General features: G+C 62.1%; 140 protein-coding genes and 2 tRNA genes (1 of these 142 cut by a window edge). 84 read left to right on the top strand and 58 right to left on the bottom strand.

Annotated features, from left to right (window positions below; all coding sequences use genetic code 11):
• Positions 1-265, bottom strand: the start of a protein-coding gene (locus ACYPXD_RS22520; protein WP_459716158.1) for an NAD-dependent epimerase/dehydratase family protein. It extends 752 nt beyond the left edge of the window; only the first 265 of its 1017 coding nucleotides appear in the window; the start codon lies at positions 263-265; its stop codon lies off the left edge, out of view.
• Positions 266-372: 107 nt separating this feature from the next.
• Here ACYPXD_RS22520 and ACYPXD_RS22515 point away from each other — a divergent pair, with 107 nt between their 5' ends.
• Positions 373-1074 carry a TetR/AcrR family transcriptional regulator gene (locus ACYPXD_RS22515; RefSeq protein ID WP_459716155.1) on the top strand — a complete coding sequence of 234 codons (702 nt, stop codon included), beginning with the start codon at positions 373-375 and terminating at the stop codon, positions 1072-1074.
• A 193-nt stretch (positions 1075-1267) separates the two neighbouring features.
• Positions 1268-2398, top strand: coding sequence for an enoyl-CoA hydratase/isomerase family protein (locus ACYPXD_RS22510; protein WP_459716152.1), 1131 nt, complete (start codon positions 1268-1270; stop codon positions 2396-2398).
• Between the two features lie 59 nt (positions 2399-2457).
• Here ACYPXD_RS22510 and ACYPXD_RS22505 read toward each other — a convergent pair whose 3' ends face one another.
• Positions 2458-2883, bottom strand: a complete 426-nt coding sequence (locus ACYPXD_RS22505) for a hypothetical protein (protein WP_459716150.1) — start codon at positions 2881-2883, stop codon at positions 2458-2460.
• A 519-nt stretch (positions 2884-3402) separates the two neighbouring features.
• On the opposite strand from ACYPXD_RS22505, the gene ssuD reads away from it, so the two are divergent.
• The 4 genes from ssuD to ACYPXD_RS22485 are packed head-to-tail and all read left to right on the top strand — an operon-like array spanning position 3403 to position 6705.
• Positions 3403-4560 carry an FMNH2-dependent alkanesulfonate monooxygenase gene (gene ssuD, locus ACYPXD_RS22500; protein WP_459716147.1) on the top strand — a complete coding sequence of 386 codons (1158 nt, stop codon included), beginning with the start codon at positions 3403-3405 and terminating at the stop codon, positions 4558-4560.
• Between the two features lie 17 nt (positions 4561-4577).
• Positions 4578-5390 (top strand): aliphatic sulfonate ABC transporter permease SsuC, encoded by an 813-nt coding sequence (ssuC, locus tag ACYPXD_RS22495; protein WP_459716144.1) that lies wholly within the window; start codon positions 4578-4580, stop codon positions 5388-5390.
• A complete protein-coding gene (locus ACYPXD_RS22490) occupies positions 5387-6451 on the top strand; it encodes an ATP-binding cassette domain-containing protein (RefSeq protein WP_459716141.1) in 1065 nt (354 codons plus the stop codon). The genes ssuC and ACYPXD_RS22490 overlap by 4 nt, the downstream gene beginning before the upstream one ends.
• A 38-nt stretch (positions 6452-6489) precedes the next feature.
• Entirely contained in the window at positions 6490-6705 is a 216-nt protein-coding gene (locus tag ACYPXD_RS22485; protein WP_459716139.1) for a TOBE domain-containing protein, read from the top strand.
• Between the two features lie 98 nt (positions 6706-6803).
• Here ACYPXD_RS22485 and ACYPXD_RS22480 read toward each other — a convergent pair whose 3' ends face one another.
• Positions 6804-7079: a hypothetical protein gene (locus ACYPXD_RS22480; RefSeq protein WP_459716136.1), complete on the bottom strand. Its 276-nt coding sequence runs from the start codon at positions 7077-7079 to the stop codon at positions 6804-6806.
• Positions 7080-7337: 258 nt separating this feature from the next.
• On the opposite strand from ACYPXD_RS22480, the gene ACYPXD_RS22475 reads away from it, so the two are divergent.
• Together ACYPXD_RS22475 and ACYPXD_RS22470 are read left to right on the top strand one after the other, a co-directional pair.
• Positions 7338-7535, top strand: coding sequence for a hypothetical protein (locus tag ACYPXD_RS22475; protein ID WP_459716133.1), 198 nt, complete (start codon positions 7338-7340; stop codon positions 7533-7535).
• Positions 7536-7571: 36 nt separating this feature from the next.
• Positions 7572-7820, top strand: coding sequence for a DUF6566 family protein (locus tag ACYPXD_RS22470; RefSeq protein WP_459716130.1), 249 nt, complete (start codon positions 7572-7574; stop codon positions 7818-7820).
• A gap of 134 nt (positions 7821-7954) precedes the next feature.
• Here ACYPXD_RS22470 and ACYPXD_RS22465 read toward each other — a convergent pair whose 3' ends face one another.
• On the bottom strand, positions 7955-8245 hold the full coding sequence (locus ACYPXD_RS22465; protein ID WP_459716128.1) for a hypothetical protein: 291 nt from the start codon (positions 8243-8245) through the stop codon (positions 7955-7957).
• A gap of 352 nt (positions 8246-8597) precedes the next feature.
• Here ACYPXD_RS22465 and dusA point away from each other — a divergent pair, with 352 nt between their 5' ends.
• On the top strand, positions 8598-9653 hold the full coding sequence (dusA, locus tag ACYPXD_RS22460) for a tRNA dihydrouridine(20/20a) synthase DusA (RefSeq protein ID WP_459716126.1): 1056 nt from the start codon (positions 8598-8600) through the stop codon (positions 9651-9653).
• 87 nt (positions 9654-9740) lie between these two features.
• A tRNA-His gene (locus tag ACYPXD_RS22455) sits at positions 9741-9816 on the top strand.
• A gap of 66 nt (positions 9817-9882) precedes the next feature.
• On the opposite strand, the gene ACYPXD_RS22450 is transcribed toward ACYPXD_RS22455, so the two are convergent.
• The 21 genes from ACYPXD_RS22450 to ACYPXD_RS22350 form a co-directional block, all read right to left on the bottom strand.
• Positions 9883-10896, bottom strand: a complete 1014-nt coding sequence (locus tag ACYPXD_RS22450) for a tyrosine-type recombinase/integrase (protein WP_459716123.1) — start codon at positions 10894-10896, stop codon at positions 9883-9885.
• The gene (locus ACYPXD_RS22445; RefSeq protein WP_459716121.1) at positions 10893-11093 is read right to left on the bottom strand and encodes a DUF4224 domain-containing protein; all 201 of its coding nucleotides are present in this window, start codon (positions 11091-11093) and stop codon (positions 10893-10895) included. Before ACYPXD_RS22445 ends, ACYPXD_RS22450 begins: the two co-directional genes overlap by 4 nt.
• Positions 11094-11095: 2 nt before the next feature.
• The gene (locus ACYPXD_RS22440; RefSeq protein ID WP_459716117.1) at positions 11096-11311 is read right to left on the bottom strand and encodes a hypothetical protein; all 216 of its coding nucleotides are present in this window, start codon (positions 11309-11311) and stop codon (positions 11096-11098) included.
• The gene (locus ACYPXD_RS22435; protein WP_459716114.1) at positions 11308-11646 is read right to left on the bottom strand and encodes a hypothetical protein; all 339 of its coding nucleotides are present in this window, start codon (positions 11644-11646) and stop codon (positions 11308-11310) included. Before ACYPXD_RS22435 ends, ACYPXD_RS22440 begins: the two co-directional genes overlap by 4 nt.
• Positions 11636-11914 carry a hypothetical protein gene (locus ACYPXD_RS22430; protein ID WP_459716110.1) on the bottom strand — a complete coding sequence of 93 codons (279 nt, stop codon included), beginning with the start codon at positions 11912-11914 and terminating at the stop codon, positions 11636-11638. The genes ACYPXD_RS22435 and ACYPXD_RS22430 overlap by 11 nt, the downstream gene beginning before the upstream one ends.
• Positions 11911-12288, bottom strand: a complete 378-nt coding sequence (locus tag ACYPXD_RS22425; RefSeq protein WP_459716107.1) for a hypothetical protein — start codon at positions 12286-12288, stop codon at positions 11911-11913. Before ACYPXD_RS22425 ends, ACYPXD_RS22430 begins: the two co-directional genes overlap by 4 nt.
• Complete coding sequence (locus ACYPXD_RS22420) at positions 12285-12548, bottom strand: DUF7336 domain-containing protein (RefSeq protein ID WP_459716105.1); 264 nt, start codon at positions 12546-12548, stop codon at positions 12285-12287. The genes ACYPXD_RS22425 and ACYPXD_RS22420 overlap by 4 nt, the downstream gene beginning before the upstream one ends.
• 190 nt (positions 12549-12738) lie before the next feature.
• On the bottom strand, positions 12739-12984 hold the full coding sequence (locus tag ACYPXD_RS22415; protein ID WP_459716102.1) for a hypothetical protein: 246 nt from the start codon (positions 12982-12984) through the stop codon (positions 12739-12741).
• Positions 12985-14064: a hypothetical protein gene (locus ACYPXD_RS22410; RefSeq protein ID WP_459716098.1), complete on the bottom strand. Its 1080-nt coding sequence runs from the start codon at positions 14062-14064 to the stop codon at positions 12985-12987.
• A gap of 34 nt (positions 14065-14098) precedes the next feature.
• Entirely contained in the window at positions 14099-14317 is a 219-nt protein-coding gene (locus ACYPXD_RS22405; protein ID WP_459716096.1) for a helix-turn-helix domain-containing protein, read from the bottom strand.
• Between the two features lie 12 nt (positions 14318-14329).
• Positions 14330-15367: a DNA cytosine methyltransferase gene (locus ACYPXD_RS22400; protein WP_459716093.1), complete on the bottom strand. Its 1038-nt coding sequence runs from the start codon at positions 15365-15367 to the stop codon at positions 14330-14332.
• 38 nt (positions 15368-15405) lie between these two features.
• On the bottom strand, positions 15406-16365 hold the full coding sequence (locus ACYPXD_RS22395) for a DNA-methyltransferase (RefSeq protein ID WP_459716091.1): 960 nt from the start codon (positions 16363-16365) through the stop codon (positions 15406-15408).
• A gap of 15 nt (positions 16366-16380) precedes the next feature.
• A complete protein-coding gene (locus ACYPXD_RS22390) occupies positions 16381-17745 on the bottom strand; it encodes an RNA-directed DNA polymerase (protein WP_459716089.1) in 1365 nt (454 codons plus the stop codon).
• Positions 17738-18115, bottom strand: coding sequence for a four helix bundle protein (locus tag ACYPXD_RS22385; RefSeq protein WP_459716087.1), 378 nt, complete (start codon positions 18113-18115; stop codon positions 17738-17740). The genes ACYPXD_RS22390 and ACYPXD_RS22385 overlap by 8 nt, the downstream gene beginning before the upstream one ends.
• Positions 18116-18130: 15 nt before the next feature.
• Complete coding sequence (locus tag ACYPXD_RS22380) at positions 18131-18595, bottom strand: Lcl C-terminal domain-containing protein (RefSeq protein ID WP_459716085.1); 465 nt, start codon at positions 18593-18595, stop codon at positions 18131-18133.
• Positions 18596-18625: 30 nt separating this feature from the next.
• The gene (locus ACYPXD_RS22375; RefSeq protein WP_459716083.1) at positions 18626-18985 is read right to left on the bottom strand and encodes an Lcl C-terminal domain-containing protein; all 360 of its coding nucleotides are present in this window, start codon (positions 18983-18985) and stop codon (positions 18626-18628) included.
• Positions 18986-19016: 31 nt separating this feature from the next.
• Complete coding sequence (locus ACYPXD_RS22370) at positions 19017-19187, bottom strand: hypothetical protein (RefSeq protein WP_459716081.1); 171 nt, start codon at positions 19185-19187, stop codon at positions 19017-19019.
• 272 nt (positions 19188-19459) lie between these two features.
• Entirely contained in the window at positions 19460-19597 is a 138-nt protein-coding gene (locus ACYPXD_RS22365) for a hypothetical protein (protein ID WP_459716078.1), read from the bottom strand.
• Complete coding sequence (locus ACYPXD_RS22360; RefSeq protein ID WP_459716076.1) at positions 19597-19812, bottom strand: hypothetical protein; 216 nt, start codon at positions 19810-19812, stop codon at positions 19597-19599. The genes ACYPXD_RS22365 and ACYPXD_RS22360 overlap by 1 nt, the downstream gene beginning before the upstream one ends.
• 35 nt (positions 19813-19847) lie before the next feature.
• Complete coding sequence (locus tag ACYPXD_RS22355; protein WP_459716073.1) at positions 19848-19988, bottom strand: hypothetical protein; 141 nt, start codon at positions 19986-19988, stop codon at positions 19848-19850.
• A gap of 220 nt (positions 19989-20208) precedes the next feature.
• Entirely contained in the window at positions 20209-20589 is a 381-nt protein-coding gene (locus ACYPXD_RS22350) for an Arc family DNA-binding protein (protein WP_459716071.1), read from the bottom strand.
• A 130-nt stretch (positions 20590-20719) separates the two neighbouring features.
• Here ACYPXD_RS22350 and ACYPXD_RS22345 point away from each other — a divergent pair, with 130 nt between their 5' ends.
• Both ACYPXD_RS22345 and ACYPXD_RS22340 read left to right on the top strand, forming a co-directional pair.
• Positions 20720-20902, top strand: a complete 183-nt coding sequence (locus ACYPXD_RS22345) for an Arc family DNA-binding protein (RefSeq protein WP_459716068.1) — start codon at positions 20720-20722, stop codon at positions 20900-20902.
• Positions 20903-21026: 124 nt separating this feature from the next.
• Positions 21027-21293, top strand: a complete 267-nt coding sequence (locus ACYPXD_RS22340) for a hypothetical protein (RefSeq protein ID WP_459716065.1) — start codon at positions 21027-21029, stop codon at positions 21291-21293.
• 4 nt (positions 21294-21297) lie between these two features.
• On the opposite strand, the gene ACYPXD_RS22335 is transcribed toward ACYPXD_RS22340, so the two are convergent.
• Positions 21298-21816 carry a hypothetical protein gene (locus tag ACYPXD_RS22335; protein WP_459716063.1) on the bottom strand — a complete coding sequence of 173 codons (519 nt, stop codon included), beginning with the start codon at positions 21814-21816 and terminating at the stop codon, positions 21298-21300.
• A 69-nt stretch (positions 21817-21885) separates the two neighbouring features.
• Here ACYPXD_RS22335 and ACYPXD_RS22330 point away from each other — a divergent pair, with 69 nt between their 5' ends.
• Complete coding sequence (locus ACYPXD_RS22330; protein WP_459716061.1) at positions 21886-22122, top strand: helix-turn-helix domain-containing protein; 237 nt, start codon at positions 21886-21888, stop codon at positions 22120-22122.
• Between the two features lie 233 nt (positions 22123-22355).
• Here ACYPXD_RS22330 and ACYPXD_RS22325 read toward each other — a convergent pair whose 3' ends face one another.
• Positions 22356-22571, bottom strand: coding sequence for a hypothetical protein (locus ACYPXD_RS22325; protein WP_459716059.1), 216 nt, complete (start codon positions 22569-22571; stop codon positions 22356-22358).
• A 104-nt stretch (positions 22572-22675) separates the two neighbouring features.
• Here ACYPXD_RS22325 and ACYPXD_RS22320 point away from each other — a divergent pair, with 104 nt between their 5' ends.
• The 32 genes from ACYPXD_RS22320 (at position 22676) to ACYPXD_RS22165 (ending at position 45452) form a co-directional block, all read left to right on the top strand.
• Positions 22676-22900, top strand: coding sequence for a hypothetical protein (locus tag ACYPXD_RS22320; protein WP_459716056.1), 225 nt, complete (start codon positions 22676-22678; stop codon positions 22898-22900).
• A gap of 603 nt (positions 22901-23503) precedes the next feature.
• Positions 23504-23803, top strand: a complete 300-nt coding sequence (locus ACYPXD_RS22315) for a hypothetical protein (RefSeq protein ID WP_459716053.1) — start codon at positions 23504-23506, stop codon at positions 23801-23803.
• A complete protein-coding gene (locus tag ACYPXD_RS22310; RefSeq protein ID WP_459716721.1) occupies positions 23803-24600 on the top strand; it encodes a ParB/RepB/Spo0J family partition protein in 798 nt (265 codons plus the stop codon). The genes ACYPXD_RS22315 and ACYPXD_RS22310 overlap by 1 nt, the downstream gene beginning before the upstream one ends.
• On the top strand, positions 24597-25679 hold the full coding sequence (locus ACYPXD_RS22305; RefSeq protein WP_459716051.1) for a helix-turn-helix domain-containing protein: 1083 nt from the start codon (positions 24597-24599) through the stop codon (positions 25677-25679). Before ACYPXD_RS22310 ends, ACYPXD_RS22305 begins: the two co-directional genes overlap by 4 nt.
• Entirely contained in the window at positions 25676-25891 is a 216-nt protein-coding gene (locus ACYPXD_RS22300) for a hypothetical protein (protein WP_459716049.1), read from the top strand. The genes ACYPXD_RS22305 and ACYPXD_RS22300 overlap by 4 nt, the downstream gene beginning before the upstream one ends.
• Positions 25888-26493 (top strand): RusA family crossover junction endodeoxyribonuclease, encoded by a 606-nt coding sequence (locus ACYPXD_RS22295; RefSeq protein ID WP_459716047.1) that lies wholly within the window; start codon positions 25888-25890, stop codon positions 26491-26493. The genes ACYPXD_RS22300 and ACYPXD_RS22295 overlap by 4 nt, the downstream gene beginning before the upstream one ends.
• Positions 26490-26843, top strand: a complete 354-nt coding sequence (locus ACYPXD_RS22290) for a hypothetical protein (RefSeq protein ID WP_459716043.1) — start codon at positions 26490-26492, stop codon at positions 26841-26843. Before ACYPXD_RS22295 ends, ACYPXD_RS22290 begins: the two co-directional genes overlap by 4 nt.
• Positions 26840-27142 carry a DUF3310 domain-containing protein gene (locus ACYPXD_RS22285; RefSeq protein WP_459716038.1) on the top strand — a complete coding sequence of 101 codons (303 nt, stop codon included), beginning with the start codon at positions 26840-26842 and terminating at the stop codon, positions 27140-27142. Before ACYPXD_RS22290 ends, ACYPXD_RS22285 begins: the two co-directional genes overlap by 4 nt.
• Entirely contained in the window at positions 27139-27591 is a 453-nt protein-coding gene (locus tag ACYPXD_RS22280) for a hypothetical protein (RefSeq protein WP_459716036.1), read from the top strand. Before ACYPXD_RS22285 ends, ACYPXD_RS22280 begins: the two co-directional genes overlap by 4 nt.
• Positions 27588-27929, top strand: coding sequence for a hypothetical protein (locus tag ACYPXD_RS22275; RefSeq protein WP_459716033.1), 342 nt, complete (start codon positions 27588-27590; stop codon positions 27927-27929). Before ACYPXD_RS22280 ends, ACYPXD_RS22275 begins: the two co-directional genes overlap by 4 nt.
• Positions 27926-28243 carry a hypothetical protein gene (locus tag ACYPXD_RS22270; RefSeq protein ID WP_459716031.1) on the top strand — a complete coding sequence of 106 codons (318 nt, stop codon included), beginning with the start codon at positions 27926-27928 and terminating at the stop codon, positions 28241-28243. Before ACYPXD_RS22275 ends, ACYPXD_RS22270 begins: the two co-directional genes overlap by 4 nt.
• A complete protein-coding gene (locus ACYPXD_RS22265; protein ID WP_459716027.1) occupies positions 28240-28557 on the top strand; it encodes a hypothetical protein in 318 nt (105 codons plus the stop codon). Before ACYPXD_RS22270 ends, ACYPXD_RS22265 begins: the two co-directional genes overlap by 4 nt.
• Positions 28558-28681: 124 nt before the next feature.
• A complete protein-coding gene (locus tag ACYPXD_RS22260) occupies positions 28682-28933 on the top strand; it encodes a phage portal protein (RefSeq protein ID WP_459716024.1) in 252 nt (83 codons plus the stop codon).
• A gap of 273 nt (positions 28934-29206) precedes the next feature.
• Positions 29207-29665, top strand: a complete 459-nt coding sequence (locus tag ACYPXD_RS22255) for a hypothetical protein (protein WP_459716022.1) — start codon at positions 29207-29209, stop codon at positions 29663-29665.
• Between the two features lie 251 nt (positions 29666-29916).
• A complete protein-coding gene (locus tag ACYPXD_RS22250) occupies positions 29917-30495 on the top strand; it encodes a phage tail protein (RefSeq protein ID WP_459716020.1) in 579 nt (192 codons plus the stop codon).
• 148 nt (positions 30496-30643) lie between these two features.
• Positions 30644-31228: a hypothetical protein gene (locus tag ACYPXD_RS22245; RefSeq protein ID WP_459716017.1), complete on the top strand. Its 585-nt coding sequence runs from the start codon at positions 30644-30646 to the stop codon at positions 31226-31228.
• A complete protein-coding gene (locus ACYPXD_RS22240; protein ID WP_459716015.1) occupies positions 31212-33203 on the top strand; it encodes a phage terminase large subunit family protein in 1992 nt (663 codons plus the stop codon). The genes ACYPXD_RS22245 and ACYPXD_RS22240 overlap by 17 nt, the downstream gene beginning before the upstream one ends.
• A gap of 10 nt (positions 33204-33213) precedes the next feature.
• A complete protein-coding gene (gpW, locus tag ACYPXD_RS22235; protein ID WP_459716012.1) occupies positions 33214-33462 on the top strand; it encodes a gpW family head-tail joining protein in 249 nt (82 codons plus the stop codon).
• Between the two features lie 68 nt (positions 33463-33530).
• Entirely contained in the window at positions 33531-35096 is a 1566-nt protein-coding gene (locus tag ACYPXD_RS22230; RefSeq protein ID WP_459716007.1) for a phage portal protein, read from the top strand.
• Positions 35097-35987, top strand: a complete 891-nt coding sequence (locus ACYPXD_RS22225) for a S49 family peptidase (protein WP_459716005.1) — start codon at positions 35097-35099, stop codon at positions 35985-35987.
• A gap of 21 nt (positions 35988-36008) precedes the next feature.
• Complete coding sequence (locus ACYPXD_RS22220) at positions 36009-36593, top strand: hypothetical protein (protein WP_459716003.1); 585 nt, start codon at positions 36009-36011, stop codon at positions 36591-36593.
• A 32-nt stretch (positions 36594-36625) separates the two neighbouring features.
• Complete coding sequence (locus tag ACYPXD_RS22215; protein ID WP_459716001.1) at positions 36626-37303, top strand: head decoration protein; 678 nt, start codon at positions 36626-36628, stop codon at positions 37301-37303.
• 81 nt (positions 37304-37384) lie between these two features.
• Positions 37385-38446 (top strand): major capsid protein, encoded by a 1062-nt coding sequence (locus ACYPXD_RS22210; protein ID WP_459715999.1) that lies wholly within the window; start codon positions 37385-37387, stop codon positions 38444-38446.
• Entirely contained in the window at positions 38446-38700 is a 255-nt protein-coding gene (locus ACYPXD_RS22205; RefSeq protein WP_459715997.1) for a hypothetical protein, read from the top strand. The genes ACYPXD_RS22210 and ACYPXD_RS22205 overlap by 1 nt, the downstream gene beginning before the upstream one ends.
• Position 38701: 1 nt before the next feature.
• Positions 38702-39025 carry a head-tail joining protein gene (locus ACYPXD_RS22200; protein WP_459715995.1) on the top strand — a complete coding sequence of 108 codons (324 nt, stop codon included), beginning with the start codon at positions 38702-38704 and terminating at the stop codon, positions 39023-39025.
• A 1-nt stretch (position 39026) separates the two neighbouring features.
• On the top strand, positions 39027-39590 hold the full coding sequence (locus tag ACYPXD_RS22195) for an ABC transporter permease (RefSeq protein WP_459715993.1): 564 nt from the start codon (positions 39027-39029) through the stop codon (positions 39588-39590).
• 9 nt (positions 39591-39599) lie between these two features.
• A complete protein-coding gene (locus tag ACYPXD_RS22190) occupies positions 39600-39785 on the top strand; it encodes a DUF2635 domain-containing protein (RefSeq protein WP_459715991.1) in 186 nt (61 codons plus the stop codon).
• Positions 39782-41287 (top strand): phage tail sheath subtilisin-like domain-containing protein, encoded by a 1506-nt coding sequence (locus ACYPXD_RS22185; RefSeq protein WP_459715989.1) that lies wholly within the window; start codon positions 39782-39784, stop codon positions 41285-41287. The genes ACYPXD_RS22190 and ACYPXD_RS22185 overlap by 4 nt, the downstream gene beginning before the upstream one ends.
• Before the next feature lie 64 nt (positions 41288-41351).
• Positions 41352-41723: a phage tail tube protein gene (locus ACYPXD_RS22180; protein WP_459715984.1), complete on the top strand. Its 372-nt coding sequence runs from the start codon at positions 41352-41354 to the stop codon at positions 41721-41723.
• A gap of 2 nt (positions 41724-41725) precedes the next feature.
• Positions 41726-42028 carry a phage tail assembly protein gene (locus tag ACYPXD_RS22175; protein WP_459715979.1) on the top strand — a complete coding sequence of 101 codons (303 nt, stop codon included), beginning with the start codon at positions 41726-41728 and terminating at the stop codon, positions 42026-42028.
• 119 nt (positions 42029-42147) lie between these two features.
• Entirely contained in the window at positions 42148-43995 is a 1848-nt protein-coding gene (locus tag ACYPXD_RS22170) for a hypothetical protein (protein WP_459715977.1), read from the top strand.
• The gene (locus ACYPXD_RS22165; protein WP_459715975.1) at positions 43992-45452 is read left to right on the top strand and encodes a DNA circularization protein; all 1461 of its coding nucleotides are present in this window, start codon (positions 43992-43994) and stop codon (positions 45450-45452) included. Before ACYPXD_RS22170 ends, ACYPXD_RS22165 begins: the two co-directional genes overlap by 4 nt.
• 3 nt (positions 45453-45455) lie before the next feature.
• Here ACYPXD_RS22165 and ACYPXD_RS22160 read toward each other — a convergent pair whose 3' ends face one another.
• Complete coding sequence (locus ACYPXD_RS22160) at positions 45456-45737, bottom strand: hypothetical protein (protein ID WP_459715972.1); 282 nt, start codon at positions 45735-45737, stop codon at positions 45456-45458.
• Between the two features lie 106 nt (positions 45738-45843).
• On the opposite strand from ACYPXD_RS22160, the gene ACYPXD_RS22155 reads away from it, so the two are divergent.
• Genes ACYPXD_RS22155 through ACYPXD_RS22130 form a run of 6 tightly spaced genes read left to right on the top strand, consistent with a single transcriptional unit; the run spans position 45844 to position 50720 of the window.
• The gene (locus ACYPXD_RS22155) at positions 45844-46926 is read left to right on the top strand and encodes a phage baseplate assembly protein (RefSeq protein ID WP_459715970.1); all 1083 of its coding nucleotides are present in this window, start codon (positions 45844-45846) and stop codon (positions 46924-46926) included.
• Positions 46923-47555: a phage baseplate assembly protein domain-containing protein gene (locus ACYPXD_RS22150; RefSeq protein WP_459715967.1), complete on the top strand. Its 633-nt coding sequence runs from the start codon at positions 46923-46925 to the stop codon at positions 47553-47555. Before ACYPXD_RS22155 ends, ACYPXD_RS22150 begins: the two co-directional genes overlap by 4 nt.
• The gene (locus tag ACYPXD_RS22145) at positions 47552-48001 is read left to right on the top strand and encodes a phage GP46 family protein (protein ID WP_459715965.1); all 450 of its coding nucleotides are present in this window, start codon (positions 47552-47554) and stop codon (positions 47999-48001) included. The genes ACYPXD_RS22150 and ACYPXD_RS22145 overlap by 4 nt, the downstream gene beginning before the upstream one ends.
• The gene (locus ACYPXD_RS22140) at positions 48001-49131 is read left to right on the top strand and encodes a baseplate J/gp47 family protein (RefSeq protein ID WP_459715962.1); all 1131 of its coding nucleotides are present in this window, start codon (positions 48001-48003) and stop codon (positions 49129-49131) included. Before ACYPXD_RS22145 ends, ACYPXD_RS22140 begins: the two co-directional genes overlap by 1 nt.
• 1 nt (position 49132) lies before the next feature.
• Positions 49133-49732: a YmfQ family protein gene (locus tag ACYPXD_RS22135; RefSeq protein ID WP_459715960.1), complete on the top strand. Its 600-nt coding sequence runs from the start codon at positions 49133-49135 to the stop codon at positions 49730-49732.
• Between the two features lie 10 nt (positions 49733-49742).
• Positions 49743-50720, top strand: coding sequence for a hypothetical protein (locus ACYPXD_RS22130; protein ID WP_459715957.1), 978 nt, complete (start codon positions 49743-49745; stop codon positions 50718-50720).
• Positions 50721-50969: 249 nt separating this feature from the next.
• Here ACYPXD_RS22130 and ACYPXD_RS22125 read toward each other — a convergent pair whose 3' ends face one another.
• From ACYPXD_RS22125 to ACYPXD_RS22115, 3 genes are all read right to left on the bottom strand, one after another.
• Positions 50970-51773, bottom strand: coding sequence for an SGNH/GDSL hydrolase family protein (locus tag ACYPXD_RS22125; protein WP_459715955.1), 804 nt, complete (start codon positions 51771-51773; stop codon positions 50970-50972).
• Between the two features lie 8 nt (positions 51774-51781).
• The gene (locus ACYPXD_RS22120; RefSeq protein ID WP_459715952.1) at positions 51782-52291 is read right to left on the bottom strand and encodes a GDSL-type esterase/lipase family protein; all 510 of its coding nucleotides are present in this window, start codon (positions 52289-52291) and stop codon (positions 51782-51784) included.
• 326 nt (positions 52292-52617) lie between these two features.
• A complete protein-coding gene (locus ACYPXD_RS22115; RefSeq protein ID WP_459715949.1) occupies positions 52618-52902 on the bottom strand; it encodes an XRE family transcriptional regulator in 285 nt (94 codons plus the stop codon).
• 406 nt (positions 52903-53308) lie between these two features.
• Here ACYPXD_RS22115 and ACYPXD_RS22110 point away from each other — a divergent pair, with 406 nt between their 5' ends.
• From ACYPXD_RS22110 to ACYPXD_RS22070, 9 genes are all read left to right on the top strand, one after another.
• Entirely contained in the window at positions 53309-53494 is a 186-nt protein-coding gene (locus ACYPXD_RS22110; RefSeq protein WP_459715946.1) for a hypothetical protein, read from the top strand.
• Positions 53491-53895, top strand: coding sequence for a type II toxin-antitoxin system death-on-curing family toxin (locus ACYPXD_RS22105; RefSeq protein ID WP_459715944.1), 405 nt, complete (start codon positions 53491-53493; stop codon positions 53893-53895). The genes ACYPXD_RS22110 and ACYPXD_RS22105 overlap by 4 nt, the downstream gene beginning before the upstream one ends.
• A gap of 25 nt (positions 53896-53920) precedes the next feature.
• Complete coding sequence (locus ACYPXD_RS22100; protein ID WP_459715942.1) at positions 53921-54244, top strand: hypothetical protein; 324 nt, start codon at positions 53921-53923, stop codon at positions 54242-54244.
• 59 nt (positions 54245-54303) lie between these two features.
• Positions 54304-54885, top strand: coding sequence for a glycoside hydrolase family 19 protein (locus ACYPXD_RS22095; protein WP_459715939.1), 582 nt, complete (start codon positions 54304-54306; stop codon positions 54883-54885).
• Between the two features lie 161 nt (positions 54886-55046).
• Entirely contained in the window at positions 55047-55553 is a 507-nt protein-coding gene (locus ACYPXD_RS22090; protein WP_459715936.1) for a hypothetical protein, read from the top strand.
• Positions 55550-55753, top strand: a complete 204-nt coding sequence (locus tag ACYPXD_RS22085) for a hypothetical protein (protein ID WP_459715934.1) — start codon at positions 55550-55552, stop codon at positions 55751-55753. Before ACYPXD_RS22090 ends, ACYPXD_RS22085 begins: the two co-directional genes overlap by 4 nt.
• A complete protein-coding gene (locus ACYPXD_RS22080) occupies positions 55750-55938 on the top strand; it encodes a hypothetical protein (protein WP_459715932.1) in 189 nt (62 codons plus the stop codon). Before ACYPXD_RS22085 ends, ACYPXD_RS22080 begins: the two co-directional genes overlap by 4 nt.
• Positions 55939-55960: 22 nt before the next feature.
• Entirely contained in the window at positions 55961-56428 is a 468-nt protein-coding gene (locus tag ACYPXD_RS22075; protein WP_459715930.1) for a hypothetical protein, read from the top strand.
• Positions 56428-57153: a hypothetical protein gene (locus ACYPXD_RS22070; protein ID WP_459715928.1), complete on the top strand. Its 726-nt coding sequence runs from the start codon at positions 56428-56430 to the stop codon at positions 57151-57153. Before ACYPXD_RS22075 ends, ACYPXD_RS22070 begins: the two co-directional genes overlap by 1 nt.
• 33 nt (positions 57154-57186) lie before the next feature.
• On the opposite strand, the gene ACYPXD_RS22065 is transcribed toward ACYPXD_RS22070, so the two are convergent.
• The 3 genes from ACYPXD_RS22065 to ACYPXD_RS22055 form a co-directional block, all read right to left on the bottom strand.
• Positions 57187-57399 carry a phage protein NinX family protein gene (locus tag ACYPXD_RS22065; protein WP_459716719.1) on the bottom strand — a complete coding sequence of 71 codons (213 nt, stop codon included), beginning with the start codon at positions 57397-57399 and terminating at the stop codon, positions 57187-57189.
• Positions 57400-57430: 31 nt separating this feature from the next.
• On the bottom strand, positions 57431-57715 hold the full coding sequence (locus tag ACYPXD_RS22060; RefSeq protein WP_459715926.1) for a hypothetical protein: 285 nt from the start codon (positions 57713-57715) through the stop codon (positions 57431-57433).
• 68 nt (positions 57716-57783) lie between these two features.
• Positions 57784-58395, bottom strand: coding sequence for a hypothetical protein (locus ACYPXD_RS22055; protein ID WP_459715924.1), 612 nt, complete (start codon positions 58393-58395; stop codon positions 57784-57786).
• Positions 58396-58510: 115 nt separating this feature from the next.
• On the opposite strand from ACYPXD_RS22055, the gene ACYPXD_RS22050 reads away from it, so the two are divergent.
• The 3 genes from ACYPXD_RS22050 to ACYPXD_RS22040 all read left to right on the top strand — a co-directional run bounded on the left by ACYPXD_RS22050 (position 58511) and on the right by ACYPXD_RS22040 (position 59528).
• A tRNA-Ser gene (locus ACYPXD_RS22050) sits at positions 58511-58583 on the top strand.
• Between the two features lie 199 nt (positions 58584-58782).
• On the top strand, positions 58783-59151 hold the full coding sequence (locus ACYPXD_RS22045) for a phage protein NinX family protein (RefSeq protein WP_459715921.1): 369 nt from the start codon (positions 58783-58785) through the stop codon (positions 59149-59151).
• 107 nt (positions 59152-59258) lie between these two features.
• Positions 59259-59528 carry a hypothetical protein gene (locus ACYPXD_RS22040; protein ID WP_459715918.1) on the top strand — a complete coding sequence of 90 codons (270 nt, stop codon included), beginning with the start codon at positions 59259-59261 and terminating at the stop codon, positions 59526-59528.
• Positions 59529-59829: 301 nt separating this feature from the next.
• Here ACYPXD_RS22040 and ACYPXD_RS22035 read toward each other — a convergent pair whose 3' ends face one another.
• Both ACYPXD_RS22035 and ACYPXD_RS22030 read right to left on the bottom strand, forming a co-directional pair.
• A complete protein-coding gene (locus ACYPXD_RS22035) occupies positions 59830-60045 on the bottom strand; it encodes a DUF3820 family protein (protein ID WP_075157372.1) in 216 nt (71 codons plus the stop codon).
• Positions 60042-61514: an MFS transporter gene (locus ACYPXD_RS22030; protein WP_459716717.1), complete on the bottom strand. Its 1473-nt coding sequence runs from the start codon at positions 61512-61514 to the stop codon at positions 60042-60044. The genes ACYPXD_RS22035 and ACYPXD_RS22030 overlap by 4 nt, the downstream gene beginning before the upstream one ends.
• A 226-nt stretch (positions 61515-61740) precedes the next feature.
• Between ACYPXD_RS22030 and mnmH the strand changes: the two genes are divergently transcribed.
• The 3 genes from mnmH to ACYPXD_RS22015 all read left to right on the top strand — a co-directional run bounded on the left by mnmH (position 61741) and on the right by ACYPXD_RS22015 (position 64789).
• On the top strand, positions 61741-62832 hold the full coding sequence (gene mnmH / locus ACYPXD_RS22025; protein ID WP_459716715.1) for a tRNA 2-selenouridine(34) synthase MnmH: 1092 nt from the start codon (positions 61741-61743) through the stop codon (positions 62830-62832).
• A 135-nt stretch (positions 62833-62967) separates the two neighbouring features.
• Entirely contained in the window at positions 62968-64020 is a 1053-nt protein-coding gene (locus tag ACYPXD_RS22020) for a permease (RefSeq protein ID WP_459715915.1), read from the top strand.
• Between the two features lie 346 nt (positions 64021-64366).
• The gene (locus ACYPXD_RS22015; RefSeq protein ID WP_459715912.1) at positions 64367-64789 is read left to right on the top strand and encodes a hypothetical protein; all 423 of its coding nucleotides are present in this window, start codon (positions 64367-64369) and stop codon (positions 64787-64789) included.
• A gap of 44 nt (positions 64790-64833) precedes the next feature.
• Here the strand turns inward: ACYPXD_RS22015 and ACYPXD_RS22010 are convergent, their stop codons facing one another.
• Positions 64834-65664, bottom strand: a complete 831-nt coding sequence (locus ACYPXD_RS22010; protein ID WP_459715908.1) for an ABC transporter permease — start codon at positions 65662-65664, stop codon at positions 64834-64836.
• 75 nt (positions 65665-65739) lie between these two features.
• On the bottom strand, positions 65740-66654 hold the full coding sequence (nodI, locus tag ACYPXD_RS22005) for a nodulation factor ABC transporter ATP-binding protein NodI (protein ID WP_459715904.1): 915 nt from the start codon (positions 66652-66654) through the stop codon (positions 65740-65742).
• A gap of 434 nt (positions 66655-67088) precedes the next feature.
• Between nodI and ACYPXD_RS22000 the strand changes: the two genes are divergently transcribed.
• Positions 67089-67556: a universal stress protein gene (locus ACYPXD_RS22000; RefSeq protein WP_459715901.1), complete on the top strand. Its 468-nt coding sequence runs from the start codon at positions 67089-67091 to the stop codon at positions 67554-67556.
• A gap of 27 nt (positions 67557-67583) precedes the next feature.
• On the opposite strand, the gene ACYPXD_RS21995 is transcribed toward ACYPXD_RS22000, so the two are convergent.
• The 3 genes from ACYPXD_RS21995 to lexA form a co-directional block, all read right to left on the bottom strand.
• Entirely contained in the window at positions 67584-68240 is a 657-nt protein-coding gene (locus ACYPXD_RS21995) for a DUF2939 domain-containing protein (protein ID WP_459716713.1), read from the bottom strand.
• A gap of 250 nt (positions 68241-68490) precedes the next feature.
• On the bottom strand, positions 68491-68856 hold the full coding sequence (locus ACYPXD_RS21990; protein WP_459715898.1) for a hypothetical protein: 366 nt from the start codon (positions 68854-68856) through the stop codon (positions 68491-68493).
• A gap of 105 nt (positions 68857-68961) precedes the next feature.
• A complete protein-coding gene (lexA, locus tag ACYPXD_RS21985; protein ID WP_075157363.1) occupies positions 68962-69612 on the bottom strand; it encodes a transcriptional repressor LexA in 651 nt (216 codons plus the stop codon).
• Between the two features lie 308 nt (positions 69613-69920).
• Here lexA and ACYPXD_RS21980 point away from each other — a divergent pair, with 308 nt between their 5' ends.
• The 6 genes from ACYPXD_RS21980 (at position 69921) to ACYPXD_RS21955 (ending at position 76186) form a co-directional block, all read left to right on the top strand.
• On the top strand, positions 69921-70970 hold the full coding sequence (locus tag ACYPXD_RS21980) for a sulfate ABC transporter substrate-binding protein (protein WP_459715896.1): 1050 nt from the start codon (positions 69921-69923) through the stop codon (positions 70968-70970).
• Positions 70971-71114: 144 nt separating this feature from the next.
• A complete protein-coding gene (gene cysT, locus ACYPXD_RS21975) occupies positions 71115-72020 on the top strand; it encodes a sulfate ABC transporter permease subunit CysT (RefSeq protein WP_459715893.1) in 906 nt (301 codons plus the stop codon).
• Positions 72017-72991, top strand: coding sequence for a sulfate ABC transporter permease subunit CysW (gene cysW / locus ACYPXD_RS21970; RefSeq protein ID WP_459715891.1), 975 nt, complete (start codon positions 72017-72019; stop codon positions 72989-72991). The genes cysT and cysW overlap by 4 nt, the downstream gene beginning before the upstream one ends.
• Before the next feature lie 12 nt (positions 72992-73003).
• Positions 73004-74110: a sulfate/molybdate ABC transporter ATP-binding protein gene (locus ACYPXD_RS21965; RefSeq protein WP_459715889.1), complete on the top strand. Its 1107-nt coding sequence runs from the start codon at positions 73004-73006 to the stop codon at positions 74108-74110.
• Between the two features lie 21 nt (positions 74111-74131).
• Positions 74132-75058 (top strand): CysB family HTH-type transcriptional regulator, encoded by a 927-nt coding sequence (locus ACYPXD_RS21960; RefSeq protein ID WP_219799863.1) that lies wholly within the window; start codon positions 74132-74134, stop codon positions 75056-75058.
• Between the two features lie 84 nt (positions 75059-75142).
• Positions 75143-76186, top strand: a complete 1044-nt coding sequence (locus ACYPXD_RS21955; RefSeq protein ID WP_459715885.1) for an asparaginase — start codon at positions 75143-75145, stop codon at positions 76184-76186.
• 339 nt (positions 76187-76525) lie between these two features.
• On the opposite strand, the gene ACYPXD_RS21950 is transcribed toward ACYPXD_RS21955, so the two are convergent.
• The 3 genes from ACYPXD_RS21950 to gcl all read right to left on the bottom strand — a co-directional run bounded on the left by ACYPXD_RS21950 (position 76526) and on the right by gcl (position 80228).
• Positions 76526-77434 carry a 2-hydroxy-3-oxopropionate reductase gene (locus ACYPXD_RS21950; RefSeq protein WP_459715883.1) on the bottom strand — a complete coding sequence of 303 codons (909 nt, stop codon included), beginning with the start codon at positions 77432-77434 and terminating at the stop codon, positions 76526-76528.
• 53 nt (positions 77435-77487) lie between these two features.
• Entirely contained in the window at positions 77488-78273 is a 786-nt protein-coding gene (gene hyi / locus ACYPXD_RS21945) for a hydroxypyruvate isomerase (protein WP_459715881.1), read from the bottom strand.
• 170 nt (positions 78274-78443) lie between these two features.
• Complete coding sequence (gcl, locus tag ACYPXD_RS21940; RefSeq protein WP_459715879.1) at positions 78444-80228, bottom strand: glyoxylate carboligase; 1785 nt, start codon at positions 80226-80228, stop codon at positions 78444-78446.
• A 143-nt stretch (positions 80229-80371) separates the two neighbouring features.
• Between gcl and ACYPXD_RS21935 the strand changes: the two genes are divergently transcribed.
• A complete protein-coding gene (locus ACYPXD_RS21935) occupies positions 80372-81283 on the top strand; it encodes a LysR family transcriptional regulator (protein ID WP_459715877.1) in 912 nt (303 codons plus the stop codon).
• Positions 81284-81286: 3 nt separating this feature from the next.
• On the opposite strand, the gene ACYPXD_RS21930 is transcribed toward ACYPXD_RS21935, so the two are convergent.
• The gene (locus tag ACYPXD_RS21930; protein WP_459716710.1) at positions 81287-81622 is read right to left on the bottom strand and encodes a cupredoxin domain-containing protein; all 336 of its coding nucleotides are present in this window, start codon (positions 81620-81622) and stop codon (positions 81287-81289) included.
• Positions 81623-81742: 120 nt separating this feature from the next.
• Positions 81743-82639, bottom strand: a complete 897-nt coding sequence (locus tag ACYPXD_RS21925) for a metallophosphoesterase family protein (protein ID WP_459715875.1) — start codon at positions 82637-82639, stop codon at positions 81743-81745.
• A 196-nt stretch (positions 82640-82835) separates the two neighbouring features.
• Between ACYPXD_RS21925 and ACYPXD_RS21920 the strand changes: the two genes are divergently transcribed.
• The 9 genes from ACYPXD_RS21920 (at position 82836) to ACYPXD_RS21880 (ending at position 89937) form a co-directional block, all read left to right on the top strand.
• Positions 82836-83753 (top strand): RNA polymerase sigma factor, encoded by a 918-nt coding sequence (locus ACYPXD_RS21920; protein ID WP_459715873.1) that lies wholly within the window; start codon positions 82836-82838, stop codon positions 83751-83753.
• Positions 83743-84753: an anti-sigma factor family protein gene (locus tag ACYPXD_RS21915; RefSeq protein WP_459715871.1), complete on the top strand. Its 1011-nt coding sequence runs from the start codon at positions 83743-83745 to the stop codon at positions 84751-84753. Before ACYPXD_RS21920 ends, ACYPXD_RS21915 begins: the two co-directional genes overlap by 11 nt.
• A gap of 325 nt (positions 84754-85078) precedes the next feature.
• The gene (gene rpsF / locus ACYPXD_RS21910) at positions 85079-85453 is read left to right on the top strand and encodes a 30S ribosomal protein S6 (RefSeq protein WP_459715868.1); all 375 of its coding nucleotides are present in this window, start codon (positions 85079-85081) and stop codon (positions 85451-85453) included.
• A 51-nt stretch (positions 85454-85504) separates the two neighbouring features.
• Entirely contained in the window at positions 85505-85804 is a 300-nt protein-coding gene (gene priB, locus ACYPXD_RS21905) for a primosomal replication protein N (RefSeq protein ID WP_459715866.1), read from the top strand.
• 2 nt (positions 85805-85806) lie between these two features.
• Complete coding sequence (rpsR, locus tag ACYPXD_RS21900; RefSeq protein ID WP_075157349.1) at positions 85807-86082, top strand: 30S ribosomal protein S18; 276 nt, start codon at positions 85807-85809, stop codon at positions 86080-86082.
• Between the two features lie 28 nt (positions 86083-86110).
• Complete coding sequence (rplI, locus tag ACYPXD_RS21895) at positions 86111-86563, top strand: 50S ribosomal protein L9 (protein WP_459715863.1); 453 nt, start codon at positions 86111-86113, stop codon at positions 86561-86563.
• Between the two features lie 169 nt (positions 86564-86732).
• Positions 86733-88121, top strand: coding sequence for a replicative DNA helicase (locus ACYPXD_RS21890; protein ID WP_459715861.1), 1389 nt, complete (start codon positions 86733-86735; stop codon positions 88119-88121).
• A 179-nt stretch (positions 88122-88300) separates the two neighbouring features.
• Positions 88301-88927: a DUF47 domain-containing protein gene (locus tag ACYPXD_RS21885; protein ID WP_459715859.1), complete on the top strand. Its 627-nt coding sequence runs from the start codon at positions 88301-88303 to the stop codon at positions 88925-88927.
• A complete protein-coding gene (locus ACYPXD_RS21880) occupies positions 88927-89937 on the top strand; it encodes an inorganic phosphate transporter (RefSeq protein ID WP_459715856.1) in 1011 nt (336 codons plus the stop codon). Before ACYPXD_RS21885 ends, ACYPXD_RS21880 begins: the two co-directional genes overlap by 1 nt.
• Before the next feature lie 37 nt (positions 89938-89974).
• Here the strand turns inward: ACYPXD_RS21880 and ACYPXD_RS21875 are convergent, their stop codons facing one another.
• The 12 genes from ACYPXD_RS21875 to ACYPXD_RS21820 form a co-directional block, all read right to left on the bottom strand.
• On the bottom strand, positions 89975-90781 hold the full coding sequence (locus ACYPXD_RS21875) for an SDR family NAD(P)-dependent oxidoreductase (protein WP_459715853.1): 807 nt from the start codon (positions 90779-90781) through the stop codon (positions 89975-89977).
• Positions 90782-90941: 160 nt separating this feature from the next.
• The gene (locus ACYPXD_RS21870; protein WP_459715850.1) at positions 90942-92174 is read right to left on the bottom strand and encodes a C40 family peptidase; all 1233 of its coding nucleotides are present in this window, start codon (positions 92172-92174) and stop codon (positions 90942-90944) included.
• Positions 92175-92436: 262 nt separating this feature from the next.
• Entirely contained in the window at positions 92437-94308 is a 1872-nt protein-coding gene (locus tag ACYPXD_RS21865) for a PhoH family protein (RefSeq protein ID WP_459715846.1), read from the bottom strand.
• 435 nt (positions 94309-94743) lie between these two features.
• Positions 94744-95205, bottom strand: coding sequence for a peroxiredoxin (locus tag ACYPXD_RS21860; protein ID WP_459715842.1), 462 nt, complete (start codon positions 95203-95205; stop codon positions 94744-94746).
• Positions 95206-95382: 177 nt separating this feature from the next.
• Complete coding sequence (locus ACYPXD_RS21855) at positions 95383-96279, bottom strand: polysaccharide deacetylase family protein (protein WP_459715839.1); 897 nt, start codon at positions 96277-96279, stop codon at positions 95383-95385.
• A gap of 50 nt (positions 96280-96329) precedes the next feature.
• The gene (locus ACYPXD_RS21850; protein ID WP_459715835.1) at positions 96330-97373 is read right to left on the bottom strand and encodes a bifunctional UDP-4-keto-pentose/UDP-xylose synthase; all 1044 of its coding nucleotides are present in this window, start codon (positions 97371-97373) and stop codon (positions 96330-96332) included.
• Positions 97373-98308 (bottom strand): formyltransferase, encoded by a 936-nt coding sequence (locus tag ACYPXD_RS21845; protein ID WP_459715833.1) that lies wholly within the window; start codon positions 98306-98308, stop codon positions 97373-97375. Before ACYPXD_RS21845 ends, ACYPXD_RS21850 begins: the two co-directional genes overlap by 1 nt.
• Complete coding sequence (locus tag ACYPXD_RS21840) at positions 98305-99348, bottom strand: glycosyltransferase (RefSeq protein ID WP_459715831.1); 1044 nt, start codon at positions 99346-99348, stop codon at positions 98305-98307. Before ACYPXD_RS21840 ends, ACYPXD_RS21845 begins: the two co-directional genes overlap by 4 nt.
• A gap of 48 nt (positions 99349-99396) precedes the next feature.
• On the bottom strand, positions 99397-100548 hold the full coding sequence (locus ACYPXD_RS21835) for a DegT/DnrJ/EryC1/StrS family aminotransferase (protein WP_459715828.1): 1152 nt from the start codon (positions 100546-100548) through the stop codon (positions 99397-99399).
• Positions 100549-100725: 177 nt separating this feature from the next.
• Entirely contained in the window at positions 100726-101097 is a 372-nt protein-coding gene (locus ACYPXD_RS21830; RefSeq protein WP_459715825.1) for a DMT family transporter, read from the bottom strand.
• Between the two features lie 19 nt (positions 101098-101116).
• Positions 101117-102817 carry a phospholipid carrier-dependent glycosyltransferase gene (locus tag ACYPXD_RS21825; RefSeq protein ID WP_459715823.1) on the bottom strand — a complete coding sequence of 567 codons (1701 nt, stop codon included), beginning with the start codon at positions 102815-102817 and terminating at the stop codon, positions 101117-101119.
• A 390-nt stretch (positions 102818-103207) separates the two neighbouring features.
• Positions 103208-103582, bottom strand: a complete 375-nt coding sequence (locus ACYPXD_RS21820) for an Mth938-like domain-containing protein (RefSeq protein WP_219799890.1) — start codon at positions 103580-103582, stop codon at positions 103208-103210.
• 1155 nt (positions 103583-104737) lie between these two features.
• Here ACYPXD_RS21820 and ACYPXD_RS21815 point away from each other — a divergent pair.
• Positions 104738-105301 (top strand): reverse transcriptase N-terminal domain-containing protein (locus tag ACYPXD_RS21815; protein WP_459715820.1); only part of this gene is annotated, 564 nt, incomplete at its 3' end.

Here is a 105301-nt window from a genome sequence, read left to right as displayed (position 1 = left end):
AGCGGTCGTAAGGCACGCCGACGAGATAGATCGCGGTGTGCAGACCGGCGGCTGCCGCGGCGATCGATGACGGGTCGTGCGGATTCCAGGTCGCGATATCCGCGTTCGGATCGTCGCCGAATGCGGCTTCGAGCGCTTGCCGCGCACGGCCGATGGCGCGATAGCGCTGGCCTTGCGCGCGCAGCGCCGCGGCGATGCTGCGGCCCGCCGCGCCGGCGGCGCCGAACAGGCCGATACGAGCGGGAACGGTGCGATCGTTTTCCATTAGAACTCCCGGGAGTAGCGTTCAGCGAACACGGCAGTGAACACTGTTTAGTAAACGGTGTTCAGTTTAATTTGACATTTCATTTTGTCAACCTGAGAATGCGTCGCATGGGAATCGCCGAACGAAAAAACCGCGAAAAGCAGGTGCTGCGCGAACGCATCCTCGATGCGTCGCGCCGTATCGTGATGCGCGAAGGCTTCGCTGCGCTTTCGATGCGCAAGATCGCCGACGCAATCGAATATTCGCCGGCCACGCTGTATCTGCATTTTGAGAATCGCGACGAAATTGCGCGCGCATTGTGCATGGAGGGCTATGCGCAACTGCTCGAAACCCTCAAGCCGCATCTGTCCGTCGCGGACCCCGCGGAACGTCTGAGGGCGATCTGGCGCGCGTATGTGGCATTCGGCACCGAGCACCCGCAGACCTACCGGCTCATCTTCATGGAAGATCCGACCTACGTCGGCGCCGCGTTCGAAAGCGCTGCGCAGGCCGGCGACGATGCGGGCGAGGCCGCGTTCCGGCTCGTGGCCGATGCGCTCGATGAAATGAAGGGGCAGGGCCGCTTGCCCGCATCGGCCGATAGCGAGGTATGGACCGAAGCGTTGTGGGCCACGATGCATGGCATCGTCGCGTTGCGGCTCACGTGTCCGGTCTTTCCGCGCACGCCGCTCGATACGGTCGTGGATACCGCGCTCGATGCGTGGCTGGGCGAACGTTCCGGGCGCGCCGGAAAAACCGCGGCACCGCCGCGCAAGCGCGCAACGCGCGCGGCGCCGCCGGCCAGGAAAACGAAGTCGTCGAGCACCTGAGGCGGACGCATCAGGGCGCCGCAACGGCGGCTGCCAACCAGGCATCGCAACGCCTTCGCGTCGAAAATGCCGGTGACGCGGCTGCTTCAACGAGGCGCAAAGCGCGGCGCTGAAAGCGGTGCGTCACATTGCAAAGCATCGGTACGTGTTACCGTTCAGTCTGTTGCTTGTCACTCTTGTCTGCGTTATTCCCATGCCGACTCACTCACCGCCAACTGACGGCAAACACGTTACGGCCTACGTCGCAAACCGCATCGGATTCATTGAACTGGACCGGCCGAAGGCGTTAAATGCGCTGTCGACGGAAATGATTCGCACGATGCGCGCCGCGCTCGACCAGTGGCGCGACGACGCCGACGTGCTCGCGATCGTCGTGCGCAGCGCGAACCCGCGCGCATTCTGTGCGGGCGGCGACATCCGCTTTCTGTACGACGCGCATCGGCGCGGCGACCGCGACGCGCTCGATACGTTCTTCGTCGAGGAATACCGGCTCAACCACGCAATCTTTACGTATCCGAAACCATATATCGCGTTGATGAACGGCATCGTGATGGGCGGGGGCATGGGCATTTCGCAAGGCGCGTATCGCACGGGCGGCCTGCGCGTGGTGACGACGTCAACGCGCATGGCGATGCCCGAGACACGTATCGGCCTGTTCCCCGACGTCGGCGTGGGCTGGTTTCTCGCGCGCACGCCCGGTGCGATCGGGCGTTATCTCGCGGTCACCGGCGAGTCGCTGGGGCCGGCCGACGCGCTCTATGCGGGACTGGCCGATGCCTATATCGAAGACGAGGCGCTGGCCGCGCTCGTCGACCGTCTGAAGACTGAAGTGTTCGAGCGTGGCGCCGACGTCGTGAACTGCGTCGCGCGCGAAGCGGCCGCGTACAAGGTCGTGCCGACGCCCGATACGTCGCCGATTGCCGACGCCCGTGCGCTGATCGACCGGCACTTCGCGCTGCCCGACGTCGCGCAAATCATCGCGTCGCTCGATGCGGAAGGCGATTGCGCGAATGCGGACTGGGCCGAACAGATCGGCGGCGTACTGCGCGAGCGCTCGCCGCTTGCGATGGCCGTCTCGCTCGAAGTGGTCACGCGCGCGGAAGGGACGATGGCCGATTGCCTGCGCCGCGACCTCGATCTGACGCGTTCCACGTTCGAGCGCGGCGACGTCAGCGAAGGCATTCGCGCGCGCATCATCGACAAGGACAATCGGCCGAACTGGCGTTTCGCGCGGATCGAGGATGTGCCGGCCGAGTACGTGGCCGGCATGTTCGAGAGCCCGTGGCCGGCGAACGGGCATCCGTTACGCGACCTCGCAGGCTGAAGCGGACCGGCCGGCGCGAAGGCAGACGCGAAGCCGGGTGCGAATCGACGAGCCCGGCCCTACGATTCGTTATCGCCCGCCATAAACGCGCGCATAAAGACGAGCGCGCCCCAGCCCCACATCGCATTGGCGGCAAAACCGACCGCGAGGCGCGGCAGCATATTGCCGGCGGGCCAGATGCCGCGAATCGGATCGACGACGAACACGCTGCCCGCCGTCAACACGATGCCGCCGAACAGGAACGCGGGCACCCACGGCGCCGTGCGTTCCGGCGAGACGCGCAACAGCCACGCCATCAGCACGCCCCATACGGCGCTCCAGATCGCATTGGCGATGAATTCGGGTATCTCGAGCGGCGCGAACGGCGCGGTCGAAAAACCGCTGAGGTCGATCATGCCGGCCGCGTGCAGCAGGCCCAGTGTCGCGTCATGGAAAAACAGCGCGGCGAGAAATCCGGACACGAACGGCAGTATGAGTTTTTGCATCTATCGCACACGCGCGAAACGCAAGGCCGGCGCGGCCAGGCGGGATTAAGAGCGGGATCAGGCGGATTGTCGTAAAACGAGCGTCATTATATAGACGGCGCCTCGCTATCCGGCCCGATTCGACGCGATTCTGCGTGCCTCGTGTTGCATAAATGCAAGTCCGCGCCGGGCTGTCGTCATGCCGGTCGCGCAGGTGGAGCCGGCCGGTCTTGCGAATGCCGCGCGCCGGTCAAATCACGAAAGCGGAAAACCTAAGCTCAAAAAAATCGTTCTAAAGACGCAAGGCCGTCCATAGACTGTTTTCGATGCAGACGGCGCCTGCGCCGTCCTCTGTTGCGATGCCGCGCAGTCGACCCGCGGCTGGCGCGATTCCTTCTCCTTACACGCTTGACCCATGTGCCGCGGCGCTCGGCCCGGGTGCGCTCGCGCGTCGCGCGGGCCGTGCACGGGCGGCGTCTTCGGCGTGTTTCATTCAATCAATTATTCGAACTGCTACAGGCAGGAAGGCAGGAGCTTCAGATGAACGTCTTCTGGTTCATTCCCACGCACGGGGACACGCGCTATCTCGGCACGTCCGAGGGCGCGCGCGCCGCGGATTACAGCTATTTCCAGCAGATCGCGAGCGCCGCCGACACGCTCGGCTACGAAGGCGTGCTGCTGCCGACCGGGCGCTCGTGCGAAGACGCCTGGGTTGTCGCATCGAGCCTGATCCCGGTGACGAAGCGGCTCAAGTTTCTCGTCGCGATTCGTCCGGGCATCACGTCGCCGGGCCTGTCCGCGCGGATGGCGTCGACCTTCGACCGTCTGTCGGGCGGGCGCCTGCTGATCAACGTCGTGACGGGCGGCGACACGGCCGAGCTCGAAGGCGACGGGCTCTTCGTCGATCACGACACGCGCTACGAGATCACCAGCGAGTTCCTGCATATCTGGCGCGGACTGCTGGCGGGCGCGCATCGCGACGCGTCGCTCGACTTTATCGGCAAGCATCTGAAATCGAAGGGCGGCAAGCTGCTTTATCCGCCGGTGCAGGATCCGCATCCGCCGCTGTGGTTCGGCGGTTCGTCGCCGGCCGCGCACGACATCGCCGGCGAGCATATCGATACCTATCTGACGTGGGGCGAGCCGCCCGCCGCGGTCGCGGAGAAAATCGCGCAAATTCGCGCGCGCGCCGAACAGCACGGGCGAAAAATCCGCTTCGGCATTCGCCTGCATGTGATCGTGCGCGAAACCGAGGACGAAGCATGGGCCGCCGCCGACAGGCTCATCAGCAAACTCGACGACGAGACGGTTGCCCGCGCGCAGGCGTCGTTTGCGAAGATGGATTCGGAAGGGCAGCGCCGCATGGCCGCGCTGCACGGCGGCAAGCGCGGCAGCCGCAAAGACCTCGAAATCTATCCGAATCTGTGGGCCGGTGTCGGCCTCGTGCGCGGCGGCGCGGGCACGGCGCTCGTCGGCAGTCCGCAGCAGGTCGCGGAGCGGATGCAGGAATACGCGTCGCTCGGCATCGAGACGTTCATCCTGTCGGGCTACCCGCATCTCGAGGAGTCTTACCGTTTCGCCGAGCTTGTGTTTCCGCTGCTGCCGGGCCGGCGGCGCGCGATCGCGAGCGGTCCGCTGTCGGGGCCGTTCGGCGAAATCGTCGGCAACCACTATGCGCCGAAGGCCGCGCAAAGCTGAAGCGGGAGAACGCATCGATGTCTACTGCAGTTGCTGTCGATAAACGGAACTTCATCGCATCGTATGGCGCGCGTGTCGCGCCATGGCTCGTGCCGCTCGCGATTCTGGTCGCGTGGGAACTCGCGGCGAAAAGCGGCGTCCTGTCGACGCGCGTGTTGCCGGAACCGCTTGCGGTCGTCAAGGCCGCATGGTCGCTGATCCGCTCCGGCGAGATGTGGGCCGACGTGAAGGTCAGCACGTGGCGCGCGATATCGGGCTTTGCGCTCGGCGGTGGAGTCGGCTTCGCGCTCGGCTTGGCAACCGGGCTTTTCAGACCTGCCGAAGTCGCGCTCGACTCGACCGTGCAGATGATCCGCAATATCCCCGCACTCGCGATGATTCCGCTCGTGATTCTGTGGTTCGGCATCGAGGAAGAAGCGAAGGTTTTTCTCGTCGCGCTCGGGGTGTTCTTTCCGATCTACGTGAACACGTTTCACGGCATCCGTTCGGTCGATGCGCACCTGATCGAGATGGCGCGCAGTTACGGCGTGAAAGGCTTCGCGCTGTATCGCGATGTGATTCTGCCGGGCGCGCTGCCGTCGATTCTCGTCGGCGTGCGGTTCGCGTTCGGGCTGATGTGGGTCACGCTGATCGTCGCGGAAACGATCTCGTCGCAATCGGGTATCGGCTATATGACGATGAACGCGCGCGAGTTCCTGCAAACCGATGTGGTGGTGGTCGGCATCCTGCTGTATGCGGCGCTCGGCAAGCTCGCCGACCTGCTGGCCAAAGGACTCGAGCGCGTGTCGCTGCGTTGGCATCCTGCTTATCAACGAGGAACGAAGGCATGAGCGCGAGTGGGTTTTCAACGTCGTCGTCGTCGTTCGGCGGCGGCGCGGAGCGCGTCGAAGTGAATGCGCGACGCGGGCAGCGGGGCGGGCGCGAAGCGGATGCCGGCGCGCGGACGCAGCCGACGCAGCCGACGCAAGCGCACGCTGCGTTGAGCAATGCGGCGTTGTTGCGCGAAGCTGCTGAGCAGCACGCCGGCTCCGCCCGGCGGCACGCTGCCACCGAACGGCGCAGCGCCGATTACTCGGTCGAACTGCGCGGCGTACGCAAACAGTACGGCGAGCGCACGGTGCTGGCCGACCTCGATCTGTCGATCGAACGCGGCAGTTTCGTTTCGATCGTGGGGCGCAGCGGCTGCGGGAAGTCGACGCTGCTGCGACTCGTCGCGGGACTCGAAACACCGACGGCCGGCACGCTCGGCAAGCACGCCGACGGTCGTGCATCGAACACCACCCGCTTCGACACCCGCATCATGTTCCAGGACGCGCGTCTGCTGCCATGGAAAAGTGTGCTGCAAAACGTGATGCTCGGCCTGGGCCGCGGCGCACGCGAAGATGCGCGCGCGGTGCTCGCCGAAGTCGGCCTGATCGAACGCGCGAATGACTGGCCCGCGCAATTGTCGGGCGGTCAGCGGCAACGCGTGGCACTCGCACGCGCGCTCGTGCACCGGCCGCAATTGCTGCTGCTCGACGAACCGCTCGGCGCACTCGATGCGCTCACGCGCATCGAAATGCATGCGCTGATCGAGCGCCTGTGGCGCGAGCATCGCTTCACGGCTTTGCTCGTCACGCACGACGTGCAGGAGGCTGTTGCACTCGCCGACCGGGTTCTGCTGATCGAAGAAGGGCGCATCGCGCTCGATCTGCCGGTGCCGCTTGCGCGGCCACGCGAACGCGCATCGGCGGGCTTCGCGACGCTTGAGGATCGCGTACTGCGCCAGGTGCTCAAACGCGACGCCGTCGGCGATACACCGTTGCAGGAGCAGGCCGCGCATGGCGATGCGCATGCCGATCCGCTTTCCACGTCGCCCGTTCGCGCGGCGCAAATCCGCTGGGCCGTTTAACCACACCGAACCACCGACTTTCTTTGGGAGCCAACCGCATGAGCGTCGCCGCTATCAACGTACGTAACCAGTTCAAAGGCAAGATCAAGGAGATCATCCGCGGTCCGGTCGTCTCGGAGGTCGACGTCGAGACGCCGTTCGGCATCGTGACGTCGGTGATCACGACGCGCTCAATCGACGAACTCGAACTTGTACCAGGCTCCGAGGTGGTCGCACTCGTGAAGGCAACCGAAGTATCGATCGCGCGACTTTGATCGGCTCCGAGCGGCTCAGGCTTCGAACCGTCCTGAGCCGCGCCTCGGTCGCGCGGGCATGAACATGGCTCGCGCGAGCGCGCGACGTAACGACCGCTTCACTTCGCATTTGCCGCGCTGGCGGGCGGGTAGTGCATCATCTTGTCGTTGGTCGGCTTGCGCGGTTTCTTGACCGGCATATTGTCCGGATTTTCGCCGCCCGACGCTTCCGAAGGCGGCTTAACCATCGATGCGCCGCTGTCCGCTGCGGGCGCATTTTGTGCGGGCGTGTGCTGCGCGAATACGGCGTCGCTCGTCAGCGCGGACACAGCCAGTACGACGGCCGATGCAACGGCCGATGCAACGGCCGGCCCCAACGGTTTGCGTAGTTTCATTCCGTTCATCGAACCTCCCGGTTTTTCGCTCCAGTTTCACATTCAATTCTGTCTGGCGCGCATGGTGCGCGACCGTTCCCTCATAGACTGCGGGCCGTCGCGAAGATTCGCGCATTCGTCTGTGCGCAAAACGCGCATGGCGTACGGCAGGAGCCGGGCAAGCCTCGCCAGAAGTGCTAGCATGAATCGGGCAACGAAGGTAAATGAAGGCCGCAAGTCAACGCTGCGAACAAGGCCGTTCCTCATGCGGAGGTAGCAATGATGAAAGCGCTGAGTCCCGATGCGATCGACACGTTGCGGCACCTGAACGACGTGCAAGCGGGCGACAGGTCCGTTACACCGCCCGCCGCGGTGGTGGCCGAATTGCTGGGTGCGGGCCTCGTGGCGAAGGCGGGCCGCGATGGCGTCGAAATTACCTGCGACGGCAGGAAGTACCTGTCCGGCGATTGCGATTGACGGCGAGCGATTGACAGCGAAACAAAGGAGCCGGACATGGAGCCTGCAGGGCTCGACATGGGCGACTATCAGGAACGCTACAAGGAATTCGATATCGAGGTTGCGGTCGAGCAGGTGCTCACCGGCGTGAAGGCGCATTTCCGCGTGCTGAAAGAGGGCGCGGTCGCGCTCGATTGGCGTCTGGTGCACATCGACGGGTTCTGGCCGACCGAGCGCGCGGCGGCTGAGGCGGCGCTTCGCGCGGCACGCGATGCGATCGACAAGGGCCTTGGGCACGCGGCGTAGTAGTGATCCGAACGCCGCCAGGTGCAAGAGAAAGAAAGCGGGCGTTCGATTCGAACGCCCGCTTTCTTTGGGGACCCGCCTTGAGCGATGAGCTGTTGGCCTGGTGGGGCCGGTCGGCCCGGGTCGTGTTTCGCTTAGTGGCCGTTGAACACGCCATTGTTGTTGCCCGACGCCGATTGCGGAGCGTTCGACGTACGGATGCCCGTTTGCGTGTCGCCCGAACGGACGCCGCCGTAGGCGACTGCGTTGTCGTCGGCTTGTTGCTGTTCGGCAGCCAGCGTTTGTGCGCTTTCGCCGCGTTGCGACGCCGGCGCGCCGACGTCGGGGCGGTAGTACGGGGCCGGACCATAACCGCTCGCGAAAGCGGGAGCGGCGACAACGGCGGAAGCGGCGAGCAGGGCAGCGGCGATAAATTTGGTCTTCATGACGATAACCTCCAGTAAGTTTCGATATCTGCTAGATGTCGCGTCATCGCTGAGGCGAAAGGTTTGCGACATCGTTGGAGCGCAGTGTATACCCTTACTATCGAAAATTTGTGCTCGATATCTCGAAATTACTATTCTGTCAATCGAAACAATCCCTCGGCCTTACCTGGCTTGGCTTTCAAGGGGGGGCGCCGTGTTATTCCAAGCGAGAGTTGTCCAGCAATTGAGAACGACGAGGGGCGCGGAAACCGATAGGGACGGATCGGGCGTTTCGCAGGGCTGCGTTAAAATGCGGCTCGATCCAAGCCTTGGCCGAGCGGCTTCCGCTGCGGCGCATTCGTCACACATTCCGATGTCTTCTTCGAACCGAACCCCGAGTCCTCGCCGCGTCAGCGTGGCGCCGATGATGGACTGGACGGACCGTCACTGCCGTTCGCTCCATCGCGCGATTTCGCGTCATACGTGGCTGTACACCGAGATGGTGACCACCGGCGCGCTGATTTACGGCGACGTCGCGCGCCATCTCGCGTTTACGCCGGACGAAGCGCCTGTCGCCCTCCAGCTGGGCGGCAGCGAACCGGACGATCTGGCCCGTTCGGCGCGTCTAGGCGAGCAATGGGGCTACGACGAGATCAACCTGAACTGCGGCTGCCCGTCGGAGCGCGTGCAGCGCGGCGCGTTCGGCGCGTGTCTGATGAACGAGCCGCAGCTCGTCGCCGACTGCGTGAAGGCGATGCGCGACGCGGTATCGGTGCCGGTGACGGTCAAGCACCGCATCGGCGTCGACGCGGTCGAACACTACGAATTCGTGCGCGACTTTGTCGGCACGATTGCCGATGCCGGCTGCAGCGTCTTTATCGTGCATGCGCGCAACGCGATCCTGAAGGGCCTGAGCCCGAAGGAAAATCGCGAGATTCCGCCGCTCAAGTATGAATACGCGTATCGGCTCAAGCGCGATTTTCCGGATCTCGAGATCATCATCAACGGGGGAATCAAGACACTCGATGAAGTCGCGCTGCATCTCGAGTATGTCGACGGCGTGATGCTCGGGCGCGAGGCTTATCACAATCCGTATGTGCTTGCGGGCGTCGATGCGCGCTTCTACGGCTCGACCGATGCGATGCCGACGCGCAGTGAAGTCGAGGCGAAGCTCATCGACTACTGTGCATCGGAACTCGCACGCGGCGCGTATCTCGGCGCGATCACGCGGCATGCGCTTGGGCTTTATCGCGGCGAGGCGGGCGCGCGCGGCTGGCGTCGTGTGCTGTCCGATAACCGCAAGCTCGCAGCGCGCGATCTGTCGATCTTCGATGAAGCGCGGCAGTATCTGTTGCGTGAAGTGGTCGAAAGCGATAGCGCTGTTCAAGATGACGTGCCACGCGCGGCCGCGATCGAAATGTTGGAATAAGGGCTAGGCAAACGCGGAACGTATTTGTATAATCTCGCTTCTTCGTCGGTGAGCCAGTTCTGGCAAGCCAGATAGCAGTTCCCAGTGGTGGCTGTAGCTCAGTTGGTAGAGTCCAGGATTGTGATTCCTGTCGTCGTGGGTTCGAGTCCCATCAGCCACCCCAATCCCATCAAGCCTGCCCGTCCTGTCAACTGCGTTTACGTACAGTTGAAAATTCCCGTTTCGGGAATTACAAAGCTTTCCGCTTGACCACTTTGTTGCGATCGTAGACGCGCGCGGTGGTCTCTGGATTCGCATGCAGATCCGGCAACGCGCCGCTCGTCGACTTATACCGGGTCACGTAATAGGCCCGCAGATCGTGGAACGTAAAGCGCTTCGTGATCACCTTTTCCTTGAGCGCCTGATTCATCAGCTTGCCCCACATCGCCTTGAATCCTTCCTGCGTATAGGCGTTGCCGAACCGGTTGGGGAAGACGTACAGGCAATCGCGCGCGAGCGCATCCAGGCGGTCCAGCAGCTCGGCGAGCGCCGGCGTGATCTCGATATGCTCGATCACCTGGCCGCGCTTCTTGCCGCGCTGCTTCGCGCGCTTCACGCGAATAATCCCGGCCGCTCGGTCGATCTGCGGCTTGGCGAGGTCTAGGAACTCGATCTTGCGGTTACCGGCGATCGCGGCGTATTCGGCAGCCATGCCGATGATCGCGCGCTGGCCGGCCTGCTTCGAGAGCCATTCGGCATACGCCTGAAACTCGTCGTGGTCGGGCGCCTCGGTCCGCGGCTGCTCTTCATTGCGGCGCACCTCGCGACACGGGTTGTGCTTCGCCTCGCCGCGCTCGATCGCGAGTCCGATCAGGTTCGACAGTAGTGCCATTTCGCGGTTGGCGCGCACAGGCGCCTCTCGGCGCTCGACACGAAGGTAACGGGCGACATCTGGCGCTTCGATGTCGCTGGCGCGCGTGGTGCCGAATATCTTGAGCAGCGGTACAGAGCACTGCTCATAGTCGTCGCGCGAACCCTGCGCATATCGCTCCCACCGGATCGTGTCCTTGAACTGCTCCCAGAGTCGCGCGATCGTGCCGACGTCATCACCGGTGCCGAGCATGTCTAGCACCTTCTGCACCGCGGCGAGTTTGTCCGATCCGAGGTTGATCGGCTTCGCGCCGACCGGATGGTAGCGGTAGGTGATGCCTTTCTTGTTTTTGCGGGCCTCCATGCGTGGGAGCAACCCGTCGCGGCGTTTCATGCTGCCTTCGTCCAGTTGGGTGATGAGCGGCGCTGCTCGGCCGGCCGGTTGATCTGCTCCCACGTCAGCATCGGGTGTCCGTCGATCTTGCGCGGGCACTTGATGCCGAGATTGCGCTCAATCCAGCGGATCTGCGCGGCACCCTGTTTCAGGCCGCCGGTGAGTTCGACAAGCTCGAGATTCGTGACGAGCGGCATAGCTACTCTCCCTCGCGCTCAGCATCCTCCAGATCGTCGATGATCTGGCAATCCTGGAAGATCAGATGATGGCCGACGTGAGCAAACAGGAACGTCTGAAGCTGGCTCAATTTCTGTTCGTCGCGCCATAGCTTATTGCCGTAGGCGATACTGCCCGATGCCACGGTCTCGACCCTTGCTTTGCAACTGACGCAATACAGGTCGTAGTCGGTGCTCATGAATTATCTCCCTCGCGCTCAGCTGGAGCGGCCAGAGCGCGGATAGCGTCGGCGCAGTTCCCTGCACCATCTGCCATGCCTTCCATGTATGGATTTCCGCGATTCATATCGTCAATTGGAGAGTTTTTGTAGGCATTCATATATGCGATCTCGCGTTCTTCGCACTCCTGCGCCGCCCGTTCCAGCGCGGCAGCTTCTGCGGCTTGCCATGCTTTCCACGCTCGGTTGTGATCGAAGTCAACGTACCCGTCACCATCCCATTCAAGCGGGTCGGTGGAGATGTACTGGCGCGCATGCCACGCCTCAAACCTTTCCCGCTGCGTCTTACTCGACATTTCCCTCTCCCTCGCGGTGATTGGTGGCGCGTAGCATCTCGTTGCACGCGCCGAGTGCTTCCTGATTGACGCCTTTGCTGCTTGGCTGCGGCTCGCTCAGTTCGACCTTGGCGACGGCGTAGCGCTTTCCCTTAGAAAAGCCCATCGAGTTGTACAGATACATGGCCTTGTCAGCGCCAGCACGATCTGAGTGCGATCCGTCGATGAGCTTCGGGTTGTCGTACTGGTCAAGCTCGGCAAGCCAGTATTGAGGTGATCGAATGGTCATTTTTGATCTGCTGGCTTGGTGAGGGTGGAGATAGCATCGTCAATGGCGGCTCGCGCAGTCGAACCTTCGCCGGCCGTCTGCAGGCCATCGCCGCAATCCCAAACGCGCCAGCCATGCTTGCCACCCTGTGCATGCATATGCTTATTCGCGAGAAGCCAATCGAGCCGCGTGGTGTCCCGCACCGCTTCATCACGTTCGCGCTGGAGGGTTTCGAGGGCGTCGGCAACCTTTTGGGCTTCGTCGCAAAATGCGAGCACAGATGCTGGATTAACCCGCATGCTTATTCTGTTGGGGTTGTGCGGCACCTCATCGGCTGCGCCACGCATCAGGCGCTCTTGTTCGCGCAGCCGCGCAATCAGGTCATGGGTTGTCATGGGCGCACCGTGAGCGTATATACGGCGTAGCTATCAAAGGACGAGGATTTGGCAGGGTGCTTCGTTTCCCATCGGGCGAAACGCGCGTTGTACGAATCCCACTCAGTTTCAGTCACGTCCACGCCAGGGTAATCGGGTCTCTTTGCATCGTGGGCGAGGCATCGTGCCTTGAACTGTCTCGCGCTCGATTCAGAAGCAAAGGCGCGCAGAACAGTGCTTCCCTCGTACATAACCTGACCTTCGACGATATAGACCTTCACGATTTCTCTCCTGCGCTATCGCTGGTAGGCGATGGTGTTGATTCGAAAATCGGGCGGCACGTGCCGTCGCAGTACTGCGAAAGAATGCACCGGCATTCGCCGTAGCCGATGAGGCGCGGCTTTTCGCACGGACAACGCGATTCGCCAGGTTGGCGACCTAGGCAATAGCCATCGTTCCAAGCGCATGAATTCATGACTTCGCCTCTCCTTTCTCTTTCGGTGTAGCGCTGTCGCTTGCGGTGGTGGCGAGAGCGCGTCGGTAGTACGTGTCGTTTCCGCAGTTGGGGCACACGTTTTTCCGTGCGTTGGGTATGCGCCTGACGGGGCCACCGTCAACGAGATCCGATTGCATGCCCTTCCAGCCGCACTTGCGAACTTTGGTGCACTCGATCGGCTCGTCGTGCTCGTTTGCCTTCGTGTTGTTGATTGCCGTCATTTAATCCCTCCCCGCGAACAGGGCGCGCGCAAATTTATGCGCATCCTCGAGATAAAGCACATTCACCAAGCTCATGGAGCGGCAGAACGAATAGAATGCTTCGTTAATGCGCTCATCCGTCACCGCCTTCCGCTCCGGCATGGATGCGTACTGTTTAGCCCATTTCCACCCTTGACGTGCTCCCTGTTCCCACGCGACACCGGATGGCGATCCGGGTTGTGGTCGCATGCTCCAGATAGAAATAAGTGAATCAATGTCCCATGTGTTAGGTAGCGCCTCCCCTCCATCATCGACGGCAGCGGTAGGGGCGGCGATAGCATTTCCATAAATTTTTGATAACTCCGCAAACTTAACAGCACGGCCGACCATATCGACGCACTCACCGTACTCCCTTAGCAAATTGTCGAATTGTTCGTGGGTCGCCCCTGCCTGCGCTGCGGTGGCTGGCGCATCGCTGACGCGCTCAATAGCTCGCTCCAACGCGCCGGCCAGTTCATCGTGATTCACGATGCAGGCGTCCGGCTCATCTTCGGGGCTATTGCGGTCGGGCAATTCGCTGATTTCCAGCCACAGCGCGTCGAGCAGGCCCGGAGCATCGACCTTCGGCGCATCGCTGGCGCGCGGGAGCGGAGCGGCATAGACGATGCGCTTCCAGATGGTCCCGTATAACTCATATTCCGATTTCGGTAGGTCGCGCCATTTGGTCTTCGATTCGTCCTCAGCAACCTGATAGATCGGCTCTCCCTGCGCGTCTTTGGCATCGGCGGCGGGAGGTACGGGAGCAGTGGCACGCCCGAACGCAACGCCACGCACGAAGCCCGCGCCGAAATCGAATGCGGACGCGAGCGAATCGCCGTGCTTTAGGCCGTAATCTCGCATAGCCATTTTCTGCGCGTCCGCATCGGTGCGCACGTCGCCACTACGAGTAATCGCCCATTCGGGCACCACAGCCTCATTGCGCGGCGCTGCATCTTCGGTGCGGTCACGAAGCATTTTCAGACCGTCGCGAATGTCGTCAAGGTCGGGATTGTCAGCGCGCAGGTCCGCACGCAGTTTGCCGTTTTGATCGCGCTCGTTCATTGGATGCACGCCTTCTGTTGTTCGGTATAGGTGGTCATTTCTTATAGCCTCCAAGCAACCAGCGAGCGTCCACATCCGGAAGCGCGCGCAGGATGATTTGAATGTTGTCGGCGCCGGGTTTCCGATCGCCGCTCAGGTAGTGACTAACGTTCGCTTCACCGAAACCGGTCCGCGAAGCGAATTCACGCTGCGAGATGCCAGAGTTTTCAAGCGCCAGTTTCAGCCGATCCTTGAATGGCAAGTCGATGGTCATATAAACCTCGGGTTATGCAGTTAATCGCGCTTCTTCAGCTGCGAGGATGAATTCCGCTGCTTGCCACGGGTTGATCGTGTTGCCGTAGGCGCGCAGTCGTCCCACTCGCGAGGGAGCCCCATCAACCAGCGGGAATGTGCCGGGTTCAACTGGCCGCCACTTTCCATCCCTGCACAAGAGCCAGTCAACAGCTCGCCAGAAGCCGTTAGTCGGGCCGGCTGCTTCGGGTGCGGTTGCGCCTGCTCGATCATTGATAGACCCATGCCATTGCCGGTCTTGCCCGCATACTTTTGCTTTAGCGCTGTCCTCCGCGCTTCCTTCAACTCCACAGAGCCTTCGTTCGAGTGGGCCGTCGGCGTCGCCCAACTCGCAAGAGCCGCGATCTGATTCAACGGCCGTCCCGTATCCCATGGGCGAGCGTCTTTCGCTCCTCGGTTGCCGTCCATCGTCGTGCACGTCGGCCAATGCGACAGCCACACGACGCGACCCAAGAGCGCGTTCAGCGAGACGTTCGCGCACTCGCTGCCGTCCTTGTGGTCGCGCGTCGTCGGCGTAGGCCACGAAGAAAGTCCTGTCTCTGATGTGCGGCGCACCGACGCCCGCAGACGGGAAAGGATCCGCCCCGCAGGCGTAACCAGTGGCTTCCATGTCAGTGAAAACAAGGTCGATCCAAGGTTCAACGTCCTTGCTTGCAACCTGCTCTCCAAACACGACTGCAGGGCGATGCTGTGCGATGAGCCAGTGCCAGAGGGGCCATAGGTGCCGCTCGTCAGCAAACCCAAGTCCTTTGCCTGCCGCGCTGAAAGGTTGGCACGGACAGGAACCGGTCCAAACAGGTCTATCGTCAGGCCATCCGGCGAGTCGAAGCGCGTACGACCACGTGCCGATTCCAGCGAAGAAATGGCACTGGGTATAGCCTCGCAAGTCATCAGGTCGGACATCTTCAATGCTCCGTTCATCAACGTCGCCGGGTGCAATGTGACCGGCTGAAATCAGGTTGCGCAGCCACTGCGCGGCGTATGGCTCAATTTCGTTGTAATAAGCCGCCATGCAAATCCCACAATTGGCCGTATCCGGCGGTTAAGGGGCTACGCAATCTCAAGCCCGCGCTGAATGATTCGGCCGCGCTGCAGGGGCTCATAGTCGCGATTCAGTTCGCAGCCGATGAATGAGCGGCCGAGACGCCAGGCAACTTGGCCGGTCGTACCACTGCCGAAAAACGGATCGAACACGATGTCGCCCGGCCTGCTACCGGCTCGGATACATGGATCAACGAGCGCCTCTGGGAACGTCGCGAAGTGTGCGCCGCTATAGGGTTGAGTGTTAATGTCCCAAACTGTTCGACGATTGCGTGTTTCAGAACCCGTGAAAATTGCGCCGGCCGAGTGCTTGACACCCTCGATATACTTATCGCCGCCTACACGATCAGAGCGCATGCGGCCAGCCTGCACCGCAGGTTCCTTGACTGCCTCATGGTCGTAGTAATAGCGCCCTGACTTAGCCAGCAGGAATAGATGCTCGTGACTCTTCGTCGGGCGATCAGCGACGCTTTCCGGCATCGGATTACCTTTCGACCAGATAATTTCTGAGCGCAGATACCAACCATCGGCGCGCAGCGCGAACGCGAGCAGCCACGGAATGCCGATCAGGTCTTTGGGTTTCAAGCCCGATCCGGCAGGAATAGCACCAGTCCGCGATGCCTTGTGCGGACGCGCCTCAATCTGCCGGGCGCTAATGATCGACCGATCGGCCATCTGTCCGGTGCGCCCTTGTGCGCCCCACGAACCGGCGTAGCTATCGCCGATGTTCAGCCACAGCGTGCCGTCATCGGCAAGCACATCGCGACCGGCCCGAAACACTTCGACCATCGCTGCAATGTAGGCGTCCGGTGATTCTTCCAGCCCGAGCTGTCCCGGATGACCGTAGTCGCGCAGCCCGTAGTACGGTGGGCTCGTTACGATCGTCTGCGCCTTCACGCCATCAGCGATCATCGCGCGCATCGTGTCGCGGCAATCACCAAAATGACAGCGGTCAATCCAGTCGCTCATGATCTCTATTCCTGTCTATCGGGCCAATGGTTGAATGGAGCGCCGATACGACTTCGTCAGCGCGTGATTTACGGAATGACCTCGATCGCGCACGACATTGGCGAGCCGCGCACGATCGTGATGACTCGCCGGCGCCTGCCCGTAGAGTCCGAAGTAGCTATTCGCCATGACGTGCACATCTACGGCCGGCGCCGTCGCAACCCGGCGCACACCCTCGTTCACGGTGCGGCGTCGCGTTGAGCGGCACCACGGCTTGATCACGTGCCCGACGAAGTCGACGCCGCGGTGGATCGGCTGCAGGATGGTCTTATGCTCGTTCAGGCGCGCGCCGAGCTGCGCCGGCAGAAACGCGGCGATGTCTTCGTGCGCCGCGTTGAGCCATCCCGACGACTCGTGCAGAAACACGAAGTCGTCGACATAGCGGATGTAATGGCGAGCGCGAATGACGTGCTTCGCGCGCTGGTCGAGCGCATCGAGATAGACGTTCGCGAAAAACTGCGACGACAGATTGCCGATCGGCAGCCCGAGGTGTGCCGGTTGGTTCATGAGCCGCTTGTGCGGCGGCACGAGCCTGATCGATGCCGGGTCGCCGCGGAATTCGAAGTCGGCGCGTGGATCGTGCATCAGCACGACGCCGGTCAGCCATTGCCAGAACGGCTCGCGGATCTTCGCGAGCAGCAGTCCGCACAGGATGTGCTTGTCGATGCTGACGAAGAAATTCGCCAGATCGCACTTCAGGTAATACGCCGGCCGCGACCAGTTTTGCGTGATGCTGCGCACCTTCGCCTCGAGGCGCTGCGCAGCGTACAGCGTGCCGCGCTCCTTGATGCACGCGCACGAATCTGCGATGAAGCTCCGCTCGAAGAGCGGGCCGATGCGGTTGTACAGCAGGTGATGCACGACGCGGTCGCGGAAATCCGCTGCCCACACCTCGCGCGCTTTCGGTCGCGTGATGACGAAGCAGATCGACCGGCCGGGACGATACGAGCCGTCGATCAGCTCGTCGTACAGGTCGCGCAGGTTGTGCTCCAGATTGGCTTCGAACGCAAGTGCGCTGGACTTGTTCCGTTTGGTGCGTCGACAGTCGACATACGCTTCGACCAGCTCGACGAAATGAAACGCCTGATCTCCATTTTTCCAATCTGCGGACGGCCACGGCGCGAAGCTTGTTGTTCTTGTCGTTGTAGTTCTGGTTGCCGTTGTTGAAGTTCTGATACCAGGCGTAGCCGGATATATCGCACTATCTACGTCGCCCGATCGATTGCTCAATTGGGAAACTGCGCTGGACCGGTCCGCACGCCGGCGGGCGGTATCCTCAATACGCATGTCGGTGGCCTCGTGAGCCAGCGGTGCGACCAGATTGAAAGATCGCTCAGCCATGGGAGCCTTGACCTCCATGGAGCGGGCGATTGCTTGCAGCCTTCTTCCATCCTGTGGCTTGCTTGCCGATGCTCGTGGTCAGTTCGACCGCGCGAGCGTAGGAACCCTTGTCGACCTTGCGCTTATTGAAGCCGAGTCGAAGCAGCAGGTTGATCACCTGCAGGCGCTCGATGAGCTCGGTCAGGTGCGGCGATTTATCCGCCGCAACATTCGCGCGATACACGAGCACGATGATCTCGATGCACTCGAGGTTGATCTTCTCGCCGATCGACCGTTTGAAGTCGCGCTGCATGTTCGTGACGACATCGGTCACGACATCCAGCAGGTCTTCAGCGGCGCGGTAGATCGGCAGTTGGGTGTGCAGGGCCACGATGGATTTAAATCGTTAAATTACTGAAGGAATAAATCTGCGGACGGCCACGGCGCGAAGCTTGTAGCTCTTGTCGGTGAAGGTCTGGAGGCCGGTGTCGAAGGTCTGAAACCAGGCGTAGCCGGAATTCGATTCGTGCTGTTCGCCCGACCAGTAGTACTCGGCCTCGAACTTATCTTTCAGGTTCGCGAACAGAATCGATTGCTCCCGCCGCGTCGGCAGAGTGGCGCCGAGATCGGTGGCCCACTGGCGCGCGTCGTCGAAATTGATCGACTCTTTTTCGCCGGGAAGCAGGATCAGGTAGTAGTCAGGCTCGCCGTCATGACCGAGAACAAGCCCCGCGAATTCCTCGCCGGCAGCGAGCGGGATCGTGACGGCGTCGACATGCCGCTCGGTCGGTCGCGGCTGCACCTTGAATGCCGCGATCATTTCAGCGATGCGGGTTTGCTGAGCCTCGATGGCTTCAAGCGTGATCGTCATTGCGATGCTCCGTTGAAAATGGATGAAGGGTTAAATCGACAATCTGCGGACGGCCACGGCGCGAAGCTTGCCGTTCTTGCCGTAGAAGTACTGGTTGCCGTCGTCGAAGTTCTGAAACCAGGCGTAGCCGGAATCCCACTCGACATCGTCGTCGGTCCAGTACCACTCCGGCTTCACGAGCGCGCGATGCTCGTTGTAGATGACGAGGGCGTCGACACGGTTGAACAGGACGCCGCCGACACTCTTTGCCCATTCGCGCTGCAGCTCGCGCGGCAGGCGTTCATCGTTCACGGCCACCAGCACCGTATGTTCGACATCGCCGGTCTTGTTGACGCGGCCGTGCAGATAAACTTCACCCTCGGCAAGCGGCGGAATTTGAATCTGTTGCATGACTTCTCCTAAGGTTGTGGGTGCTTCGCTTCTACTGCTGACGGTCAGGAAAACGCTTCAGCAGATCCCGCTTGCGCAGCTCGTCAGCGAACCGGTCGTGCTTCGCTTCGTAATACTGGTGAATGAGCGCCGCACCGACGGTCAGCAGAACAGCCGCTGCGGCAATCGCAATCATCAGCAGGACGGGATCTATTGAATTCATGAGGTAAAAAGGAACGGGCGCCGGCACTAGCCGCCCGTCCAAGGGGATTAATCGACGTCGTTTGCCGCGAGCGACTTTGCATCGCGGGAAACTGCCGGCGGCGAGTGCGCTTCGCGACCGGCTCGGGCTCTTGCCCCTGCTTCGAGGCAACGGCGCACAGCGGGATTCGTAATGGCATCAACAGCCGAACCGGGGCAGCGCTGCAGCCGAAACTCTCGCGCAAGCATTGCATCGGTGACCGGGATGATGTCCATGGGTGAGCGGATACGGGATCAGGTGTGAGCCATCATGGCCATGCGCAGCTGCTGCGTGTCTTCCTCGTCCCACTGGTGCGCAACATTCATGATCGCCAGCACGACGACAACGGCGAAGGCGAGACGCAGCGCAAAATTGATGTCGGATTTCTTCATCAAAGAACTCCCGCGAGCCAGTGAATCACCGACATCGCACCGTCGACAATCGGATCAGCGAAGATCGCCGCAGCGATCACGATCACGAGACACAAGCCGGGGCGCTTCGACGTGCGGCGAGCAATCTGTGTGCGCTCGGCGTCGGTCAGCGGCTCATAGAAATACTCGGCCTCGTCACGAATGCGCGTTTCGAGCGTATGATTCGGTCGCGGCATCCTGCGGACTACGGTGAAGGTATGCATTCCTAACCTCACAGTCCCGAGCGCTGCTCAGCAGCGTCGGTAGCAATAAGATCGGTTGCCAATGCTCGGAGGAGATGCTCGGTGAGCGCGCCCATGCCACCTTCGGCAAGGCGCATCAGCTCGAGAAGTTTTTCGGCCAGTACGCTCATCTCAATCTCCCACGGGAAGCAACCCGCAAAAGTTCAGGTGAGATGCGCTCTAGGTACTGGAGCCTCGTTAGAAGCTGCAGAGCCTAGAGCGCTCCGCACGCGGCGCTGGTGATCAGCGCTTGGGATGAATTTAAGCACACTCAAATAAAGAGCGCAAGGAAAAGTTGAGCGTACTTAAATTGTGAGGTGTGCGGAATCGCAACCAGGAGGCTGCGTGCGTTCAGGGCTTCTGGTCTACCTTGACCAGCGTGTCGGGTGGAAGTTTTCGGAGCGCCTCGTCCAGGAGCTTGCCGATTTTCGCGAGCGGTGTGTGCGCCGAGATCTCGACCATCAGGACAGGAGGCGCGCCGCGGTGAAGGCCTGCATTAACCGCTCGAAGAAGTTCGGCATCAAATGATGTGGCGGCAGCCGTAGCTCGAGCGTCGATCGCGTCCCGAATACTTCGCGGAAGCGGGTAGTCTGCGCCGTGGAACGACGCACGTAGGCGAGCGATTATTTCCCCGTTTAGCGACCTGTCCGTTCGCGAGGTTTCGGCCGTCAATAGGTCGTGCAGATCGCTCGGAAGGCGCAATGTGATTCTTGATTTTTCATCCTCATTCATGGCCCCAAGGCTACACCAGTATGGGGCCACGCCTTAATTTGACACCATAATGGTGTCATTCTACGATTCGATGATGTAAGCACCAAAATGGTGTCATTTCGAAGCGTTCAATTAATATCAGGCGGATAGAATGAGTAATACGGATGTGAAGAAACTCAATCTGCGCCTTCCTGCTGATCTGAAAAATTGGCTTGAACACGAATCAAAGAAAAACATGCGCAGCTTGAATAGCGAAATCGTCTTTCGGTTACGTGAATGCATGACGCATACCGAGCGCGTACGCCGCAGTCCGGGACGGCAGGCTCCGCAGTAACTCGGGTGCATCAGGGCTTGCCCCACTCAAATTCGACGCTAAAAGGAGTAGCGTACTCATATTTATATGAATAAATTACTTTAGCGCTTGCGATTGATAATTATTCAAGGCCAACGGGGCATATATGAATGAATTTGCAGCGAGATTCGCGGATAGCGAATTGCCAGGCTTTTCAGTTGATATTCAAAAAGAGAAGCGTTTTCGCGTAATACGAAATAACAATTCGTCTAATGGTTTATCAAAATCACCGAAAACTTACGTTTCTATTTCGGTAGACGAGAGCGGCCGAATCGACTTTGAATCAGAGGTTGAGCCACGATACGCAGAGCGGCTTACCGACGTTTTGCTGTTGATGCTTGTGCGTGCGCGCGAAGCAAGGAAGATAGACTAAAAAATTATTTAGCTTTGCGGCGTCTCGCAGGCTGTCCCTTCAAGATCAGTTTCTCAAGCCGCGCGCTGGTTCGGGCGCGGCCCACGTTGCGCGCGCCGGTTCCCGGCGACATCGCGCTCCCGAAGATGATGGCAAACGCGCCCATAACGTCACTCGATACCGAGCGATTACGGTCAGCGCTTTCGATCATGCCGATCAGTCGCTTCGCCTCTTTGCTCAAATTTACATCGGACTGTGCTGCCGCGCTCTCTGCTGGTTTGGCATCGGCTGGCCGCATCGGGCCATCATTGTCACGGAGCCACTCGACCCTGACCTTCAGGTATCGCGCCAGACCGAGTATGGAGCCGGCCTTGAGTTCGTTCGTTCCTCCTCCCTCGGCGCCCTTAAACCAGTATGTAACCGCGGACGAGCTTACTTCTGCCGCTTCGGCAAGGTCTTTTTTGAGGATGCGCGTCCCCAGCTCGCGCTCTCGTAGGGCGATGGCGTTCTTCAGGCGGTCGATAAAGTTCAACATGTTATCCATTTGAGCCAGCTTAAACGACATGATTTGAGTGCACTTGATTTATGAATTTGAGTGTGCTTAAATCGCACCATGGAACCGGAAAAGCGCGACCCAATTGCCTGCCAGATCATCGACGGCCTCGACGGAACAGTCGCGGTCGCTGATCTGTGCGAAATCGACCCCAGCGCCGTGTCTCAGTGGCGGTATGACGGGATACCGAAGCCTCGCATGCAGTTCCTCAGGCTCGCTCGCCCCAACTTCGATTGGAGTGTTGTGCCGGCGTCGTACTACGAGCGGCGTGCGCGCCGTGTTAAGGAGGGCATTTGATATGGCGCGTATGTCACCTGGAGTGCTCGTTGACCACGGCGCCGACTGGCTGCCGTTTGTCGTGCCTGTCAATGAGGCAGAGGCGCAGGGGCCGGCCAAACCGATTGAGATCGGCAAACGGTCGCTTCTGGCTCGGCTGATCGCCCTGTTTGGGAAAGGAGCGCGGCGTGTCTGAGTTTTCGGTTCACCTTGCTCCCGATACCGCTGCGATCGAGCAGGCGATAACGGAACTGTCAGCGCTTGCGAAACGCTTTCCCGATGTCGTCGAGCGATTTCTTGATGGATTGCTCGACGGCGCGGAACTGGTCCGCATTCACTGCGTTGACCGCCCCGCAGAAGCGACAGGTCACCTTCGGATTCTGCTTGAGCCGTCCGATCGTCTCCGTGAATTTCTTGCCGCAGCCCGAGCAGGGAATATCCACTGGGTGTTTGTCGAAGTTGATGGTCATGAGCGCCTCGGTCGTAGAGGGGTTGATCGTGTGGAAGCGCAATTCTGACACGGCCGTAGGCGCTCTCGTTTTCAACCGCAGTCCAACCATGAAAGGAGGAAATCATGTCTCGTCGTACCGAGTATCGCAACGAAGTGAAGACGCGTCTCTCGGACCGTACATACGAGGGAATGCAGGCATTCAAGCTGTTGCACGGCATTGAAAGTGATTCAGCGGCTTTATCGCGCATTGCGGATCTCACGTTGTTCGGGACAGTTGGCAATTTGCCCGCGAACCTGATCGACCGCAGTGCCAACGCGGCCCATGTCGGGACGCGGATCGCCGCATGACGCAATGCAATACCAGCTTTGAAATACGGCTTCCGGGACCGGAGGCGGCTGATCTCGCGGTGCGAGCAGCAAGGGAGGGCGTTTCGACACCTGAACTGCTGACTTACCACGTTCTGAAGGGCGCTTACGGCGTTTTTCACCCGATGGTGATCGCATTCGAGTCGCGACCCAAAGAGGGACGCGAGGAGACCAGTTAAAGCAGCGCAGCAAGCCGGTTAAAGCCGGCCGATCTGACGGGATTGAATCGACACATAAGCCGCTTGGTGCGCCAGTCGTCTTATGTGTCCGTTTCGCACTACTAAACGCGGTGTTGACCGCGATTTACCCGTGGAGATCACATGTTGACGTTGAAACTCTCGAGGCAATTTGGCCGCCTCTCAAGCGCGATCGGGCATAGCTTGGCGAGCATTGGCATGCCTTCGCGCTCGCCTCGCCCGAAATTCGGCCGCAGCAAGTGCATGCCGCACATTGGCGCAAAGGAACAGGAGCGCGCAAAGCGCTGCTACATGACGCGCCTACACGGCAATTTTCCGTTCGCCGAGCGCAGCGCGCCGACGATGTGTCAGTACGCGAAGCCGAAAACGGTCTGACCGTAGCCCGACCATGCAAACGGAATTCCATAGCCCGCGCTCCGGTCGCCGCGTCGCCGAGACGCAGCAGGACGCATTCCACGCGATCAGCGTCAAGGAACTGACGACCCGACAACGCATGGTCATCGACGCGTTCGAGGCCGGCGCGCGGAATCTCACTCGCGAAGACATCGCGGCAATCACCAACATGAAGTTGTCCAGCGTGTGCGGCCGCGTGCGCGAACTGCTCGACGCGAATCGTCTGGTCGTAGTCGGCAAGCGCGAATGCCCCGCCACGAACTCATCTCAGCAACTTCTTGCGATTCCCAGATAATGGCAAAAAATTCAATTGAGGCGTATGGCGCTTCGGGCAAGAGCAATGTCCTGTTCTTTGACCCCGATGCCCTCACGCTGATCACCGATCCCGCGCACCCACTGTTCGATCGTCGCGCGCTTTTGCCGTTCGATGAAGCGATGGTGCGCAACATCCGTCACCGAGGCGTGCTCGAAACCATTCTGATCCACAAGGATCCGGAAACCGGTGAGGTCGTCGTGGTCGACGGGCGGCGCCGTGTGATCGCCGCCCGCGAGGCGAATCGTCGCCTTCGTGATGAAGGCCTTGCGCCCGTTCTCGTGCCGGCGCTCCCGAAGCGCGGCAAGCCTGCGGAGCTGGCCGGCATGATGGTCGCCACGAATGAGCACCGGGAGCACGACAGCCCGATCAATCGCGCCGAGAAGATGCAGCGCTTGCGCGATCTGGGCTATTCCGACGAGCAGATCGCCGCTGAATTCCGCGTCGAGCCGCCGACAGTCGCATCGTCGCTCCGGCTGCTCGACTGTACGTCGGCCGTTCGGGACGCGCTGGAAGCCGATCAGATCACCGTATCGCATGCGCTGAAGCTGGCGAAGCTGGAGCCGGCCGAGCAGCGTGCCAAGGTAACGGCGCTGATCGCTGCCGCCGACGGCAAGCAGGGTCACGAGCGCTCGCGCGCGCAGAAAGCAGCGCTGTCCGGCGACGCCGCACCTCGCATGCGTTCGCGCAAGCAGATAGAGGCCGAACTGACCACGGCGACGGGCGATCGGGCCGCGGCGTTGCGTTGGGTGCTTGGCATGGATCCGGAGGCGTCTTGAGCGTTCCAGCGACATTCTGGGTGCGTGCACAGCGGGTCGGTAAGGGCTCGCCTAAGGCCGTTCTGATCGCGCTCGCAGACTTCGCGGGCGAGGACTTCCGTGTGTGGGCGAGCATGGATGCGATCGAGCAGTTCATCGAGCAGGACCGGAAGACGATCCTCGCGAACATCAAGCGGCTGAAGGAACTCGGCTATCTCGAAGACACGGGCGATCGAACCGGCAAGACTGGTCAGGTCGTCGTGTATCAGATCACCAGCCCTGCCGGCGCCGCAAAAGTGCAGATGACGAATCGTGACGGCAAGGTGGTCGAAATCGGACCGCCCCAATCGAAACAGTCACAAGAACGGAACTGTTCCGAAAACGGTACTGTTAAAGATACCCAAAAGCGGAACAGTTCCAAAAACGGAACAGTTCCAGATTTGGATGGTAAGGGTCCCAAATTTTCCGCCAAAGGGTCCCAAATTTCCTCCGAAACAGTCCCAAATTTGGGACACGGAACTACTAAGGAACTACCAGAGGAACAGAAAAGCAACGACCAATACGCGCGGCGTGCGCCGCGAGTTGCGTTGCATGCCGAACTTCTGAACATCGAACTGCCCCCGACGATCCCGTTCGCCGTGTGGGACATGTGGTGCGAACACCGCGAGGCGAAATCGAAGGATGCGCCGTGGACGCGCCCAGCAGCGAAGGTGTCGATCAAAAAGCTCGAGATGCTGGCGGCGGCGGGTCAAAGCCCCGAAGTGAGTGTCGAGGAAGCCGTGCTGCGAGGCTGGACGGGGCTCTTCCCGGTTAGGCAGGTGGCGGGTTCCACGACGGGCGCGAGTGCTTCGGTTGCCGCCGACTGGTGGAAAACCGAGAGCGGCATCATCACCCGCGGCCAGCAGCTAGGGGTCGTGCGCAAAGACGGCCAGCTGTTCGAGCAGTTCAAGGCGCGCGTGTTCAAGGCGGCCGGGCCCGGCGAATGGATGGAAGAAATGCTGCGCGTCGTCAGCCGTGAGAGCGAGGAGCGGTACGAGGCGCTGTACGCGTATTTCAACGACATCCCGCGCGAGAAGGTCGCGCAAGCGGAGGCCGCATGAACATCACCCGCTTTAACGGGCAGATCATCGCGCATGACGGATTCGAGGCGGTGAAGATGCCCGATGGCGAGGTTGGCTGCTCCGGTTGCGTTTTCGTCAGCGGTGGCGAACCAGGTTGCGATGAGCATGCATGTTACCCAGGCGCTTTCCCGTACGAGCATCCGCTGAGAGGCGCACGCTGGATCTACTGGGTGCGCAAGGAGCCTGCATGACCAGCCGCTCGACCTCGCTCCGCTACCCGGAAGGAACGAAGACCGTCGGCACGGCGCGCGTGCGCGAAACCGGCTGTGCGCAACGCGAGATGCAGCGTGTGTCCGGAAATGTGCCTGTTCGTGAGCCGGACGAATTCGACCGCGTGACGCTTCACGAGCCAACCATGCTCGGCGGCGTTTCGTTCATGGTTGCCGGTCAGCCGGTCGCCAAGGGCCGTCCGCGCGCCGGCATAACGGATGACGGCATTCGCATGCACACGCCGGCAAAGACCAAAGCGTACGAGCGGAGGATTCGCAGCGCAGCGCGCGTTGCAATGCACGGCCGCATTCCGTTTGGCCGACCGGTCGCGCTGAAGGTTTCGATCTATCTCGAAATCCCGATGAGTTGGCCGAAGACGCGGCAGACCAAGGCAAAGATCGGCGTGATCTGCGCCACGAACAAGCCCGACGCAGACAACGTGCTGAAGGCGATCAAGGATGGCATGAACGGCATTGTCTACGAAGACGATTCTCAAGTGGTCGACATCGCGGTGACGAAGAAATATGCGCTCGAGCCGCGCGTCGAGGTCGAGGCAAAGGAAATTGACGGGGAGGCCGCGTGAACCATCCTCCAATGAGCCTTGAGCGCCGCCTTCTGCTTGAGTGGTTCGAGAAGCATCCGAATTCATCGCGCGCTCAGTGCTCAAAGGCGCTAGGCGGATCTGATACCGCGACCCTAAAGAAGATCATCGCCGTGGTCCGCTCAGGTCACCTGAAATCCAACGGCGACATGCGCATTCCGAAATACCGCCTGACAGGTAAGAAATTCGAGCCATCGGACGATTTCGTCGCTGCTCGATGGGTAAAGGAGAAAGCAGCAGCATCAGTGCGCGAAGCTCTCCAGCACGCCACGACCGACACGTTGGCGGTTTCGTCCAATGCAATGATTTTGGTCGGGAGGGCTCAAGCATGAGCGATGTTCGAATTTGTCAGGCCACGAACAGTGTGTGCGCTACTTGCAAGCCTTCCGAGGAGTGCGCGCTGTTCGCGGGAACGCATACCCATCTCGAGCGAGTCGATCATCCCGCGCACTACAACGCCCATCCGAGCGGCATCGAATGCATCGACGTTGTCGAGCACATGGGCTTCAACTTGGGCAACGCGATCAAGTACATCTGGCGCGCGGATCACAAGGGCGCATCGATCGAAGATCTGAAAAAAGCTCGCTGGTATGTCGACCGCGAAATTCAGAAGCGGGAAAACGGCAAGTGAAGCGATCAGGATTCGGGCCGCGCAAGGCGCCAATGTCACGCGGCTCATGGTCGCGCAAAGACGCGCCGCTGCCTGATACGCCGTTGCGGCGGTCGCGCATCAAGAGCAGCCCGAAGCGGTCGACGGTTGCGGAAGGCAAGCGGTTTATCGATGCATGCCGCGGCGAGGAGTGCTATCTGCGCGTGCCGGGTGTGTGCTGTTCGATCGGCTGGGCGCACGAATCAGTCGTCGACTGTCATTCGAATCAGAGCCGTCATGGCAAAGCCGGCGCTCGTAAGGCAGACAACATTTACACGGTGCCGGGTTGCGGTCCGTGCCATGCATTTATCGACCAGAACCGCGTCGGCACGCCAAAGCAAGAGAAGTACGACATATGGGATCGAGCATACGCGGAGTGGGAGCTGGTGCGCGATCGGAAGATGGGTATCCAACAACAGGAGGCGGCATGAAGTTCGTGAAATTTATGGCGTATTGGGCGGTCCATGCCGCGTTCTTTTATGCATGGCTTGAGCTAGGGTATGACGGCGCGTTCAACGTCGTCGCGACCGGAGTGGTAGTTCTGACGCTGATTTTTCTGCTCAGTCTTGGGATGTCGAAGGATCGAGTTGCAGAAATTGCTTCCGAGAAAAAGCAGTGGTATTCGCCGGCGGGTGTTGTGTTGAGGCTCGGTGAAATCACGATCCTTATTTGGACCGGCCACGTATGGCTTGGCGTTCCCTATTTCGTCTCGTGGGGAATATGCGAACTACGGATTCAGGCAGCGCGTGAGGATGCTGCGCGCGCATGAAACCTATTCGCCTTTTAGTCGATATGCCGTCGCACGGTGTATTCACGATCGGCGGCCGCATGGGCGTCGGTCCGATCGAAGAGCAAGTCGAAACGACTGCCGATGGGCTGCGGCGCGTCGAGTTCAAGGGCGAGACGCGGGACGACTACGTCATGGCTCGTGCATATGTCCCGCCTCAGTATCAGGACTATCTGCGCCGCGAGCGTCGGCTCAGTGCCGATGACCACGTGTGGTGCGTTGCCCGCGTGAAGGACAACGTCAAATCGTTGGCGCCATTCATGGCAAGCGATGATCCCCATTGGGGTGAAAAATGATCGAGATCGACGTCACGCTTTATCCCGCGATAACCGTGCCGGGTCAGAGACGCGCCTCGCGCGTCGAGCCGTACAAATTCAAGGCCCGCGCAATCGCTCTACGCCGCGTCACATATCAGGGGAGATTCGACCGCGATCTCGTGCAGGCGCTCGCGTACATTCCAGAGAAACTGCGACAGTATGTGAGCCACTCCGACAAGAACCGCGTATGCGATGGCCTGTGCTGGCTGCACATCGACACAAGCATTGCATCGCCGGTCGTCGCCGATTTCATCTCGAGCGGTCGGCTTGAATTGCTACTGGAGGGCGCATGAACTGCATATCCGTAGGTTTCTGGTTTGAAGTCGGCCGCGTTATGGCTGGCGTTGCGCTTTTCGTCGGCGCCCTAGCAGTCATTGTAATCGGCATGTTGGGTGCATCTTTTTTATGGAGCCGTAGATGAGCGCACAAGCATACATCCAATGGGCCGACGTGCCGAAGTCGTTGATCGAAAGCAGTCGTCAGCACATCGACGAACCGACGAAAGCGCAGATCGTCGCCTTCGACGGTTGCCCACTTTGCGGCGAGATCAGCCAAACCAGCGAGAAAGTTCTGCAGGTCGAATACGTGTTCCCGAGGCATCGCGACTTGCGCGACTCGTTAGTCGACTGGTTTATGCATCACGGCATCAGCTTCACGGTAGTGGTGTGATGGAGCGCGTAAAGGGAGGTCCGCTCGCGAATCTCGCCGGCCGATGGTCAAACGAACCGGCATTCCTCGAATGGATGCGCTCAACGAACCAGCCTGCAAACACGCCGCGAGACGCCGCCGAATTCATTCGCGCGCGCTGCTGCATCGAGAGCCGCGCGCAGCTCGACCACAACCGGGAAGCTAAGGCGCGCTTTGACCGCTATGTGCGGGAACCGTATTCGAAGTACCGCGCCGAGACCGGGCGCGCTTGATTTAACACCGCATGGGGACTAAATGAGCCAAGACCAAGAGATGCATACGCGTGAGCGTAACGCGGCCGATGACCAGGCGAACGAATGGGTATCATGGTGTTGGACGCGCCGCCTTTTCGCGCCGCCCGTGCGATCGAGCGTGCTGGCCCGTCTCCAGCCTCCGTCTCGGCCAACGTACGGAGAGCCGGATGCGGCGCTCATTCCCGACATGCCATTTTTCAATATGGCTGTGCATGCGTTGTGCGAAAACGCGGAATTCAATGGCGAAGCCGCATGCTTCGTCGGTGTGTATTGGTATCGCGCGAACATCAAAGCGATGGCACACGAGCAGCAATGCGCGCGCGGCACTGTGTATAACCGAGCTCGTCGATTCTCTGAGCGCGCCATAACGCTGAGTCGCTCAATTAAGAAAGTGCACGAATCCTTCTCGGCTGAAAAGTGTTCAATTTCAGTTGAACAAAATAGTACGTGCGTTGATTGAACACTTAGCCATAAAATACGGCCTTAATAGATAGGCTGAATCACTGCCTCCTAAGAGCCCGCGAGTCGAAAGACGGCGGGCTTTCGCATTTCTGGAGCATGCGATGGGACCTCGTTGCTGGTGGTGCGCACGACTGATGCAAGGCCGCACACGATGCTGCGATCCCCTCGACAAGCTCGACACGATGTCTCCTCCGGTGCCGAGAGTCGCCGGTTCGCCCCGCTTCATGCTGGGCGCTTTCTATTCCGCCGATGCTTAAGCTCAATGTCCGCGCTGATGTAAAGGGTGTGACGGCCAGTCTCACGCGATACGTTGGCGAGCAGCAAAAGGCTGTTGTTCGGGCGCTGAACAAGACCGCGCAACAAGCGCGCACGACCGCATCGCAAGAGGTCCGCGCCGCTGGCTACAACATCAAGGTGAGCGCGATCAAAAGTTCGTTCGCTATTCAGCGTGCGTCGCGTGGCAATCTCGTTGCAGTGCTCAAGGCGACGGGCCGTCCTATCGCACTGATCAACTACGGTGCGCGGCAAGGAAAGGGTGGTGTGAGCGTGCAGGTGAAAGCAGGGCGCACGATCCTTCGCCATTCGTTCATTGCGACGATGCAGAACGGTCACCGTGGCGTATTCGAGCGCACGGGCAAGCAGCACAAAAAGGTTATGCGCAACGGCAAGCAAATTAGAACTGGCTTGCCGATAAAAGAGTTGTACGGTCCATCGATACCGCAGTCCCTCGCGAACGAGGCTGTGCAAAAGGCAATCACGACGAAGATCAGACAAAAGTTCCCGCAGATCCTCGCGCGCGAACTCGCATTTGTAAGGATGTCGAAATGATCACGCACCCCTGTGGTGAATGTTGCGAAAATGCAACGGTTTTCGAGCGGGTCCCTCCGCAGCGACCCTGTAGGGCGGAGACGAAGACCCGCGAGTTTCGTCTAGCTATGAACTTTTCAAATTTGGGTAACAGGTAACAAAACCAGCGATGAAACAGAGCGAGTTTGCAGCCCTCCACGGCGTCAGTCGAAAGACGGTCACGAAGTGGAAGGAGCGCGGCTGGCTTGTGTTTGCGGGCGATGAGGTCGACGTCGACGCATCGAATGCGCAGCTGAAAAAATATCGGCGCGATGGCACCGATGCTGTTACCCAAAATGCGCAAGGTAACAGCCAGGGTAACAAGCCGTCGGCCGCTCGAAAGCGCGTTACCCGACGCGATGCGGAGGTAACAATCCGCGACGGCGAGACTGCCGAGGATGCTGCCGGCCGCGTGCTGGCAGCGACCGGCGCTGAGATGAATTTTGATGAAGCGCGGCGGGTGAAGGAAAACTACCTCGCGCTGCAGGCGCAGCTGGAGTATGACCGCGATGCGGGGCTCGTTGTCGCTGTCGCCGACGTCGCGAAGGTGGTCGGCGAAGAGTATGCCAAGGTGCGCACGAAGCTGATCGCCATTCCTGCAGAGCACGCCCCGCGCATCCATATGTTGAAAACCGTCGTCGAAGTTCAGGACGCCCTGCAAGAGATCATCGTTGAAGCGCTCGAGGAGCTGACCCGGGATGGAGTCGCACGCTGAAGCGCGGCGATATGCAACCGGGTATGAAGCGCTCAAACGCGAACTGCTTGCTGCGCGCCGGCGCAATATTCAACCGCCGCCGAAGCTGACGCTTAGCCAATGGGCTAATAAGTACGCAGTGCTCTCGCGCGAGACGAGTGCCCAGACGGGGCGATTTCGCGCGTTCCCGTACCAGAATGGGATCATGGACGCGGTCACCGATCCGACAGTCGAGACGATCTCCGTTCAGAAATCGGCGCGGGTTGGCTACACGAAAATCCTCGATCACGTCGCCGGCTACCACATTCATCAGGACCCGGCGCCGATGCTGATCGTTCAGCCGCGTGTCGAGGACGCCGAAGATTACAGCACGACCGAGATCGAGCCGATGCTGCGGGACACGCCCGCGGTCGCGGAGATCGTTGGCGACCTGAAGAAGAAGGATTCGAAGCAGAAGATCCTGAAGCGCGTTTTCCGGAACGGCGCGTCTATATCGTTCGTCGGGGCAAATAGCCCTGGCGGCTTCCGTCGTATCACGGCGCGCATCGTCGCGTTCGATGAGATCGACGGTTATCCGGTCCAGGGCGCCGGCAAGGAAGGCGACCAGATCAAGCTGGGTATCAAGCGGACAGAGTCATTCTGGAACCGCAAGATCATTCTCGGCAGCACGCCGACAGTGAAGGGATTCAGCCGGATCGAAAAGAGTTACGAGCGAAGCGATCAGCGACGCTACTACGTGCCGTGCCCGCATTGCGGTGAGCATCAAGTTCTCGAGTGGGGTGGTCCTGACACGCCGCACGGAATGAAGTGGGATAAAGACGAGAACGGGAAAGGATTGCCCGATACCGTCTATTACGTGTGCCGCCACAACGGCTGCATCATCCACGACGTAGACAAGCCCGATATGGTCGCGCGCGGAGAGTGGCGCGCGACGAAGCCATTCAACGGTCATGCCGGATTCCACATCTGGGCCGGATACAGCCTGTTCCCGAATGCGTCGTGGCGCAACCTAGTCGCTGAGTGGCTCGACGTCAAAGATGACCCTCTGCAGCGTCAGACGTTCGTCAACCTGGTGCTCGGAGAGACGTATGAAGACCGAGGCGACCGAGCGCTGAGCGAAGACAAGCTTGTCTCGCGATGCGAGGTTTGGCCTGCCGAGGTGCCTGATGGCGTTGCGGTTGTGACCGTCGGTGTCGACACGCAGGACTACCGATTCGAGGTCGAGGTCATCGGATGGGGGCGTAACGAGGAAAGCTGGTCGATCGCGCACGAGGTGATCGAGGGCGATATGGAAACGCCCGATCCATGGAATCGTCTCGACGAACTGCTCAAGCGTATCTGGTATCGCGCAGACGGCCGCGGATTCGAAGCGATGGCGGTTTGCATCGACTCTGGCGGCCACCATACGCAGAAGGTCTACGACTTTTCGAAAGAGCGCCTCGGCCGGCGCGTGTGGGCGATCAAGGGTGAATCGGCGATCGCCGGCAAGCGCAATCCGGTGTGGCCGACGAAGAAGCCAAGCCGTCGAAACAAGTCATCGTTCAGGCCAGTGATTCTCGGTGTGAACGCGGCAAAGGACGTCATCCGCGAGCGGCTGCACAAGGAGGCGCCGGGGCCGGGCTATATGCATTTTCCGACTGACCGCGACATCAACTATTTCGCGCAGCTCACGTCGGAACGCGTGCTTGTGAAGGTGACTGGCGGCCAGAAGTATCGGGTGTGGGATCTCCCGCCCGGCCGCGCGAATGAGGCGCTCGACTGCCGCGTCTACGGCTATGCGGCGCTTTGCGGCCTGACTCACCTCGGCCTGAAGCTGAACGTCACCGCAGACGAAGTCAAGGCCGCGCATACCGCGCTGCCGTACGTCGCGCCTGAACCTGCCGCGAACGCGCCAGCACCAGAGGTGCCAATCGTACCGTCGGCCGTGCGCGGTCCGTCCGTGAAAGTCATCGGCGGTGCAGCGGGGTCGAAGTCGCGGACGAGTCAATTAGCGTAGTGGAGAAAGTATGGGTGCCTATGACGGACGCAGCAGGGCCGACATGCAGGCGCAGTTGACGGCACTGCTAAGCGCCTACGACCAGTTGATGGCCGGAAAGCAGGTTGCGACAGCCAGTTACGCGCAAGGTGATGGAACGAAGTCGGTTTCGTATCGCGCGACCGATCTTGGATTGCTCGACGGGGCGATCTCTCTTCTCCAACAGAAGCTCGGCATCATCCGCCGCGCGCGAAGACAAATCAGATTCATCTATCGCTAATGGACAATCCGGTGCAAATCCTTGGTGCGGACGGTAAGCCGTTGCCACCGCAGCGGGGACGCGCGTCCATGCTGACAGGCTATAGCGGCGCGCCGTACGACGCCGTCGACCTGTATAGCCCGCATACCGAAGACTGGATGCCGTACCTGTGGTCTCCCGACGGGGAGATCAACATGTACCAGCCGCGCCTCACGGCGCGCGCACGCGACCTGATCCGTAATGATGGATGGGCGACCGCCGCAGTGATGCGGTCGGTGGACAACGTGATCGGTCCGGACTTTCGCCCGATCGCGAAGCCCGATTACATGGCGCTCCAGGCGATCACGGGAAACAAGAAATTCGACCACGTCTGGGCGGATGAATTCGGTCAGCAGATCGAGGCGAACTGGCGCGCGTGGGCGCATGACACGGGGTTCTATTGCGATTCGGAGCGCATGCTCACGATCCCGCAAATTTTCCAGCTTGCTTTTCGTCATCAGGTCATCGACGGTGATTGCCTGGCGATGATGCACTGGATCCCGAATCGTGTCGGCATTGGCCGTGCACGCTATTCGACTGCTGTGCAGATCATCGATCCTGACCGGTTGTCGAATCCTCAGCTGCAATTCGACCAGCAGGCGATGCGCGGTGGCGTCGAGGTCGACGAGTTCGGTGTGCCGACTGCCTATTGGATCCGGCGTGCGCACCAGGGCGACTGGTTCAGTGCGGCGAAGGCTCAGCACTGGGATCGCATCCCGCGCGAGACCGATTGGGGCCGGCCGATCATCGTGCACAGCTACGACCATGATCGCGCATCGCAACACCGCGGCATCGGCTTTCTTACGCCGGTGCTCGCGCGCTTCAAGATGCTCGCGAAATACGATCGCACGGAACTCGATGCCGCGATCGTGAATGCTTTCTTTGCAGCATATATCCAGAGCCCGTTCGATGGCGAGCTGGTGGAGGAAGCACTCGCCGGATCGAACAAGGTTAGCGCGTACCAGATGGAGCGGTCCTCGTTCCATAAGGAGCGCGGCACGCGCCTGGGTGACGTCGGCATGACGCATCTTTACCCGGGTGAAACGATCGGATCGCTCGCGCCCAATCGGCCGAGCAGCAACTTCGCGGCATTCGAAAGCGCAATGCTGCGCAACTTCTCGGCCGCCACCGGTTTGGCTGCGCAGCAGATCAGCCAGAACTGGGCCGAGGTGAACTATTCGGCATATCGGTCGGCGATGCTCGAGGCATGGAAGACGTTCGGGCGGCGCCGTATAGGCTTCGCCTCCGGGTTCGCGCAGCGCATCTATGTTTCGTGGCTCGAGGAGTCGATGGAGGTCGACGACTACGTGATGCCGGGCGGGACGGTTCCTGACTTCATCGAAGCGCGCGCAGCGTATGCGCGCGCCAAATGGATGGGCCCGGGTCGCGGCCTCGTGGACGTCGTCAAAGAACGTCAGGGTGCGGCGCTCGGTATTGCTGAGGGTCTGTCATCGGTAGAAGACGAGGCCGCCGAAACATCCGGCACTGACTGGCGCGAAATTGCGGAACGCAATGCAATCGTCGTCGAGCGATACAAGCGCCTTGGCTTGCCTGTGCCGTCTTCGTTGTCTGGTATGGGTGCCAAGGAGGCCAGCAAACCTCCGGAGGAAGAATAAATGCGGTTTGCACATCTGGCGCAGCGTCTGTTCAACGTGCCGCTCGCGATCCGTCAGGACAAGGCCGAGGTGATCATGGCGGCGCTCGCCGAGCGTCTCGGTGTCACGCAGATGATGCGTGTCGACGGATCGCCGATTCGCCCTATGGCGTACGACGACTGGGATGGCGACTACTACGAGTCGACGAGACCCGGTCAGGTTGTCGATCCCGGGTACACCATGGTCGCCGATACCGGCGTCGCGATGATCTGCGTGCAGGGCACACTCGTGCAGAAGCTTGGCACATTGCGGCCCTATTCTGGAATGACCGGGTACGACGGCCTGCGCGAGAGCATTCTGCGCGCGCATGCGGACCCCGCTGTCAGGGCGATCATGTTCGACATCGATTCGCCGGGCGGCGAGGTCGCGGGTTGTTTCGATCTCGTTGACACCGTCTACGGTTTGCGCGGCGACAAGCCGATGTGGTCGATTCTGAGCGAATCGGCTTATTCGGCAGCCTATGCATTCGCGAGCGCGACGGATCGGATCATCGTTCCTCGCACGGGCGGCGTCGGCTCGATCGGCGTGATCACGATGCACGTCGACTGGTCGAAGGCGCTATCGAGCGCCGGCGTCGCGGTCACATTCATCAAGTACGGCGATCGAAAGGCGGATTTCCACCCGGAGATCCCGCTGTCGCCTGAAGCACTCGAGGCGGCGCAAGCCGACATCGACATTATGGGCGAACTGTTCTGCAATACGGTCGCCCGAAACCGGAACATCGCGGCGGATGCTGTCCGCGAGACGCAGGCAGCCTGCTACATGGGCGAAAGCGGTGTGAGCCGCGGGCTTGCGGATGCAGTGATGGCGCCCGATGCGGCGTTCCTGGCCTTGCTGGATGAGCTGGCCTAAACCACCTGTGAGAGGAAACTCATGAGTTTGAAGAAGACCCTTGCGGGCGCGATGCCGTTCGCCCATCTGTTGAGCAATGGCCCGCGCGCCGCACGCGCAGAAGAGCAGGACGATGAGCGCAAGCAACGCGACGGCGAGTCCGACGACGATTACGCGAAGCGTATGGAAGAGCTCGACGAGAAGGAGCGAGCCGAGGAAGAAGAGCGCAAGCAAGAAGAGGCGAAGAAGGCCAATAAAGCCGACGATGTCGACGGTGACGATGCCGACATGGAAGATGGCGACGACGAAACCGACGACGCGAAGAAGGCTGCTCGTGCGTCGGAGCGCGCCCGTTGTGCGCGGATCATCGCGCACGGCATCAAGATCGGTTCGGTTCGTCAGGCCGGCGTGTTTGCCTTCGATACCAGGATGTCGTCGAAGGCTGCGATTGCTGCGCTCGACGCGAGCAAAGCCGATGCGCCGGCTCCCGCACCGAAGCGCGCCGCTCTCGCCGACCGCATGTCGACGACGCAAGTGCCGAATCCCGGCGTCGGCGGCGCGGCTACTGCGCCGAATCTCGCTCAGCAAATCATCGCGGCTGGCAAGAAGCGCCGCGGCGAAGCGTAATTCAATCCCCAGTCCAGTAAGGAGCAACGTCAATGACGCTCAACGTCAACACGATTGGGGACAACCCCCAACAGCCCGGCATCTACGCCGAAACATACATCCCGGATCAGCTGATCGCGGGCAATCTGAAGATTGTCTCGCAGCCGATCATTCTTGCGGCTGGCGCTTTGCCGCGCGGCTCCGTGCTCGGTGCTGTCAGTTCGCTGGATGTGATCTCGACGCCCGGCACGAACACCGGCAACGGCACGATCGGCAGCATCAGCGCATCGACAGGTTCGAAGCAGGGCGCATATGTCCTGACTGCGACCGGCGCGACCACATTCACCGTGGTCGATCCGGAGGGCAACTCGTTGCCGAATGCAACCGTCGGCACGGCGTATTCGCAGCAGGGTATCGGCTTCACCCTCACAGCAGGCGGCACCGCATTCGCGGCTGGCGACAAGTTCACGCTGAATGTTGTCGACGCGGTTGGCACGTACAAGCTGAGCGTGAAATCGGCAAGCGACGGCAGCCAGACGCCGGTCGCAATTCTCGCCGACGACGCCGACGCAAGTGCGGGTCCGGTTACCGCCGGCGCGTACCTGATGGCCGAAGTCAACGCGAACTCGTTGCACTTCGACGCGTCGTGGGACATCCCGTCGCTGACGACCGCGCTGCGCCCGTACAGCATTTTCGTCAAGTCCTCGGTCTCCGCAGCAGACCCGAGCTAACCGCAATCGCGCATCGAATGAAGCCCGCTTCGGCGGGCTTTTTTGTGCGCGCTCGCTTTTCATCTCAACGGAGAAAGAGGAATGACCCAGTCATTTTTGTACGACACCAACACGCTGATTCAGGTGGTTCCCAACCTGAAGCTGGCGCAGCAGTTCCTGCTGGACAAATTCTTCCCGAACATCGTCACGGCGGATTCCGAAAAGGTGTCGATCGACATCGACGTCGGTAAGCGCCGGATGTCGCCGTTCGTATCGCCGCTCGTCGAGGGCAAGCTGGTCGAGCAACGTCGGTATCAGACGAACGAATTCAAGCCGGCCTACATCAAGGACAAGCGCGCGCCGGATCTGCGCAAGCCGGTTCGCCGCATGATCGGCGAACGCATCGGCGGCGACCTGAAGGGCATCGAGCGCGAGATGGCGAATCTCGAGGCCGAGATGACGGACCAGATCGACATCCTGAACCGCCGTCTCGAATGGATGGCCGCTCAAGCGCTGCTCGGCGGCGCAGTGACCATTTCGGGCGAAGGCTTCGAAACGGTCGTCGTCGACTTCGGCCGCGATCCCGCTCTGACCGAAGCCCTCACGGGCAACCAGCAGTGGACGCCCGCAAATGTCACTGCCGGCACGGCGACGCCGACGGCGAATATCGAGACGTGGCAACACATCATCCTGAAGAAGTCGGGCGCCAAGGTCACGGACATCGTTTTCTCGACGTCGGCATGGACCGGCTTCCTGGCCGATCCGCTGGCGAAGGGTGCGATCCAGTACCCGAATCTTGCGCAGAGCGGCAACGTGATCAATCCGGGCGCGCAGATCGAACAGGGTGCGGTCTACAAGGGCAAGTGGGGCCAGTATGACCTGTGGGTCTACAACGACTGGTTCGTCGACGACAACAACGTCGAGCAGCCGATGCTGCCGGATGGCGAAATCATCATGTCGGGTCCCAACCTGATGGGCACCCGTGCCTTCGGCCAGATCATGGATCCGGCGTTCAACTACGAAGCACTGCCGTACGCGCCGAAGACGTGGGTCGAGCAGGATCCGGCTCAACGTCTGCTGCTGATGCAATCGTCGCCGATTGTGATCCCGAGTCGGGTGAACGCCTGTTTCTCGGCGAACGTCTGCCCGGCGGTGGTCGACTGATGGGCGCCCCTGTAAAACAGGAGCCCGCGCAAAGAACCGCTGCACTGGAAATCGCGATCGTCGCGCGCGGCCGTACCGTCAGGGATCTGGACGGTGTGCCGCACGCAGCAGGCGACAAGGTGCAGTTGCCGGCATCGGAAATCGCGCGCTTGCGCGCGCGTGGCTTTCTGATCGATCCGGAGCGCCCGGCGATTCCTCTTGCTGACGGGCCGACGTTTGGCTCCGCGACGGGGCCGCGCATCAAGCGAGGCTGACATGATCGATTGGGACGCAGAGGTTATTGGACCGCTGATGGATGTTTTCGGCGAACCGGTGACCTATATGCCTGCAGCGGGAGGCTCTTTCTCGGTCGATGGCGTATTCGACGATGCATACCTCAAGGAAGTGATGTTCGAGGATGCATCGACGGGTGTGACCGAGGTCAGTGCGGTGCTCGGCGTGCGCATGTCCCAGTTCCCGTCGCCGCCGGCGCAGAACGATCGCCTTACCGTACCGCGCACGGGCGCGACGTACATCGTCAAGCAGCCTCGAGTCGACTCACATGGCGGCGCCAAGCTGCTGCTCACGAGATCCTCCTGACATGACGACATCGGCCGAACTCCGTGGCCTCTTCGTTGACGCGCTCAAGGGCGCGACTGACGCAGGGCAAGCGGTTTATTCACCGTTCGACTGGCCGACGGCGGCCGATAGCTATCCGTTGATCCTCGTGCGCGCGCCTCACGAGCGTAAGGAGTCCATGGGCCGAAACGTGCCTCAGTTCAACACGACGGCATCGATCGTAATCATCGCTCGCACGAAAGCGATTGCGCAGGTCGGCGACGCCGGTTCTGCGGAGGCTCTTGCGGCGGCCGAACGTCTGAAGGCGCAGATCGAGTCGGTGCTGATCAACAACCCTGCGATCTGGGCATGCGGCACGACCGGGCAGCAACGCATACAGCAGTTCTCGTCTGTCGAGTCCGATCTGTCGACAAGTTCGGAAGGCGAAATGCCGATGGCGGAATTGAACATGACCATCGACGTCGAGTTCTTTCAGGACGCGGACGACTTCTTCCCGATTCCCGTCGTGCCGCTACAAGGCGTCGACCTCACGGTGCAGGAGCCCGACGGCACGACGGAGCCGGGGCTCACCCTCAACTTTTCATAGGAGCGACGCATGGTCGTCCAACCTGTTCCGGGCGGGCCGAACGTGCTCGATCCGATCACGAAGAAATTCATCCCGCCCGAGGGCATCACGGTGGATGACTTCGACATGTACTGGCATCGCCGTCTGCGCGACGGTGATGTGCGAATCGTGCAACCCGAAGTGAAGAAGGCATCCAGCAAAGGGGCTGATCAATGACGATCTCGTTTCCGAATATTCCGTCGAATCTCCGCGTGCCGCTGTTTTACGCGGACATCGACCCGCGCAACGCGAATACGGGTCAGCAGACGCAACGCGCGCTGATCATCGGGCAGATCACTTCGGGCGGCACCGGCACGCCGGGCGTCGCGCAGATCAGCCAGGGTGCCGCAGACGCGAAAGCTGTTGGCGGCGCGGGCTCGATGCTCGCGCTGATGACCGCGGCATATCGCAACCGCGATTCGTTCGGTGAGGTCTGGTATCTGCCGCTCGCGGACGATGGCGCCGCGGTCGCGGCGGCGGGTTCGCTGAACTTCACTGCTGCCGCGACGGCGGCGGGTACGCTCTCGCTTTACATTGCCGGCCAGCTGCTCTCGATGGCTGTTTCTCCGTCGCAGTCGGCCGCTCAACTGGCGACGGCGCTCGCCGCGGCGGTTACCGCAGCGCCGGATCTGCCGGTGACGGCCGCCGTCGACGGCACGACCACGTCGAAAGTCAACTTCACGGCGAAGAACAAGGGCGCTGCTGGCAACGACATCGATCTGCGACTGAACTATCAGGGCGCGGCCGGTGGCGAGTCGTTGCCGACTGGCCTCGCAGCGACGATCGTCGCGATGACGGGCGGCACGACGAATCCGGTGCTGACGACGGCGCTCGCCGGTCTCGGCGACAAGACGTTCGACTTCATCGCGCTCCCGTACAACGATGCCACGTCGCTCAATGCGATAAAGGCGTTCCTCAGCACCCAGACGGGCCGCTGGAGCTGGTCGCAGCAACTCTACGGCGGTGCGTACGGCGCCTTCCGCGGCACGCTCGCGGCGTGTCAGACGTTCGGTGCGACCCGGAACGATGAGCATGTGTCGATCATGGGCTTCAACGATTCGCCGACGCCGAACTGGATCTGGGCTGCTATCTATGCGGCGGCCGCCGCGGTGTCGACGCGCGCCGATCCGGCGCAGCCGATGCAGACGGTCACGCTCGACGGCGTGCTTGCGCCGCCGCAGCAATCGCGATTCGCGCTGACGGACCGCAATACGCTGCTGTTCACGGGTATCAGCACGTTCGATGTCGCAGACGACGGCACGGTGTCGATCGAAAATGCGATCACGACCTACCAGCTGAACAGCTTCGGTCAGCCCGACGACAGCTACCTCGAGGTCGAGACGCTGAACACGCTCGCTTTCGTGCTGCGTCAACTGAAGTCGGTGATCACGACCAAGTACGCGCGCGTCAAGCTCGCGGCGAACGGCACGCGGCTGACGGCGGGCAACAATGTCGTCACGCCGAACACGATCCGCGCCGATCTGATCGCGCAGTATCAGGCGATGGAAGAGGCCGGCTTCGTGCAGGGTAGTTCGGTCTTCGCGCAGGGGCTCGTCGTCGAGCAGAACGCACAGAACCCGAACCGCGTCGACGTGCTGTATCCGGCGATCCTGATCGACCAGCTGCGGATCTTCGCGCTGCTGATGCAGTTCTCGAACATCGTTCCGGCAGCCGCCTAAGCGATTTCATCCATCAACGAGCGAGGCCGCCTTCGGGCGGCTTTCGTTTTTCTGGAGATAGAAGATGGCTCAAGGTCTTCTCGCTGGCACCGCATCCGTGACGATCGACGGCACGACGTATCTGGTCTCGGCGAATTTCAAGTACAGCCCCGGCACGGTGACGCGCGAGACGCTTACCGGCATGGACGGCGTGCATGGCTACAAGGAAAAGCCGCGCGCGCCTCGCATCTCGATGCAACTGCGCGACTGGGGCGGCCTTGTCGTGCAGGACATCAACAACATGACGAACGTCACCGTCGTCGGCTCGCTGGCGAACGGAAAAACGATCATCGGCCGGAACATGTGGTCGGTCGAGGATCAGGAAGTGGATTCCGAGGATGCAGTGTTTGACCTGAACCTCGAGGGTCCGCAGGTTACTGAAACGACTTCGAACTGATCATGAGCGATACCGAAAACAAACCGCATCCCGAGACTCTCGCGCTGAAGCTGCGCAAGCCCATCCAGATCAAGGGCGATACCGAGTCGTACGCCGTGCTCGAACTGCGCGAACCGACCGTCGACGAGCTCGACCGTTGCGTGAAGGCCGGTGAAACCGCCTATGCGACGAATGCCGCGCTGATCTCGTTTGTCACCGGCGTGCCGGTGCAGGCGATCCGAAACCTCGGCAAGCGTGATTACGAGGAGGCGGTCGAGTACCTGCAGGGTTTTACGACGGATGGCCCGACAACTGGCGAAGCCTAGTCGCCGAGGTCACGAAGTTCTATCACTGGGGGCCTGAAGATGCGTGGCGCCTCAGCATGAGCCGCTTTCGCTTCTGGCATTCTGAAGCGGAGCGCATGAAAGCTAACGGGGCGATTTAAATGGCGGCAGCAGGCTTCCAGCTAACGATCAGCGCTGTCGATAAGGCGACGGCGGTCGCGAAGCGGGTCAATGACTCCATCGCGAAGATCACGAAGCCGGTCAACGACGTCAAGTCGTCTGTCGCTGCTTTCAACAAGGAAACGGGCCTCGACCAGCTCGGCAAGCGCTTCGAATCCGTCGGCAAGTCGGCCGCCGGCGTGGCGCGCAGCGTCGCGTCGATCGCGCCGCCGCTTTCGGCGATCATCGGCGTCGGCAGCATCGCCGGCATGGCCGCATTCGCCACGAGTTGGGGCAAGGTCGCGACCGAGATCGCGAACACCTCGAGCGTGATCGGTGTTTCGACGACGGATCTGCAGCGATACCGCGGTGCCGCCCGCGTTGCGGGGCTGTCTGCTGACGCCATGACGAGCAGCATGCAATCGCTCGGCGCCGCATTTGAGGACGCGTCCGCTGGTCGCAATACGTTCGCGGCTGGCGTGCTGTCGGATAAAGGTATTGGCATCCATCGCCTGAAGGATGGGACGGTAGATGTCGTGCGCGGCCTGAATGATGTTGCAGCCGCCGCGAAGAAAATTACGAACGCACAGGCGCAGCGCGCGTTCCTCGATATTTTCGGGCTGGGCGGTCTGCAGGCGATGATTCGCCGCGGCACAATCGGCCAGTTCGTTGCGCAGTTCGATAAGCTCCACGCGACTATGTCGCCTGAGCAGATCGCGCAGGGCGAGAAATTCAACCAGTCAATGATCGCGCTCGATGCATCGGTCGACAAGCTGAAGAATTCGATCGGTTCGGCGCTCGCGCCGGCTGTCGGTCGCGCGGTTGACGAGTTCGCGCGCCTTGCGGACCAGTACGGCCCGAAGATCGCGAACTGGATCGATCATATCGATTGGGATAAGACGGCGAAGTCGATCGCAGACGTCGGTACGGCGCTCGGCGGCGTCAAGGGCGTCGCGCTGGCTCTTGCGGCAGTCACATTCGCATCGCCGATTGCAGGGCTCGTGAGCATTGCTTCGAAACTCGCGGTCATCGGCGGTTTTGCAGCGAATCCGGTGATTGCCGCGCTCGCTGGCGGATATTTCGCCGAGACTTCGCGGCAGCGAGCACTCGACAAAGCGATTCCGGCTGGTGCAAACCACGATCAGGCGGTCGCTGAAGCGCAAGCGGGCGGCGTTGTCACGCCTCAGACCGGCGCGTCGCCGGGCGGCTTCGGCAAGCTGGGTGACGCCGTTCGGAACATGTTCACGCCGTCGGGCTCGAAAGTGCCGCGCGGCATCCGGAACAACAACCCGGGCAACATCCGCTATGGTGACTTCGCGCGCCGTATGGGCGCGACCGGTCGCGACGATGGCGGCTTTGCTGTCTTCCCGAACATGGCTGCCGGCCAGAACGCAGCGCGGCAGCTGCTGAACAGCTATGTCGCGTCTGGTTTTGACACGCCGAGCAAGATAATCAACCGGTGGGCTCCGTCGAGCGAAAACGATACGGGCAGCTATATCGCCCAGGTTTCGAAAGACCTTGGTGTTTCGCCGGATCAGAAGCTCAATTCGACGCAACTGGATTTGCTCTCGCAGGCAATCTTCCGACGCGAGAACGGTGCGTCGGCGATGGCGTCGCTTTACGCGAAGAACAATTCAGCTGCATCCGATACGGCTTCTTCAGCAGGCTCGGCGGTCGGGCCGGGAACGGCGGCGCAAAACGCGACGCCGGCAAATCTGAAGGGTCATCTCGAGGTGACGATTCACATGCCGAATGCACCACAGGGAACACGCGCGAGCGTGCACTCGAAGGGTGACATCCTCGCAACCGGTCAGATCGGACATTCAATGCTTTTGGGGCCCAACGTATGAGTTCAGCCGATGCAGTCGTCGTAGCAGGCAGCATCGGCGGCGTTGCGACCTCTGCTGAATCGCTCGCGAACGGTGCGTCGGCGATCGTCAATGGCGTATCGAACCTGCTATCGGGCAACTGGCAGAACCTCGTGCGCACGGCGTCATATGGCGGCGTGCCGTTCGCCGTCGAGGCAGCTCGCACGACGGGCGGACGTCGCAATGCGATCCACGACTACCCATTCCGCAATGAGGTGTGGGTCGAAGACCTTGGGAAGATGCCTCGCCAGTTCAGTCTGGCCGGCTTTCTGATCGAGGATAGCCTTATCTACGGCGGTGGAAGCGTCATCGATCAGCGCAACCGCTTGCTTCAAGTCTGCGAAACCGCTGGCCCTCAGACTCTGGTGCATCCGACATTCGGAACCATCGAAAACGTAAATTGCATCGGACAACCAGAGTTCATTGAACGGAAGGATCTGGGCCGAGTAGTAGAGGTGAACTTCACGTTCATCATCAGCGGCGCACGGATTTTTCCGAACACCAGCACGTCGACGACGAGTCTGGTGTCGAGCGCGGCGGCCGGGCTGCTGTCGGGTTCGGTTGTCGATTTTGTGAAAAACACAGCGGCGGCAATCAGCAAAGGCGCGGCGATTGCGCGCTCGGCTGTGTCGGCCGCCGTCGGGTTCTATCAGCTTGGCGTGGTCGCGGTGCACGACGTGAACCGGTTCCTCGGTGCCGTGTCGACGCTGTCGGGAAACTTCGGAAGGCTGTTCGGCGGCGGCAACGATGGGTATCAGGGCTCGAATCAGAAAGCGCCGGCGGGGACCACTGTCGCGATGCTGATGGCGAACGACACTGTCGTGCGTCAGGCGGTCACGGACACCGGCACGGCGATGCAAACAGCGGCAGCCGCTGTGAGCGATCCGACAGCGTTCTGCGCAGCGTCACAGGCATTTGTTCAGGCAGTCGCGGCAAGCGCATCTGACCCGGCTGACGCGATCCGCATGCTGATGAGCATGGTCACGTACGCGCCGACTGGCAACACGTCGAATTCGCAAATCGGCGTGGCAATCGCGACGATGCAGACGCAGTGCGGCAACGTATTTCGTCGCACGGTGCTCGCGTCCCTCGCGCAGGCGTGCGCGACATATCAACCGGCATCGCAGCAGGATGCACAGACGCTATCCGCACAGGTGGCCGATGCGATCGATGCGGAAATCGAGATTGCCGGCGACGCTGGCGACGATGCCAGTTATACGGCAATGCGCACGCTGCGGCAGGCGGTAATAACCGATCTTCAGTCGCGCAGCGCGGGTCTGGCTGCGGTGACGACGTTCAATTTCCCGACGTCACTGCCGGCGCTGACGCTCGCGAATCGCATCTACCATGATGCGACGCGATCGGATGGGCTCGTGCAGCAGGCGGATGTTGTGCATCCGGCCTTCATGCCCACGTCGTTCCAGGCCCTTGCGAGCTAAACGCTATTTCTTGATCTTGTCGGCCGGCACGTACCAGTAGGTCGTGACGGCCGGCTTGCCTTCCTCGAGCGCGAATGTCGAGCTCACGTAGGCGATTTTTCTCGTTTTGCCCGCGACGGTCACGTTGTCGATGCGGACGATTTTGTCGTAACCGCGGTTGTCGGGTTCGGTTGGCATGCATTGGCCGCCATCGGCGAGCCCCGAGAAGATTTTGTCCGGAATTGGCTTTTTCGATTCCTTTAGCGCCGCGAAGTCGGCTGTTACGAACTCATCGAAGCACGCCATCACGTCATTTTCCGTCACGTGATAGCGCGCGGGCTCCTGCGCGAAAGAGATAGCGGGAGCTAGAAGAAATGCAAAAAGAATTGAACGCATAAGGTCCCCGAAACGTATGGATGATGATCTCTACCTCAGCATCGGAAATCAGATCGTCTCAGGCTGGACTGACGTACGGGTTTCAAGAGGGGTCGAGCGCTGTCCGAGCGACTTCGAGCTGGGGTTGACGGAACTATATCCTGGGCAATTGAAAACGGTCGTTGTGCAGCCTGGAGATGAATGCCAGCTGATGATCGGGCAGGATCTCGTTCTGACTGGGTATGTCGATCGGTATGTTCCATCTATGGACGGACATTCGCATTCGATCCGCGTCGCGGGTCGAGGCAAATGTCAGGATCTTGTCGACTGCGCCGCACTCTGGCCGAATGGTCAAATAAGCGGGACATCAGCGCTCGATGTCGCTTCGAAGCTGGCTGAACAGTATGGCATCACTGTTTCGTGCGATGTCGCTGGCTTGCCGTCAATTCCGCAGTTCAACCTTTTTCTCGGCGAGTCGAGCTACGAGATCATCGAGCGGATCAGCCGATACAGCTCGTTGCTCGTCTATGACACGCCAGACGGAAATCTGAAGCTCGCGCAGGCGAGTGATGTGCAGGCGGCTAGTGGATTCGAGCAGGGCGTGAATGTCCAGGCAGCTCAGGCCTCGTATTCGGCTGATCAGCGTTTCTCTCTTTACAAGGCATACACCCAGTCCGTTCAAACCTTCTCTGACTTTGGCTATGTGGGCGGCCTGATCAGCGAGGTGCCCGACGTCGGCGTGAAGCGGCAACGCGTGCGCATGATCATCGCGGAGGCTGTTCAAGGGTTCCCCGATCTGACGAAGCGGCGTGCCGAGTGGGAGATGAACAGGCGTGCGGGCCGGGCTGCGGTCATGACGCTCACGACCGATTCATGGCGCGACTCGGCTGGAACGCTATGGACGCCGAACACGCTGGTTCCTATCCTGCTGCCGCAATTGAAGGTTGCGGACGACTCAGGAACGGGGCCTGTTGTGTGGATGATCGGCGACGTGACCTACCAGCGAAACGACCAGACTGGCACGACGGCGACGATCACGGCGATGCGCAAAGAGGCGTATCTGCCTGAGCCGACAGCGCTGCAACCTTTCTTTGTCGACGGCAGCAGAGGGTCTCAATGAGCGATCACGTGAGCGGAGCTCTGAGTCGAATCGCTCGGTTCCTCTCGGTAGTCGTTGGCCGCGGGCGCATCACGACGACGAATGACGGCGGGAATGTCCAGATGGTGCAGGGTCTGATCAATGGGCTTGAGACTGTCGATAACCTGCCGCGGCTCGCGGAATTTGGCTTTTCCAGCGTGCTTCCGACGGATGGATCGCCTGACTTCGTCATGGTCAATCTCGGGAGTGGCCGCAACAACGCGGCCGTCATTGCGACGGGACATCAGCAAAGCCGACCTAAGAACCTGAAGCCTGGCGAAGTGATGGTCTACAGCCAGGACGGGAAGTCTGTCTATCTGACTGCGAGTGGCGGAATCGTCGTCGAAGCGAAGGGTCAGCCTGTCACGGTCAATGACGCATCGAATGTCACGGTGAATTGCAGCGGTGTTTTCAAGGTTGTGGCGCCCGGTGGCGTCGAGTTTGATACGCCGCTCGTGAAATCGAGTGGCGACATCCAGGACAACTTCAATACCAACAGCCGAACCATGGCTGGCATGCGGACGATTTACAACGGCCATAAGCACCCTGTCGAAAATGTGCAGGGCGGTAGCAGCACGATCGTATCCGACGTTCCGAATCAGACCGAATGACAACCGATATTCGAATCACGTGGGATGCCGCGCATTCCCGAGGCGACTGGTCGATCTCGCCTCCCGATCTGACGACCGGCAACGACCTCGAGACAGCAATTCTCGTGAGCCTGTTCACCGATCGCATGGCGGCGCCGGATGACGTCATTCCGGACGGCTCGAACGATCCACGCGGGTGGTGGGGCGACGATGGCGAGGCGACGCAGATCGGCAGCCGGCTATGGCTGCTCCAGCGAGCGAAGCAAACGACCGAAACGCTGCAGCGTACCTACGACTACATCGCCGAGGCCCTGAAGTGGCTTATTGATGACGGTGTCGTCGCGCGCTTCGACATCACGGTTCAGTGGGTGCGCGAGTCGTTTCTAGGCGCGCAGATCGTTGCATATCAGCAGGACGGGGCGAATGTCGCGTCTGCCTTCACGTGGGCTTGGCAGGGGATTCAGTAATGCCTTTTTCTCGACCGTCGCTAACGGACCTCAAATCACAGGTAGCGGCCGACGTCCAGGCGAATCTGCAGGGCGTGACCGCGTTGCTGCGCTATGCCGTCGTGCGCGTCGTCACGATCGTGCAGGCCGGGCTCGCGCATCTCCATTACGGATATATCGATTGGATCTCGAAGCAGGCTGTACCGTGGACCGCAACCGATGAATATGCGGCAGGGTGGGGCGCACTGAAGGGCGTCTATCTGAAGGCCGCGACTGAGGCGTCGGGCGCCGCGGCGTTCATCGGCACGACCGGTACTCCGCTCCCGGCCGGCACGACGATAGTGCGCGGTGATGGGCGCACGTATGTGACGCTCGCCGATACGGTTGTTGATGGGTCGGGCAATGTCACCGTTCAGGCGCAGGACACCACGCCGGGCGCAGCGGGGAACTGCGACCAGGGCACTCAGCTATCGCTCGGCACGGCGATTCCTGGCATTCAGTCGACCGGCAGCGCTTCAACTGCGTTCACTGGCGGTGCTGACGTTGAAAATGCGGAAGACTTTAACGCGCGCATTATCGATGCTTTCCAGAATCCACCACAGGGCGGCGACAAGACCGACTATGTGACGTGGGCGCTCGCGGTCGCGGGCGTCACGCGCGCATGGTGCCGGCCGAATGGGTTCGGTGCTGGGACAGTTGTCGTGTACACGATGTTCGACGATGCAGAATCGGCGCACGGCGGCTTTCCGCAGGGCACGAACGGCGTTTCGCAATTCGACCAAGGTCCCGATGGGTTGCCGCGCGACACGGTAGCGACCGGCGATCAGCTCGCGGTCGCAGACGCCATTATCTCTACGCAGCCAGTGACCGCACTCGTCTATTCGTGCGCGCCTTCCCAGAACGTTGTGCCTTTCACGATCACGGGCCTATCGACCGCCAGCTCGGCAACGAAGGCAGCGCTTGAGGCAGCGATCGACGACGTCTTTCTGCGCACCGGGGATCCGACCGGCGCAACGGTGGCGCTCAGCGACATCGAATCCTCGATTGCTGCTATAGCCGGCACCGAGGGCTTTGTGATCACGTCTCCGACGGGGAACATCACCAGCGCAATCGGGTTCCTGCCGGTGCGCGGAACCATGACCTATCCATGAGGTGAACTTGGCCGCTCCGACTCTTCTGTCGGCGGACTTCCTTCGGGCATTTCAGGCGTTACTGCCACGCGGCCGGGTGTGGCCGCGCGATCAGGATGCCGTGGTGACGAAGACGTTCGCCGGCTTGGCGCCGTCGTACGAACGCAATGCAGCGCGCGCTGTGTATCTGCTGCAGGATGCTTTCCCCGGATCGACATTCGAACTGCTTCCCGAATGGGAGGCAACGCTCGGCTTACCTGATCCATGCGCAGGCGAAGCGCCGACAATCCAGCAACGCCGGCAACAGGTTGTCTCGCGACTTACTGCGACAGGAGGCCAGTCGGTCGCGTATTTCACCGCGGTCGCGGCAGCGCTCGGCTACGACATCACGATCACGCAATACGTGCCGTCTCGCTTCGGGCGTCGGTTTGGCCTTCCGTTCGGCGGTCAGGATTGGGCGTTCGCGTGGCAAGTCAATGCGCCGACGTTCACCGTCAGCCGGCTTCAGTTCGGCGGCGCATTCGGCTCGCCGTTCGCATCGTGGGGCAACAACGTTCTCCAGTGCGAGCTGAATACCTACTCGCCCGCTCACACGATTCTGCTTTTCCAATTTTCAGATTGAGGACCCATTCATGGATCGATTGATCGCGCCTAATACAGTAGATGCGGCGCATGCAGACACAGCGCCGGCGAGCGGTACGCCTGGTTACGCGACGGACGGGAATCCGGCTACGGGCGTGCCGGCTACGCTTTGGCCGTCGTATCAGTACAACGCGATTCAGGAGGAATTGATCGCGTTGATCGCTGCCGGTGGCCTGACGCCGAGTAAGGGAACGCTCACGCAGGTTCGTGATGCGATCCGTGCGCTGCTGAATCAATCGTCGCCAGCCGTTGGGGCAGTCCGCAATCTGAAGGCATCGCTGATCGCGGCAGGAACCAGCATCGCATTCACGGCCGATGAGGTCGGTGTCAAATCGGCTCTCGGCGGTGTTGCTACGATCCTGCCCAGTTTCAGTGAGACTGTCACGACTACGGGCAGCGGTATTGGCGGCGTAGTCGGGACGGCTCTTGTCGCAAGCAAATGGGCAGGCATCTATGCGGCGTGGGGACCTACTGTCGGCGCCGGCATCTTCTGCACTGGCGGTACGGCGCTCTTTCCAGAGGTCTACGGTGGAACGTTGCCGTCTGGCTATACCGAATCAGCGTTGATCTCGGTATGGCCGCTTGATACGAACGCGCATTTCGCTATTGCAAGCCAATTTGATAGGTCTATCGGATTTCCATCGACAGCTGCACTGAACAACGGGACCGTAACGTCCATTACCGCGCTCTCCGTGGCTAGCATCCTTCCCCTGAATGCAAAGTCAACATCTGGGTCTATTACATATGGAAATTCCGCCTCGTCGACGAGTGGTGGCGTTTTCGTATATGAAAATGCGGGTTCGTCCGGGACTCAAGCAATAAGCGCCAGCGTGGCCGTTGGAAACAGCTCATATGGCTCGACGTTTAACAGATTGAAAATCACGCTGGCTCAATCGATCTACTACGCGACAGTCACGAATGGCGGCACGCCATCCTTCGCGATTGGCATCAACGGATACGAATTCTAGTCATGGAAATAAACGTGCAATTCAGCGATAGCAGCAGCTCTGCGATCATCGGTTACTTTTGCGATCCGCAAGATCCAAAGGCTTTCCCAAACCAAGGTACTGTCTCAGCTGGTGATCCGCGGTGGAAGGCATTTTACGATGGGCTTATGCCGGATTTTCAAAGTGGATTGCCCGCCCCGACGGCAGACTGACGCTCTCGTTGCATACCTGAAGTAGAGCGGCAGTTCAGGCTATCCACTTCAGCCGGCATTATTGAAGTGTCTTCGCGATCTCCGCCACTATGGGCGCTTCCATCTGCGCTTTTGCAGCGTACAGAGCATCGCCCGGATGAAGGCAGTCTGTGAGCATAGACTGCCAGTTCGGCATTGCTTCGATAGCGCTGTATTCGTTCACAATCGGTACATTCTGTGCCGACGCGACGCCTTGCAGCGCTTGAACATATGCCCCCAAGACGTTCGCGCGAACTGGCACGCAGGTAGGGTTCGGCTCGAATATCACGACCTTCTTGCCCATTGTCGTTGCTATCTGGACGAGCTGAGTCACGGCATTTGCGAAGTCTGATGGTGATTCAGCAGGGAATCCCGTGGTCGGAACTTGGCTGTAGTAAGCGTCGTTCAGGCCGAAATTCAACGTCACGATCGCAGCCTTTGACATTGCCATCTGATTCGCCCAGGTGGGATGGACACCGTCGGTACCGTTTAAGAGTTGAGACGCTTCGGTTCCACCTACTCCCTGGTTAGAAACGGTCACGCTCGGCCCAAGTTGGGCTTGCAGAAGTCTTTGAAGAACGGCTGGCTCGGAGTTTTGTGTATTAACGTAGACACCATCAATCAATTCGTTTCCGGCAGTCGTCGAATCGCCGTACGTTTCGATCAGCACGGATTTAGGCACGGGCGGTGCGGCGCCAGCCGAAGAAATATCCGCCCCCCCGCCTCCGCCACCACACCCACTGCAAGCCACGATAATCGCCCCCAGAAAAGACGCGACGATGCCACGGTATGCCATTCTCATAGCCTTGTTATTGTTCAAGGCGAACATGATACGCGCATGCATGATCGCCCTCATTTTTGGCTAACCAGCGGTTTGATAACGGGAAGCAGAGTCGTGGCTTCAAACTGTGATCTTTGCGCAAGCACGTAGTCGTCCGGGTAAATTCCTTGTGTGTAGTGTGAGCAGAGATTCGGAATCGATAGCAGCGCGTTGTACTGCATCACAATCGGAACGCCATATTGCTGCGCGATGCCGTCCATGACGCTTACGTAGTTCGCCAGATTGGGATGCTGATCATCGCAGACAGGGCCAGGCTCTTCAAGAACGGGCGTTTTCCCAGCTGCGCGCACGTCCTGAATGAACGCCACCAGCGCATCCGCGTAGGGCGCAAGCGACTGGCCCAAATCATCTTCGACGCCGTGCCCGTCCAGCACGATTTGCGCTTTCGACGTCAGCATGCGCTGCGCGAACGGCGGTCCACCGCCATCGACGCCGGCGATCATGTTCGCGACGGTTGATGCGGTGCCGCCTTCGGCCAAGTTGTCGATGGTGATCGCGTCGTCGCTCAATTCATCGCGCAATGCTGCCTGCGTATCGGCAGGCTCACTCTGTGGGTTAAACGAAAATGTCGGCGCCGAGAGGCCGGATAATGCATCATCGCCGTGAACCTCGATCAGGACCGGAACTGCAGGCGGCGTAGTGGGCTGCGTCTCGGGTTGTGATGCCGCTTCCGGCGCGGACGCTTGAGCGGGTTCCGATGACGCTGCAGGCGACGAACTTGCGACAGGAGCCGAGGCAGAGGTCGGCGCTGATGCGCCCGATGCCGGCGCTACGAAAGAATTGAGATGCGGCGGGTTGTTAGAGCCGCCGCACGCGGAAAGGGCAGCGCTACAGACCAGCGCGGTTGCTACGACCGCTGACCGCCATCCGGCACGGCGCGCACGCGCGCCCCGAACGTTTCCATGCACTGAAGCACCCGTTCGAATTCCTCGGGCGTCAAGCACATGCGAGCTGCGCCCAGGAAAGCCATATGCGGGCTCATTTCGCGCGGGGAATTGCCACCAGTGTATTTGCGCCATTGATGGTCGCCGCCCAGCCAGAACAGTTCGGCCATGTCCTTGCCAGTCGCGTTGCGGCGGGTTTTTAGATCGTTTAGATCCCGCGTCGTCGGTGCTTCGAATTCGATGGGCATAGGCGGCGGCGCGCGGAGCGCGCACACGAAATGTGAGCAACATGGCTGATCGTCCTTTCGGGTTGTCGGGCTGCGCGGTGCGCTACCTCTGGGTGTTACATTAGACCCATTGGGTCTAAACGTCAAGCGTTAGACGAATGCGAAAGTAACAAGCTTGTGACTTTCGACGGATCGCGGCCCGCTAGTGCCTGTCTCATTTGGCACGGATTCTGCTTTAACGGGGAACGATTGACTTCTGCCTGTGTGACCACATCTCGTTGGTGCGTCGCTCCGCAGACCGTATGTTTGTAGAGACGTAACTTCGTTGACAAATACGAAAAGCATTGCTATTCGGAAACAACTAGCTCAAGTTTTCTGTGTAGAATGCCGTCAACAGCTGTAACACCAACCCGTACGGAGAACCCATATGATCATCCACAAAGGAAAGACTGGGACCATCCACGGAATCGAAGTAAAAGCCCGCAACCGGACGCAAGAACCGAAGGTAAATATTACGACGAACTCCGCTGATGGTCGCAAAGCCATACTGAAGGCCGCGCAGAGTGTGTACGAGCGTCACCACGACGTCATCCAGGCTCTCGCCAAGCGGTGAATCTCAGTGCGGATCTAGTCGTGGTAATCCACGACTTCATTCTGGACCGCGAGCCTGGCGTTAAGGGCATGAACAAGGGCGCTCTCGAGGGCGCCCTTGGTCGTATTGAGAACCGGCGAGCATACGAAAACCTATCTGATGTTTTCGAGATTGCGGGCATGTATGCCGAGGCAATCGCACGGGGACATGCGTTTTCGGATGCCAACAAGCGCACGGGACTAATGTCTGCGCTTACCTACCTGGTGCTGGAGGGCTTCCTCCTGCAGAGAACGCAAGCACTGGAAGACATCATGGTCGATGTCGCAGAAGGCAAATTGAACTATCTAGATCTGGCTAACATCTTCTCGAGCTTGGCCGAGCCATTCGATATTCCTGAATTAAAAAACGGCGCGGATTCCTAACGAATTCAGCGACCGCAATAAGCCGATGAGCCGCCTACTTGGGCGGCTTTTTTACGTCGATACCAACAGGCCGCCTAGAGCGGCTTTCTTCGTTTACGGGGCAACCTTGACGACACAAGCCGAAATGCAATCAGACATTGCAGAGAACGAGCAACGTATCGCTGTCCACGAGGCTGTTTGCGCTGAGAGATACAAAGGGATTCAGGATTCCCTGAGCCGCGGCGAGACGCGAATGAACCGCACGGACAAGAAGCTCCAGCGGATCGAATACGCCGTGTATTTCCTCCTGCTTGCGGTGATCGGCGGCCGCGACATCGCAATCAAAGTCTTCGAGTTATTCGCGCGATGAACCTCACACCATCAATCATCGCGGCCGCGTGCGGCGCGACGCCTGCCCGAGCGGAGCAAATGCTCCAGCCGCTCGAAGTGACATGCGACCGCTTCTCGATCAGTACGCCTCTTCGCGTAGCCGCGTTCCTCGCGCAAGTAGGCCACGAGTCGAGCGGTCTCAAGGCAATGGCCGAGTCGTTCAATTACAGCGTGGCAGCACTGCCGCAGAAGTTTCGCAAGATGACGCCGGCACTCGCATCGATCCTCGGCAGGCAGCCGGGCGAAACGATGGTGCCGATCGCGCGGCAACAGAAGATCGCCAACATCGCCTATGCGAATCAGTACGGCAATGGGGATAGCAGCTCGGGCGATGGCTGGGCATATCGCGGCTCGGGCCTCATTCAACTCACGTTCCGCGGCAACTTCGAAGCGTGCAGCGATGACCTGAATCTCGATCTGATCACGAACCCGGATCGCGCGCGCACTGACGACACGATAGCCGCGCTCGTGTCGGGGTGGTTCTGGGCGAAGAACGGATGCAACACGCTCGCTGATGCGGGCTCATTCGATTCGATCACGAGGCGCATCAACAAGGCGATGGCAGGAAAGACGCAGCGCGATGCGCTATATGCGGCCGCACGTCAAGCGCTGTCGATATGACGGACCGCGCAAAAAATACCCGCCTGTAGGAAGGCGGGTAAAAAAGGGGGATCTACATATCCGCTCGAATGGCTCGAGCGGAGGTAAATCTAGCACTGAAAATTGCGCTTTTCAAGAACCAGCAAGCTCGGCCACGCGCCGGGCTTTTTTCGTTTACGGCCATGAGCGTTCAACAAGTCCACGAACAGAAAGAAACCATCGAGGTCGACGTGCTGCTTCCCGGTCACGATCCGCGCACGACGACATCGCTATTCCGGCGCACGCGCGCCCAGCTGCTCGAGCGCGAAGGCGGCCGTTGCTTCGTGTCGAACATGACGGCCGAAGAACTGGGCGAGCCGCTCGAGGCACACCACCACCCGATCGAGCGCTGCTACGCGGAAATCATCGATTGGCCGAAGTTCGCCGCCGATTGCAGGCGCGGTCTGTGGGGCCCGCACGCGGCCGCGTTCGACTGGCTGTCATTTCTCGCTGCGAAGCCGTTCGACCCGTATCGCTTCGTCGACGACATGACCGTCAACGGCGTGCTGCTCGGCAAGCAGTTCCACACCGCGAAAGACGCCGGTATTCACATGCTGCCGTACCCGATCTGGATCGCGCAGAAGTACGCGCGCGAGGGTTACCAGTTCTCTCCCAATGAAGTCATTCATCACGACCCGGAGCATCTATGAACCAGACTTCCCCTTTGAACACGGCGACCGCAGTCGGCGCCGGCGCAGTCGTAACTCCCGTCGTCGCATACGTGGCAAGCCTGTTTCACGTCGTACTGCCGCTCGACGTGCAGAGCGCGATCGTCGTGCTGATCGTGGCCGGCGCACACAAGCTGACCCAGATGCGTGCCGCGAAGCAACCGGCCGCGCCGCAGGCGTGATCGGCGCTGCGCTGCTGACGCTGGTCACGCATCTTCAAGTGCTGCCAGCGATCGACAGGCAGTACGACATCCAACCCGGCGTGATCGTCTATGCCGAAATCCCTCCGTCCACTCGCTTGAGCCTTTCTGTCGTGAAGGGCAATAACGGCGTGCAGGCAAAAGCCAGCGTCCGCTGGCGCTTCTAAACCTCTCCCGGAAATCATCACCATGAAACGTACGCTACTTCAAGTGGCGGGCGCGATCCTGCTCGTCGCCTGCTTTTCTGCATGCAAGTCGCTGCCCACGCTGCAACAGCAATTCACGACCGCATGCCCGATCGTCACAGCAGACCTCGAGACGCTTTCGACGTCGCCGATGATCGGATCGGCTGACCAGGAGGCGTTCGCCAAGGCTGCGGCCGCGAACAAGGCAATTTGCGCATCGGGCGGCCAGATCAACGTGACGAGCCTGAAGGCATTCCACGATAGCCTGTTGCCCGCTGCCGTCGCGATCGTAAATGGCAATCCGCTGATTCCGAACCAGACGGCCATCCTGCTCGTACTGAACACGTTCGGGCCGATCGTTCAGCAGTTGGTCGATCAACTCATCACGGCCACGACCGCGCCTGCTTCGGCACCCGCATCCGACGCTGCGCCGGCGGTTGCTCCCGATCCAGCCTCGGGCACGGCGGCGTGATGCGGCTCGACTGGCGATCGATCACGCTGGCCGCCAAGCGCGCGAATGCCGCCTACCTCGATAAGGACGACCAGTCGAAGAGGGCATACGAGGCGATCGGCGACGTGTGGCTAGGCCAGTACGAGACGGCAACCAATCAGGCTGTCGTCTCGCGCAGCGAGAAGGGCTACCACCTCAGCATCAGCGGAACTCGAGCGTCGCAATTGCGACTGCTCGACGTCTTCGCGGACGTGTCGCTTGATCCCGTCGGCGTGATGGGTGGCGCAGTCACCGAAGGCGTCCTGACGGGCATGGATGAGGTCTGGTCGTGGGCAAAGTCGCTTGCGCCGGCCGATGCGGCATGGAACGTCTCGGGCCATTCGCTCGGTGCGAGCCGCACGCACCTGACGCCGCTGTTCGTCGCCGTCGATCAGATCGGCGAACTGCACTCATTCGAGGCACCGAAGTTCTGCGACGCGCAGTTCTATCAATCGCACGCCGCGGCACTCGCCAACATGGTTTGCGTCCTACATGGGCGCGACACGTGGGCGGCGTGGCCGTGGCTCGACGCGCGCTGGCAATCGCGACCGCTTCAGGATCATGTGTGGCTCAAGAGCGTCAGGTTCTCTGTGATCCCGGCTGCGCAGTGGCCTGGCGCGGGCAGCATGGGCGATCACGACATGGATGATGTCGAGGCGTGCTGCGCGAAGATCGAAGCGACTGAATCGGTCACGTCCGCGGTTTAACAGCCTATCGACTGTATTTTGGTTTTACAGTCTTTAGGCTGTATCTTCAACCTCGTCGCCGAATTTGCTCGCCACATAGGCGCGCATTGCGGCGATAAGGGGTTTTGAGCCTTTCTGCTCGAACGCGCCGACGATGCTACCGTCATCCCATCCGTGAACGCCACCAATGGCGGCGAACCACACGTCTTTGGGCAGCCCATATTCTCCGTCGTATTTCCACAGGATGATTTTTTCGCGCTCGATGATCGGGCCAGCATACGCTGAGCGTCAATCCTTCTTACCGCATGATTTTCCGCTGAACCGGAATCCCACCCTGCGACCCCAGCCGCTCCTTTTCGTTGCCAATGCAATCTACGACCTTCTCAACGAACGGTCGGGCCTTGTCTGCATCTTTGTCCCATAGTGCGTACAGAGCATCATGAGCCGCTGCATGGCAGATTCTATGCACCTCGCGCGCGCGATGCACCTCGAGGATCAGGCGCCGTACGTCGACGTTTCTGTGCTCGCGCCACAGCTCGCGAAGCTCCCGGTCCATCACGATGGGGAAGTCGTCGGGCGTCATTTTGACCGTCCTGATATACTGTATGGGCATACAGTATATCGTCGTCGACATCATATAATCGCACCCCATTAATGGGGCAATGCGATGGCGCGGTAGGCTCCCCATCCTCCGACAAAAAACAAGGCGAACGACGCTACCCCTGCGGCGATACTCAAGCATTGGAATATGTAAGCAAACCGTAGCCATCGCTTCTTGGACGTGTCTTGAATAACATTGCCGAATCCATACTGCGAAAGGTATCTGAACGCGGTGGCCACACCACCTACGCCAGTGCCACCAGCGAAACAAGTCATTGCCCAGCCAACACTGGTTAGGAGTGGCGTACCCGGCTCCATCTTCCATTTGGTGATTGCATTTCCTGCGAATGCAAGCAATGCAACTGCCGCTCCTCCGTTAATGAGAATTGCGGACTTAAGAGCCGTCTGCCCCGCCTCAATCACCGCTTTGAACATCTCGACATTGAAAGTCGAGTGCGCCGAAAGCTGGGCCTTCCACACCTCCAGTTGGTGCTCGGCTTGCGCCTCCGTAAGTTGCGGCTGTGCTTGCTCTTGGCCCTCTGCCATCTCGAGCATGTTCTTCAAGTACGTTTTTAGATTGACGATTTCGATCAGTTTGAATCCTTGCGCCTCAACATCGTTGACTGCCTGTTGGAATTGTTTTACGAAGTCAGATGCCTTCATGGGTTCCTCTGAAAATGGGCAAAGAACAGCGAATTTTACGGGAATGAATGCTGAAAAACTCAATAAAATCAGAGGTCGGAAAACGTATAAAATTCCCGCATACAGGCTTGAAACCGTTGCTGCGTATGGGTAGATTGCTAGGATTGTGATTCCTGTCGTCGTGGGTTCGAGTCCCATCAGCCACCCCATATCGCTTCTTTCAGTTTTCCCCCTGCTGCTTTCCAATTTTTCACTTGCAAGTGTTTGAGTCGCACGCATGCGCGCTTGCGCAACGAAGCCTGCATTTACGCGTCCCTTGATCCCGATCCGACACCGGCCTCGAACAAAAGCTACTATTCGTGTCTGCCACCCAATACACGGGAAACACACGGGACTACGGGAGAACCCATGAACGTTGCCGATCTGGAAGGTCCGCTGCTCGACTATTGGGTCGCGCGCGTCGCGCAGCTACCGAAGCCGCGCGTCGACGACGGCTTTTGCTGGATCGAAGAGCCCGCGTGCGACGGCGATCCCGCCGGTGCACTCGAGGCTGCGTACGCGCCGTCGACGGACTGGACGCACGGCGGTCCGATCATCGAACGCGCGCTGATCTGCGTCGGCTATTCCGAGGCGCATGCATGGGGTGCCGGGCCGACCGGCGATGCACCGCATTTCCGCGCCTTTGGAGCGACGCCGCTCGTCGCGGCGATGCGCTTTTACGTCGCGAACCGGTTCGGCAGCGAAGTGCCCGACGAAGATCAACCGGCGGCTGTTTAACCCCACGCGTGTCATCCGGTATTGGCAGGCGCGTACCCCTTCGCGCGCACATCTCAAGCCCGCACCGCATGCTAGGATTCCTGAAGAATCCCCGCCGGGAGCCGAACATGTGGGATCGCATCGAGCACAACGGTTACGAAATCTGGGTGATGCCGGTTTTGGCCTACGGGCCGCCGGCGCCCAATACGCTGTGGCATTACACCGCCTATTTTTGCCGGCACGGCGCGGACGCGCATCTGGCGGGCCAGAGCACACGCTTCCAGGAAATGGTCACGACGTTTCGCAGCGAAGACGAAGCGCGCGATGCGGGCTATGCCGAAGGACGACGGCTCGTCGATATGGCGCCTCGCCGCGACCGGCCTCGTTTAGCCCATTGACGAAAAAAAACCCCGCCGAAAGTCGGGAGCGGGGCTGCGCATGACAAAGGTTCCTTGGAGATCAAGCGCAACACTACAGTATCCGCTTAAAAGTCTGATTTCAACCGTACAAAAATGACAAACTGTTACGAAACTGTGTGTTTCAGACGGCTTCGCGTCGCGATTTCGGCAGATTTCGTCTAATTCGCCCGTTTCCCACCGCGCGTGTTCGCCGCCTTCCCAGTTCGCTCGCCGCGCCGCGCGGGGTGCCCCTGTGTGTGCCCTGTGTGTGCCCCTAAGTCTTGCGGCGCAATGTGTGCCCCTAAGTCTTGCGGCGCAATGGCTCGAGTATCGGCTTGAGCCCGTTGTGATCGATCTCCTGCATCAGCGCCAGCAACCGTCCGATTTCGCCGGGCGGAAAGCCTTGCCGCGCGAACCAGTTCAGATAGTGGCCCGGCAAATCGGCAATCACGCGATCCTTGTATTTACCGAACGGCATAACGCGCGTGACCAGCAGCTCGAGGTCTTCGGGCTTCATCGCGCGGCTCCGGTGCGGGACGGGCGATGCCCGCTCACATGCTCGCCGGCGCGCGCATCGAGCCCGAACACGTCGAAGATCGAAGCGAGCCCCACCACGGAAACAAGCAGGAAAGCCACGCTGAAATCGGCATTCGTCACCGACTGCGCGCCGTGCCCATGAAGCCATGCGGCAACGCGCAGCGCGATCGCGCCGAGCGCGACGCCCATGCCGATCGTCAACTGCTGGACCGTGCTCGATAGCGTCGATGCGCCGCTCATCTGCTGCTTCGGCACATCGGCGAAACTGAGCGTGTTGATCGCGCCGAACTGCAGCGAACGCACGAGACCGCTCGCAAACAGCACCGCGACGATGATCCAGTACGGCGTTTCGGCGGTGAGCAGGCTCATCGCGGCAAGCGACAAGGCGGCCAGCACGCCGTTGACGAGCAGCACGGAGCGAAAGCCGTAGCGGCGCATCACCTGCGACGTGACGAGCTTCATCGACAGGTTGCCCGCGAATACCGCGAGCGTCAGCAGCCCGGAACGGAACGCGTTCATGCCGAAGCCGAGCTGGAACATCAGCGGCAGCAGAAACGGCACCGCGCTGATCGACACGCGAAACAGCGACCCGCCCGCCATCGATGCCGCGAACGTCTTGACGCGCAGCGCGCTCAGCTCGATAACCGGATGCGCGGTGCGCCGCACATGAAAGAGGGCGGCCGTGCCCGCCACGAGTCCAATGGCGAGAAAGGCGAGCGCTTGCGGCCAGCGCGTATCGACGCGGCCAAGCAACTCCATCGCGTACATGACCGCCGTGCCCGACAGCCCGCACAATATGAAGCCCAGCACGTCGAACGGCCGCCGCCCGGTGCTGCCCGCCGCGTGGATAAAACGCCACGCCAGCACGATGCCGATGAGCCCGAGCGGCAGATTCACATAGAAGATCCAGCGCCACGACGAGTAGGTCGTGATAAATCCGCCGAGCGGCGGCCCGATGACGGGCGCGACGAGCCCCGGCCACGTGACGAACGCGATCGCCCGCATCAGCCCGTCTTTTGGCGTCGCGCGCAGCACGGCGAGCCGCCCGACCGGCACCATCATCGCGCCGCCGATGCCTTGCACGACGCGCGCCGCGGTAAAGCTGACGAGGCCGTCGGTCATGCCGCACATGACCGACGCCGCGGTGAAGACGGCGAGTGCCGCGGTGAACACGTTGCGCACCCCGAAGCGGTCCGCGGCCCAGCCGCTGATCGGAATGAACACCGCGAGGGTTAGCAGATACGACGTGATGCCGATCGAGAGATCGACCGGATGCACGCCGAATGAGCGCGCCATCTGCGGCAGGGCGGTGGCGATGATCGTGCCGTCGAGATTCTCCATAAAGTACGCAGCCGCGACGAGCATGACAATCAGGGTGGAGTCTTCTGAACGGGCGGCGGCGGTCGGCGAATCTGACATCGGGTAACGCTCCGGGGCGGCGGGAAGCAGAGTGGGGTGAACGCTCGGGGCGACATTCTACTGATCGCAACGGTTTTCGTCGTCTTCGCATGCAGCCATATCGCATCGCACACGGCGATCTATCGACGCAACGCGATGCGCCTCGCGCACTGCTCATCGCCGACGGGCATCGCATGAGATAATCACGGATTCGCAGAATCCGTGCGCGCGGGTACCCCGACTACGCACGGAAATGCCCTTTATTCGCGTGTCCAAATTGAAAAGTCTGCTTGCGCCGCTCGACGAACTCGCGCGCTTCGATGAAATTATCGACGTGCGCACGCCGCTCGAATTTGCCGAAGATCATATTCCGGGCGCATTTAATGCACCGGTGTTATCGAACGAGGAGCGCGTGATCGTCGGCACGATGTATAAGCAAGTGTCGCCGTATGAAGCGACGCGCCATGGCGCCGCGCTCGTATTACGCAATATTGCTCACCATCTGGACACCACCTTCGCCGACCGGCCGCGCAACTGGCGTCCGCTCATCTATTGCTGGCGCGGCGGCAAGCGTTCCGGATCGATGACAACGCTGTTCAACATGATCGGCTGGCAGGCGCGGCAACTCGATGGCGGCTACAAGACGTACCGGCGCTCGGTGCTCGACAGGCTCGCGACGCTGCCGCAGCGGTTCGACTACATCGCGCTCGTCGGTCATACGGGCACCGGCAAGACGCGGCTTTTGCACGCCTTGCGCGACGCGGGTGCGCAGGTGCTCGAACTCGAAGGGCTCGCATGCCATCGCGGGTCGTTACTGGGCGCATGGCCCGACCGGCCGCAGCCGTCGCAAAAGGCCTTCGATAGCGCGCTGATCGGCGCGCTTGCGCAATTCGACTCCGCGCGGCCGGTGTTCGTCGAATCCGAAAGCCGGCGCATCGGCGCGATCACCTTGCCCGATGCGCTGCTCGAACGCTTTCATCGGGGCGCATGCGTGGAGATTCGCGCGCCGCTCGACGAACGCGTGGCGTTCCTGCTCGAAGACTACGGCCATCTGTTCGACGACCGGGCCGGATTCCAGCGGCAACTCGCGCATCTGATCGGTCTGCACAGCCGCGAGCAGGTGATGCGCTGGCAGCAGATGATCGACAACGACGCACGCAGCGAACTGTTCCACGAACTGCTCGAGCGGCACTACGATCCCGCGTATCAGCGCAGCAGCCGGCAGCACTTCAGCGAGCTTGCGCATGCGCAGCAGTTCACGTTCAGGCCGATCGCCGGCGATACGCTTGACCAGGCGCGTGCACTGCTCGCGCAGTTATCGGTGTCGGTCAGCGCCGACGAGGCAAAGATGGCGCACGCATCGACGTAACCGATCAGGCGAGCGGCCGTCATAAGCGCGCCAACATAAGCGCCGACATAAGCGCCAACATAAGCGCGCCGACATAAGCAACCCAACAAGCACCAACAAAAGCAACCAGCAACATACGCATCAGAGGACGACCAGATGAATACCACGCGACAAGCCGCCCCGGCATCGGGATGGCTGATCTTCCTGCTGCTTGCGGTGGCGGGACTTTTTTATGTGAAGTGGTTTCCGTACTATCACCGCGCATTTACGGCGGCGTCGACGCACTCGATCGGCTCGTCGATCCTGATGGGCACGGCGGCGAGCCCGCCCGCGCCGTCGCTCGATGCGGCGCTCGGCTATGCGTGGGCGTACGGCAAGGCGATCTGGCAGGCGATGGTGCTGGGCCTGCTGCTCGGCTCCGCGGTTCAGGCACTGCTGCCCGCGCATTGGGTCGCGAAAGTGCTCGGCAAGACGGGCTTTGGCAGTGTGGCGGCAGGCGGCTTGCTTGCGATTCCCGGCATGATGTGCACGTGCTGCGCGGCGCCGGTCGTGGTCGGCTTGCGCGAGCGCCAGGCCTCGCCGGGCGGGGCGATCGCGTTCTGGCTCGGCAACTCGGTGCTCAATCCGGCCACGCTCGTCTTTATGGGTTTCGTGCTCGGCTGGCAATGGGCAGGCTTGCGGCTTGCATTGGGCCTATTGATGGTGTTCGGTCTCGGCTACCTCGTGAACCGGCTCGTGACGCCCGGTGAAGCCAGCGCGGCCGACGCGCGCCTCGCCGAACTGGCCGCGCGTCAACAGGACGGCAACGCTTTTGCCCGTTGGCTGACGATTCTCGCGCGCATGGCGGTGCGCCTCGTGCCCGAATACCTGGTGCTGGTTTTGCTGCTTGGCGCGGCGCGCGCGTGGCTGTTTCCGCAGATCGGGCCGGCGATCGGCAACGATATCGGCTGGATCGTGGCGTTCGCGGTCGCCGGCATGCTGTTTGTGATTCCGACGGCAGGCGAAGTGCCGATCATTCAGGCGATGCTGACGCTCGGCATCGGCGTCGGCCCCGCGGGTGCGCTGCTGATGACGCTGCCGCCGATCAGCGTGCCGTCGCTCGCGATGCTGGCGCGTTCGTTCCGGCCGCGCGTGCTCGCGATCGTCGCGGCGGCGGTGGTGGCATTCGGTATCGCGGCGGGGCTGCTGGCGGTAGGACTGGGCTTGTGAATGACGCGCTGCACGGCGGATGGCAGTGCCGGCAGGCGTTTGAAGGCGAGGCAGCGGGAAGGCGCAGGCAGGCATGTCGAATGGAAGCTACCGGGACGCCACCCGGGAAGCAATCCGCGGGACGCTACATCATCGCCTGGCGACATTGGGCGATGCGGCACGTCAAATGGTTTCAAACCCGTTTCAGGCCGTTTCAACAGTTTCAGCCGGTTTCAAGCCGCCTCATACGGTCGAATCTCGAACTACACTGGGTGGAGCCGGGGCGGCCAGGGGCGGCAGATTGCCGGTCGGCAATCCGGTAGGCGATTATTCACAGTCAAAAGACGATCGAATTCAGGACAGACGCATGGCGCAACAGAAGACCAATCCGAAGCTCGAGCAGGCGCTCACGCGTGGAGACCTCGCGATCCGCCAGGCCAATTCCGCGCGTGCCACCGCCTTGCTGCGGGCGCTTGGCAAGATGATCGTCGAGGCATCGGCGACAATCGGCGTCGAGGCATCGACATCGATTCCGGACGGCGACCGCATCTACGATCCGGACGAAGGCGTGTGGCCGCAAGCCTTGCTGGTCTCGCTCGACGGCCCCGTCGACGAGGCCGATCCGGACGAAGTGCGCACCGTACGCCTGCTGGCCAACGATCCGGGCACCGTGTTTCGCGTCGAGTGGCACCGTGCGGACGGCAAGATCGGCCGACAGGAAGGCGGGCCGTTCGCCACAGTCGCATTTATTTCCGACGTCGATATCCCGTGGTCGGACGACGAAGACTGAGGCCAAGGCCCGGACCAGGGGCAGGGCGATCCGCCGCGGGGCGCTTACCGCATCATCCGGCGGCGCAACAGCACCGCTGAGATCAGAAACGGCACGATCGCGTAGATCGCGAGCACGGCAACGTGCAGCGCGGCGTCGTCGATTGGCCGCGCGAGCATCGCGGGGCGGATCAGGTCCACCGCATGCGCGAGCGGCAGCAGCTGGGTCGCGTATTGCGCGGCGGGCGGCAGTTGCGATACGGGAAAGAACACGCCGGAGAGCAGCAGCATCGGCGTGAGCGCGAGCGTCTGATAGAACATAAAGAAGTCGTACGAGGGCGCGAGCGCGGTGACGATCATCGCGAGACTCGCGAACGAGAGGCCCGCGAGCGCGATGACGGGCAAGGCGACGAGCGTCGCCGGAAATTCGGCGTAGCCGAGCAGACCCGCCACGATCAGAATGGCCGTGCCGGACAGCACCGATTTGCTCGCCGCCCAGATTACCTCCCCGAGCACGATATCGCCGAGCGTGAGCGGCGTATGCATGATCGCTTCCCACGTGCGCTGCACGTGCATTCTTGAAAAGCCCGAATACATCGACTCGAAGCTCGCCGACATCATCACACTCGATGCGACCGTGCCTGCCGCGAGGAACGCGATATACGACACGCCGTCGACGCGCCCGACCATCAGCCCGAGCCCGAAGCCGAGGCCAAACAGATAGATCATCGGATCGGCCAGATTGCCGAACATCGACGCGAGCGCGAGCTTGCGCCACACGAGGTAATTGCGGCGCCACACCGCGACCCAGTTCAGCGCATTGGCGGGCAGCGCCGCGAAGCGTTCGCGCGCGGGCTCGAGCGGGTGGTCGGGCGTGTCGTATGAGCGGGCATCCATGGTCGATGAGTCCTGCCTGGTTCTGATACTTTGATTCTGCTGCTTTGACTGTACTGCCTTTAATCCAGCTGCTTTTTAATCCTGCATCTCGCGGCCGGTGAGCCGCAAGAACACGTCTTCGAGATTCGCGGGGCGATGCAGATAGCGCACGTCATCGCGCTGCTTCAACCGCGCATGCACGGGTTGCGGATCGTCGACATAACAGAAGAGCGTCTCGCCGCTGATGTCGATACGCGTGGCGAACGGCGCGAGCGCATCGCGCAGCGCCAGCGGATCGGGTCCGTAGACTTCGATCACGTCGCAGCCGATCTCCGATGCAATCAGCTCTTTCGGCGCGCCCTCGGCGATCTTGCGGCCTTCCTCGATCACACAAAGCCGGTCGCACAGGCGTTCCGCTTCTTCCATGAAGTGCGTGGTCAGAAGAATCGTTTTGCCGCGCGAGAGCAGCGAACGCAGCCGCTCCCAGATCAGGTGGCGCGCTTGCGGATCGAGGCCCGTGGTCGGCTCGTCCATGACGAGCACGTCGGGGTCGTTGACGAGCGCCCGCGCGAGCGTGAGGCGCCGCTTCATGCCGCCCGACAGTTCGGCGACACGCGCATCGGCCTTGTGCTCGAGCCGCGCGAATTCGAGCAGCGACGGTACGAGTTCGCGCGTTTCCCGGCTGTTAAGGCCGAAGTAACGGCCGAACACGAGCAGATTCTCGCGAACGGTAAAGTCCGGGTCGAGATTGTCGAACTGCGGAACCACGCCGATGCGTGCGCGAGCGATGCGCGCACGCGCCGGGATCGGTTCGCCGCATAGGCTGATCGTGCCGGCATCGGGCGCGGCGATGCCGAGCAGCATGCGCAGCGTCGTTGTTTTGCCGGCGCCGTTCGGACCTAGCAGACCGAAACATTCGCCGACCCGCACATCGAACGACAGTCCGTCGACGACCTTCCTGCCGGCGTAACGTTTTTCGACTCGATGAAATTCGATCGCGGCTTCGGGCATGGGCGCAGAGTCCGGTAACGACGGTTGATTCGACAAAGATTACGGCTGCCGGGGTTGATGGCCAGGCGAAGACAGTGCAACGAAACAACGGACGACGAACGGCAAGCAGCAGCGAAGAGCGGCGAACAGCGGCGAACAGCAAACGCGGCCGCGTGTCCAACGCAGTGAAGCAGCCGTTCACAAGCGGCCCTTGCGAAGCGTTGCCTATTCTAGGCCACGTCTTCGGGCGCCGGACAGCCGCCCCACACGAGCCCCGGGCATTTGTGCCCCGGGTTTTCGCACCCCGGGCATTCGTGCCCCGGATTCTCGTGCGGTGCGGCATACGGCGTCGAACGTGCTCGGGCGCACTTAGCGTTTTCCATCCCTTGCAAGCGCAATTGCGGCGCACCATGATTGACTCGACGTCCGCGATCGGCGCGGAAGGGAGAACGACAATGGCCAGCTACCAGAAAATTCTGCTGTGCTACGACGGCTCGCGCGAAGGCCGCAAGGCGCTGCGTTGCGGTGCGGATCTGGCATTGGACCTGAAGGCGCAGACGCATCTGCTGTCGGTGGTCGACATGCGCTCGAGCATCGCGCAAAGCGCGGGCCTGCTAACCGATGTGGCGTGCGGCAGCTTCGAAAAGACCGCGCGCGACATCCTGCAGGAAGGCGTCGACTGGCTCACCGAGCGCGGCGTCAGGGCGCAAGGGCATTTCGCGTTCGGTCATCCGATCGATGAAATCGCGGCGCTCGCGGAAGAACTGAAGGTCGATCTCGTCGTGGTCGGTCATCGCTGCCGGCATGGACTTTCACGATGGTGGATGGGCGCAGGCAACACGCCGCTGCTCGATCGCGTGTCGTGCAGCATTCTCGTTGCGTGTTCGTCGCCCGACGAGGAGCAGCCGGCCGCGGCGGCATGACACTTGTGCCGGCGCGACCCGCACGGCTTACTCGCCGAGATCGACTCCCGCAAGCTTCCAGGTGAAGAGGCCTTCGCGACGGAAAATCGCGGCGTAGCGTGTGTCGCCGACGCCATGCCGATACGTGACCACGAACTCGTTGATGCCGCGATACCCGGCCGTGGTCTGGGGTGGCCGCGGTGGCTGCGGTGGCTGCGGTGGCTCGAGCGGCGTCGAGCTGTTCTCAGCCGATGGCGCTGACACAGCCGGCGCCGCCGGTGCGGCAGGCCCGCCGCCGCTTGACGAAGCAGCGGGTGCATCCGGCGGCGCCGGCGGCCGTTCGCCGGATTCACCGCGCGGCGGGATCCCGTTCAGCAACGCGGCGACGCCGTCCGGCGTCGCATAGGCATCGACGAGCGGCCCGATCAACGCAACGCCGATCATCGCGCCCAGCGCGGCGAGCGGATTGCCATGGCTTTCCGCGCCGATTCTGCGTCTAAGCAAGGCGCCGAGCTGATCCTTGAGACTCTCTCGGAACGCCGGGAAATCGACATATTCGTTGACCGTTGCCGCATCGCGCGTATCGGCTGCGCGCTTCAGGCGGTCGAGCGCGATATACGGCGATGCATAGGCGAAGGCCAACGCAATCAGAACAACGATGACAACGAGCGTGACCAGCACGGACCGCCTGATGCTGCCGCGCATCTTGTGATTCGTGCCGTGTTTGATGTGAAGACGGACGGTGCGATGACCGATGCAGCCATTTATCGCGCGCTTTGCGCGGCTTGTGCGAACCATCATCGTGCGGGGCGTTCCTTCAATGGGTTGAACAGGGCGGTTTAACGTGGACCCCATTCTCGCTGAAACGATCCCGCACTCTCCTCTACCTCACCGCGTCTCGCTGGTTGGTGACATGCGCGTAGGCGACACGCGCGTGCGCGATGAACGAGCAGGATCAGGCCGCTTGCGCGTGTTCCTCTGCGATGCAGCGGTCGATCATGTTGCACACCGCATCGACGGTGCCGACCATGATGAGACGCGACGGCCCGTGATAAACGCGCACCGGCGCGCGGCGCGCGGGCTCGGCATTGAGCGCGGCGTTCAGCGAAACGCGCGCAAACGCAGGCAACGACGACGGCAGCGACGCGTGCTGCGATGGTGCGTCAGCGTCAATGAGCGACCGCTCATGCTCATCGAAATCGAACAGCGAAGCGGTACGCGGTGCATGCATCGCGTCGAGCACGGCGCACGGCACGAGGTTGCGCAAGTGGCGCAGACGGCCGAACTGGCGGAAGGGCAGCAAGCGGGCGAGGCGTTCCATGAATCTCTCCAGACGGTATTCGGATACTGAGCGGGAACTGAGCGGAAACTGAGCGCAAACTGAGTAGAAAACTCAGCGGAAGCGCTGTGCTAAATCAGCGGGAAATCAGAATTCACCTGGCCGGATCAGCCCGACCGCGATGCCTTCGAGCGCGAAATCCGCGCTGCCGGCTTCGACGAAGATGTTTTCGTAATCGGGGTTCTCAGCGATCAGTTCGATGCCGTTGGGCCGGCGCTTCAAGCGCTTGACCGTGACGTCGTCGCCGAGACGCGCAATGATGATCTGGCCGTCTTTCGCCTCGCTGCGCTTTTGCACCGCGAGCAGGTCGCCGTCGAGAATGCCTGCGTCGCGCATCGACAGACCGCGCACCTTCAGCAGATAGTCGGGCTTGCTCGAGAAGAGCGCCGGGTCGCATGCATAGTGCTGCGCGATGTGTTCCTGCGCGAGGATCGGGCTGCCTGCCGCGACGCGGCCGACGAGCGGCAGCGACAGTTGCATCAGTGCCGCATGCGGCAGCGTGAACTGATGGGGCGCATCGTCCTGGCCGGCGAGCAGCCGGATACCGCGCGACGCGCCGGCCGCGAGTTCGATCACACCTTTGCGGGCCAAGGCACGCAGGTGCTCCTCCGCCGAATTCGCCGAGCTGAAGCCCAGCTCGGCCGCGATTTCGGCGCGCGTGGGCGGGAAGCCCGTGCGCTCGATTGCGCGGCGGATCAGATCGAAAACCTGCTGCTGTCGTGCGGTGAGTTTGGTCATGGCGCCACTGTATGGATAAACAGGTGACTGTATTTTTATACAGTATCGGGCGCTTTTCAAGCTTTACTTTAAGTTCGCCCCGCAACGCGCCAGTCATCTGCCGCAAAAACACCGTTCGACGGCGCCCCGACAGCGAAATCCGTGTCCGAACGCCGCATCCGGCCGTCATTACCACTTTTGCGTATTAAAAAATGAAGAAACATTATTTTTAATGATGAAGCGCGACGGATAGACTGGCCGCAAATCGATATCAGGCCCGGCGGATAAGCAAATCGCTGGGCCTGGAAACACCGGAACGCGGAGAGAACATGGTCTATCGGACTACGGGGTTGGCAGGAAACGTGGCGCAGCGCGCGAGAAAATTCTTCGCTTCAATGGCCATCGGTGCGGCCGCGGTGCTCGGTCTGGCCGCACAGGCGCATGCTGATACGACGCTTCTCAATGTGTCGTACGACCCGACGCGCGAGTTGTACCAGGATGTCAACGCGGCATTCGGCAAGCAATGGAAAGCGCAGACGGGCGAGTCGGTCACCTTCAAGCAGTCGCACGGCGGCTCGGGCGCCCAGGCGCGCTCGGTACTCGACGGCCTGCAGGCCGACGTCGTGACGCTCGCGCTCGCCTACGACATCGACGCGCTCGCGAACAAAGGTCTGATCGACAAGGACTGGCAGAAACGTCTGCCCGAGAACGCCTCGCCGTACACCTCGACGATCGTGTTCCTCGTGCGCAAGGGCAATCCGAAGCACATCAAGGACTGGGACGATCTGATCAAACCCGGCGTATCGATCGTCACGCCGAACCCGAAGACGTCGGGCGGTGCGCGCTGGAACTACCTGGCCGCGTGGGCATACGCGTTGCATCAGCCGGGCGGCAACGAGCAGAAAGCGAAGGAGTTCGTGTCGAAGCTCTACAAGAATGCGGGCGTGCTCGATTCCGGCGCGCGCGGCGCGACGACGAGCTTCGTGCAACGCGGTATCGGCGACGTGCTGATTGCGTGGGAAAACGAGGCGTTTCTGTCGATCAAGGAGTTCGGGCCGGACAAGTTCGAGATTGTGGTGCCGTCGGTCAGCATTCTCGCGGAGCCGCCGGTCGCGGTGGTCGACAAGGTGGTGGAGCGCCATGGCACGCGCAAGCTCGCGGACGCGTATCTGAAGTTCCTGTATAGCGAGGAGGGGCAGGAGATCGCGGCGAAGAACTTCTATCGTCCGCGCTCGAACAAGGTGCCCGCGGCGCTGACCGATAAGTTTCCGAAGCTTAAGCTCTACACGGTCGACGATACGTTCGGCGGCTGGACGAATGCGCAGAAAACGCACTTTGCCGACGGCGGCGTGTTCGATTCGATTTACTCGCCGCAGTAGTTTCAGTGACTGCAACCGATGCAGTCAGGCAGGCGCGCCTTCGGGCGCGCTTTTGAGCTTGTAACCGAAGCGCGCGTTTTCGTATGCGCGCCATGCGCGCGGTGACGCGCGCGATCCGGCAAGACTTTTGAAAGAGTACCCAGCATGACGACGTTGACCTTCCGCAAGCCGAGCGCATTGCCGGGTTTTGGCCTGACGCTCGGCATCACGGTGGCTTATCTGAGCCTCGTGGTGCTGATTCCGCTTGCGTCCACGTTTCTGAAAACGGCGACGCTCGACTGGAGCCAGTTCGTGCGCGCGGTCACCTCGCCGCGCGTGCTGGCGTCCTATCGGCTCACATTTTCCGCGGCGCTCGGCGGCGCGTTGATCAACGCCGTGTTCGGTTTTCTCGTCGCGTGGGTGCTGACGCGCTATACGTTTCCGTTCAAGCGCATCGTCGATGCGATCGTCGATCTGCCGTTCGCGCTGCCAACTTCGGTGGCCGGTATCTCGCTTGCCGCCGTCTATGCGGGCAACGGCTGGATCGGCCGGTTTCTGGAACCGCTGGGCCTCAAGATCGCGTTCACGCCGCTTGGCGTGCTCGTCGCGTTGACGTTTATCGGCTTGCCGTTCGTCGTGCGCACGGTGCAGCCGGTGCTCGAGGAGTTCGAACGTGAGCAGGAGGAAGCGGCGGCATGCCTGGGCGCATCGCGCTGGCTGACCTTCCGGCGCGTGATATTGCCGGCGGTGTTTCCCGCGCTCCTGACCGGCTTTGCGCTCGCCTTTGCGCGCGCGCTCGGCGAATACGGCTCGGTCATCTTTATCGCGGGCAATGTGCCGATGAAGTCCGAGATCACGTCGCTGCTGATCATCACGAAGCTCGAGCAGTACGACTACCCGGGCGCGACGGCAATCGCGGTCGTGATGCTGGTGGTGTCGTTCATCATGCTGCTGCTAATCAATACGCTGCAGTGGTACTTGCAGCGACGCACGAGCCGCAGCGCGTCGGCGCCGCCGACGGCGCCAGGCCTTGCACTGGCGTCAGCAACGCCGGACGGAGGTGCGCGATGAGCGACGAATCCGTCGTGCTGTCGAACACGCGGCGTGCGGCGGCGAAGGCCGCGCGTGTCGACGGTCCGGTTACCGAGCCGCGCGCGATCCGCTGGATTCTGACCGGCATCGCGTTGCTGTTTCTTGTGCTGTTTCTCGTGGTGCCTTTGGCCGCGGTGTTCTATCAGGCGCTCAGCAAAGGTTTCGCGTTCTACTTCGAATCGCTGGCCGACCCCGATGCATGGTCCGCGATCAAGCTCACGCTGCTGACCGCGGCGATCGCGGTGCCGTTCAATCTCGTGTTCGGGCTTGTCGCATCGTGGTGTATCGCGAAGTTCGAGTTCCGCGGCAAGGCGCTGCTCACGACGCTGATCGATCTGCCGTTTTCGGTCTCGCCCGTTATTTCAGGCTTGATCTATGTGCTGCTGTTCGGCGCGCAGGGCTGGTTCGGCCCGTGGCTGCAGGCGCACGATGTGCAGATCGTCTTCGCGGTGCCCGGCATCGTGCTCGCAACGGTATTCGTCACGTTCCCGTTCGTCGCGCGCGAACTGATTCCGCTGATGCAGGCGCAAGGCACCGACGAAGAAGAAGCCGCGCACGTGCTCGGCGCGTCGGGCTGGCAGATATTCCGCCGCGTGACGCTGCCCAATGTGAAGTGGGGCCTGCTGTACGGCGTGATTCTGTGCAACGCGCGGGCGATGGGCGAGTTCGGCGCGGTGTCGGTGGTGTCGGGCCATATTCGCGGACAGACCGACACGATGCCGCTGCACGTCGAAATTCTCTACAACGAATACAACTTCTCGGCGGCATTCGCCGTGGCGTCGCTGCTCGCGTTGCTCGCGCTCGTGACGCTCGGCCTCAAGCTGCTTGCCGAACGGCATCTGTCAGCGGACGTATCGTCCGTGCATGCCGGCGCGCATGCTGCCGCGGCATCCGGCATCGCGGGCGCAGCAGCGCCGTCGAGTGCGGCCGCCGGCCGCCAGGTCCAATAAGGAGCGCTTCAGATGGGCATCACCGTTCGTAATTTGCGTAAGCGTTTCGGCGACTTCACCGCGCTCGACAACGTATCGCTCGACTTTCCCCCCGGCGAGCTGGTCGCGCTGCTCGGGCCGTCCGGTTGCGGCAAGACCACGCTGTTGCGCGTGATCGCCGGCCTCGAGTTCGCCGACGACGGGCAGGTCGTGCTGCAAGGACAGGACGTCGCCGAGGTCCGCGCGCGCGAGCGCCAGGTCGGCTTCGTGTTCCAGCATTACGCGCTGTTCCGGCATATGACTGTGTTCGAGAACGTCGCGTTCGGCCTGCGCGTGAAGCCGCGCCACGAGCGGCCGTCCGAAGCGGCGATACGCGAGAAAGTGCATGAACTGCTCAAACTCGTGCAGCTCGACTGGCTTGCGCCGCGCTATCCGTCGGAACTGTCGGGCGGGCAGCGGCAGCGTATCGCGCTGGCGCGCGCGCTGGCGGTCGAACCGAAGGTGCTGCTGCTGGACGAGCCGTTCGGCGCGCTCGATGCGAAAGTGCGCAAGGAACTGCGCGGCTGGCTGCGTCGCCTGCACGACGATCTGCATATCTCGACGATCTTTGTCACGCACGATCAGGAAGAAGCGCTCGAAGTGGCGGACCGGATCGTCGTGATGAATCACGGGCATGTCGAGCAGGTCGGCAGTCCGCAGGACGTGTACGACCATCCGCAGACGTCGTTCGTCTACGAGTTTCTCGGCGCGGCGAACCGTCTTTCCGGCAGCGTCGACCGGCATGGTTTTGTTGCCGACGGCGCCGGGCAGCCGATCGCTGTCGATGCGGGCTTCGAGGGGCCGGCGCTCGCGTATGTGCGTCCGCACGATCTCGTGCTGTACCCGCGGGCCGCGGGCGGGCATCGCGATGGCATCGCGTTGGGCGTGCGGCGTGTGGTGACGCTCGGCGGGTCGGTGCGCGTCGAACTCGAAGGGCTTCGGAGCGGTGCGGGAGCGGGCGCAGCGGCGCCGGACGGGCGCGCGCCATCGGTGCTCGAAGCGGAGCTCGACCGCGAAGCGTGGCGCGAATTGCAGCTTGCGGTCGGCGATGCGGTGACCGCGGTGCCGCGTTCGCTGCGCGTGTTCCCGGCCAGGACCTGAAAAAACAGTGGAGACAAACACATGAACTTCCAGCAGTTGCGCTTCGTGCGCGAGGCCGTGCGCCAGAACATGAACCTGACCGAAGTCGCGAACGTGCTGTACACGTCGCAGTCGGGCGTGTCGAAACAGATCAAGGACCTCGAGGACGAACTCGGCGTCGACATCTTCATTCGTCGCGGCAAGCGGCTCACGGGGCTCACGGAGCCGGGCAAGGCCGTGCATCAGCTGATCGAGCGGATGCTGCTCGATGCCGAAAACCTGCGACGCGTCGCACGGCAGTACGCGGACCAGGACAACGGCCACCTCGTTGTCGCGACGACGCACACGCAGGCGCGCTACGCGCTGCCGAAAGTGATCCGCCAGTTCACCGACGTGTTTCCGAAAGTGCATCTCGCGCTGCGCCAGGGTAACCCGCAGCAGATCGCGCAGATGATCATCAACGGCGAAGCGGATCTCGGCATTTCGACCGAGGCGCTCGACCGCTACCCCGATATCGTCACGTTCCCGTGCTATTCGTGGCATCACGTCGTCGTCGTGCCCAAGGATCATCCGCTCGTCGGCCGCGCGAACCTGACGCTCGAAGAAATCGCCGAATATCCGATCGTCACCTACGACCAGGATTTCACGGGCCGCTCGCATATCGATCAGGCGTTCACGAAAGTCGGCGCGATGCCCGATGTCGTGCTGACCGCGATCGACGCGGACGTCATCAAGACCTATGTCGAACTCGGCATGGGCATCGGCATCGTCGCGGCGATGGCGTTCGATCCGAAGCGCGACAGCGAACTCGTCGCGCTCGATACGCAGCATCTGTTCGAAGCGAGTACGACGCGCGTCGGCTTGCGCAAGGGCGCGTTCTTGCGCGCTTACGCGTACCGGCTGATCGAGATGTTCGCGCCGCAGTTGAGCGAAGCGGAAATCGCGGCGCAATTGCGCGAGGCGGTTTAAGCGCGGGCTTCGCTTATGGCGTTTGGCGTTGAACGCCTGGCGTTCGGCTTCGACCGAGGCGGCGCATCGCTTACAATCGCCCGCATGAATACCTCACCTTCCTCGCCTTCTTCCGCGCCGCCCAGGGCGTTGCCGCGCATCGCGGTGCTGGCGACCGGCGGCACGATCGCCGGCTCCGCACAGGACGCCACGAGCACGGCCGGCTACCAGGCCGGTGTCGTCGGCGTCGGGCAACTGCTGGCGGCCGTGCCCGCGCTTTCCGCGCTCGCGACCATGCACGCCGAGCAGGTGGCCAGCATCGACAGCAAGGACATGCCGCTCGCGCTATGGACAACGCTCGCGCAGCGTGTGAACGCACTGCTCGCGAGCGACGACATCGACGGCATCGTCATCACACACGGCACCGATACGCTCGAGGAAACCGCGTACCTGCTGCATCTGACTGTCAAAAGCGCGAAGCCTGTCGTGCTGACCGCGGCGATGCGGCCGTCGAGCGCGCTGTCGGCCGACGGGCCGTTGAACCTGCTCAACGCGGTTAGCGTCGCGGCGCACCGCGCGGCACACGGGCAGGGCGTGCTCGTCGCGTTCAATAACCGTATTCACGGCGCGCGCGACGTCGTGAAGACCAGCACGTTCGCCGTTGAAGCATTCCAGTCGCCGGAAGTCGGTGCGCTCGGTTGGGTGCAGGACGGACGCGTCGAGTTTCAGCGCGGCGTCATACGGCCTCATACGACGGCCAGCGAATTTGCGATTGAGTCGACGTCGAACGACGCGTGGCCCGCGGTCGAGATCGTCGCGAGTTATGCCGGCGCGACGCGCGTGATGGTCGATGCGCTTGTGAAAGCCGGCGTACGCGGCATTGTCGTGGCGGGCACGGGCAATGGGTCGATTCACGCAGCGCTGCAGCAGGCGCTTGCCGAGGCGGCCGCGCACGGCATTGCCGTCGTGCGTGCGTCGCGCGTCGGCTCGGGACATGTGATGCACAACGGCGCGGCAGCGGACGATGCGCTCGGCTTCGTCAGCGCGAACTCGCTCAATGCCTATAAGGCACGCGTGCTGCTGATGCTGGCGCTAGCGGCCGGCAACGCGGCGCCGGCAGCGTTGCAGCGCGTATTCGATCTTTACTGATTCCGTACGTGTTCTTCATACGCTCAGTGATGCGAACAAAGCGCAGCGCGTTGCGGTTGCGCTCGATTGTGAAATCCGACAGGCGGACACCCGACGACGACGTCTGACCGACCAAGGCTTCCCCGTCGCCGACGGGCGCCGCTGCGGACCCCACTGGCCGCTCTCAGCCCAGAGCGGCCTGATTTGTCCAGCCCGTCGCGTTGTGCGCTTCGAACCGGACGCCCCACAAGAGGGCTGTCGCTGCTGCGTGTTGCTGCGTGTTGCTGCCTGTTGCTTCATGTGGCCGCGGCTGCGACAGCCCGAGTCCTGCCGTACTGCCTTATCCGATACAGGAACGCTTTACGCCGCCTTCGCGTCGCTCGCGGGCGCCTGCGCGACCTCGAAGTTGCCCATGATCTCGAGCGCACGCACCATCGCCGAGTGATCCCACGCCTTGCCGCCGTTTGCCGCGCAGACGCTGAACAGTTGCTGCGCGCTTGCCGTATGCGGCAGCGCGATGCCGAGCTTGCGCGCGCCGTCGAGCGCAAGGTTCAGGTCCTTCTGATGCAGCTCGATCCGGAAGCCCGGGTTGAACGTGCGCTTCGTCATGCGCTCGCCGTGCACTTCGAGAATGCGCGACGCCGCGAAGCCGCCCATCAGCGCGCGGCGCACGCGTTCCGGGTCCGCGCCCGAGCGCGCCGCGAACAGCAGGGCTTCCGCGACCGCTTCGATATTGAGCGCGACGATAATCTGGTTGGCGACCTTGCAGGTCTGGCCGGCGCCGTTATCACCGATCAGCGTGACGTTCTTGCCCATCAGGTCGAACAGGGGCTTGGCCTGATCGAACGCCTTCTGCGGGCCGCCGACCATGATCGTCAGCGTCGCATCGCGCGCACCGATTTCGCCGCCCGACACCGGCGCGTCGAGGTAGTCGCAGCCGAACTCGTTGATCTTCTTCGCGAACGCCTGGGTTTCGAGCGGCGAGATCGAGCTCATGTCGATCACGAGCTTGCCCTTGGCGAGGCCCGCGGCGACGCCGTCAGCGGCGAACAGCACGTTCGCGACGTCCGGCGTGTCGGGCACCATGATCACGATCACGTCCGATGCCTGCGCAACGGCCGTCGAATCCTTGACCACGGTCGTCGTTTTGGTCAGATCGTCCGGCACCGGGTAGGCACCGTTCACAAACAGCGTGTGGCCACCCTTCAGAAGGTTGCGCGCCATATGCGCGCCCATGATGCCGAGGCCGATGAAACCGATCTTTGCCATTTACATACTCTCCGTGAAAGCTAGAAATTGGGGGGCTGCGATGTTTGCTGTGCTTACGCCGGCGCTTTCGCATGCTTGAACCAGCCGAGTCCTTCGGCGGTCGTCGTGCGCGGCTTGTATTCGCAGCCGATGTAGCCCGCGTAGCCGAGCGAGTCGAGCAGATCGAACAGGAACGGGTAGTTGATTTCACCGGTGCCGGGTTCGTTGCGACCGGGGTTGTCGGCCAGCTGGATGTGCGCGATCGACGCGAAGTTCTTCTTGATCGTCGCGGCCAGTTCGCCTTCCATCCGCTGCATGTGATAGATGTCGTATTGCAGGAACAGGTTGTCGGAGCCGACCGCGCGGATCACGTCGAGCCCTTCGGCGGAGCGGTTCAGCGCGAAGCCCGGAATATCGTACGAGTTGCACGGCTCGACGAGCAGCCGGATGCCTTCCTTCTTCAGCGCGGCAGCGGCAAAACGCAGATTCTCGACAATCGTCGCGCGCGCCTTGTCCGCATCGACGCCGGCCGTCGGAATGCCGACGAGGCAATTCAGTTGCGGCACCTTCAGCGCCTTCGCGTATTCGATCGCGCGGCCGACGCCTTCCTGGAACTCGCCGACCCGATCGGGCAGGCATGCGATGCCGCGTTCACCGGCTTCCCAGTTGCCGGCCGGCAGGTTGTGCAGCACGAGCTTCAGGCCGTTTTGCTGCAGGCGCTCGGCCAGCTCGGCGGCCTTGTACGGATACGGAAACAGGAATTCGACGGCATCGAAGCCCGCGTTGGCCGCGGCGGCAAAACGCTCGAGGAACGGTACTTCGTTGAACAGCATCGTCAGGTTGGCGGCGAATTTCGGCATTGTTTCTCTCTGGTCGGTCAGGTGGACAGCGTCCCGCGGGCGGTTTTCACAAACCGCCGCGACGGGCACGGCAAAAACAGAAGCAGACTGAGAAGCGCGGCGCGACGGCAATGCGCGCCGCGCGAGGGCGATACGCGCACTGCGCCGCCGCTCGCTGTTCGGCTCGATCCTCAATCGAGCGCGCTGAGCGCGCTGATCGAAGTCGGCGCATCCTTGTGCGATGCGGCCAGTTCCTCGAACTCGTTGACCGCGTCGATTTCCGCGCCCATCGAGATATTCGTCACGCGCTCGAGAATCACTTCGACGACGACCGGCACGTTGAACTCGGAGAGCATCGATTGCGCCTTCTTGAGCGCCGGCTCGATGTCTTCGGGCTTGAACACGCGCAGCGCCTTGCAGCCGAGGCCTTCGGCCACCTTCACGTGATCGACGCCGTAGCCTTCCACTTCGGGCGCGTTGATATTGTCGAACGACAGTTGAACGCAGTAGTCCATTTCGAACGCGCGCTGCGCCTGGCGGATCAGGCCCAGATACGAGTTGTTCACCACGACATGCACGTACGGCAGCTTGAACTGCGCACCGGCCGCGAGCTCTTCGATCATGAACTGGAAGTCGTAGTCGCCGGAGAGCGCGACGATCGGGCGCTGCGGATCGGCCGCACGCACGCCGAGCGCGGCCGGGATCGTCCAGCCGAGCGGGCCGGCCTGGCCGCAGTTGATCCAGTTGCGCGCCTTGAACACATGCAGGAACTGCGCGCCGGCGATCTGCGACAGGCCGATCGTGCTCACGTAGCAGGTGTCGCGGCCGAACACCTTGTTCATTTCTTCGTAGACGCGCTGCGGCTTGATCGGCACGTTGTCGAAGTGCGTCTTGCGCAGCATCGTGTGCTTGCGCTCCTGGCATTGCTCGACCCACGCGCCGCGATTCTTCAGCTTGCCGGCGGCCTTCCATTCCTTCGCGACTTCGACGAACAGCTCGAGCGCGGCCTTCGCATCGGACACGATGCCGAGATCCGGGCCGAACACACGGCCGATCTGCGTCGGTTCGATATCGACGTGCACGAACTTGCGGCCCTTCGTATAGACCTCGATGCTGCCCGTGTGGCGGTTCGCCCAGCGGTTGCCGATACCGAGCACGAAATCCGCGGCGAGCATCGTCGCGTTGCCGTAGCGGTGCGACGTCTGCAGGCCGACCATGCCGGCCATCAGCGGATGGTCGTCGGGAATCGCGCCCCACGACATCAGCGTCGGAATCACGGGCACGCCGAGCGTTTCGGCGAACTGCACGAGCAGGTCTTCGGCCGCTGCGTTGATCACGCCGCCGCCCGAGACGATCAGCGGCTTTTCCGCATCGTTGAGCATCTTCAGCGCCGCTTCGATCTGTGCGCGCGTCGCCTTCGGCTTGTAGACCGGCAGCGGTTCGTAGGTGTCGATGTCGAACTCGATTTCGGCCACTTGCACGTCGACCGGCAGGTCGATCAGCACGGGACCCGGGCGGCCCGAGCGCATCAGATGGAATGCCTGCTGGAACACGCGCGGCACGAGCGCCGGCTCGCGCACCGTGACGGCCCACTTGGTGACCGGCTTCGCGATCGATTCGATATCGACGGCCTGGAAGTCTTCCTTGTAAAGGCGCGCGCGGGGAGCCTGGCCGGTGATCGCGAGAATCGGAATCGAGTCGGCCGATGCCGAGTAAAGGCCCGTGATCATATCGGTGCCCGCGGGGCCCGACGTGCCGATACAGACGCCGATATTGCCGGGCGCGGCGCGCGTGTAGCCTTCGGCCATATGCGAGGCGCCCTCGACGTGGCGCGCGAGCACGTGGCTGATGTTGCCCGCCTTGCGCATCGCGGAATAGAACGGATTGATCGCGGCGCCGGGTACGCCGAAGGCGGTGTCGATCCCTTCTTTTTCAAGTACGAGTACGGCTGCGTCGACGGCTCGCATTTTGGCCATGAGTGTCTCCTCGGGAGGTCCTGCAAAGTGGGAAATGGGGCGTTCCCTGAACTGTAGGCGCGCACCAAAGGTTTGATAAGATCGGTTTGGGTCGCTTATTCCGATACAAAAAGTATTGAATCGGTTTTGCAGGGAGACACGAGATGGACCGCTTCAAACAGATCGAAACCTTCGTGCGCGTGGCCGACTCGGGTAGCCTCGCCGCCGCGGCGCTCGAGGAGGGCGTGTCGCCGGTGATTCTCGGCCGCCGCATCGACGCGCTCGAAAAGCGGCTCGGCGTGAAGCTGATGTACCGCTCGACGCGGCGGCTCGTTGTCAGCGAGGAGGGCGCCGCGTTTCTCGAACGCTGCCGGGGGCTCCTGTCCGAATGGGACCAGGCGGAAAACGAACTGTCCGCCGGGCACCGTGCGGTGAGCGGGCATCTGATCGTCTCGGCGCCGGCCGCGTTCGGCCGCAAGCATGTCGCGCCGCTCGCGCCGGCATTTCTTGCCGACAAGCCCGAATTGCAGGTGTCGTTCAATCTGACCGACCGCGTCGTCGATCTCGTGCGCGAAGGCTACGACCTGTCGATTCGCATCGGCGGCGCGGTCGATCCGAATTTCGTCGCGGTCAAGCTCGCGTCGAACCGGCGCGTCGTGTGCGGCACGCCCGAGTACTTCAACCGATACGGCCGGCCGAAAACGCTCGAAGACCTGCCTCAGCACAATTGCCTCGCGTTCAATCTGCAAGGCGGGCAGAACCGCGGCTGGTACTTCCGGCGCAACGGCAAGCTGGCGACGGTGCGTGTCGGCGGCACGCTCGACTGCAACGACGGCGAGCTGCTGCATCGTTGGGTATCCGAAGGACTCGGGCTCGGCTGGCGCTCGACGTGGGAAGTGCAACAGCAACTCGCGCGCGGCGAGCTCGAAACGGTGCTCGACGAATACGCGCTGCCCGAGTACGACATTCTTGCCGTGTATCCGCAGCAGCGGTTCGTGCCGGCCAAGGTGCGCTATTTCATCGACTATCTGAAGGAGGTGTACGCGCGGCCCGGGTACTGGACGGGCGAAGCGTAGCGGTCATCCGACCGTGAGCACGCCGTTCATCGTTTCGTGCCCCGACCCACAGAAGATGTCGCACAGGAATTCGACGGTGCCGGCGTCTCCGGCCTGCGCCGCGAGCCGCACCGGCGGCCCCGGCGGCACGTCGACGCGCACGCCGTACTGCGGTATTGAGAAGCCCATGGGTACGTCTTCGGACGTCAGTTCGAAGACGACCGCTTCGTGTGGAGCGAGCTTGATCTGATCCGGAGTGAACACGAAGCGCTTCGCGTGCACTTTGATTACGCGCGGCGCGGCGGCATGCGCGGGCAGGCGCGACATCGCGGCGAGCGCGGCGCCAGAGCCGGCCAGCATCAGCCATCTGCGCCGCGCGACGTCGACGGCGGCGCGTTGGCCGGCGGGTTGGGCCGAGGAAGTCGTGATGGCGGGCCTGCCCGCGGTTTCGGTTGGCTTTTGCATCGCGCGTCCCCACGATCACGAAAGGTTGCGAATCGGCTTTTCGTTGAGCGCGAATGCGTTCGGCGCCCGGTCTACCTCGACCTGCCGCCAGCCGAGTCCGCGATAGGGCGCAGCCGCATCCCACGGCACCGGCAGCCGCTTTTCCTGCGAGCCTGGCGCGGGCAGCGGGAACATCAGCGAGCGCGCCGCGTGGTGCGCGATATTGCCGGTCATCGTGTGGTGCTCCTGATGGATATGCCCATAGAAGACGGTCACGTTCTGCCGGCGCGTCAGCACGTCGATGACCTGCGCGCCATCGCGCGTCGCCCAGTCCCATTGCGGCGCAAGGTCGAACAGCGGCCGATGCGTGAAGACGACGATGCGCGCATCCTGCGGCTGCCTGTCGATATCGGCGGCAAGCCAGGCGATCTGCTCCGCGCCGACGCGGCCCGCCGGGTCCGATACGTTGTCGAGCGTGATGAAGTGCACGCCCTTGTGATCGAACGTGTAGTGCGTGTCGCCGAAGCGCTCCTTGAACGCGGCGCCCGCGTCGAGGCTCGCATCGTGTTCGCCGGGCATCAGGTAAAGCGGCTTCACGTCGAGATTCAGCACGATCGCCTCGAACTGCATCATCCGCTCGCGGCGCACCTTCGGGTCGTCGGTCGTGTGCGTGAGGTCGCCGGTGAAGATCACGAAGTCCGGCTTGACCGGCAGCGCGTTCACCGCGGCCACCGCCTTCGGCAGCGTGCCTTTTGCATCCGGATTGACGGCCGGGCCTTCGAAGCCCCAGTGCGCATCGGATAGCTGGACGAAATAAAAGTCCTGGTCGCGGCCGTACGTGAAACCGGGCAATGCCGACGCGAATGCCGCGCCGCCGACCGCGGCCAGCTTCAGGAAATCGCGCCGTTTCAGATGACGAAGGGTCTTTTGCATGATCGCTCCTCGCAGGATGCGTCGTTCGGTTGTCACTCGGTTGCCGCTCAGTTGCCACCAAATTGCGCGGTCTGCCTGTCGAACCTGGCAGGCGCGCGGTTTATTCCCGTTAAATTTTTTTTGCTCAACGACACATCGGGCGGGAATAAACTCGTCGCGTAGCCGGTACAGCAGCGGTAACGATCGGAGGGCTTTGGTGACGGAAACCGACAGTGACACCGCACAGCGCAGCGCCCGCTTCCAGCAGATGGCGCTGCCGCATCTCGACGCGGCTTTTAACCTTGCGCGCTGGTTGTGCGGCAATCCGAACGATGCGGAAGATATCGTGCAGGACGCTTACATCCGCGCATTCCGCTACTTCGATATGTTCCACGGCGAGAACGCGCGGCCGTGGCTGCTCACGATCGTGCGGCGCACGTGGTACAGCGAGTGGCAGAAGCGCGAGATGTCGCGTCATTCGGTGGAATTCGACGAAAACCTCGACGACACGATGTTCGAGGGCTGGAGCGATTCGAACGCCGATCCCGAGACACTGATGATGCGCGACCAGGACGCGCGGCTCGTGCATGCGGCGCTCGAGCAGTTGCCTGCCGAGTATCGCGAGGTGATGGTGCTGCGCGAACTGGAGGAACTCAGTTATCGCGAGATCGCGACGATTGCCGATCTGCCGGTCGGCACGGTGATGTCGCGGCTGGCGCGCGGACGAAGGCGCCTCGCGGCGTCGCTTGCGTCGATGCAGGCGCGCGCTGGGAGCGCGGGGGGCGGATCGGCGCCATCGCGCGCGGCCGTCGGCGGCTCCGGGGTGGCGAGCGCGGCGGCGGGTTCTGGCGGGCGCAGTGTGCGCGACAAGCGATGCGGGGCGAGCGCCGCCGGCCTGGCAACGGGCATGCCGGCGTCGAGCGCGGCTTCGATGCCGCAGGCCGGCGCCGGTCCGGCACCGGTTACGCTCGCCAGTCGGAGCGGCGAACGAGGGCCGACTTCGCCCGCGTCCACCGACACGCAAGACCGGATGCCCGGCAAGACCACCGAACCGCCGGCACGCAAACCCGGCCATTCCGGCAACCCCGGCGCGACGCCGGGAGGTATCGCTCAGGAGAGCCCAGATGGACTGTAACGACGCCCGCCCGCTTATCGACGCGAACGTCGACCGGGAACTCTCGCCGCCCGATGCGCATGCGCTGCAGCAGCATATCGACGCGTGCGCCGCATGCCAGCGCGAAACCGACGCGGTGCGCGCGCTGAGCGCCGCGGTGCGCAACGCGGCTCAATATCATCGCGCGCCGCAGGCACTGCGTGCGCGCATCATCGGGGCGCTGCCGGCGACGCAAGTCGCACCGCAGCGCGACGAGACCAGCCGAGCCGCCGCAGAGCGGAATTCTGGCGAAGAACGGCGTGGCGACACGCCGGAAAGAGCGCGCGACGCAGCCGCGGACCAGGCCCGCGCGGGCAAGCGCAATACGCCCGCGAGGAACCGCTGGCTCGATTTTCTGCGCGGCGCGTGGCCGGCCACGGACAGTGCGCGCGGAACATCGTGGGATGCGGCACGCGGCGCGGCGTCGGATGCGGCGCCGCGCGCGCAGCCGTTCGGCGCGGCGGCGTGGCGCGGCGGCGCACTGGCGTTCACGGTATGCGCGGCCGTCGCGCTCGGCGTGCTCTACACGCAGCAGCGCGCGGCTGCGCCGTCCGGGCTCGTCGACGAACTGGTGTCGAGCCATGTGCGCGCGCAGATCTCGGGGCGCGATATCGACGTGATTTCGTCGGACCAGCATACGGTGAAGCCGTGGTTCAACGGTCGCATCGACTATGCGCCGCCCGTCGTCGACCTCGCGTCGAGCGGTTTTCCGCTCGCGGGCGGGCGGCTCGATTACGTCGGCCATCGCCGCGTCGCGGTGCTGACCTACACGCATCGCAAGCACGTGATCGATGTCTACGTGTTTCCGGACAACGATCCGGCGGCCGGCAAGCCCGGACCGTCGCTTTCGAGCGATGGCTACGCGGTGGCGCGCTGGCGCGATGCGGGGATGATGTGGTGGGCGGTCACCGATGCGTCGTCGGAATCGTTGACGCAGCTCGAAGCGGCGCTGCGCGCGCGGCTGCAAAGCGGCGGCGGGTGAGTGCGCGGCGGCCGTTGCGCAAGCCGGGGAGTCTGACAGGATAAGGTACGGGGGGAGTGGCGGAAAACCGCGCCGGACATTGGTATTGGTCCGGCGCGGCGAGGGGACTCGGCGAATAGAACAATGGGCGAGCTCAGACCCGGTCGCGCCGGCACACGGTAAATCGTTGAAATTGAAGGCATATCCGCGCAGTAGCAGCACAGATTCCCGCTTGCAGTCGGACCCCATTCGGGTTACACTCTCGGGCTTCTCACTTGCCACACCGGTTCGACGCCCGGGTGGTTCTATTAGCCAAAAGCAGCCAAAAGCGCCACAAGGAGTGTGTATGCGTCATTATGAAATCGTCTTTATCGTGCACCCCGATCAGAGCGAGCAAGTGCCCGCCATGATCGACCGGTACAAGTCCACGATCACGTCGCACGGCGGCCAGATCCACCGCATCGAAGACTGGGGCCGTCGCCAGCTGGCCTACATGATCGAGAAACTCGCGAAGGCTCACTACGTCTGCATGAACATCGAGTGCGACCAGGCCACGCTCGAAGAGCTCGAGCACGCATTCAAGTTCAACGACGCTGTGTTGCGCCACCTGATCGTCAAGATGAAGAAGGCCGAAACCGGCCCGTCGCCGATGATGAAGGAAGTGCAGCGCGAAGAAGCCAAGAAGGCGGCTGCTACGCAACCGTCCGAAGCGCAGGCTTAAGACGCTTTATTTAAGCCATCAGCGTCACGCAACGCCGTCAGCAATGAATCAATGAACCGGCTGCAACTCACAGCCAGCGTCGTCGAACGCGAACCGGTGCGATATACGCCCGCCGGCGTTCCGATTGCAGGCTGCACGTTGCAACACCGTACCGAAGTCGTCGAAGCGGGCATCGCCCGGCTGGTCGAACTGACGATGCCAGCGGTAGCGGCCGGTGAGGCGAGCGGCAGGCTGGAAAGCTGTGCGATGGGCGTCGAAACGCTCTTCACGGGTTTTCTGGCGAAAAAAAGCCGCAATGCGAGAACGCTGGTGTTTCACATCACAGATTTGCAGGACCTTGGAAAGGACTGAACATGCCCCGCCCGACTGGTAAAAAATTCGACAAGCGTCGCCAGCAACAAAACCCGCTCTTCAAGCGCAAGAAGTTCTGCCGCTTCACGGCTGCCGGCGTCGAACAGATCGACTACAAAGACATCGAAACGCTGAAAGACTTCATCGGCGAAAACGGCAAGATCACGCCGGCGCGCCTCACGGGTACGAAGTCGCACTATCAACGCCAGCTGGACACGGCCATCAAGCGCGCGCGTTTCCTCGCGCTGATGCCGTACACCGACCAGCATAAGGCCTAAACCCGACGGCGCCATTAGGAGCATTTGAATGCAGATCATTCTTCTCGAAAAAGTCGTCAACCTGGGTAACCTCGGCGATATCGTCAAGGTGAAGGACGGCTACGCACGTAACTTCCTGATCCCGAACAAGCAGGCGCGCCGCGCAACGAAGGACGCGATCGCCGAATTCGAAGTCCGCCGCGCGGAACTCGAAAAGGTTGCCGCTGAAAAGCTGGCTGCCGCTCAGGCACAAGGCGAAAAGCTGAACGGCCTGACGGTTCAGATCAGCCAGAAGGCGGGCGTCGACGGCCGTCTGTTCGGTTCGGTGACGAACGCGGACATCGCCGGTGCGCTGTCGAAGCAAGGCTTCCCGGTCGAAAAGGCGCAAGTGCGCATGCCGGAAGGCCCGCTCAAGATGGTCGGCGACCATCCGGTGCAGGTTTCGCTGCACACCGACGTGCTCGTGGACGTGACGGTGTCGGTGCTGGGCGAGCACGTTTAAGCGTGCACGTTTAAGCGTGCACTAGGCGCGTAATAACGTAGCTGAAAAAAGTCGCCAGGCATCAGTGAGGCGCAAGGGCAGGGGCCGGGAAACCGGCCCCTGCTTTTTTATCGCCGTGGCGTCTCGCCGGTCTTTGCTGACGGGGCTAATTGCCCGATAATCCCACCCCATGAACGCACCGCCGAAAGACCCCCAACTCGAGTCGCTGAAGGTCCCGCCGCATTCGATCGAGGCCGAGCAATCGGTGCTCGGCGGTCTGCTGCTCGACAACGCCGCCTGGGACCGCATCGCGGACTTTCTGTCGCAAGGCGACTTCTACCGGTACGACCACCGGATCATCTACGAACACATCGGCAGGCTGATCGCGGCGACGCGGCCGGCCGACGTCGTGACGGTGTTCGAGGCGTTGACGACGTCGGGCAAGGCGGAGGACGTTGGCGGCCTCGCGTATCTGAATGCGCTTGCACAGAACACGCCGAGCGCGGCGAATATCCGCCGTTATGCGGAAATCGTGCGCGACCGTGCGGTGCTGCGCCGGCTCGTGTCGGTCGCCGACGAAATTTCGGCGGATGCCTTCAATCCGCAGGGCAAGGAAGTGCGCCAACTGCTCGACGAAGCAGAATCGAAGGTGTTTTCGATTGCCGAAGACGGCGCGCGCGGCACGCAGGGCTTTCTCGAGATCGGTCCGCTGCTCACGCAGGTCGTCGAGCGGATCGACACGCTTTATCACACGGCGAACCCGAGCGATGTGACGGGTACGCCAACGGGCTTCGTCGATCTCGACCGGATGACGTCGGGCATGCACGGCGGTGAGCTGATCATCGTTGCGGGAAGACCGTCAATGGGTAAGACGGCCTTCTCCATGAACATCGGCGAATACGTCGCCGTCGAATACGGCCTGCCGGTCGCCGTGTTCTCGATGGAAATGCCGGGCACGCAGCTGACGATGCGTATGCTCGGCTCGGTCGGCCGCCTCGATCAGCACCGGATGCGCACCGGGCGTCTGACCGACGAAGACTGGCCGAAGCTCACCCACGCCGTGCAGAAGATGAGCGAAGCGCAGATCTTTATCGATGAAACCGGCGGTCTGAACCCGATGGAATTGCGTTCGCGCGCGCGGCGGCTGGCGCGCCAATGCGGGAAGCTCGGGCTCATCATCGTCGACTATCTGCAGCTGATGAGCGGGTCATCGTCGGGCGAAAACCGCGCGACCGAAATTTCCGAAATCTCGCGTTCGTTGAAGAGTCTCGCGAAGGAACTCGATGTGCCGGTGATTGCGCTGTCGCAGCTCAATCGCGGCCTCGAGCAGCGCCCGAACAAGCGGCCCGTGATGTCGGATCTGCGCGAATCCGGCGCTATCGAGCAGGACGCCGATGTAATCCTGTTTATCTACCGCGACGAAGTCTATAACCCGGACAGCCCGGACAAGGGCACGGCCGAGATCATTATCGGCAAGCAGCGGAATGGCCCAATCGGCCCTGTTCGACTCACGTTCACGGGGCAATACACGAAGTTCGATAATTTTGCGGGCGCGCAGAATTTCTACGGCAGCGAATAGGGCGAGGGCTTGGGGCGTCTGTATCGGCAAATCGCGAATCAGTCGCGTGGACGCCACGCAGAGCGATTCAAAGTCAGTGTCGTGGTGTGCGGCGAACGGTACAATATGTCGGATTTATGACATATCAACTGTCATCCTCACACCGCCCGTCTGATCGCTAGCTCTCCTCCAGGAACCCAATGTTCGGTCGTTTCATGCCCACCGAGGGCAAATTCTTCGATATCTTCAACGCCCATGCGAAGCACATTGTCTCAGCGAGCCACGAGCTCGAACTGCTGATCGACAACCTCGCCGACGCGGAAATCCATAAGCAGAACGTCCAATCCGCCGAAAAAGCCGCCGACAAGCTCACGCACGAAACGATCGACCTGCTGCACAAGACCTTCATCACGCCGCTCGACCGCGACGAAATCCATAAACTCATCAGCACGATGGACGACATCCTCGATTTGATGGAGGACGTCGCCACCGCCATTTCGCTCTACGACGTACGGGCCGTCACATCGGAGGCGAGCCAGCTCGCGCATATCTGCACGTCGACGTGCGAACGTGTGCAGACGGCGGTCGGCATGCTGTCGGACATGAAACAGGCGCGTGCGATCCTCAAGGCCTGCGAGGAAATCGACCGTCTCGAGTCGGAAGCCGACCGGGTGCTGCGTTCGGCCATGTCGAAACTTTTCCGTGAAGAAGACGACGTCAAAACGCTGATCAAGCTGAAGGCAATCTACGAATTGCTCGAAGCCGTCACGGACAAATGCGAGGATGTCGCGAACATCATCGAAGGCATCGTGCTGGAAAACGCCTGATGCATTCGATACAACTCGCCATCTGGGGCGTCGCGACGCTCGTCGCGGTCGCGCTCGTGTTCGACTTCATGAACGGCTTTCACGACGCGGCGAATTCGATCGCCACAGTCGTTTCGACCGGCGTGCTGAAGCCGCAGCAGGCCGTCGCATTCGCGGCGCTGTTCAACGTCATCGCGTATTTCATCTTTCACCTGAAGGTCGCGCAGACGGTCGGCAGAGGCACGATCGACCCGGGCATCGTCGACCATTACGTCGTGTTCGGCGCGCTGGTCGGTGCGATCGGCTGGAATATCGTGACGTGGCACTACGGCATTCCGTCGAGCTCATCGCATGCGCTGATCGGCGGACTCGTCGGCGCTGCGCTGGCAAAGTCGGGGTGGGGCGCGCTCAACATCGACGGTCTCCTGAAGACGATCGCCTTTATTTTTATCTCGCCGCTGCTCGGCTTCGTGCTCGGGTCGTTTTTCATGCTGGGCGTGTCGTGGCTGTACTTCCGCACGCCGCCGAGCAAGGTCGACCGGCGCTTCCGGCGGCTGCAGCTGGTGTCGGCGGGGCTGTATAGCCTCGGCCACGGCGGCAACGACGCGCAGAAGACCATCGGCATCATCTGGATGCTGCTGATCGCGACCGGCTACGCATCGGCGAGCGCCGATGCGCCGCCGCTCTGGGTGATCGGCGGCTGCTATCTGTCGATGGGGCTCGGCACGCTGTTCGGCGGCTGGCGCATCGTGCGCACGATGGGGCAGAAGATCACGAAGCTGAAGCCGGTCGGCGGTTTTTGCGCAGAAACCGGCGGGGCGCTGACGCTCTTTTTGGCGTCGTGGCTCGGCATTCCGGTGTCGACGACGCACACGATTACCGGTGCGATCGTCGGCGTCGGCGCCACGCAGAAGCTGTCCGCGGTGCGCTGGGGCGTCGCGGGCAATATCGTCTGGGCGTGGATTCTGACGATCCCGGCGTCCGCGATACTCGCAGGCGCCGGGTGGTGGTTCGGGCACCGGTTCCTGTAGCGCGGTCGCGCTCGAACCTGCCGACCGCGTCGCGCGCTCAGATCAGCGGCGCGCTGGCGCCGTCCATCGGAACGAGCGCGCCCGTCACATAACTCGCTCGGCGGCTCGCCAGAAAGACCGCGACATCGGCGATCTCCTCGGGCTTCGCAAAGCGTCCAAGCGGCACTTTTGCTTCGCCGCGCGCGCGGGCTTCGGCGATGTCGATGCCTTGCTGCTGCGCGTCGACCGCGAGCCCTTCCTCGATGCGTTCGGTGAGCGCCAGACCGGGGTTGATCGCATTGATCCGGATTCCATAGCGAGCGTGATAGTGCGCGAGGCCCACGGTCGCGAGCATCAGCGCCGCGTTCGCCGCGCCGCCCGCGATATGAATATCGCTCGCGTACTTGCCGCCCATGCCGATGATATTGACGATCGTGCCCGGCTCGGCCGTCTGCCCGGACTTGACGCGCGCGACCATGCGGCGCAGCACTTCCTGTTGCGGGTAGATGTACGGAAAGTATTTCGCTTCCATCGTGGCCCTGAACGCATCGGCGTCGAGCGCTTCCGGGTCGTAGCGGCGCGCGGCGCCCGCGCTGTTGACGAGTATGTCGATCTCGCCGAGCGCCTGTGTCGCTTCTTCAACGACATCGGCAGCGCTGTGCGGGTTGTGCAGATCCGCGCGCGCAAGATGAACCTGTAAGCCTTCGCCTTTCAACTGCTCGCGAGCGCGCGCGAGATTGGCCGGGTCGCGCGATACGATCGCGACTTTTGCGCCTTCGACCGCAAATGCGCGCGCACACGCGAGGCCGATGCCTTTGCTGCCGCCTGTAATCAGGACGACCTTGCCTTTGAGTCCGAGATCCATCGTGGTCACCCGCTTTTCTTGAAAATATCGGACACGATAGCAGACGCGATTGCGGTGTGCCTGGACGCGCGCATGGCGACACCGCATGGCGACACCCCATGGCAACACCGCATGGCAACACAACACGCAGCGGCATTCGTCGCGTGGTGTGCCGCTGACGTCAGTAGCTGCTGTTTGCGAAGCCGGCGATGGGGTCGTCGTTGGTTTGCGTTGGGGCCGGGATGCCGCGCGAGGCGGTCGACGCACGCATGATCTGCACGCCGCCCCCCGGCGCCGGGCGTTGCCACTCGGCCGCTTGCGGAGCCCGCTGTGCGGCCTGCGCCTGGCGTGCGGCCGCAACAGCGGACGACGGCGGCGGTTCGTAAGCGTCGGCGGCCGCGTCGATCGGGTCGGGGGCGCGTGCGCCAGTCGTGACCGGCTCAGCAGGTTCAGGCGCTGCCGCCATCGCCGGCGATACCGCGCCTGCCGCACGGGCCTGCGATTGCGCCGCGCTGAGCGCGGAAGGTGGCGGTTCGAACGCGTCGGCGGAACCGGCGGCCGGCGCACCGGCGGCCGGCATACCGGCGGCCGCGGCCGTCGCCATGCCCGCCGATGCGACGCCGGTACCCGTTGTCGCGCCTCCCGACGCACGCGTCGCGGCCGCGACGCGGCTGTCGCGCTGGGCCGTAAGCGGCGTCTGCCCGTCGTTCGCAGCAGTCTGCGGCGCGGCGATCGCGGCGGCGGGCGTGCCAACCGGGTCGGCCAGCGCCACCCCCGTGTTTTCCGTTTGCCGCGCCTTTGGCGCCGCCGCCTCATACGTCGGCTCATCGAACGGCGTCGGTTTCGACGGCGCGAGCGGCGGCGCAACGCGCCGGATGCCATCGAAGCGTTTCGCCCAGTACGGATTGGTGAGGTAATCGAGCCGCACGGTGCCGCCGGTCGACGGCGCGTTGACGAAGCGCAGCTTGCCGACGTAAATGCCGACGTGCGAATGCGGCCGTCCGGTCGTGTTGAAGAAAACGAGGTCGCCGGCGGCGATCTCGTCCGGATCGATCGACGTGCCGCGCGAACTCATGTCGGCGGTCGTACGCGGCAGATTCACGGAGGCCGCGCGCTGGACGACGTAGTGGACAAGCCCGCTGCAGTCGAAGCCGGCATCGGGCGTATTGCCGCCCCAACGGTAGGGCACGCCGACGAGGCTCATCGCCTGGATCGAGATTTCCTCGCGCCCGATGCTGTGATCGACGAAATTGGGGAAGCCTGGCGGCGGCGTGCGGTAGGCGCCCGCCGTCGATGAAGCGCCGCTCGAGCCGCTGCGTACGGTCCGCTGCGGCGCGCTGGAGCAGGCCGCGAGCAGCGCGGCGAGCAGCAGGGTGAGCAGCTTCAGAAGGGGAACCAGACCGGCACGGCGCATGAAAGGCGAGGCGAGCGCCAAGCTCGCCCGGAAGCGGACGATGCCCGATAGTAGCCCGTCTGGCTTGGCTTGAGCAAGAAAACCTGATGAATTACTTGAAGTTTACGCGCTAACTGTTGCTTTTGAGCTTTGCTGAGCCGGGGCAGGCAAACACGAAGCGAAGCCCCGAAAAAGCGGATCGCCAATGAAAAAAGCCGCCTCCGGCGCACCGGAAGCGGCTTTTGATCCAGAAAGCGGGGGCGAAACGCCAACCGTCAGCCGCCTACAAGATCTCCGACGCGTAATCCGCCAGTCGCGAGCGCTCGCCGCGCGCCAGCGTCACATGCCCGCTATGCGCCCAGCCCTTGAACCGGTCGACGACATACGTCAGCCCCGAGCTGCCCTCCGTCAGATAAGGCGTATCGATCTGCGCGATATTCCCGAGGCAGATGATCTTCGTGCCTGGGCCCGCGCGCGTGACGAGCGTTTTCATCTGCTTCGGCGTCAGGTTCTGCGCCTCGTCGATGATCAGATACTTGTCGACGAAAGTCCGGCCGCGCATGAAGTTCATGCTCTTGATCTTGAGGCGCGAGCGGATCAGCTCCTGAGTCGCCGCGCGGCCCCATTCGCCGGCTGCGTCGTCCGTTTTCTGCAGCACTTCGAGGTTGTCGTCGAATGCGCCCATCCATGGCTGCATCTTTTCCTCTTCTGTGCCCGGCAGAAAACCGATGTCCTCGCCGACCGGCACCGTCGCGCGTGTCACGATGATTTCGTTGTAACGCTTTTCGTCGAGCACCTGCGCGAGGCCCGCCGCCAGCGCGACGAGCGTCTTGCCGGTGCCGGCCTGGCCGAGCAGCGTGACGAAGTCGATTTCCGGATTCATCAGCAGATTCAACGCGAAGTTCTGTTCGCGATTGCGTGCCGTGATGCCCCACACGTTGTTCTTGTGATGGCCGTAGTCGCGCAGCGTCTGCAGCAGCGCCGTCTTGCCGTTGATCTCGCGCACGATCGCGTGGAACGCCGGCTCGCCGTTTTGCGGCTCGAGATAGACGAACTCGTTGACGAGCATCGAAGCGCATAGCGGCCCGGTCACGCGGTAGTACGTGGTGCCCGTCTTCGTGTCCTGCCAGCTTTCCATGCCCTTGGCGTGGCGGGTCCAGAAGTCCTGCGGCAGCGCGCGAATGCCCGTGTAGAGCAGGTCCTTGTCTTCGAGAACCTGGTCGTTGAAGTAGTCTTCCGCGGGCAGGCCGAGCGCGTGCGCCTTGATGCGCATGTTGATGTCTTTCGACACCAGCACGACCTGGCGGTCCTCGCGGTCGCGCTGCAGCGCGCGCACCACGCCGAGAATCTGGTTGTCGGCCTTGCCCTGCGGCAGGCCTTCGACCGGCTCGATGTCGGTCAGCTTCGTCTGGAAGTACAGATGCCCGAGCGCTTCGCGGCTGCCCAGACGCGCAAGCGGAATGCCTTCGTTCATCGCACCGGCATTCGCGACGAGGGCGTCGAGCGTGCGGCTCACCTGGCGCGCATTGCGCGCGACTTCCGACATGCCCTTCTTGTGGTTGTCGAGCTCCTCGAGCGTCATCATCGGCAGATAGACGTCGTGCTCTTCGAAGCGGAAAAGGCTCGTCGGATCGTGCATCAGCACGTTCGTATCGAGCACGAAGAGCTTGCGGACTTCGACCGTCGCCCCCTTCGTGTCGCGCTTCTTCGTGCCGCCGCGCGGCGTCGATGCGCTCGCTGCCACGTCGGTATCGGCGCCGGCCGGCGCCTTGCCGCGGCGCGCGACCACGGGCGTCGCCAGGCCCGCTTCGTCTTGCGTCAAGGGGGCGGGCCGCACCGGCTGCAACAGCGCTGCCGTCTGCTTCGTCTTGCGGCTGCGTGCCGTGTTGCCTGGACCCGCCAGCTCGGGCGGCACGGCGGGCGCGTCGATGCCGGACAGCGTCGCGGCAGCGACCGGCACCGGCCGCAGCGTGGTGGCCGCGTTCGCCGCGTCCGACATCGGCACGGCGACATTCGCGCGCCCGAATTCGGGCGACTCTGCTTGCTCCCCTTCATGCCCCTGTTTTCGAGCAGGCCGTGCCGGATGGGCTTTGGCCTTGTATTCGTCAGGCGGCAACAGATTACCGAGTTTGCTGGGCGGAGTAGGCAAAGGCATGGTTTTCCTCGAATGAATCGGGGGCATAGACCGTATGCGTTCGGTGGCGAAGACCCAAGGCGACGATCTGTGCAACATATCGTGTGCGCCGGCTACCGCATCCTGCACGTGCCCGGGTTGCGCACGCAGTTTGCGCCGGCAGGCGCGCTTCGTTTAGTGATGCCGGTTCCGCGGTTTTTCGATCGGCTCCTTGACGAGGGCGCGCGGTGTTGCAAGCCAAGCAGTGAAGCCGCGCGCAATTAAAAAAGCCGCCGCCCCGGTGAACGGGGCAAGCGGCTCGACTTGGGTCGTCGCGTTGCGCCTCATAAGCCTTGCGGCTCTCACGTCGTTTCTGCTTGCGTTGTTGTCAAGCGAGTGACGAACGTGATGACGGCGCGCGCAACTGCGCAAAATATGGGGTGGACAGGCAATCATTGCGGCCCAATATAACGCGCCTCACAGCGCTTGTACAGCCTCCAGAATTTCATCGACGTGACCGGGTACTTTCACGCCACGCCACTCGAGACGCAGCACCCCGTTACCGTCGATGACGAACGTCGAGCGTTCGATCCCACGTACTTCCTTGCCATACATTTTCTTCAGTTTCATGACGCCGAACAGCGTACACAACGATTCGTCCGGATCCGATACCAGCGTAAACGGCAGTTCGAGCTTCGACTTGAAGTTTTCGTGCGAACGCACGCTGTCGCGCGACACGCCGACGATGTCCGCGCCTGCCTTCCTGAACTTCGGATAGAGGTCGCGGAACTGCAGACCTTCGGTCGTGCAGCCTGGCGTGTTGTCCTTCGGATAGAAATACAGCACCACCTTCTTGCCCCGAAGCGTGGATAGCGTGAAATCGCCGCCGGTCGCAGCGGCGGTGAAGTCGGGAACGGGCTGGTCGACTGCAATGGGCACGGGTTTCTCCGATTGTTATGGCCGGTGCGGGTCATGTGCCGGTTCTGGCATGCACGCTCGCGCCGGCGAGAGCTTGGCGAGACCGAGGGGCTTGTCGCATGGACCATGCGGACCATGAGAACCGCGGGACACCGCGATGACGGCGGCACATGCGCGTTGCAAATGAGCGTCGTCGCGTCAGTCGGGCTGGACGATCAGCTCGCCCGAGCGGCCCGGAATTTCGCCCCAGGCGACAGGGTACGATGGCAGCGTGTCACGGTCTAGCGCGGCGTGATAATCACCCATCGTCGCAAACGTATGGCCCTGTGCTCGCCAGCCTTCGAGCAGCTGTTCGAACACCGGCGCGAGCTTTTGTCCTTCGAGTTCGGCGTGCAGCGTGAAGACCTGGTCGTGCGGATTGCCCGCGGTCAGTTTCAGCATCCAGGCGGCGACATTGCTTTCGTCGATGCCGTCGACGCCGAGCACTTCATCGAGCGTGGGCAGCGTAGTGGGCATCTGCACGTGCGCGAGCGTCTTGCCGCCGACAACCGGGAAGTACGGCGTGTGGCCGCGTCCGTCGGACGCGTAGCGCATGCCCCACCGGTCGATCTGTTCGAACGCGTGGCTGTTCATCTGCCAGCCGGCCGCGCCGTGCGTCGCGGGCGGCATGCCGAAGATGTCGACAAAGCGGGCGTGGCTTTTTTCCATCTGCGCGGCGGTCCAGCCGCGCTCGCGCGTGCGCACGTTGTCCTGCCAGTACACGTGGTCCCACGTATGGATGCCGCATTCGAAGCCGGCCTCGTGAATCGCACGCATCTCGGCGGCCGCGCGCACGCCGATGTCCGGCCCCGGCAGCAGCACGCCGTACATCAACTGACGGATGCCGTAATGCTCGACCACCGAGGTGCGCGAGACCTTCTTCAGGAACCCCGGCCGCAGCACGCGGCGCATCGCCCAGCCCGTGTGGTCGGGACCGAGGCTGAACAGAAATGTGGCGCGCGCCTTGAAGCGATCGAAAATGCGCGCGAGATTGGGCACGCCTTCGCGCGTGCCGCGCAGCGTATCGACGTCGATCTTGAGAACGATGCGAGCCAAGGAATCAGGCCTTTGCGAACGGGCGGAGCGAGGGAGACAGGACCGGGCGCTTATTCGACGAGCGCGCGCGCGTCGGCGACGTGGCCGCGGTACGCTTCGAAGATCTTGCGCAGCGCTTCGTCGAACGTCGACTTCGGCGCCCAGCCGAGTTCCTGCATCGTGTTGTCGATCTTCGGCACGCGGTTCTGCACGTCCTGGTAGCCGGCGCCATAGTACGCACCCGACGAGGTCTCGACGAGCTGCACCTTCTTCGCGTTGTCCGCGTACTCGGGGAACTCGGCCGCAAGCGCGAGCATCTTGTGCGCGAGCTCGCGCACCGAGTAGTTGTTCTTCGGGTTGCCGATGTTGTAGATCTTGCCCGACGCGATGCCGTCCGCGTTGTCGATGATCTTCATCAGCGCACCGATGCCGTCGTCGATATCGGTGAACGCGCGTTTCTGCGCGCCGCCGTCGACGAGGCTGATGTTTTCGCCGCGCACGATATGGCCGAGAAACTGCGTGACGACGCGCGAACTGCCTTCCTTCGGCGTATAGATCGAGTCGAGGCCCGGGCCGATCCAGTTGAACGGCCGGAACAGCGTGAAGTTCAGGCCCTCCTGCATGCCGTAACCCCAGATCACGCGGTCCATCAGCTGCTTCGAGCACGCGTAGATCCAGCGCGGCTTGTTGATCGGGCCGTAGGTGAGGACGGACGCATCCGGATCGAATTCGTCGTCGGCGCACATGCCGTACACCTCGGAGGTCGACGGAAACACGAGGTGCTTGCGGTACTTGACCGCCGAACGCACGATCGGCAGGTTGGCCTCGAAGTCGAGCTCGAACACGCGCAGCGGTTGCTGCACATACGTGGCCGGCGTGGCGATCGCGACCAGCGGCAGGATCACGTCGCACTTCTTCACGTGATACTCGACCCATTCCTTGTTGATCGTGATGTCGCCTTCGAAGAAGTGCATGCGCTCGTGCTTGACGAGGTCGCCGAGGCGTTCCGTCTGCATGTCCATCCCGAACACTTCCCAGTCGGTCGTTTCGAGAATGCGCTTGGACAGGTGATGGCCGATAAAGCCGTTCACGCCCAGAATCAGGACTTTTTTCATCAGTTGCGGGAAGGTTGGGTGAGCCGGGTGAATTCGGCGGGCGTCACTGCCGCAGCGGGGCCGCCGCGGCGCTCGTGCCAAAGTTCGTGAATTGCGATTGCACGGCCGTCGCCGCATGTCGCAAAAAAGACATTATCGCTTACGTGGAGGCCCGGCGGCAAATTTGCGGGTGCCGCGCCGGGCGCCATCAGACGCGCGCGCGCAACGATAAAGCGCTCGTTGCCGATCTCGGTGAACGCGCCCGGATAGGGCGGCGCCACCGCGCGGATCAGGTTGTAGACGCGTTGCGCGGGCTGCGTCCAGTCGATGCGTCCGTCCTCGGGCTTGCGGCCGCCGAAATAGCTGCCCTGCGCGAGATTGTTCGGCAGATGCGGCGCTTCGCCCGCGAGCAACGCGGGCAGCACGCGCCACAAGGTCTGCTCGGCGGCGACCGTGACCTTGTCGAACACTTGCGCGGCCGTGTCGTCGGGCAGGATCGGCACCGGAGTCTGCGCCACGATCGCGCCGGCATCGGGCTTGGCGGCCATTTCGTGCAGCGTCGCGCCGGTTTCGGTCTCGCCGTTGAGCACGGCCCAGTTGGTCGGCACGCGGCCGCGGTATTTCGGCAATAGCGAGCCGTGCACGTTGTACGCGCCGCGCGGCGCGCTCGCCAGCAGCTCGAGCGGCAGCATATGCCGGTAGTAAAACGAGAAGATAAAATCGGGCTTCGCCGCGCTGACGGCCGCGCGCAGTTCCGCGCTTTGCGGGTCCGCGGGCGTCACGCACGGAATGCCGTGCTCGGCCGCGAGCCGGGCGACGCTGCCGAACCAGATGTTCTCGTTCGGGTTGTCTTCATGCGTGACGACGAGCGCGACATCGACGCCGCGCGCAAGCAGCACCTGCAGGCAGCGCACGCCGACGTTGTGATACGCGAAGACGACGGCGCGCGGTTTCATTGGTTCTGCCCCTGGTCCATGATCTGCGCGGGCTGGATCGCCGGCACGACCGACTGGCGCGGTGCGGCCGAGACCGCTTCGCCGTTGCGCTGTTCGAGAATCGTCTGCACGAGATAGCGCGGCCGCGCCCGCACCTGCTGATAGATGCGGCCGATATATTCGCCGAGCAGCCCGAGCGCGAAAATGATCACGCCGAGCAGGAAGAACGTGATGGCGAACAGCGTGAACACGCCTTGCACTTCCGCGCCGATGATGAAGCGGCGAATCAGCAGCAGCACGAAGAGGCCTGCCGAGCCCATCGACAGAATCACGCCGATAAACGACAGCCACTGCAGCGGCACGACCGAGAAGCCCGTGACCAGATCGAAATTGAGGCGGATCAGGCTGTATAGCGAGTACTTCGATTCGCCGGCAAAACGCTCTTCGTGCGCGACTTCGATTTCTACCGGGTTTTGCGAAAACGTGTACGCCAGCGCCGGAATAAACGTGTTGATCTCGCCGCAGCGGTTGATCGTATCGATGATGTGCCGGCTGTACGCGCGCAGCATGCAGCCCTGGTCGGTCATCTTGATGCGCGTGATGCGCTCGCGCAGCCGGTTCATCACGGCGGAAGCCTTGCGGCGCCACAAGCTGTCGCGGCGCTGCTTGCGGATCGTACCGACATAGTCGAAGCCCTCGCGCATCTTCTCGACGAGCTTGGCGATTTCCTCGGGCGGGTTCTGCAGGTCCGCGTCGAGCGTGATGACGATATCGCCGCGCGACTGTTCGAAGCCCGCGAGAATCGCCATATGCTGGCCGTAGTTGCCGTTGAGCAGAATCACGCGCGTCGTGTCGGGACGCGCGCGGAACTGCTCGGCGAGCAGCGCCGCCGATTTATCGCGGCTGCCGTCGTTGATGAAGATCGCTTCGTAGTCCGTGCCGAGCGCATCGAGCGCCGGATAGAGGCGCGCAAAAAGCGCGTGCAGCCCGGCTTCCTCGTTATAGACCGGGATGATGACCGACACTTCGGGCCGTCCCCGGCGCTGTTCCGTTTGGCTCATGTCCGCTTGTATTCCGCCTGGTGTGTCCGTGATTTGCCTGAGTTTCGTTCAGCGTCCGGCCTGTTCGCAGATTTCGTCGACCGCGCGGCAGACGCGCGCAACGTCGCCTTCGGTCATCTGCGTGAAGAGCGGCAGCGTGACCGTGGTCGCGCCGAAGCGCTCCGCATGCGGGAACATGCCTTCCCTGAAGCCGCGCGCACGATACAGCGAAAACAGATGGATCGCCGGATAGTGCACGCCGGACCCGATGCCGCGTTCCTTCAGCGCGCCCATGAAGCCCGCGCGATCGACGGACAGTTTCTCGAGCGGCAGCGTGATCTGAAACATATGCCAGTTGCTGTTTTCGAAGTCGGCGAGCGGCAGGCCGATGCCGAGCTTTTCGGCGACGCCGCCCGCAAAGCCCGCGAAGTAGGCGCGCGCGAGCTTTCTGCGCTGCGCGTTGAAACCCTCGAGACGCGGCAGTTGCCCGAGACCCACGCGCGCGGCGACGTCGGTCAGGTTGTACTTGCCGCCGAGCACGTCGCAGTCCATGCCGTCGAAGCCCGTACGCGTGATGCCTTGCAGACGGTACTTCTGCGCGAGCACGGCTTCCTCTTCGTTGTTGAGCACGAGCGCGCCGCCTTCGATCGACGTGAGGTTCTTGTTCGCGTGAAAGCTGAACGAGACGATGTCGCCGAGCTTGCCGATGCGCTCGCCTTTCCACGTCGAGCCGACCGCCTGCGCGGCGTCTTCGATCACGCGCAGCTTGTGCTCGCGCGCAATCGCGTAGAGCCGGTCCATGTCGACGGGCAGGCCCGCGAGGTACACCGGAATGATGGCCTTCGTGCGCGGCGTGATGGCCGCTTCGATCAGGTTCAGATCGATATTGCGCGTGCGCGGATCGATATCGACGAACACCGGCGTCGCGCCCGTTTCGAGAATCACGTTGGCTGTCGCGACCCACGACGCGGGCGTCGTGATCACCTCGTCGCCGGGGCCGACGCCCGCGATCCGCAGGCCGACTTCGAGCGTCGCCGTGCCCGAGTTGAACGTGCGCACCGGGCGGCCGCCGCAGAATTCGGACAGTGCCGCTTCGAACGCCTGGTTCTGCGGACCGGTCGTAATCCAGCCGGAGCGCAGCACGTCGGCGACGCCGCGGATCGTTTCTTCGTCGATATCCGGACGGACGAACGGCAAAAACGGGACGGATGACTGGGTCATGAGGGCCTTGAGCGATAAGGAAGACGGCGCGATGCCGATAGCATAAAGAATACTTTCAACCGGGTGACGCAAAGCTTAAGCCATGGCGAGCGGCGTGCAGCGGGGCGCACGGCTTTTCAGGCGACGCGCGGCGCCGGCCATGCGAGGCGCCTTGCGACCTGCCGCGTGCCGGCTTGCCTAGCTGCGCGCCAGCACGAACACGCCGATCAGAATGATGCCGATACCGACGAGGCGCTGGACCGACATCACTTCGCCGAACAGGTACCACGCGGCGACCGCGTTCAGCACATAGCCAAGCGAGAGCATCGGATACGCGATCGACACATCGACGCGCGACAGCCCGACGATCCACACGACGACGCTCACCACATAGCAGCACAAGCCGCCGATGATCGGCCATTGCGTCGCGAGCCGGAAGCCGATGGGCAGGATGTTCGCACGGGTGAATTCGAAGTGTCCAACGGCATTCGTGCCGGCCTTGAGCAGCAGTTGCGCGCACGCGTTCAGCGTGACGCCCGCGAGGATGCAGAAGAGGGAGATCGGGTTCATCGACGGGTCGGGGCGAAGGTCAGGGCGTGTGTGGTTTTTCGACGACTGGTTTTTCTACGATCACGCGCCGCGCATCGCGCGCGACGATCTGCATCGGCAGATGCTGCGCCGCAAGATACGCATAGCGGTCGGGCGGCAGCAGCGCGAGCGCATAGCGGTCCGCGTTCCAGCGCTGGATCCACTGGTCCACCGTCGGTATCCACTTTTGCGGTTCGACGGTGACGCCGAACGACAATTCGTCCGCGTGCTCGACCATGATCATGCTGTGGCGCACATAGAACGGCATCGTGTGGTCGAGCACGCCGACCGAATAGAACGGCGTGTCGGGCGGCAGTTTCGCGAGCGCGGCGCGCACCGCCGGCGCAAGCGGCGCGCCCGAACTGAGGCGGCCGAACACGTCATGGCCGGTGCCGGCGATCGTGCCGAGCAGCAGCCAGCCGGCGCCGAACGCGGCCGCCGCGCCGACGATGCCGCCGCGGCTCCTGCGGTTGAGCCAGATCGCCACGAGCGTCAGCGCGAAGCCGACCGCGAGCGCCGCGAAGACCCACGTGCGGAACTCGATGTAAAGCGCCGTCGGATTGCGCTCGTCGCCGAAGCGGCCGAGGAACACCGCGCCGAACGCGGCCGCGACGAGAAACACGGCATAGCCCGTGAGGTGGCGGTGAAACTGCACCCGGGTGACGAGCGGCAGATACATGCCGATCAGAAGCGCCAGGGCCGGCGCGATCGGCAGCGTGTACGACAGCAGCTTCGAATGCGAGGCGCTGAAGAACAGAAAGATGAACGCCGACCAGACGAGCAGCATGATGACCGGCGCAAAGCCGTTCGCCTGACGCGGCGTCTGCAGCGCGCGGCGCACGCTTTGCGCGCTGACCGACAGCCACGGCAGAAAACCGATCAGCAGGACCGGCACGAAGTAGTAGAACGCGCCCGGGCGGTTCTGCTCGGGCGTCAGATAGCGCCTGAACTGCTGGACGATAAAAAAGAAGTTGAAGAACTCGGGGTTGCGTTGCTGGACGAGCACGAACCACGGCGTGACGATCGCGAAGAACACGATGAGCCCGCTTACGAGATAGAGGCGCTTCCAGATCGCCCAGTCGCGCGCGGCGAGCGTGTACAGCACGAGCACGGCGCCCGGCAGGATGACGCCGATCAATCCTTTCGACAACACCGCACACGCCATCGCCGCCCAGCACACCCACATCCAGCCGCGCACCGCGCGGGTGGATACATCCGGGCGCTGCGCGAGCAGCAAGGCGCAAAGCGACAGTTCCATCCAGAACGACAGGGCCATGTCGAGCGTATTGAAGTGGCCCATCAGGTTCCAGTACGGCGAGCACGCGAGCACGATCGCCGCGAAGACGCCGGTGGCCGCGTTGAACACGCGCGCGCCCGTGAAGCCGACCAGCAGCACGCCGGCGAAGCCGGTCAGCGCCGTATAGAGGCGCGCCTGCCATTCACCGAGCCCGAACCACGCGAACGTCAGCGCGTTGGCCCAGGTCTGCAGCGGCGGCTTCTCGAAGTACTTGTAGCCGTTGTAGCGCGGCGTGATCCAGTCGCCGGTGACGAACATCTCGCGCGCCATTTCGGCATAGCGGCCTTCGTCGCTCGGCAGCAGATGGCGCCAGCCGAGCGGCACGAACCAGACGAGCGCAAGCGCGATCAGCAACAGCAGAATGACAGTGCGATTGAGCGGTAGCCGGGACGGCGTATCGTTCATTGATTTCAACCTTGTTTGGTGCCTGGTTAATGCTTTTTTGCCCGGTTCGAATGCTGTCCTGGGCGCGTGTTCGGGACTGCGTGACGGCGTTGCTTTTGTCGCACAGCGAGGTAAAGCCGCCGCGCCCCACGCCCCGCCTGACCGGCGGCGCCTGCACGCGGCGCCGTGAGCATGCATGGTGAAGCTTAACGGCGCCTTATCAACGTGCTATTTCGCGTGCCTGGTCGGTGCGTCTTATCGACATGCCTTATCAACATGCCTTATCAACATGCCTTACAAGCGCATCGAGGTCGCACCTGGTGGGCGCACGCTGCCGTCGCGGCGTGCGTCTTCCGGGAAACGCCGCGCAGTTTACTCGATCGGCGCGGCGCTGCCGACCCACGCGTCCCGTTATTGCTCGATCAGCAGCGCGGCGGCGACCTTGCGGCCTTCTGCCATCAGGATGTTGTAGGTTCGGCAGGCGGCCTTGAAGTCCATCGTCTCGACGCCGATACGCTGTGCCGCGAGCGCGGAGGTGAGCCGCGGATGAGGAAAGCGCAGCCGCTCGCCGCTACCGAAAATCACGACTTCGGGAGCCGGCTCGATCAGAAGCGCGAAGTGCTCCGGGGCAAGGGCCTCGAACGACGAAACCGGCCATGCGATCACCGGCGCTTCGGGTAACACGATGATGCTGCCGGTGTGACGTTCGAGATTGATTTCGACATAGTCGGCGCCGTAACCCGTGACGGTATTGAGGGCGCCGCTCGAATCCTGGTGTAATTTCAAACTGGTATTCCGTGAGTTGCGACGAATGGGTGGCGAACACGCGCTTGACGCCCCTCGCAGCGCGCAGCCCGGGCGGGCGGGGCTTGCACCCGTGCCTCGCGCATTGCGGAAGTCGGTCAAAATCCGCTAAATTATAGCTTTTTGTGCGACGCGAGTCGCATCGACTGGACGGCGAAAGCCGTCCCATTGGTGGCACCTTGTGGCCACCCCTTGTGTAGCAAGCGAAACTGAGCGCTGTACGGTTTGGAATCGCTGCCTTACACGCGTGCGAGTCTTCGGACCCGTGTGCGTAATTGCATTGGCCTGATTACCGTCAGGTCCCGCCCAGTTAGCGGCTTCAACTCCGCTAACAAAGCGGATTGGAGTATGTGATTTTCAGGTGTGTCGAGCGCAAGCTCGGTGTGTCATTGTTCCAGCCCGCGGCTTAGTGCGGGAGAGGGAACCTGCTGTACGACCAGCAGTAGCCTAGGAGGACGTGCGTCACTGGTAACGGTGGGGTATGAAGCTTCTCTGACAACGTAGCCCCCGAAAGTTTCGGGCGGGTGAGTGCCGTGAGGTGGTCATCCGGAGACTCCTAGCAGCAATGGGGTCGAGGAGCTAGGCTGGCTGATAAGGTTAATGCAAGTGAACTGCTGTTAAACCTCGTTAATAATGCAGTGCCAAAGCTGCTGACAGGCACTAACCAAAAGGTGAGCGGTCGGTCAATCCGCTAGAAGGTCGGATTGCGTCGTCGTTGGACCGTCGGGGAATAGGCAGAACCTAAGTCAGTCGTGTGACATGCCGGGAACGCGGTAAGCCCGTATCGTCGCCAGCGCAGTCTGGCTGGCAGGTGGACCGCAAGGAACGCTGTTGACGGTGCGGGTATGGGAGGACGGAAAAAGCGAATGCCGGGCTGTAATGGTTCGGATAGGGGTTGAGACATTACCTCACGCGAAAGCGGGCAGACTTCCGTCTGGTCTACCGTCGCAAGATGGCTGACAGACCTTATGACTTGGTGAGACATGGGCGCTTGCGTCCGTGCGTAGTACCTGGATGATGTATGGGCGCATGCGTCCATACCTGTTCAACTGTTGTTTCCCAGCGGGGTGTGTCTACCCCGCTGGGGAAGATGCGCCTTCTGCTGTGGGAATGATCAACCCAAGGTAGGAGAGCAGCATGAAAGTATCCGTCCGGAAGGATGGATCTGCGCTTTCCCACGCGCCGGACAACTGGTACGCCGTAGATTGGCGCCGGGTTGAACGGAACGTGAGAGGGATGCAGATTCGAATTGCGAAGGCGACGCGGGAAGGCGACTGGCGCAGGGTGAAAGCCCTGCAGCGGATGCTGACCCGCACGTTGTCCGCAAAGTTGTACGCGGTGCGACGTGTTACGCAGAACCAGGGTGCGCGAACGGCTGGAGTCGATCGCGAACTATGGGATTCGCCTGAACGCCGATGGGAAGCCATCGGCAGGTTGAAGCGGCGTGGATACAGGCCTCTGCCATTACGGAGGGTCTTTATTCCCAAGGCCAATGGGAAGGAGCGCCCTCTGGGCATTCCGACCATGCGGGACAGGGCGATGCAGGCCCTGTATCTGCTGGCACTGGAGCCGGTGGCAGAGTCCACGAGCGACCCGAACTCGTACGGGTTCAGGATCAACCGCTCGACGGCCGACGCCATGTCCCAGATTTTTGTCGCCATGTCCCAGAAGGGCTCTGCCCGCTGGGTGCTGGAGGCGGAT

The organism is Paraburkholderia sp. 2C (genome assembly GCF_054589215.1).
The sequence above is the reverse complement of the archived record's forward strand: the minus strand, read 5'-3'. Positions and strand labels throughout refer to the sequence as shown.

Excerpts from the sequence above, each read along its gene's own strand:
- ACYPXD_RS22515 (WP_459716155.1), top strand. The coding sequence starts at position 373 with ATGGGAATCGCCGAACGAAAAAACCGCGAAAAGCAGGTGCTGCGCGAA.
- ACYPXD_RS22510 (WP_459716152.1), top strand. The coding sequence starts at position 1,268 with ATGCCGACTCACTCACCGCCAACTGACGGCAAACACGTTACGGCCTAC.
- ACYPXD_RS22505 (WP_459716150.1), bottom strand. The coding sequence starts at position 2,883 with ATGCAAAAACTCATACTGCCGTTCGTGTCCGGATTTCTCGCCGCGCTG.
- ssuD (WP_459716147.1), top strand. The coding sequence starts at position 3,403 with ATGAACGTCTTCTGGTTCATTCCCACGCACGGGGACACGCGCTATCTC.
- ssuC (WP_459716144.1), top strand. The coding sequence starts at position 4,578 with ATGTCTACTGCAGTTGCTGTCGATAAACGGAACTTCATCGCATCGTAT.
- ACYPXD_RS22490 (WP_459716141.1), top strand. The coding sequence starts at position 5,387 with ATGAGCGCGAGTGGGTTTTCAACGTCGTCGTCGTCGTTCGGCGGCGGC.
- ACYPXD_RS22485 (WP_459716139.1), top strand. The coding sequence starts at position 6,490 with ATGAGCGTCGCCGCTATCAACGTACGTAACCAGTTCAAAGGCAAGATC.
- ACYPXD_RS22480 (WP_459716136.1), bottom strand. The coding sequence starts at position 7,079 with ATGAAACTACGCAAACCGTTGGGGCCGGCCGTTGCATCGGCCGTTGCA.
- ACYPXD_RS22475 (WP_459716133.1), top strand. The coding sequence starts at position 7,338 with ATGATGAAAGCGCTGAGTCCCGATGCGATCGACACGTTGCGGCACCTG.
- ACYPXD_RS22470 (WP_459716130.1), top strand. The coding sequence starts at position 7,572 with ATGGAGCCTGCAGGGCTCGACATGGGCGACTATCAGGAACGCTACAAG.
- ACYPXD_RS22465 (WP_459716128.1), bottom strand. The coding sequence starts at position 8,245 with ATGAAGACCAAATTTATCGCCGCTGCCCTGCTCGCCGCTTCCGCCGTT.
- dusA (WP_459716126.1), top strand. The coding sequence starts at position 8,598 with ATGTCTTCTTCGAACCGAACCCCGAGTCCTCGCCGCGTCAGCGTGGCG.
- ACYPXD_RS22450 (WP_459716123.1), bottom strand. The coding sequence starts at position 10,896 with ATGAAACGCCGCGACGGGTTGCTCCCACGCATGGAGGCCCGCAAAAAC.
- ACYPXD_RS22445 (WP_459716121.1), bottom strand. The coding sequence starts at position 11,093 with ATGCCGCTCGTCACGAATCTCGAGCTTGTCGAACTCACCGGCGGCCTG.
- ACYPXD_RS22440 (WP_459716117.1), bottom strand. The coding sequence starts at position 11,311 with ATGAGCACCGACTACGACCTGTATTGCGTCAGTTGCAAAGCAAGGGTC.
- ACYPXD_RS22435 (WP_459716114.1), bottom strand. The coding sequence starts at position 11,646 with ATGTCGAGTAAGACGCAGCGGGAAAGGTTTGAGGCGTGGCATGCGCGC.
- ACYPXD_RS22430 (WP_459716110.1), bottom strand. The coding sequence starts at position 11,914 with ATGACCATTCGATCACCTCAATACTGGCTTGCCGAGCTTGACCAGTAC.
- ACYPXD_RS22425 (WP_459716107.1), bottom strand. The coding sequence starts at position 12,288 with ATGACAACCCATGACCTGATTGCGCGGCTGCGCGAACAAGAGCGCCTG.
- ACYPXD_RS22415 (WP_459716102.1), bottom strand. The coding sequence starts at position 12,984 with ATGACGGCAATCAACAACACGAAGGCAAACGAGCACGACGAGCCGATC.
- ACYPXD_RS22410 (WP_459716098.1), bottom strand. The coding sequence starts at position 14,064 with ATGAACGAGCGCGATCAAAACGGCAAACTGCGTGCGGACCTGCGCGCT.
- ACYPXD_RS22405 (WP_459716096.1), bottom strand. The coding sequence starts at position 14,317 with ATGACCATCGACTTGCCATTCAAGGATCGGCTGAAACTGGCGCTTGAA.
- ACYPXD_RS22400 (WP_459716093.1), bottom strand. The coding sequence starts at position 15,367 with ATGGCGGCTTATTACAACGAAATTGAGCCATACGCCGCGCAGTGGCTG.
- ACYPXD_RS22395 (WP_459716091.1), bottom strand. The coding sequence starts at position 16,365 with ATGAGCGACTGGATTGACCGCTGTCATTTTGGTGATTGCCGCGACACG.
- ACYPXD_RS22390 (WP_459716089.1), bottom strand. The coding sequence starts at position 17,745 with ATGGCTGAGCGATCTTTCAATCTGGTCGCACCGCTGGCTCACGAGGCC.
- ACYPXD_RS22380 (WP_459716085.1), bottom strand. The coding sequence starts at position 18,595 with ATGACGATCACGCTTGAAGCCATCGAGGCTCAGCAAACCCGCATCGCT.
- ACYPXD_RS22375 (WP_459716083.1), bottom strand. The coding sequence starts at position 18,985 with ATGCAACAGATTCAAATTCCGCCGCTTGCCGAGGGTGAAGTTTATCTG.
- ACYPXD_RS22370 (WP_459716081.1), bottom strand. The coding sequence starts at position 19,187 with ATGAATTCAATAGATCCCGTCCTGCTGATGATTGCGATTGCCGCAGCG.
- ACYPXD_RS22365 (WP_459716078.1), bottom strand. The coding sequence starts at position 19,597 with ATGAAGAAATCCGACATCAATTTTGCGCTGCGTCTCGCCTTCGCCGTT.
- ACYPXD_RS22360 (WP_459716076.1), bottom strand. The coding sequence starts at position 19,812 with ATGCCGCGACCGAATCATACGCTCGAAACGCGCATTCGTGACGAGGCC.
- ACYPXD_RS22355 (WP_459716073.1), bottom strand. The coding sequence starts at position 19,988 with ATGAGCGTACTGGCCGAAAAACTTCTCGAGCTGATGCGCCTTGCCGAA.
- ACYPXD_RS22350 (WP_459716071.1), bottom strand. The coding sequence starts at position 20,589 with ATGAATGAGGATGAAAAATCAAGAATCACATTGCGCCTTCCGAGCGAT.
- ACYPXD_RS22345 (WP_459716068.1), top strand. The coding sequence starts at position 20,720 with ATGAGTAATACGGATGTGAAGAAACTCAATCTGCGCCTTCCTGCTGAT.
- ACYPXD_RS22340 (WP_459716065.1), top strand. The coding sequence starts at position 21,027 with ATGAATGAATTTGCAGCGAGATTCGCGGATAGCGAATTGCCAGGCTTT.
- ACYPXD_RS22335 (WP_459716063.1), bottom strand. The coding sequence starts at position 21,816 with ATGGATAACATGTTGAACTTTATCGACCGCCTGAAGAACGCCATCGCC.
- ACYPXD_RS22330 (WP_459716061.1), top strand. The coding sequence starts at position 21,886 with ATGGAACCGGAAAAGCGCGACCCAATTGCCTGCCAGATCATCGACGGC.
- ACYPXD_RS22325 (WP_459716059.1), bottom strand. The coding sequence starts at position 22,571 with ATGACCATCAACTTCGACAAACACCCAGTGGATATTCCCTGCTCGGGC.
- ACYPXD_RS22320 (WP_459716056.1), top strand. The coding sequence starts at position 22,676 with ATGTCTCGTCGTACCGAGTATCGCAACGAAGTGAAGACGCGTCTCTCG.
- ACYPXD_RS22315 (WP_459716053.1), top strand. The coding sequence starts at position 23,504 with ATGCAAACGGAATTCCATAGCCCGCGCTCCGGTCGCCGCGTCGCCGAG.
- ACYPXD_RS22310 (WP_459716721.1), top strand. The coding sequence starts at position 23,803 with ATGGCAAAAAATTCAATTGAGGCGTATGGCGCTTCGGGCAAGAGCAAT.
- ACYPXD_RS22300 (WP_459716049.1), top strand. The coding sequence starts at position 25,676 with ATGAACATCACCCGCTTTAACGGGCAGATCATCGCGCATGACGGATTC.
- ACYPXD_RS22295 (WP_459716047.1), top strand. The coding sequence starts at position 25,888 with ATGACCAGCCGCTCGACCTCGCTCCGCTACCCGGAAGGAACGAAGACC.
- ACYPXD_RS22285 (WP_459716038.1), top strand. The coding sequence starts at position 26,840 with ATGAGCGATGTTCGAATTTGTCAGGCCACGAACAGTGTGTGCGCTACT.
- ACYPXD_RS22275 (WP_459716033.1), top strand. The coding sequence starts at position 27,588 with ATGAAGTTCGTGAAATTTATGGCGTATTGGGCGGTCCATGCCGCGTTC.
- ACYPXD_RS22270 (WP_459716031.1), top strand. The coding sequence starts at position 27,926 with ATGAAACCTATTCGCCTTTTAGTCGATATGCCGTCGCACGGTGTATTC.
- ACYPXD_RS22265 (WP_459716027.1), top strand. The coding sequence starts at position 28,240 with ATGATCGAGATCGACGTCACGCTTTATCCCGCGATAACCGTGCCGGGT.
- ACYPXD_RS22260 (WP_459716024.1), top strand. The coding sequence starts at position 28,682 with ATGAGCGCACAAGCATACATCCAATGGGCCGACGTGCCGAAGTCGTTG.
- ACYPXD_RS22255 (WP_459716022.1), top strand. The coding sequence starts at position 29,207 with ATGAGCCAAGACCAAGAGATGCATACGCGTGAGCGTAACGCGGCCGAT.
- ACYPXD_RS22250 (WP_459716020.1), top strand. The coding sequence starts at position 29,917 with ATGCTTAAGCTCAATGTCCGCGCTGATGTAAAGGGTGTGACGGCCAGT.
- ACYPXD_RS22245 (WP_459716017.1), top strand. The coding sequence starts at position 30,644 with ATGAAACAGAGCGAGTTTGCAGCCCTCCACGGCGTCAGTCGAAAGACG.
- ACYPXD_RS22240 (WP_459716015.1), top strand. The coding sequence starts at position 31,212 with ATGGAGTCGCACGCTGAAGCGCGGCGATATGCAACCGGGTATGAAGCG.
- gpW (WP_459716012.1), top strand. The coding sequence starts at position 33,214 with ATGGGTGCCTATGACGGACGCAGCAGGGCCGACATGCAGGCGCAGTTG.
- ACYPXD_RS22230 (WP_459716007.1), top strand. The coding sequence starts at position 33,531 with ATGCTGACAGGCTATAGCGGCGCGCCGTACGACGCCGTCGACCTGTAT.
- ACYPXD_RS22225 (WP_459716005.1), top strand. The coding sequence starts at position 35,097 with ATGCGGTTTGCACATCTGGCGCAGCGTCTGTTCAACGTGCCGCTCGCG.
- ACYPXD_RS22220 (WP_459716003.1), top strand. The coding sequence starts at position 36,009 with ATGAGTTTGAAGAAGACCCTTGCGGGCGCGATGCCGTTCGCCCATCTG.
- ACYPXD_RS22215 (WP_459716001.1), top strand. The coding sequence starts at position 36,626 with ATGACGCTCAACGTCAACACGATTGGGGACAACCCCCAACAGCCCGGC.
- ACYPXD_RS22210 (WP_459715999.1), top strand. The coding sequence starts at position 37,385 with ATGACCCAGTCATTTTTGTACGACACCAACACGCTGATTCAGGTGGTT.
- ACYPXD_RS22205 (WP_459715997.1), top strand. The coding sequence starts at position 38,446 with ATGGGCGCCCCTGTAAAACAGGAGCCCGCGCAAAGAACCGCTGCACTG.
- ACYPXD_RS22200 (WP_459715995.1), top strand. The coding sequence starts at position 38,702 with ATGATCGATTGGGACGCAGAGGTTATTGGACCGCTGATGGATGTTTTC.
- ACYPXD_RS22195 (WP_459715993.1), top strand. The coding sequence starts at position 39,027 with ATGACGACATCGGCCGAACTCCGTGGCCTCTTCGTTGACGCGCTCAAG.
- ACYPXD_RS22190 (WP_459715991.1), top strand. The coding sequence starts at position 39,600 with ATGGTCGTCCAACCTGTTCCGGGCGGGCCGAACGTGCTCGATCCGATC.
- ACYPXD_RS22185 (WP_459715989.1), top strand. The coding sequence starts at position 39,782 with ATGACGATCTCGTTTCCGAATATTCCGTCGAATCTCCGCGTGCCGCTG.
- ACYPXD_RS22180 (WP_459715984.1), top strand. The coding sequence starts at position 41,352 with ATGGCTCAAGGTCTTCTCGCTGGCACCGCATCCGTGACGATCGACGGC.
- ACYPXD_RS22175 (WP_459715979.1), top strand. The coding sequence starts at position 41,726 with ATGAGCGATACCGAAAACAAACCGCATCCCGAGACTCTCGCGCTGAAG.
- ACYPXD_RS22170 (WP_459715977.1), top strand. The coding sequence starts at position 42,148 with ATGGCGGCAGCAGGCTTCCAGCTAACGATCAGCGCTGTCGATAAGGCG.
- ACYPXD_RS22165 (WP_459715975.1), top strand. The coding sequence starts at position 43,992 with ATGAGTTCAGCCGATGCAGTCGTCGTAGCAGGCAGCATCGGCGGCGTT.
- ACYPXD_RS22160 (WP_459715972.1), bottom strand. The coding sequence starts at position 45,737 with ATGGCGTGCTTCGATGAGTTCGTAACAGCCGACTTCGCGGCGCTAAAG.
- ACYPXD_RS22155 (WP_459715970.1), top strand. The coding sequence starts at position 45,844 with ATGGATGATGATCTCTACCTCAGCATCGGAAATCAGATCGTCTCAGGC.
- ACYPXD_RS22150 (WP_459715967.1), top strand. The coding sequence starts at position 46,923 with ATGAGCGATCACGTGAGCGGAGCTCTGAGTCGAATCGCTCGGTTCCTC.
- ACYPXD_RS22145 (WP_459715965.1), top strand. The coding sequence starts at position 47,552 with ATGACAACCGATATTCGAATCACGTGGGATGCCGCGCATTCCCGAGGC.
- ACYPXD_RS22140 (WP_459715962.1), top strand. The coding sequence starts at position 48,001 with ATGCCTTTTTCTCGACCGTCGCTAACGGACCTCAAATCACAGGTAGCG.
- ACYPXD_RS22130 (WP_459715957.1), top strand. The coding sequence starts at position 49,743 with ATGGATCGATTGATCGCGCCTAATACAGTAGATGCGGCGCATGCAGAC.
- ACYPXD_RS22125 (WP_459715955.1), bottom strand. The coding sequence starts at position 51,773 with ATGCATGCGCGTATCATGTTCGCCTTGAACAATAACAAGGCTATGAGA.
- ACYPXD_RS22115 (WP_459715949.1), bottom strand. The coding sequence starts at position 52,902 with ATGCCCATCGAATTCGAAGCACCGACGACGCGGGATCTAAACGATCTA.
- ACYPXD_RS22110 (WP_459715946.1), top strand. The coding sequence starts at position 53,309 with ATGATCATCCACAAAGGAAAGACTGGGACCATCCACGGAATCGAAGTA.
- ACYPXD_RS22100 (WP_459715942.1), top strand. The coding sequence starts at position 53,921 with ATGAGCCGCCTACTTGGGCGGCTTTTTTACGTCGATACCAACAGGCCG.
- ACYPXD_RS22095 (WP_459715939.1), top strand. The coding sequence starts at position 54,304 with ATGCTCCAGCCGCTCGAAGTGACATGCGACCGCTTCTCGATCAGTACG.
- ACYPXD_RS22090 (WP_459715936.1), top strand. The coding sequence starts at position 55,047 with ATGAGCGTTCAACAAGTCCACGAACAGAAAGAAACCATCGAGGTCGAC.
- ACYPXD_RS22085 (WP_459715934.1), top strand. The coding sequence starts at position 55,550 with ATGAACCAGACTTCCCCTTTGAACACGGCGACCGCAGTCGGCGCCGGC.
- ACYPXD_RS22075 (WP_459715930.1), top strand. The coding sequence starts at position 55,961 with ATGAAACGTACGCTACTTCAAGTGGCGGGCGCGATCCTGCTCGTCGCC.
- ACYPXD_RS22070 (WP_459715928.1), top strand. The coding sequence starts at position 56,428 with ATGCGGCTCGACTGGCGATCGATCACGCTGGCCGCCAAGCGCGCGAAT.
- ACYPXD_RS22060 (WP_459715926.1), bottom strand. The coding sequence starts at position 57,715 with ATGACGCCCGACGACTTCCCCATCGTGATGGACCGGGAGCTTCGCGAG.
- ACYPXD_RS22055 (WP_459715924.1), bottom strand. The coding sequence starts at position 58,395 with ATGAAGGCATCTGACTTCGTAAAACAATTCCAACAGGCAGTCAACGAT.
- ACYPXD_RS22045 (WP_459715921.1), top strand. The coding sequence starts at position 58,783 with ATGAACGTTGCCGATCTGGAAGGTCCGCTGCTCGACTATTGGGTCGCG.
- ACYPXD_RS22040 (WP_459715918.1), top strand. The coding sequence starts at position 59,259 with ATGTGGGATCGCATCGAGCACAACGGTTACGAAATCTGGGTGATGCCG.
- ACYPXD_RS22035 (WP_075157372.1), bottom strand. The coding sequence starts at position 60,045 with ATGAAGCCCGAAGACCTCGAGCTGCTGGTCACGCGCGTTATGCCGTTC.
- ACYPXD_RS22020 (WP_459715915.1), top strand. The coding sequence starts at position 62,968 with ATGAATACCACGCGACAAGCCGCCCCGGCATCGGGATGGCTGATCTTC.
- ACYPXD_RS22015 (WP_459715912.1), top strand. The coding sequence starts at position 64,367 with ATGGCGCAACAGAAGACCAATCCGAAGCTCGAGCAGGCGCTCACGCGT.
- ACYPXD_RS22010 (WP_459715908.1), bottom strand. The coding sequence starts at position 65,664 with ATGGATGCCCGCTCATACGACACGCCCGACCACCCGCTCGAGCCCGCG.
- nodI (WP_459715904.1), bottom strand. The coding sequence starts at position 66,654 with ATGCCCGAAGCCGCGATCGAATTTCATCGAGTCGAAAAACGTTACGCC.
- ACYPXD_RS22000 (WP_459715901.1), top strand. The coding sequence starts at position 67,089 with ATGGCCAGCTACCAGAAAATTCTGCTGTGCTACGACGGCTCGCGCGAA.
- ACYPXD_RS21995 (WP_459716713.1), bottom strand. The coding sequence starts at position 68,240 with ATGCGCGGCAGCATCAGGCGGTCCGTGCTGGTCACGCTCGTTGTCATC.
- ACYPXD_RS21990 (WP_459715898.1), bottom strand. The coding sequence starts at position 68,856 with ATGGAACGCCTCGCCCGCTTGCTGCCCTTCCGCCAGTTCGGCCGTCTG.
- lexA (WP_075157363.1), bottom strand. The coding sequence starts at position 69,612 with ATGACCAAACTCACCGCACGACAGCAGCAGGTTTTCGATCTGATCCGC.
- ACYPXD_RS21980 (WP_459715896.1), top strand. The coding sequence starts at position 69,921 with ATGGTCTATCGGACTACGGGGTTGGCAGGAAACGTGGCGCAGCGCGCG.
- cysT (WP_459715893.1), top strand. The coding sequence starts at position 71,115 with ATGACGACGTTGACCTTCCGCAAGCCGAGCGCATTGCCGGGTTTTGGC.
- cysW (WP_459715891.1), top strand. The coding sequence starts at position 72,017 with ATGAGCGACGAATCCGTCGTGCTGTCGAACACGCGGCGTGCGGCGGCG.
- ACYPXD_RS21965 (WP_459715889.1), top strand. The coding sequence starts at position 73,004 with ATGGGCATCACCGTTCGTAATTTGCGTAAGCGTTTCGGCGACTTCACC.
- ACYPXD_RS21960 (WP_219799863.1), top strand. The coding sequence starts at position 74,132 with ATGAACTTCCAGCAGTTGCGCTTCGTGCGCGAGGCCGTGCGCCAGAAC.
- ACYPXD_RS21955 (WP_459715885.1), top strand. The coding sequence starts at position 75,143 with ATGAATACCTCACCTTCCTCGCCTTCTTCCGCGCCGCCCAGGGCGTTG.
- ACYPXD_RS21950 (WP_459715883.1), bottom strand. The coding sequence starts at position 77,434 with ATGGCAAAGATCGGTTTCATCGGCCTCGGCATCATGGGCGCGCATATG.
- hyi (WP_459715881.1), bottom strand. The coding sequence starts at position 78,273 with ATGCCGAAATTCGCCGCCAACCTGACGATGCTGTTCAACGAAGTACCG.
- gcl (WP_459715879.1), bottom strand. The coding sequence starts at position 80,228 with ATGGCCAAAATGCGAGCCGTCGACGCAGCCGTACTCGTACTTGAAAAA.
- ACYPXD_RS21935 (WP_459715877.1), top strand. The coding sequence starts at position 80,372 with ATGGACCGCTTCAAACAGATCGAAACCTTCGTGCGCGTGGCCGACTCG.
- ACYPXD_RS21930 (WP_459716710.1), bottom strand. The coding sequence starts at position 81,622 with ATGCTGGCCGGCTCTGGCGCCGCGCTCGCCGCGATGTCGCGCCTGCCC.
- ACYPXD_RS21925 (WP_459715875.1), bottom strand. The coding sequence starts at position 82,639 with ATGCAAAAGACCCTTCGTCATCTGAAACGGCGCGATTTCCTGAAGCTG.
- ACYPXD_RS21915 (WP_459715871.1), top strand. The coding sequence starts at position 83,743 with ATGGACTGTAACGACGCCCGCCCGCTTATCGACGCGAACGTCGACCGG.
- rpsF (WP_459715868.1), top strand. The coding sequence starts at position 85,079 with ATGCGTCATTATGAAATCGTCTTTATCGTGCACCCCGATCAGAGCGAG.
- priB (WP_459715866.1), top strand. The coding sequence starts at position 85,505 with ATGAACCGGCTGCAACTCACAGCCAGCGTCGTCGAACGCGAACCGGTG.
- rpsR (WP_075157349.1), top strand. The coding sequence starts at position 85,807 with ATGCCCCGCCCGACTGGTAAAAAATTCGACAAGCGTCGCCAGCAACAA.
- rplI (WP_459715863.1), top strand. The coding sequence starts at position 86,111 with ATGCAGATCATTCTTCTCGAAAAAGTCGTCAACCTGGGTAACCTCGGC.
- ACYPXD_RS21890 (WP_459715861.1), top strand. The coding sequence starts at position 86,733 with ATGAACGCACCGCCGAAAGACCCCCAACTCGAGTCGCTGAAGGTCCCG.
- ACYPXD_RS21885 (WP_459715859.1), top strand. The coding sequence starts at position 88,301 with ATGTTCGGTCGTTTCATGCCCACCGAGGGCAAATTCTTCGATATCTTC.
- ACYPXD_RS21880 (WP_459715856.1), top strand. The coding sequence starts at position 88,927 with ATGCATTCGATACAACTCGCCATCTGGGGCGTCGCGACGCTCGTCGCG.
- ACYPXD_RS21875 (WP_459715853.1), bottom strand. The coding sequence starts at position 90,781 with ATGGATCTCGGACTCAAAGGCAAGGTCGTCCTGATTACAGGCGGCAGC.
- ACYPXD_RS21870 (WP_459715850.1), bottom strand. The coding sequence starts at position 92,174 with ATGCGCCGTGCCGGTCTGGTTCCCCTTCTGAAGCTGCTCACCCTGCTG.
- ACYPXD_RS21865 (WP_459715846.1), bottom strand. The coding sequence starts at position 94,308 with ATGCCTTTGCCTACTCCGCCCAGCAAACTCGGTAATCTGTTGCCGCCT.
- ACYPXD_RS21850 (WP_459715835.1), bottom strand. The coding sequence starts at position 97,373 with ATGAAAAAAGTCCTGATTCTGGGCGTGAACGGCTTTATCGGCCATCAC.
- ACYPXD_RS21845 (WP_459715833.1), bottom strand. The coding sequence starts at position 98,308 with ATGAAACCGCGCGCCGTCGTCTTCGCGTATCACAACGTCGGCGTGCGC.
- ACYPXD_RS21840 (WP_459715831.1), bottom strand. The coding sequence starts at position 99,348 with ATGAGCCAAACGGAACAGCGCCGGGGACGGCCCGAAGTGTCGGTCATC.
- ACYPXD_RS21835 (WP_459715828.1), bottom strand. The coding sequence starts at position 100,548 with ATGACCCAGTCATCCGTCCCGTTTTTGCCGTTCGTCCGTCCGGATATC.
- ACYPXD_RS21830 (WP_459715825.1), bottom strand. The coding sequence starts at position 101,097 with ATGAACCCGATCTCCCTCTTCTGCATCCTCGCGGGCGTCACGCTGAAC.
- ACYPXD_RS21825 (WP_459715823.1), bottom strand. The coding sequence starts at position 102,817 with ATGAACGATACGCCGTCCCGGCTACCGCTCAATCGCACTGTCATTCTG.